The sequence below is a fragment of the Streptomyces axinellae genome, assembly GCF_039532135.1.
Taxonomy (GTDB): domain Bacteria; phylum Actinomycetota; class Actinomycetes; order Streptomycetales; family Streptomycetaceae; genus Streptomyces; species Streptomyces axinellae.
Genome location: NZ_BAAARJ010000021.1, coordinates 56391 through 144100, shown reverse-complemented (window position 1 = coordinate 144100; position 87710 = coordinate 56391). Strand labels below are relative to the sequence as shown.

The following is an 87710-nucleotide window of genomic DNA, read 5'->3' as shown; positions in this document are numbered from 1 at the left end:
GAGATGACGGGGTTGATAGGCCGGATCTGGAAGCCCAGTAATGGGTGGAGGTGACCGGTACTAATAGGCCGAGGGCTTGTCCGTAGGTGCTCGCGTCCACTGTGTGGTTTCTGAGACAACAACCGCATTCAAATTGAAGAGTGTGCTTGTTCGCTAGAACTCTGGGGCCCGGATTTTATTGATCCGGTTGTCCCGAATAGAGTTTCGGTGGTCATAGCGTGAGGGAAACGCCCGGTCTCATTCCGAACCCGGAAGCTAAGCCTTTCAGCGCCGATGGTACTGCATGCGGGAGCGTGTGGGAGAGTAGGACACCGCCGAACAATTTTTAAGGCCCTTGGCCTTCAGCGTACATGCGCTGAAGGCCAAGGGCCTTTTTTATTCCCGAAGAGCGTTGATGGAGAGGTTGCGCGAGAATTGTTGTGCAGCCCCGCAGACAGGAGCCACGCTGATGTCCCCCAATTCGCCTGACGAGCGTCCCGAGCGTCGGCCACGCCAGTCCGGTCCGCGTAAGAGCGATGACCGTGCCCGTGGACCCAGGCGTGAGGACGCCGGCCGAGGTGGCCGACGTGATGAAGGGGGCGGCCGGGGCGGGCCTGGTGGATTCCGTCGTGATGACCGCGGGCGCGATGACCGTGGCCGTAATGACCGCGGTGAGGACCGGGGCGGTCGGGGCGGACGTTCGGGGGACGATCGGGGACGTGACGACCGGCGGCGTGATGACCGGGACCGGGGGCGCGCCGGCCAGGGCTTGAGGCGTGATGACCGGCCCCGTGATGACCGTCGGCGGGAGGACCGGTCCTATGGGGAGCGGCCCCGTGGTGAGCGTCCTCGGGATGATCGTCGGCGGGATGAGCGGTCGTATGGTGAACGCGGTCGTGAGGACCGGTCGTTCGGGGACCGTTCTCGGGGTGACCGGGGGCGGGAGCAGCGTCCGCGGGATGACCGTAGGAGCGACAGCAGGGACGGACGTGGCGGCGGTTATCGGGGCGATCGGGACCGGGCTCCATACCGACGCGACGAGCGGGATGAGCGCGGTGGCCGGGATGAGCGGGGTGGCCGGCGGCCGTATGGGCAGGGCAGTGGTAGCGGCGGGCGGGTGCGTGATGACCGGGGGCGTGATGGGCGCGGGCGTGATGACCGCCGGGGCGGAGGTTTTCGGCGGGACGACAGCAGGGGTGGCGGGTTCCGGCGTGGGGGCGATCGGGACCGGCCGGAGCGCGAGCCGCTGCGACGGCTGCCGATCGATGAGGAGGTCACCGGTGACGAGTTGGACAAGGAAGTCAAGCAGGAGCTGATGAGCCTGCCGAAGACGCTGGCAGGGGATGTCGCGAAGAACCTGGTGATGGTGGCGCGGCTGCTGGATGAGGAGCCTGAACAGGCGTACGGGTATGCGAAGGTGGCGCTGCGGCTCGCTTCTCGTGTGCCCTCCGTGCGGGAGGCTGCCGGATTCGCGGCGTATGGGGTCGGGAAGTACGCGGAGGCGCTCGCGGAGTTCCGGGCGGCGCGGCGGATGACGGGGCTTCAGCATTTGTGGCCCGTCATGGCCGACTGCGAGCGCGGTTTGGGGCGGCCGGAGAAGGCGCTGGCCATGGCAGGCGAGCCCGAGGTACAGCGGCTGGACAAGGCGGGGCAGGTCGAGATGCGGCTGGTCGCGGCGGGGGCCCGTCGCGACATGGGGCAGGCGGACGCGGCGGTGGTGACGCTGCAGAGTTCTGAACTGGCGTCCAACTCCGTGCAGCCGTGGACCGCGCGGCTGCGGTACGCGTATGCCGACGCGCTGTTGGAGGTCGGCCGTGAAGGCGAGGCGCGGGAGTGGTTCGCCAAGGCGCTGGAGGCCGATCAGAACGGGATGACCGACGCGTCCGACCGGCTCGCGGAGCTGGACGGGGTGGAGTTCATCGACGCGTTGGATGAGGAAGCGGAAGCCGAAGCGGAGGGGGAGGGCAAGCGGGAGGGCTGAGTTTTCCGGGGCGTGGCCCTGTTCTCGCAGAGCTGCGGCCAGGTGGCGTGCGGCTTGGTGAGACTCAGGGCTTCGCTCTGTTTCGGTCCGCTTCTTGGCGGTGAGGTGTTGACCTTGTCACCGGCGGCAGGGTTGGACGATCAGCGGCATGGACGTCACCGCAGCGCGGCAGAATCGTCGTCGCCACCGGAGCGGGCACCGGGATCGGCCGGGCAACCGCCCGCGCCTTTGCCGCCGAGGGGGCCCATGTGGTCGCGATCGGACGGCGAAGCGGACCGCTTGAGGAGGCCGCAGCCGGGCATGGCCGGATCACACCGCTGGCTGCCGACATCACTGCGGACGGTGAGCCCGAGCGGATCGTCCGGGCCGTACGGGAGACGCATGACCGGTTGGACGTGCTGGTCAGCAATGCCGCCATCGTGCGCGCCGGTGCCCTCGGGGATCTCACACAGGAGGCCGCCTCGGCGCAGCTCGCCACCAACCTTGTCGCCCCCCTTCTGCTGACGCAGGCGGCGCTGCCGCTGCTGGCGGCTTCGGGCGGAGTGATCGTCAACGTCAGCACCTCGGTGGGGCAGCGGGCCTGGCCCGGCAACTCGGTCTACGCGGCGACCAAGGCCGCGCTGGAATTGCTGACCCGCAGCTGGGCGGTCGAGCCGGCGCCCCGTGGGGTCCGGGTGGTCGCGGTCGCGCCCGGTGCGATCGACACCCCCATCGGTGAGCATCAGGGCCTGACGGCCGGAACGAAGTGCCGCCGTGCGGGAGTGGCAGCTGGCGGACACGCCGCTGGGGCGGATCGGCCGCCCGGAGGAGGTGGCCTGGGCGGTCGCCCAACTTGCCGCAGCTGCCGCGTCGTTCGTCACCGGGGCGGTGCTCCCGGTCGATGGGGGGAGCAGTCGTGGCGTTGATAGTAGTGGCCTGGGAGGTGGGCGGGTGCGGATCGGCGAGCTGGCCAGGGCGACGGGTACGACCGCTCGTGCGCTGCGGCACTACGAGCAGCCCGGGCTGATCGTCTCCGAACGGGCCCCCAACGGCTACCGCGTCTACGACCAGGGAGCTGAGGTGCGAGTCCGCAACATCCGCTGTCTGCCGGCCGTTGGCCTCACCCTGGATGACGTGCGCGTGTTCCTGCCCTGCCCGGACGGGGATGTCGCCGCCGTACAGCCATCGGAGCAGGGGCTGCGAGTCGTACTGGATCGTCTGGCGGTCCTCGATGAACGGATCGCGGCCCAGACCGAAGTCCGTGACCGGCTGGAGTCCGCGCTCCGGGAGAGGGTCGGGGACCGGGTTCGTCTCGCGGACCGGACAGGTGCCTCATCCCCGTGAAGCGGGGCGGGCCGCCCAGTGGACGGCGTACTGAGGTGCCGCGGCGCTGAGCCACAGGCGTTGCGCCGAGTACCGCCGCTGTCAGCAATGTTTCCGTGCTACTTGGTGGGCTCCATGAGGGGCGCCGGGGCTGGGCGGTCGCTCCGCGGCAAGGGGGGCGCCAGGTGGGGCAGGGCGTCCGCCGTCATGTCGTCCGCTGGGTGGAAGGTCCAGATCCGGTGGCTCTCGCTTCCCGGAAGTGCCAGGACGTGCTGGTCGGGTGCGAGTGGTCCGAGCCCCGGGTGCCGGAACAGCTTGTGGTCCATGGCTTTCTCGTAGAGGTGTGCTCGCCCCACGCGGCTTTGAAGACCTCGCTGGACGCGGTCAGTTCTTCCACCAGCCGCGTGAGGCGGGCCGATCCCGCCGACTCCGCTTCGGAGCCGGCCTGTGCGCGCAGGGCCGCGCCATGCAGCGGGCGAGTTGGGGCCACTCGGTGCAGAACGCCTGTGCCCCTGGGGCGGGGAAGACCAGGCGGGCGTAGTTGTCGCGGGGCTCCAGCCCTTCGTGGGGGCCGTCGCCGAGTGTGTTGCTGTCCACGATGTCGAGCCATCGGTTCACCAGCAGGGCGGGCACCGTCGTGGAGGCGAGCGGTTGGTGGGTGGCCGTCAGGCGGTCGGTGTCGAGGCGGCCAGTGTCCAGGTGGTCGGCTCCCCCTGCGGTGCCTTTCCGCCGGCAGCCTGGCCGGGCTGAAGAGCCCGGCCAGGCACACTGTGGCGGGCCCCTCGGGGGCCCGCCCTTTGGCGTGTGCGCCGTGGATCCGGGGCCGGTCCGTGGATCCAGGGGGCCGGTCCGGGGGCTACCGGTGTGCGGCCAGGGGGTTGTGGAGGGTGCCGGTCAGTTGCAGGGCGCCGGACGGGTCCTGGAGGTCCACCATCTGCTGGTTGTTGCGCAGTTGGAGGCGGTTGAGGCAGGAGAGGGCGAACTCCTCGGTGAACAGGTCGTAGCGGGCGAAGCGGTCCGCCAGGTGGGGGGCCGATTTCTGGTAGGCGGTGACGCAGTCGGCGACGGCGGCCCAGAAGTCCGCCTCCCGCAGGGTTCCCGCGGTGTCCAGGGTGGGGGCGAGGAAGCGGAAGAAGCAGTCGAAGACGTCGGTGAAGAGGGAGAGGATCTTGACGTCCTCGGGGACGTCCACGCGTATGCGTTCGACCTCCGGGGGGAGGTCGGCGTCGGCGCTCATCACCGCGATTTCCTCGGCCAGGTCCTTGAAGAGGGCGCGCTGTGGGATGCCGTTCTCGTCCAGGACGAGGATGACGTTCTCGCCGTGCGGCATGAACGCCAGGTCGTAGGCGTAGAAGCAGTGCAGCAGCGGGGTGAGGTAGGCGTCGAGGTAGCGGCGCAGCCAGGCGGTGGGGGTCAGCCCCGAGCGTTCGATGAGGGCCGCGGCGAAGGAGTTGCCGTCCCGGTCGGTGTGCAGCAGCGAGGCCATGGTGGCCGGCTTCTCGCCCTCGTTCAGGGAGGGTATCGGGCTCTCGCGCCACAGGGCGGCGAGCATCTTCAGGTACGGGGAGCCCTTGGGGGCCGCCACCTCGTAGGGGGCGGGGTGGTAGCCGACGGCGGCCCGTTCGCGCAGGACCTCCAGGCCGGTGGAGCGGAGCACCTCGTCGCGTGCCACCAGGTCGGCCAGCCAGTCGTTGATGGCGGGGGTCGCCTTCATGTACGAGGCGGACAGGCCGCGCAGGAAGCCCATGTTGAGGACGGAGAGCGCCGTTTTGACGTAGTGCTTCGTGGGGTGGGTGGTGTTGAAGAAGGTGCGGATCGACTGCTGGGCGAGGTGCTCGTCGTCGCCGTGGCCCAGGCAGACCAGGTGACGCTGGGCGACTTCGGCGGCGAAGGTCACCGAGAGCTTGTTCCACCACTGCCAGGGGTGGACGGGGATGAGGTAGTAGTCGTCCAGGTCCAGGCCCTGTTCGCTCATCGCCGCTGAGAAGCGGCGCAGGGTGGGGCCGGACAGTTCGCTCAGTATCAGCTTGTCGTAGCTGAGGTCGGCGCAGGCGGTGAAGGTCGCCCGGTCGCGGCGCGCTGCGACCCAGATGAGCCGTACCGGGGCGCCGGTCTCGGGCGCGTAGGCGCGGTACTCGGCGATGTCGAAGCCGAGGCGGCCGTTGTTGGCGATGAAGCAGGGGTGGCCCTCGGTCATGCCGGACTCGATGTCCTGGAAGCCGGAGCGGGCCAGCCGGGCGGCGCTCACGGGCGGGGCCGCCAGTTTGTAGGCGGTGCTGGCCAGGGTGCTGCTGATCTCCTCCAGATAGACGGGGAGGATGTCCTCGCCGAGGCCGAGGGAGGTGTGCAGCTCGGTGATGAACGCGAGGGCGTCGAGGGGGAGTTGGCCGCCGTTTCGGTGCCGGGTGACGCTGTCGGCCTCGACCTGCCAGTGGTCGAGGGCGAAGCGGCGTGCGGTGAAGCGGTATTCGGTGGATCCGTCGTCGGAGCGGATCGTGTAGCGGTTCTCGGCGCCTTCGAGCGGCTGCGGCGTCAGCAGGCGCTCGTGGGTGAATTCGGCGAGGGCTTTGCGGATCAGCAGGCGGGTCGCGGTCGCCCAGCGTTCGGGGGTGAGGTGGGCGACGGATTCGCGTGCGGTCAGCGGCCTGGAGGTCTGGGGGAGGGAGGTCTGCGGGAGGGTCATGCGGGGGTCTCTCCTGTGGCGGTCAGGAACTGCTCGCGGGTGCAGAAGCTGAGCAGGGCCTGCTTCTCCGGCTTGGTGAGGGTGGAATCGACGCGGAAGCCGACCGCCTTGTTGAGGGCGTGTACGGCGGTGTTGCGTACGTCGGGTTCGACGACGACGCGGTGGACCGCCGGGTCGGAGAAGAGCATCTCCATGACGGTGGTGATCACCGCGAGGGTGAAGCCGTGCACGGGGGTGTCCGTCGGGGCGCAGAGGAAGTGCATCCCGATGTCGCCGTCCTGGTGCGGGTAGCGCCCGGCCAGTTCCACATGGGCCGGGTCGTAGCGTTCCATGAGGAAGGCGGGCTCTCCCTCGTGGAGGCCGAGGAAGGCGTCGTGGTGGGGGGCGGCGGCGATGCTCATGAACTCGCGTTCGACGTCCTGGAGTGTGGCGTCCTGGAGGAGGTAGAACGCCGACTTGGGGTGGGTGACCCAGCCGTGCAGCAGTTCGGAGTCGGTGAGCGGGTCCACCGGGCGCAGTGCGAAGCTGCCGAGCGTGTCGTCGGTGCGGCGGAAGCAGGCCGCCTCGCCGCCGGTCACAGCACCGGCTCCGGACCGGCGGTCGCGTCCGGTCCGGCGGTCGTGGCCGGGCCGGTCGGGGCGGCGAAGTCCTGGAAGGCGATGGCCTTTTCCACGGCGTAGTGCTCGCGGCCGAGCAGTTCGCGGATGATGCAGGAGTTGCGGTAGGCGGCCATGCCCAGGTCGGGGGCGGCGAAGCCGTGGGTGTGCAGCTCGGCGTTCTGGACGAAGATCTCGCCGCCCGCGCTGTCGGTGCCACCGGTGCTGTCGGTGTTGTCGATGCGGTAGTCGCGGCGGACGGCGAAGCGGCCCTGGGCGTCCCACTCGATGCGGTCGGTGACCGGGTCGAGGAAGGCGGGGCGCTCGTAGCGGTAGCCGGTCGCCAGGATCAGGCCCTCGGTGGTGTGGCCGAAGTCGCGCTGCTGCTCTTCCTGGCGCAGGCCGAGGGTGTAGGTGCCGCTGGTTTCGTCGTAGGAAGCCCCGGTCAGCGAGGTGTTGGTCATCAGCCGGGTGGGGCAGGGGGAGACGCGGTTCTTTTTGTAGAGCAGGTCGAAGATGGCGTCGATCAGCTCGGAGTTGATGCCCTTGTAGAGGTTCTTCTGCGAGGCGACCAGCCGGTCGCGGGTGCCGGCGGGCAGGGAGTGGAAGTAGTCCACGTACTCCGGGGAGGTCATCTCCAGCGTGAGCTTGGTGTATTCGAGGGGGAAGAAGCGCGGGGAGCGGGTGACCCAGGTGAGGGAGTAGCCGTGCTTGTCGATGTCCTGGAGGAGGTCGTAGTAGATCTCCGCCGCGCTCTGGCCGCTGCCGACGAGCGTGATGCTCGACTTTTCCTGGAGGGCTTCCTTCGTCTCCAGGTAGCGCGAGTTGTGGATCAGGTCACCGCCGAGGTCCCGGCAGGCTTCGGGGAGGTAGGGCGGGGTGCCGGTGCCCAGGACGAGTTTCGGGGCGCGGAAGACGCGGCGTCCGCCGTCGGGCAGGTGCTCGGCGTGTGCGGTGTACAGGCCCTCGGCCTCGTCGTATTCGACGGAGGTGACGCGGTGGCCGAAGCGGACGGTGTCGCCGAGGCGGGCGGCGGCCCAGCGGCAGTAGTCGCTGAATTCGGCGCGGAGAGGATAGAAGCTCTCGCGGATGTAGAACGAGTAGAGCCTGCCGGATTCCTTCAGGTAGTTGAGGAAGGAGTACGGGGAGGTCGGGTCGGCGAGGGTGACCAGGTCCGACATGAACGGCGTCTGGAGGGTGCTGTCCTCCAGGAGCATGCCCGGGTGCCAGGTGAAGTCCGGCTTGTCGTCCAGGAAGACGCCGTTGAGGCCGGGTATCGGCTCGGTGAGGCAGGCGAGGCCCAGGTTGAAGGGGCCGAGGCCGATGGCGATGAAGTCGTGGACGGGCGTGGGGGCGGCGCCGTCGGTGGGGTGGGGAGCGTCAGTCACGTCGGGGCTCCGTGAGCTGTCGGTCAGCACGCCTGCGCGGTGCTGAGGGGGGAGTGGGCGGACAGGTGCTGCTCGGCGTGGCCGGCGATGAGTTCGAGGACGGCGGCGATGTCGTCCAGCGTGGTCTCGGGGTTGAGGAGGGTGAACTTCAGGTAGTGGCGGCCTTCGACGACCGTGCCGGCGACGATGGCGTCACCGGAGGCGAACAGCGCCTCGCGGGCGTGCAGGTTGGCCTGGTCGGTCAGGGCCGCGCCGGTCTCGTCGTCGGGGAGCGCGGGGAGGTAGCGGAAGACGAGGGTGGAGAGCTGAGGTTCGGTGACGACCTCGAAGCGCTCGTCCGCTTCCAGCAGTTTCCAGGCGTCGGCGGCGCGGTCGATGACCTCGTCGAACAGTTCACCGATGCCGTCGGCGCCCATCACCCGCAGGGTCATCCAGAGCTTGAGCGCGTCGAAGCGGCGCGTGGTCTGGATCGATTTGTCGACCTGGTTGGGGATCGCTCTCTCGGCCGCCCGGGCCGGGTTGAGGTAGTCCGCGTGGTAGGTGACGTGGCGCAGCGTGTCGCGGTCGCGTACGAGGACGGCGCTGGAGCTGACCGGCTGGAAGAAGGACTTGTGGTAATCGACCGTCACCGAGTCGGCGCGGTCGATGCCCTCCAGCAGGGAGCGGCGCCGGGAGACCAGCAGTCCGCAGCCATAGGCGGCGTCCACGTGCATCCACACCCCGGCCGCCTCGCACAGGCCGGCGATCTCGGGGAGCGGGTCGATGCTGCCGAAGTCGGTGGTGCCCGCCGTGGCGACGACGGCCATCACCACCTCGCCCTCGCGCTCGCAGCGCGCCAGCTGTTCGGCCAGCGCGGCCGGGCGCATACGGCGGTCCTCGCCGCAGGGCACCGGGAGCACGGCCTCGGCGCCCAGGCCCAGCAAGGTGGCGGCCTTCTCGATGCTGAAGTGGCTGCACTCGGAGGTGAGGATGCGCAGCTTCGGCAGGATCCGCGCGGTGCTCAGCTCGGCCTTGGCGTCCTCTGCGATCCCGGCGGCCCCTGTGACCCCTGCGGCCTCGCGGACCAGGCGGCAGGTCTCGTCCCGTGCCAGGAGGAGCGCCTGGAGGTTGGACTGGGTGCCGCCGCTGGTGAAGATGCCGTCCGCCGCCCGGCCGAAGCCGATGCGGTCGGCGGTCCACTGGATGAGGCGGCGCTCGATGAGGGTGGCGCCGGCGCTCTGGTCCCAGGTGTCCAGCGAGGAGTTGACGGCGCTGAGCACGGCCTCGCCGAGGACGGCGGGTATCACCACCGGGCAGTTGAGGTGGGCGAGGTAGCGCGGGTGGTGGAAGTAGACGGCGTCGCGCAGGTAGACGCTCTCCAGTTCGTCGAGGGCCGCCTGCGGGGTCTCCAGCGGCTGGTCGAGGTCGATGGCGGAGATGGACGGGGCCAGCTCGGCGGGGGTGATTCCGGTGAACGGCCGGTCCGTGGCCGCGATTTTCGCGGCCACGCGCTCCACCCCATGGGCGAGGGAGCGCCGGTAGTGCTCCGCTGTCCTGTCGTTGAGCAGGTTCGACCTGCTGCTCATGAACTCTCCTCCTGACACGGCGGGGCACCGCGCTGAACTGCGCGGTCAGGTAAGGCTAGCCTAACTAGGGCTGCCGGTCGTCGGGCAGGGGGCCTCCACCGGCCGGCGGGGCTTCTCCGGGGTCCGGATCAACGGGGTTGGCCGACCGCGATGCGTGGGCTGCCGTCGTACGCCGTGTCGGTGGGCGGCGGCCACTTCGTGAACGTCGCCTCCGTCGGCACGTACGAGGTCTCTCCCACCGCGGCCGTCTACTGCGCGACGAAGTTCGCCGTCCGCGCCCTCTCCGAAGGACTGCGCCAGGAGTCCACCGGGGACATCCGGGTCATCTCGTCTCCCCGGGGGCGACCGAGTCCGAACCGGCCGACGCCATCTCCGACCCCGCTGCCAGGGAGGCCATGAAGAGCTACCGCGCCGTTGCTCTGCCCGCCTCCGCCATAGCGGAGGCCATTGCCTACGCGATTTCCCAGCCTTCGCGGGTGGACGTCAACGAAAGCGTCGTCCGCCCCGCCGCGACCGCCCCATGACCGGCGGCAGCGCCACACATGTCGCACACGGCAGTGTCGATCACACCGGCGCCGAGCTGTCGGCCGGACTGTCGGACGGGCTCTCGATCGTGCGCAGCACGAGCCCCGTGGCCGGCTTCGGGCCGAACGACGTGGACTTACGGGGCATCGTGACCCCCTGCTCGGCCAGCGCGCGCACCGTCTCCTCGTGGACCGGCCGCATCAGGACGGCCGTACCGCCGTGCACCCGCGCCTGCTCGACCGCCGCCTCGCTGTGGTGGAGGTAGCTGATGTCCGTGGGACGGTCGGGGACATGGAGGACCCCGTCGAGCAGGGCGGAGTGCAGCACCGCCGCGTCCAGCCGCCGCCACGCCTCGGGCCTGGCGCCGTCCAGGGTGCGGGCCAGCAGCGCGGGGGAGGGGCGGTCCAGCAGCTGGAAGACGCCCTCGCCCTCGGTCAGCAAGAAGGCGTTGCCCGGGGTGTCCGCCAGCTCCTCCAGCGCCTCGTCCAAGGGCGCCTCCAGCGTGCGGACGCGGAACCCCCCGCCGGCGTGGTCGGCGCGGTCGAGCAGGTCGAGGGCCCGCTTGAGCGGCAGGCGGGGCAGTACGCGGTGGATGGCGCGCACTTGGAGCGGGTAGCGCGCCGTATCGACCAGCAGGACCAGGCCGTAGTTCCAGGGCGAGGAGCCGTGGCAGGCGCCGTTCGCGGGAGCGTTCGCGGCGCCGTCCGCGGGCCCGGCGGGCGGCGCGCTCGCGGACCGTCCGCCGGCCTGCGCGTGTTCGGCGCGCAGCCGCAGGTAGGTGGCCCAGCGGTGATGGCCGTCGGCGATCAGCGCGCGGTACCCGGACAGGTCAGCGCCGACCTCGGCGAGTTCGGTCGGGTCCGTGACCGCCCACAGCCGGTGTGCGAAGCCGTCCTCCGTCGTGGTGGCGACCAGCGGGGTGCGCCGGGTCGCGCGCTCGATGACGGCGGTCGTGCCGGTGCGGGTGCCGCCGCTGCGGTAGGAGAGCAGCAGCGGCTCCGGATTGGCGGCGGTCTCGCGCATCAGCGCCGCGCGGTCCTCGACGACCTCGGCTATCACCTCCTCGTGCGGGAGGACGATGCCCTCCTCGGGCGGGGACAGGCGCAGGGCGCCGATGATTCCGCGCTGGAGCAACTCGCCCTTGCGCTGCTCGTAGACGTACAGCGCCGGTTCCGGGTCGGTTGCCAGAATGCCGTCGGCACGCCAGCGGCGCAGCGTCTCGCCCGCCTGCCGGTGCCGGGTGACCGGGTCGTCCGCCTGCGGCAGGATCAGCCGGACGATGTTGTACGGATCTGCCGTCTCCAAGTGGCGCAGCCCGTCGGGCCGGACCACCACGTCGTACGGCGGGGAGGTCACGGCGGCGAGGCTGCTGATCCGCTCGGGCGCGTAGCGCAGCCCCCGGAACGGAGCGAGTCTCAGGCCCTCGGCGGTCATCCGTGCATGTTATGCCCGTATCGACCGCGCGTGGAGTGGGGGCACGGGGGGCGCAGGGAGTCGGGTGCCGGGTGGCGGCAGCGCTGTTTTGGCCGCGCTTTGGGGAGAGCTTGAACGCGGCTTGGCGCGTCGGCGTGGCGTGCCGGGTCCTGGCCCGACCTGGCGTGTGGGCGGCGGCGCTGCGGGACTGCGGAACTGCGGGATCATGTCCCGCGTCCCCGCGGGTCGGCTGTGCGCACCGGCTGCCCGGTGCGGGTCCCCTCCGGGTGTGCGAGAGGATCGGGGCGTCGCGGGGCGCCGGTTCCCGCGCGGAGCCCGTGACGCACCCGCGAGGAGCGAGACCATGCAGCACAACCCCCCGGAGGACGGCGGCGAGGACCGGGACGGCCAGGATGGCCCGGACGTCCGGGGCAGCTCGGAAACCGCCTCGACGCGGTACGCGCCACAGGCCGGTGAGCGCCCGCTGCACGCGGCGTACGACACGGCGCTGCTCGACCTGGACGGGGTGGTGTACGCCGGGGGAGAGGCGGTCGCGCACGCGGTGGACTCGCTGCGCACGGCGCGCGAGCGCGGGCTGCGGCTGGCGTATGTGACCAACAACGCGGCCCGCACCCCCGACACCGTCGCCGCGCACCTGACCGAACTCGGCGTCCCGGCGCGCGCGGACGAGGTGGTCACCTCGGCGCAGGCCGTCGCCCGGCTCATCGCCGAGCGGGTCCCCGAGGGCGCGCCCGTACTGGCCATCGGGGCAGAGGGGTTGACGGTCGCGCTGGAGGAGCGGGGGCTGCGGGTCATCGCCTCGGCCGAGGAGGAACCGGCCGCCGTGGTGCAGGGGTACGGGGGTCCCCTGCTGGCCTGGGAGCGGCTGGTGGAGGCGGCGCTCGCGGTGCAGCGCGGCGTGCCGTGGTTCGCCTCGAACACGGATCTGACCATTCCGGGCAGCCGTGGCATCGCGCCGGGCAACGGCGCCGCCGTCGAGGTCGTACGCATCGCCACGCGCTGGATGCGCAAGCCGCCCGAGCCGGTGGTGGCGGGCAAGCCGCTGCCGCCGATGCACCGGGAGTCCATCTTGCGGACGGGGGCGCGGCGGCCGTTGGTCGTCGGCGACCGGCTGGACACCGATATCGAAGGGGCGCACGCGGGGCGCGTGGATTCGCTGCTCGTGCTGACCGGAGTGACCGACGGCGCCCAACTGCTCGCGGCGCCGCCCGCGCACCGTCCCACCTATGTGGCGCGTGATCTGCGGGGGCTTCTTGAGGCGCACCCGGAGGTGACCGCAGACGCCTCGGACGGATTCCGCTGCGGCGGCTGGGCAGCCGTCGCCGGCCGGGACGCGCTCGAACTCGGCGGCGAGGGCGATCCGTTGGACGGCCTCCGGGCGCTGTGTGCCGCTGCCTGGACGGCGGGCGGCGAGGACGGCTGCGCGCTGGACACGGAGAAGGCGCTGGCGCGGCTGGACTGGTGAGCGCCGCGCCCATCCGCCCGCCCGCAGGTCCGGTCGGCCGGTGCGGACATGGTCACAGCGCGGCCCCGGCAGGGGGGCCGGCCATCCCCCCTGCCGGGGCCGCGCTCTCTCCGCTCTCTCCGATCCGACCGGCCCGCACCGGCCGGGGCTCAGCCCGTGGTGGCCAGTGCCTCCGCGAGGCGCTGCTCCTCGGAGGCGCCCAGCCGCCAGTAGCCGGTGAACTTGACGGCGCGGCGGTCGAAGTCGCGCTCCTTGACCAGGTGGCGGCGGAGCATCTTGACGGTGCCCGCCTCGCCCGCGATCCAGGCGTAGGGCGTGCCCTCGGGGAGGCCGGCCGCGCGCACCGCTTCCACCACCGCATCGACGCGCGACCCGGCGGCCTCGTCGCGGACCAGCCAGGTGATCCGGGCGTCGGCGACCGTCGGCAGGTCCTGGATGTCCTCGGCGTGCGGCACCTCGGCGAACACCCGGACGGGCATACCGGCGGGCAGCCATTCCAGGATGGCGCCGATGGCGGGCAGCGCGCTCTCGTCGCCGTGCAGCAGCACCCAGTCCGTGCCCTCCGGCGGCCGGAAATCGACCCCGCCGTTGTCCTCGACCACGGGGCCGAGCAGCGTGACCCGGTCCCCGGGCAGCGCGCTCAGTGCCCAGCGGGAGGCCGGGCCTATGTCGCCGTGGAGCGCGAAGTCGATGTCCAGTTCGTCCTGGCCGCCGTACTCGCTGCCCAGGCGCAGGGCGCGCACGGTGTACGTACGCATGATGGCCCGCACGCTCTCGTCCATGGCCCGCCACTCGGGGAACCAGTCGTTGCCCGCCGAGACGGGCACGATGGGCGCGTCCTGGCCGGGCTGGGGCAGGAACAGTTTGAAGCGCTGATCCCGCCCGCCGGAGGCGAAGGACCCCAGCCGTTCGCCGCCGAGGGTGATCCGCCGCATGGACGGGCCCAGGCGGCGGGTCCGCAGGACGCGCAGCTCGAAGAACTCGAAGGGGACGGCGGTCGGCGCCGGGGGCGCCTCGGAGACCGTGGTGCTCATGTCTGCTCCTCCCGGAGGCGTGTGCTCGGTAGGGGGCGTGGGACGAGGGGCGCGGGGCCGGGCCGGGGGTGTGCCGGGCGGGTGCCGGACGGTGCCCCGCGCCGCGCGCGGCGGTGGTGCGCCGCGCGCCGGGTGTCAGCGGACCTTCTTGGCCTTTTCGATCAGTTCGGCGAGGTCCTCGACCAGCGGTGCCGCACCCGCGTACGAGAAGCGCGGCTCGGCCATCCAGCCGCCCACCTGACCGGCCTTGACGGCGGGCAGCTCGCCCCAGGAGGGCTTCGACTTGAGGGCCGGAGGCTGGAGGGACTGGGTGCGGCTGTCGAGGATGATGACGTCCGCCTTGTACTTGTCGGCGTTCTCCCAGCTCAGCTCCTCGAAGAAGCCCTGCTTGCTGAGCTTCTCCGGGACGACGAAGTCCACGCCGAGGCTCTTGAAGTACTTCAGGTCGGCGTTGGCGTTGGGGTCGGAGACGTAGAACAGGTCGGGGGCGCCGGCCGCCGCCATCACGCGGATGCCGTTCTTGGCGGCCTTGCGCAGCCGCTCGGACGCCTTCTCGAAGCGGTCCTTGGCGTCGGTGACGGACTTGGCCTTCAGATCGGCGCCGAGGGATTCGGCGAGCTTCGCGAACTTCCGGATCGGCTCGATCATCGAGACCTGGGCGGTCGTGATGCCCAGCGCGGGGGCCAGTTTGAGGATCTTCTGCTTGCTCTCGTCCGGGACGTACCAGAGCGCGTCCTTGAGGTACATGTTGGTGACCAGCAGTTGGGGGCGCGTCTTGGCGTACTTCTCGATGTCGAACTCGCCGAAGGCGTTGCCGATGATCTCGACCTTGGAGATGTCCAGGTCGCCCGCGATCACATCGGGCTTGCCGTTCTTCTTCTTGGTCGGCCCGAAGACACCCACGATCTTGTCGCCCACCCCGTAGTCGTGCAGTGCGGCGGCGGTACCGGTGTAGGCGACGATGCGGTCGGGCACGGACTTGAGGCCGACCTTCTTCCGGCGGTCGTCGGTGAAGGACCAGCCGTCGCCCCCGGAGCCGCCCGAGCCGGACCCTGAGCCGTCGCTGCCGCAGGCGGCGAGCAGCGCGCCGAGTCCCGCGGCGCCGCCCGCGGCCAGCAGACCACGACGGGAAAGACGGGGCATAGAGGACGAGCTGGGCATGTGGTGGCCTTCTCTCAACGTACCGACGGGGCGACCATGGGGCCGAAGTTGTAGTTAGGCTAACCTAACCAAAGTCGTTGTTGTCCAGTGGCCGGGAGTCACCTCTCCCGGCTCCCGACCGGAGTCCGTACGTGACCCTCACCAAGTCCCCCCAGGCCCGCGGAGGTTCGGCGACCGGTCAGGAACAGCCCGCGCGCGCCCGGCCTCCCCTCGCGCGGGCCGCCGGTCTGGTCGCCGCCCTGCTCCTGCTGCTGCTCGTCGTCTTCCTCAGCCTCGCCGTCGGTGCCCGTCAGCTGACGCTCGGCGAAGCGTGGTCCGGACTGTTCGACAGCGGCTCGGCGGCCTACACCGTCGTCCACGAGATGCGCCTGCCCCGCACCTTCCTCGGCCTGCTCGCCGGGGTCGCCCTCGGTCTCGCGGGCGGGGTCATGCAGGCCCTCACCCGCAACCCGCTGGCCGACCCCGGGCTGCTCGGCATCAACGCGGGCGCGGCAGCCGCCGTCGTCACCGCGATCTCCTTCATGGGGATCAGCGGCTACAACGGGTACATCGCCTTCGCCTTCCTCGGCGCCGCCGCCGTCTCGGCCCTCGTCTACACGGTGGGCGGCGGACGCGGCGCCACCCCGGCCCGGCTCGCGCTCGCCGGAGCGGCGATCAACGCGGCGCTGGTCTCGTATGTGAGCGCCGTCCAACTGCTGGACACCGCCTCGCTGGACCGCATGCGCTTCTGGCTGGTCGGCTCCCTCGCCCGGGCCGAGAACTCCACGGTCCTCGGCGCGCTGCCCTTCATCGCCGCCGGCACGCTCGTGGCACTGGCGCTGGCCCGCCCGCTGAACGCGCTCGCACTCGGCGACGACGCAGCCCGCGCCCTCGGCTCCCGGCCCACCAGGACCCGGGCCGGGGCGATCGTCGCCGTCACCCTGCTGTGCGGCGCGGCCACGGCCGCCTGCGGGCCGGTCGTCTTCGTCGGGCTGATGGTGCCGCACATGGTGCGCGCGCTGACCGGGCCCGACCAGCGCTGGATGCTGCCCTACTGCGCCGTTTTGTCGCCCGCCCTGCTGCTGGGCGCCGATGTGCTCGGCCGGGTGCTCGGCCGGCCCGGCGAACTCCAGGTCGGCATCGTCACGGTGGTGCTGGGCGGGCCTTTCTTCCTCTACTTCGTACGCCGGCGGAGGGTGGCACACGCGTGAGCGTCATACGAACTGCCGGAGGTCTCTCCGTCACCTACCGCCCGCGCGCGGTGCTGGTGGGGGGCGCCTGTCTCCTGCTCGCGCTGGTCGCGGCGGTCTTCGCCATCGGCAGCGGCGAGTACCCCATGGCCCCCGGCGAGGTGATCCGCACGCTGATCGGCCAGGGCGACCCGGCCGACGCGTTCATCGTCAACGAACTGCGACTGCCCCGCACCGTCACCGCGCTCCTCGTCGGCGCGGCGCTCGGCCTGTGCGGCGCGGTCTTCCAGGCGGTCGTCCGCAACCCGCTCGGCAGTCCCGACATGCTCGGCTTCAGCAACGGCGCCGCCACCGGGGCCCTGGTCGCCATCGTCCTCGCGGGCGGCAGCAGCCTGCTCCTGGCGGGCGGCGCCGTCATCGGGGCCGTGGTCATCAGCGGACTGATCTACGCGCTCGCGTGGAAGCGCGGCATGCACGGCTACCGGCTGGTGCTGACCGGAGTCGGCGCGACCGCCATCTTGACCGGCATCAACAGCTATCTGATCACCCGCGCCCAGATCACCGAGGCGTCGCGGGCCGTGCTCTGGATGACCGGCAGCCTGGACGGCCGCGGCTGGGGCAACGTGCTGCCGCTGCTGTGCGGCATGGTCGTCCTCGTGCCGCTGGTGCTGTTCGGCTGCGCGCGGGCCCTGCGGATGATGGAGATGGGCGACGACGCGGCCTACGCGCTGGGCGTGCGCGTGGAGCGCACCCGGCTCGTGCTGCTGGCCGCCGGGGTGCTGCTGGTGGCCCTCTCGGCCGCCGCGGCGGGGCCGGTCGCCTTCGTGGCGCTGGCGGCGCCGCAACTGGCACGGCGGCTGACGAAGGCGCCGGGGCCCAATCTGCTGCCCTCCTTGTGCATGGGCGCCGCGCTGCTGGTGTGCGCCGACCTGGTCGCCCAACGGGCCTTCGGCGACCACCAGTTGCCCGTCGGCGTGATCACCGGTGTGGTGGGCGGCGGCTATCTGGTGTGGCTGCTGGCCACCGAGCGCAGGGCGGGACGGATATGAGCGGGACCGCGCGGCGACAGCGCACCGACGACGCCGTGGACGGACAGCACGGCCACACCGACAGGCACGACACGGAGGCGGAAGCGACGATGAGCAGCGCGACGAGCGCGGCGGACGCGACGGGCACCAATGGCGCGGGCGCCCCGGACGGTCAAGGCGGCGAGGTGTCGGCCGGCGCCGGGCGCCACATGTCCCCGGCGGACGCGGCCTCCGCGCGGCTGACCGGCCAGGGGCTCACCCTCGCCTACGACCAGCGCACCATCGCGCGTGACCTGGACGTCCGCGTGCCGGATCAGTCCTTCACCGTCGTGGTCGGCCCCAACGCCTGCGGCAAGTCCACCATGCTGCGCGCGCTCTCCCGGATGCTCAAGCCCGCCCGGGGCCAGGTGCTGCTGGACGGCGCGGACATCGCCGGCATGCAGGCCAAGGCGCTCGCCCGCACGCTCGGTCTGCTGCCCCAGACCTCCATCGCTCCTGACGGCATCACCGTCTCCGACCTGGTGGCCCGGGGCCGGTACCCGCACCAGGGCCTGCTGCGCCAGTGGTCGCGCGACGACGAGCGGGTGGTCAACGAGTCCATGGCGGCAACCGGCGTCGAGGGCCTGGGCGACCGCTTCGTGGACGAGCTGTCCGGCGGCCAGCGGCAGCGCGTGTGGATCGCCATGGCCCTCGCCCAGGAAACCCCGTTGCTGCTGTTGGACGAGCCCACCACCTACCTCGACATCGCCCACCAGATCGAGGTCCTCGACCTGTGTGCCCGGCTGCACGAGGAGGAGGGCCGCACCCTGGTCGCCGTACTCCACGACCTCAACCACGCGGCGCGCTACGCCACCCATCTGATCGCCATGCGCGACGGGAAGATCGTCGCCGAGGGCGCACCGGCCGAGGTGGTGACGGCCGAACTGGTCGAAAGCGTCTTCGGGATGCCGTGCCGCGTCATCGACGATCCGGAGACCGGTACTCCGCTGGTCGTGCCCGCCGCGAGGCGCTGACGCAGGCGCCGCGATCTGTCACACCGTCGCGGTAGCGTCGGGGCATGAGCGAGTTCGCGCAGGGGACCGGGCCCGGACAAGGCGCCGGGCAGCACGTCAGACCGCATGCCGTGGAGCAGCAGTACGAGCACCCGGCAGGCCCGGACGGGGCGGCCGTGGCTGATGCTGCGGATGCGGCGGACATGTCGGATGTGTCGGACGGGGCGGAGGCGCCGCCGGAGGGCGGTGAGGCCGCCGGGGAGGACGCCGGTCCCCGCCCCCTGGGAGTCGCCGTGCGCCCGACCGGCCACGCGCCGGTCGATGCGCAGCTGAGGCGGCTGGAGGACGCCGACCACCTCGCCGTATCCGGCCACCTGGAGGTGTACGAAGATGTCCACCGCGGCCTGCGCGAGACGCTCGCCGCGCTGGATCGCCCCCACACCCCCCGGAGCTGAGACGTGGCACGACGCCGACTCGACGCGGAACTGGTCCGCCGTAATCTCGCGCGCTCGCGCGAGCACGCCGGTCAGCTGATCGCCGCCGGCCGGGTCACGGTCGGCGGCGCCACGGCGTCCAAGTCCGCCACCCAGGTCGAGACCAGCGCGGCTGTCGTCGTCAAGGACGACGACAGCGACCCGGACTACGTCTCGCGCGGTGGCCACAAGCTCGCCGGAGCGCTCGCGGTCTTCGGCCCGGGAGGGCTGGCGGTCACGGGCCGGCGGGCGCTGGATGCCGGGGCCTCCACCGGCGGCTTCACCGACGTCCTGCTGCGCGCGGGAGCCGGACAGGTGGTGGCGGTGGACGTCGGCTACGGCCAGCTGGCCTGGTCCCTCCGAAGCGATCCCCGTGTCATGGTCAAGGACCGCACCAATGTGCGGGAGCTGACGCTGGAGTCCATCGGGGGCGAGCCCGTCGATCTCGTGGTGGGCGATCTGTCCTTCATCCCCCTCGGCCTCGTGCTGCCCGCGCTGCTGCGCTGCGCGGCACCGGATGCCGATTTCGTACTGATGGTGAAACCTCAGTTCGAGGTGGGCAGGGAACGGCTGGGCAGCGGCGGAGTCGTCCGCAGTCCGCAACTGCGTGCCGAGGCCGTGCGTACGGTCGCGGGCCACGCGGCCTCGCTGGGCCTGGGCGCGCTGGGTGTCACCGCGAGCCCGCTCCCGGGCCCCTCGGGAAACGTCGAATACTTTCTGTGGCTGCGCGCCGGGGCACCCGACCTCGACCCGGCCGAAGTCGAGCGAGCGGTGGCGGAGGGGCCCAAGTGACCCAGGAGAGCCGGATGACAGCGCCCGTGTCGGACAGCGAGGGGGAGGCGCCCGCGGGCGGGCGGCGCACCGTCTTCCTCCTCGCGCACACCGGAAGACCGGCCGCCGTACGCAGCGCCGAACTGGTCGTGCAGGGCCTGCTGCGCTGCGGGATCGGCGTCCGCGTCCTCGACGAGGAGGCGGTGGACCTGCCGCTGCCCGACTCCGTGGAGATCGTCCCGGCCACCGTGGCGGCGGCCGAGGGCTGCGAACTGCTGGTCGTGCTCGGCGGCGACGGGACGCTGCTGCGCGGCGCGGAGTTCGCGCGGGCCTCCGGGGTGCCGATGCTCGGGGTCAACCTCGGCCGGGTCGGCTTCCTCGCCGAGGCCGAGCGCGACGACCTCGACAAGGTGGTGGACCGCGTCGTCTCGCGCTCGTACGAGGTCGAGGAGCGGATGACCCTCGATGTGCTCGTACGCAGCGGAGGGAACGGCGGCACCGGCGGCCATATCGTGCACACCGACTGGGCGTTGAACGAGGCATCCGTCGAGAAGGCGGCCCGCGAGCGGATGCTGGAGGTCGTCATCGAGGTCGATGGCCGTCCCGTCTCCAGCTTCGGCGGCGACGGGGTGGTCTGCGCGAGCCCCACCGGCTCCACCGCCTACGCCTTCTCCGCCGGGGGGCCCGTGGTGTGGCCGGAGGTGGAGGCCCTGTTGATGGTGCCGATCAGCGCCCACGCGCTGTTCGCCAAACCCCTGGTCACCGCGCCGGATTCGGTGCTGGCCGTCGAGGTGCAGCCGCAGACCCCGCACGGAGTGCTGTGGGCCGACGGGCGGCGCAGCGTCGAACTGCCCCCCGGGGCCCGGGTGGAGGTGCGGCGCGGCGCCGTGCCGGTGCGGCTGGCCCGGCTCCACCACGCTTCGTTCACCGACCGGCTGGTCGCGAAGTTCGCCCTGCCGGTCTCCGGCTGGCGCGGCGCACCGATGTAGCGGCGCACAGGTCCAGGAGCACTCCCGGGGCCGGGGCCGACCCGCGCACGCGGGACCCCGGAGGGTGACGAAGGGGGTGGTCGGTTTACCGCGTGCTGGGGCTGTATGTCCGCCTGGTCCGGCTACCACCCGGACCAGGGGTGTGGGGAGCACGGAGGAACCTCGTATGGTCGTATCCGTGTTGGAGGAGATGCGGATCAGAGCCCTGGGCGTGATCGACGACGCCGTCGTCGAGCTGGCCCCCGGCTTCACCGCGGTGACCGGCGAGACCGGTGCGGGCAAGACCATGGTCGTCACGAGCCTCGGGCTGCTGCTCGGCGGAAGGGCGGACGCGGCACTCGTGCGGGTCGGGGCGAAATCGGCCGTGGTGGAGGGCAGGATCGCCGTCACCCCGGGCGCCCCGGCCGCGCGCCGCGCCGAGGACGCGGGGGCCGAGCTGGACGAGGGCGCGCTGCTGATCAGCCGCACCATCTCGGCCGAGGGTCGCTCGCGCGCCCACGTCGGCGGGCGCTCCGTGCCGGTGGGTCTGCTCGCAGAGCTGAGCGACGACCTGGTGGCCGTGCACGGCCAGACCGACCAGCAGGGCCTGCTGCGGGCCGCACGTCAGCGCGAGGCCCTGGACCGCTACGCGGGCGAGGCCGTCGCCGCCCCACTGGCCGCCTACAGCGAGGCGTACCGGCGGCTGCGCACCGTGGCCGCCGAGCTGACCGAGCTGACCACCCGCGCCCGCGAGCGTGCGCAGGAGGCCGACCTGCTGCGCTTCGGCATCCAGGAGGTCGAGGCCGCCGAGCCCCAGCCGGGTGAGGACGCCGAACTGGCGGCTGAGGCCGAACGGCTCCGGCACGCCGAGGCGCTGGCCTCGGCCGCCACCGCCGCGCACGGCGCGCTGGCCGGCGACCCGGCAGACCCCGAGGGCGTGGACGCCGGCACCCTGGTGGCCGGGGCACACCGGGCGCTGGAGGGCGTCCGCTCCCACGACCCGGCCCTCGCCGCCCTCGCCGAACGCCTCGGCGAAGTGCACATCCTGCTGTCCGACGTGGCGGGCGAGCTGGCCGGATACGCCGACAACCTGGACGCCGACCCGCTGCGCCTGGCCGCCGTCGAGGAGCGCCGCGCCGCGCTCGGCCAGCTCACCCGCAAATACGGCGAGGACATCACCGCCGTACTGGAATGGGCCGAACACAGCGGGCAGCGGCTGGCCGAACTGGAGGGTGACGACGAGCGGATCGGCGAGCTGGAGGCGGAACGCGCCACGCTGCGCGGCGAACTCGCCACACTGGCCCGTACGCTCACCGAGGCGCGCGCCGACGCGGCGAAGAGGTTCGCCGACGCCGTCACCGGGGAACTGTCCGAGCTGGCCATGCCCCACGCCCGGGTCTCCTTCGAGCTGAAGCACACCGAGGACCCCGACGGGCTGGAGAGCGACGGCCGCACCCTCGCCTTCGGCCCGCACGGCACCGACGAGGTCGAACTGCTGCTGACCCCGCACCCCGGCGCGCAGCCCCGCCCCATCGCCAAGGGCGCCTCCGGCGGCGAGCTTTCCCGGGTGATGCTGGCGGTGGAGGTCGTCTTCGCCGGCTCCGACCCGGTGCCGACCTACCTCTTCGACGAGGTGGACGCGGGCGTCGGCGGCAAGGCGGCCGTCGAGGTGGGCCGCAGGCTGGCACGGCTGGCCAGGTCGGCACAGGTCGTGGTCGTCACCCACCTCCCGCAGGTGGCCGCGTTCGCCGACCGCCACCTCGTCGTGGAGAAGACCGACGACGGCTCGGTCACCCGCAGCGGAGTGCAGGCCATGGAGGGCGAGGACCGCGTGCGCGAACTGTCCCGGATGCTCGCCGGGCAGGAGGACTCTCAACTGGCCAGAGCGCACGCCGAGGAACTGCTGGAGGCCGCCCGCGCCTCGACCTGACCCGGGCCCGCGAGCCTGGCCACGGCACGGCACGGCACGGCACGACCCGCGCGCGCCGGGCCGGACCTGACCGCGCTGCCCCGGCCCGGCCGCGGTCGCGGCCGGCGCGCACGCCCGCACCCATGTGAGTGATACGCCCTGCCAGGTTCCGCTACGCGGGGCCCTGGAGCCGCACCGCGGTGCGAGGCCGCGCCGCCAACTGGCATCCTGGGCGGGCCCCGTATCCCCCACAGCTGATCCAGGGAGCCCGTCTGCCGTGAGCCCGAGCCGCACCGCTTCGCACCAGCCGCCCGTGGGCAAGGCGCCGCTGCATGCCGTCCAGGTGCTGGGCGGTGCCGCCTCCCCGTTCGGCGACGGCGCACCCTCCGCCGGCACGGCGGCCCATGTGCGCTCCCTCGCCGAGGGGCTGGTCGCGCGAGGGGTACGGGTCACGGTCTGCGCCGCCGCCCGGGATTCGGAACTGGGCCACGCCTTCACCGCGGCGGGCGCCCACTTCGCCACCACCGGGGGCCGCACCGAGCGGGAGACGGTCGCCACGCTGCGGGCCGTGTGCGCCGACGCCGACCTCGTACACGCGCACGGGCTGCGCGCCGGACTCCTCGCGTCGATGGCGCTCGGCAGGCGACGGCACGAGGTGCCGCTCGTCGTCACCTGGCACACCGCGCCGCGCGCCGGAGACGAGACGGACCGCGCCACCCGCGCCGAGGCGGCGCGCGAACTGCTGGTCCGGCTGCTCAGGCGGCGGGTGGCGCGTGCCGCCTGTGTCGTCCTGGGCGTCACCACCGACCTGGTGGACGCGGCCCGCCGCAGCGGAGCCCGCGACGCCCGACTCGCCCCCGTCGCCCTCTCCGGCGCCCGCCTGCCGGACAGCGCACACGGGGAAGGCCCGCCCGGCACCCCGGCCGGCCCGTTCGCCCAGTACGCGCCTTGCGCTCCGTTCATGCCGACCGGCGCCGGCGAGTCCGACGAAGGGGAGGAGACGCTGCGGCACAAGGCGCGCGCCGACATCGGCGCCATCGGCCGGCCCCTGCTCATCGCCGTCGGCCGGCTCGACCGCCGCCAGGGCTACGACACCGTGCTCACCGCCTCCCGCGCCTGGCGCCATCTCGATCCCCAGCCGCTGCTCGCCATCGCGGGCGAGGGACCCGAGCGGGCGGCCCTCCAGGAGCGGATCGAACGCGAGGCACTGCCCGTACGGCTGCTCGGCCGCCGCGATGACGCGCTCCGCCTGCTGGCGGGCGCCGACATCGCGCTGCTGGCGGCCCGCTGGCAGGGCCGCCCCCTGCCCGCCCAGGAGGCGCTGCGCACGGGGGTGCCGCTGGTCGCGACGGAGGTCGGCGGCGTGCCCGAACTGGTCGGCGACGCGGCCGTACTGGTGCCCTATGGCGACCCCGACTCCCTCGCGTCGGCTGTCGTCTCCCTGCTGGCCGACCCCGCCCGCCGCGCGGCACTCGCCGCGGCGGGCCGGGCGCGGGCCGCCACCTGGCCCACGGAGGACGACACGGTCGCCCAGGTCCTCAGCGTCTACGACGAGTTCACCGGGGACGACCCCCCTTCGGGCTGACGGCACGGGGACACCCAGACCGGCCCGCTCGCCTCCCGCCGGGCGTCATCTCACGCCGACGCCCGCACCACCAGCCGCGCCTCGGTGATCACAGGAGAGGCCGGCTCCTCGGTCCGAGCCGTCACGCCTCTCCCGCCGTCCGCCGGTACATCGCCGATCTGACGCAGCAGCAGCCGCGCCATGATGCGGCCCATGCCCTCGACGTCCTGCCGCACCGTGGTGAGCGGGGGATCGGCCCAGGAGGCGGATTCCAGGTCGTCGAAGCCGACCACCGCCACGTCCTCGGGGACGCGGCGGCCTGCGGCGCGCAGGGCGCGCAGCGCGCCCACCGCCATCAGGTCGGAGCCGGCGAACACCGCGTCCAGCCCCGGCTCGTGTTCCAGGAGCTGGGCCATCGCGCGTTCGCCGCCCTCGGCGGTGAAGCTTCCGCCGGCCGTCGGGGCCCGGGAGGGGGCGAGCCCCGCCGCCGTGAGCGCGTCCTGGAAGCCGTGCAGGCGGTCCAAGGCCGAGGTCTGATCCAGCGGCCCGGTCAATGCGGCGGGGCGGCGCCGTCCGAGTCCGAGCAGGTGCTCGGTCGCCAGGCGGGCGCCGCCCCTGTTGTCCGCGTCCACGTACAGCAGTCCGGGGTCCTCGGCGGCGCCGGGCCAGCCGGGGCGCCCGCCGAAGACGGTGGGCAGGCCCGCGGCCAGGGCCTGCGCGCCGGGGGGCGGGCCCTGGCCGTGCAGCGAGAACATCAGTACGCCGTCCACATGGCCGCCCGCCAGATACCGGCTGATGCGTTCGTGGTCCTCGGCGCGTTCCTGGAGCATCAGCAGCAGTTGGGTGTCATGGCAGGCCAGCTCCCGGCCGATGCCCCGGAGTTGGCGGGAGAAGAAGGGGTCGGAGAAGACCCGGCTCTCGGGTTCTGCTATGACGACGGCGACGGCTCCGGTGCGCCGGGTGACGAGGCTGCGGGCGGCGAAGTTGGGCGCGTAGCCGAGCGCTTGTACGGAGGCGCGGACGCGTTCGCGTACCTCGGCGCGGACGCCCGGCCCCCCGTTGACCACCCGGGAGACGGTGGCCCTGGAGACGCCCGCGTGGGCGGCGACGGCCTCCAGAGTGGGGCGTGGCGAGCGGTCCGTGGGCACCCGTTCAACTCCTCTTCCTCCGTTATCCCTTGACGCTACCCCTCGACTGTCGGCACTGTGCATGCCGATAATGTGAGAGCGCTCTCAACCCCCCACACCGAGAGGCGCAGCAAAAATGAGACGCACCAAGAGGCCGCCCGGGCACGCCCGGCGCGGGCTTCCCACTCCGCTGTCGGCACTACTGCCGACCGACGCGGCGGGGTCCGACAGGAGTTCGTGCGCGCCGGCTTCGCGTCCCCCACGCGCGGCACCGTGCGCGTCGGGACGAGCCCACGCCGCACCGGGCTCTCCCGCGACCAGGCCCTGGGCCGCCTGCCCGACTTCAGGACTCTCGGCTCCGACCACCGGGGGAACCGTCAAAGCCGGCCGGACGTCCCCGAGTTCGACGTCATCGAGGCCGCTACCCGCCGGCGGACCACCGGCCACAGCCATGTCATTCTGCTCGACCTCCCCACGGGGCGACGCGTTCCGCGACCGCACAGCCGGCCGGGCCACCCCCTCGGACACCGCAAAGCCGGGCGCCTCGCTGCTCGTCGATCATGTCTCTGTTGAAACCACTACAGGAGGTAGTGCCAAGTGAGCCCTATCAGCCGTAGGACCATGCTCCGCAGCGCGGCAGCCGCCGCCGTCGCCGTCCCCGCCGCCGCGTACGTCGCGACCCAGGCGAGCGCCGGCAACTCCCCGAAGACCGCCAACGCGAACGCCGCGGGGCTGTCCTTGAAGATCGTCAACAAGACGGGCGCGTACGAGAGCAACGCGATATTCGTCTACATCGTCGGCAACGACGGCACCCGCCAGTGCCGTGTCACCCCGGAGGGCGAGCTGAAGCCCGTCGAGCTGGGCGACAACGGCGGCGACGGCTTCACCGACTACGCCATCCCGCTCACGGGCGAGGAGACCACGCTCTCCCTGCCGGAGATGTCGGGCCGTATCTATGTCGCGTGCGGCGAGAAGCTGAAGTTCAAGGCGGTGGACGGCGGTCAGGGCGCCGCGCTGGCCTACCCGGCCGCCTGGGTCGAGTCGGACCCGAACTACCCGGTGGTGCACGACTGCGCGGAGTTCACCCACAAGGGCGGCGCCATGTACTGCAACACCACCATGGTGGACATGTTCAGCGTGCCGATGTCCATCCACCTCAAGGGCGCCAAGGACCAGACGACCGGCACCCTCAAGCCCGGGGCCAGGAAGAAGATCTTCGAGCAGGTGCGCGCCGCACCGGGCTTCGGCGACCTGGTCATCGAGGACAAGCGCGTCATCGCGCCCGGACACGGCCTGGGCGCGGGCAAGTTCGACGAGAACCACTTCGGCCCCTACATCGACAAGGTGTGGAGCCTCTACGAGACCAAGGACCTGAAGGTCACCACCAACGCGGGCACCTTCACCGGACGCGTCAGCGGCGGCAAGTTCAACTTCACCGGCCCCGGCTCGGTCTCCTTCGACAAGCCCTCCACCAAGGACATGCTCTTCTGCGACGGGGCACTGGCCGCACCCAACGACGGCACCACCGGCCCGGTCGCCGCGATCCTCGGCGCCGCGCTCAACCGCACCACCCTGGAGGCGATAGCCGAGCAGCCCTCCACCGACCCGGCGCAGTTCTACCAGGGCGACCTCGTGAACCACTACGTCAAGGCCATGCACGAGGCCACCGAGGACGGCAAGGCGTACGGCTTCGCCTTCGACGACGTCGCCGGCTTCGCCTCCTACATCGAGGACAGCGCCCCCACCGAGATGACGCTGACCCTGACGCCCTTCGAGTGAGCCGCCCCGGCTGAGCGCGGCTCAGCACAGGACGGAAGACCCGACGGCACACACGACGGCGCCCGGTGCGACATCGCACCGGGCGCCGTCCCGTTCAGGCCGCGAAGCGGGCGGGCCTCAGACCCCGTAGGCTCCCGAGGCCGTGAGCCGCAGCGCCGTATCGATCAGCGGCACGTGGCTGAACGCCTGCGGGAAGTTGCCGACCTGCCGCTGCCGCTTGGAGTCCCACTCCTCGGCCAGCAGGCCCAGATCGTTGCGGAGCGCCAGCAGCTTCTCGAACAGCTTCCTGGCCTCGTCCACGCGCCCGATCATCGCCAGGTCGTCGGCGAGCCAGAACGAGCAGGCCAGGAAGGCGCCTTCCTCGCCCGCGAGCCCGTCCACGTTCTCCAGCGCCGCGCCGTCCTCGCCCACCTCGCTGCTGGTGGGGTACCGCAGCACGAAGCCGTCCTCGGTGGACAGCTCCCGCTGGATGGCCTCGATGGTGCCGATGACGCGCTTGTCATCGGGCGGCAGGAAACCCATCTGCGGGATCAGCAGCAGGGAGGCATCCAGCTCCTTGGAGCCGTAGGACTGCGTGAAGGTATTCCGTTCCTTGTCGTAGCCCTTTTCGCACACCTCGCGGTGGATCTCCTCGCGCAGATCGCGCCAGCGCTCCAGCGGGCCGTCCACATCCCCGGCCTCGATCAGCTTGACCGTGCGGTCCACGGCCACCCAGGCCATCACCTTCGAGTGCACGAAGTGCCGCCGGGGGCCGCGCACTTCCCAGATGCCCTCGTCCGGCTCGTACCAGTGGTTCTCCAGGTAGCCGATGAGCTTGAGCTGGAGGAGTTGCGCGTAGTCGTTGCGCGCCAGGCCCGTCATGTGCGCCAGGTGCAGGGCCTCGGTGACCTCGCCGTACACGTCGATCTGCAGCTGGTTGGCGGCGCCGTTGCCCACCCGGACCGGCGTGGAGTTCTCGTAGCCGGGCAGCCACGACAACTCCGCCTCGGCCAGCTCGCGTTCGCCCGCGATGCCGTACATGATCTGGAGGTTCTCCGGGTCGCCCGCGACCGCGCGCAGCAGCCACTCCCGCCAGGCCCGCGCCTCCTCCCGGTATCCGGTGCGCAGCAGCGAGGAGAGGGTGATGGCCGCGTCCCGCAGCCAGGTGAAGCGGTAGTCCCAGTTCCGGCCGCCGCCGATCTCCTCGGGCAGCGAGGTGGTGGGCGCCGCCACGATCCCGCCGGTGGGCGCGTAGGTGAGCGCCTTGAGCGTGATCAGCGACCGGACCACGGCCTCCCGGTAGGGGCCGTGGTAGGTGCACATCTCGACCCACTCGCGCCAGAAGTCCTCGGTGGTGCGCAGCGCCTCCTCGGGCTCCGGAAGCTGCGGCGGCTCCCGGTGCGACGCCTGCCAGCTGATGGTCAGCGCCACCCGGTCGCCGGGGCCGACGGTGAAGTCGGAGTAGGTCGTCAGGTCCTTGCCGTGGGTCTCGGCCTCGGTGTCCAGCCAGACCGAGTCGGGTCCGGCGACGGCGACCGTGCGCTGGCCCACCTTGTGCACCCACGGCACGACCCAGCCGTAGGAGAAACGCATCCGCAGCGAGGAGCGCATCCGCACCCGCCCGCTGACCCCCTCCACGATCCGCACCAGCTGAGGTGCGTGATCCTCGCGAGGGGGCATGAAGTCGATGATCCGTACGGTCCCCCTGGGGGTGTCCCATTCGGATTCGAGAACGAGCGATTCCCCCCGGTAGCGGCGGCGGTCGGCGACCGGTGGATCGCCGCCGCCGGCGTGTGCGGGCCCCACCCGCCAGAAGCCGTGCTCCTCGTTACCGAGCAGTCGCGCGAACACCGCGTGGGAGTCGAACCGGGGGAGACATAGCCAGTCGACCGTGCCGTCTCTGCCGACAAGGGCGGCGGTCTGCATATCCCCGATGAGTGCGTAATCCTCGATGCGCCCAGCCACGTGCATCTCCAGTCGAACGAACTGCGGCGACGCCCCCGTGGGACGTGCTGGATGACCTGTGAATTCCTGTACTTCCTGCCTGTCCCAGGCAAGTGTCCGAGCAGGATACGACGCAGCGATCCCTTCCGCCCGACGGTCGGCTGACTCCGGCTGCGCCGATTAGGTGAGGTTCCTTACCGCCCTCACCTGGAGCAACACCGCCATCACCTGGGGTACGCGAAGAGCCCGCGAGGGGCCGCGGGGAGACGGGCAGCAGCAGCCCCCCGAAGGCACTGTTACGCTGGTAGCCCGTGGACCGGTGGGCATGCGGACGCGATGTGTTCGACACGGAAGCCCCCCGAACCGCAGCGATGGCACCACAGGCACGAGAGCCAGGATGCCTCTTCGCACCCCACCAAGCGACCACGGGAGCCCCCTCTTGGCCATGCCGCCTACGTCCATGACGACCAAGCATCTCTTCGTCACCGGGGGTGTCGCCTCCTCGCTCGGCAAGGGGCTCACCGCCTCCAGCCTGGGAGCCCTGCTCAAGGCCAGGGGCCTGCGGGTCACGATGCAGAAGCTCGACCCCTACCTGAACGTCGATCCGGGCACGATGAACCCCTTCCAGCACGGCGAGGTGTTCGTCACCAACGACGGCGCCGAGACCGATCTGGACATCGGCCACTACGAGCGCTTCCTCGACGTCGATCTCGACGGCTCGGCCAACGTCACCACCGGCCAGGTCTACTCCACCGTCATCGCCAAGGAGCGGCGCGGCGAATACCTGGGCGACACCGTGCAGGTCATCCCGCACATCACCAACGAGATCAAGCACCGCGTCCGGCGCATGGCCACCGACGACGTGGACGTCGTCATCACCGAGGTCGGCGGCACCGTCGGCGACATCGAGTCCCTGCCCTTCCTGGAGGCCGTCCGCCAGGTGCGCCACGAGGTGGGCCGCGACAACGTCTTCGTCGTCCACATCTCGCTGCTGCCCTACATCGGCCCCTCCGGCGAGCTGAAGACCAAGCCCACCCAGCACTCGGTCGCCGCGCTGCGCAACATCGGTATCCAGCCGGACGCGATCGTGCTGCGCGCCGACCGCGACGTGCCGGTCTCCATCAAGCGGAAGATCGGGCTGATGTGCGACGTGGACGACGCCGCCGTCGTCGCCTGCAAGGACGCCCGCTCGATCTACGACATCCCCAAGGTCCTGCACACCGAGGGCCTGGACGCCTACGTCGTGCGCAAGCTGGACCTCCCCTTCCGCGATGTGGACTGGACCCAGTGGGACGACCTGCTGCGCCGGGTGCACGAGCCCGATCACGAGGTCACCGTCGCGCTGGTGGGCAAGTACATCGACCTGCCCGACGCCTATCTCTCGGTCACCGAGGCGCTGCGCGCCGGCGGCTTCGCCAACCGGGCCCGGGTCAAGATCAAGTGGGTCACCTCCGACGACTGCCGCACCCCCGAAGGCGCTGAGCGGCAGCTCGGGGACTGCGACGCGGTCTGTGTCCCCGGCGGCTTCGGCGACCGGGGCGTGGACGGCAAGGTCGGAGCCATCACCTTCGCCCGCGAGAACAAGGTCCCGCTGCTGGGCCTGTGCCTGGGCCTCCAGTGCATCGTGATCGAGGGCGCCCGCAACCTGGCGGGCATCAAGGACGCCAACTCCACCGAGTTCGACCCGGCCACCGCGCACCCGGTCATCTCCACCATGGAGGAGCAGCTCGACATCGTCGCCGGTGAAGGCGACATGGGCGGCACGATGCGGCTGGGCATGTACCCGGCCAAGCTCGCCGAGGGCTCCCTGGTGCGCGAGGCGTACGACGGCGAGCCCTACGTGGAAGAGCGCCACCGGCACCGCTACGAGGTCAACAACCACTACCGCACCGAGCTGGAGAAGAACGCCGGGCTCGTCTTCTCCGGCACCTCGCCCGACAACAAGCTGGTCGAGTACGTCGAGTACCCGCGCGAGGTGCACCCCTACCTGGTCGCCACCCAGGCCCACCCCGAGCTGCGCTCCCGCCCGACCCGCCCGCACCCGCTGTTCGCAGGCCTGATCAAGGCGGCCGTCGCGCGCCGCCAGGGGGAGTGACCGGATGTCCACACGTATCTATGACACCCCCGAGGAGTGGCAGGTCACCGCGACCTCGACCCCCTTCCAGGGCAACAAGACCGGGGTCCGCACCGACGATGTGGTGATGCCCGACGGCTCCGTGGCGCGGCGCGACTACCAGACGCACCCCGGCTCGGTCGCCATCCTCGCGCTCGACGACCAGGACCGCGTCCTGGTGCTGAGCCAGTACCGCCACCCGGTGCGCGAGAAGCTGTGGGAGATCCCCGCCGGGCTGCTGGACGTCCCCGGCGAGAACCCGCTGCACGCCGCCCAGCGCGAGCTGTACGAAGAGGCCCACGTGAAGGCCGAGGAGTGGCGCGTTCTCGTCGATGTCTACACCACGCCCGGCGGCAGCGACGAGGCCGTACGGATCTTCCTGGCCCAGCAGCTCTCCGAGGCCGAGGGCGAGCGCTTCGAGGTCTCCGAGGAGGAGGCCGACATGCAGGAGGCCCGCATTCCGCTGGAGGAGCTGGTGCGGGGCGCACTCGCGGGCGAGCTGCACAACAACTGCCTGGTCGTGGGCAGCCTCGCCCTGAACGCCGTCCTGGCCACCGGCGGCGGCACGGGTGCGCTGCGCGCGGCCGACGCCCCGTGGCCCGCGCGCCCGTTCGGCGAGGAGTAGGCCGGCCGGCTCGCGGAAGATCCGCCTCTGTTCTCGCGGAAGACCCGCGCCCCCGTCCGGGTACCGGGCCGGGGTGTCCCGGACGGGCTGGGACCCAGCCCGTCCGGGCCGCGTGCGCATGAGCCGATGTGGTGATTTTCGGCCTGGTCACGGCACGCGTCGCCCCGGGCCGGCGCCACCCGGTGAACTACGCTCGAAGCCTTCGTACGCCCACACGCAGGTGAACGGGAGCGTAGCCCGTGACAGATCAGGCGGTGCAGCCCACAGCAGCGGCGACCGGCCCGCACGCCTTCACGGGCCGCGACCGCGAACTGCGCGCACTGCGCGAGGACATCGCACGCGCGGGCCTGCACACCCTCTCGGGCCACCCCCTCCCGCACAGCCGCGTCCTGCTGATCGCCGGAGCCCCCGGCTCCGGACGCACCGCGCTCGCCGAGGAGTTCGTCCGCGGCATCCGGGACCGGTATCCCGGCGGTGTGCTGCGGGCCCGGCTCACCGACCCGGGCGGGCTGCCCGTCCCCACCGAACGCACCGCCCGTGACCTGCTGGCCGCGCTGGCCGCCCTCGGTACCCCGCCGGACGCCGAACCTCCCCTCGCCCCGCCCCCCGGCGCCGACGAGGAGGACCTCTCCCATGCCGTGCGCACCTGCCTCGCCGGGCGCGGCCCCACCCTGCTCTTCCTGGACGATGTGGCCGATTCCGAGCAGCTGCTCGATCTGCTGCCGGACAGCAGGGACTGCCTGGTCGTCGCGGTGGCCGCGGGCCCGCTGACCGGGGTGCCCGATGTGCTGCCCTGTGCGCTGGGCGGTCTCGACCGGGCCACCTCCGTGGCACTGCTGGCCCGCCGCGCCGGTGCCGCGCCCCGTATCACCGTCGATCCGCGCAGTGCCGAGGCGCTGGCCGAGGCGTGCGGTGACCTGCCGGCCGCGCTCGAACTCATGGGCGGCTGGATGGGGGCCCGCCCCAAGCTCTCGGTGCACGACGCGGGCCGGCGCCTCGCCGCGTGCTCGGATCTGCCGGACCCGCCGGAGCAGTCCGAGCCACCAGGGCCGCCCGGGGAATACGACGAGGCGGACCCTCCCGAGCGGCAGGGCCATCGCAAGCCCCTCAAGGTCAGGACACCGACCCCGCTGCGGCACACCTTCCGGCTGGTCAACGGGTCGCTGTCCGCCTCGTCCGCGCGCATGCTGAGGCTGCTGGCGCTCGCCCCTGCCGGGTTCGCCGACCCGCAGACGGCCTCCGCGCTGGCGGGATGCTCGCTCACGGTGGCCCGCGAGGCGCTGGAGGAGTTCGTCCGGCTGGGCCTGCTGCGCGAGCTGGGCGGGGAATGCTACGAGGTGCCCGGCTGTCTCGACCCGCTGCTGCGCGCGGAGTTGACCGCGCACGAGCGGCCCGGCGAGGCGATGCTGGCCAGAGCGCGGCTGCTGGAGCGCTTGGTACGGCGGCTCCAGGCGTGCCGTGCGGTGTGCGAGCCGCCCGGCTCCGAGGCGCGCGGCCGGATGGCGCGGATGCCCCGAGCGCTGCGCTTCGCCGGGCGGGAGGAGGCCCGCGCCTGGCTGGCGGGGCGGCGCTCCGTACTGCTGGCCGCGGCCCGGATGACGGTGGCCGAGGGTGATGGGGAACTGGACACCCTCGCGCGCCGGCTGGTGTCCGCACTGGCCCGCGCCTTCGACGCGCACCACGAGCCAGCGGAGGCGGCGCCGGAGCTGTACCGGCTGCACGAGCTGATCCTCACGGTCGCCCGGCGTGGCGGGCTGCACCGGGAGAGCGCGACCGCGCTGCTCAACCTCGGCGATCTCGACACGGAAGCGGACCGGCTCGAAGAGGCCCTCGTCCGCTACCGCGGTGCCCTGGACGAGGCCCGCGAGGGCAAGGACGAGGCCGCCACGGCGCGCGCCCTGGAGTCGCTGGCGGGCACCTACGCGGAGCTGTCCGACTGGGCGCGGGCCGCCGACTGGTACGGCAGGGCGCTGGAGCTGCGGCTCACCCGGGACGAGCGCGCGGACCGCGAGGCGGCGGCACGGCTGCACGGCCGTATCGGTGCCGTGCACACGCACGCGAACCAGTGGGAGGAAGCCCTGCGCGCCTGGCGTGCCGCTGCCGCCGCCTTCCGCAGGCTGCGCGAACCGGGGCCCCACGCCCGGGCGCTGGCTGAGGCCGCCCGTGTGCAGGAGTGGGCGGACCACTTGTCCGACGCGCTGCGCACCTATGGCCAGGCGCTGGATGCCGCGCGCGCTGCCGGCGAGGTGCGGCTGGGGGCGGCGCTGCGGTACCGGCTGGCAGGCGTGTGCGAGCGGCTCGGCGATCTGCGCGGAGCCCGCGCGCACCGCGCCGCGGCCGACACAGTGCGCGGGGTCCCGCCGTCCCCCGGCCCGCGGGAGAGCGCGGCGGAGCCCGGACCGGCGGGGCACCTCGCGGGCGCGTACAACACCGCCGACACCGCGCCGTACGACGCGGAGGCGTACGGGGCGTACGACCAGGAGGCCGACGCGGACGCTCACGGCCACGCGCCGCCCCGCATTCCGGCTCCCCCGCACCGGTCGGCGCCCCCACCGGATCCGGAAGGACCGGAAGACGCGGGCCGCGAGAGGGAGCAGCGGGTCGTGGCGCAAGCGGAAGCGGAAGCCGGATCCATCGAATTCGGCGACACCCGGTCCTGAACGCGTCCCTTTCGCTCCAGAGCGCCCCGACCTGTTCACTACAGAGCGTCCGAGCCTGCGAAACACATAGCGATCTCGGAAAAATTCGATGCTTTGTAAGGCTGGACAGCGAAGACTCCTTCATTAGACTGGCGAATGCCGCGGTCTCCCCGGGTGTCTTCGAGCATGCGCGACCCGGCCTCTTCCCCCTTCTGCACCCTGAGTGAAGGACCGTGATCGACGTGAAGGTCGGCATCCCCCGCGAGGTCAAGAACAACGAGTTCCGTGTGGCGATCACCCCTGCCGGGGTGAACGAGCTGGTGCGGAACGGCCACGAGGTGTTCGTGGAGAACGGCGCCGGTGTCGGCTCCTCCATCCCCGACGACGAGTACACCGGCGCCGGGGCCACCCTCCTCGCCACCGCCGACGAGGTCTGGGCCACCGCCGACCTGCTGCTGAAGGTCAAGGAGCCGGTCGCCGAGGAGTACCACCGGCTGCGCAAGGACCAGACGCTCTTCACCTACCTCCACCTGGCCGCCTCCCGCGAGTGCACCGACGCGCTGCTGGAATCCGGCACGACCGCCATCGCCTACGAGACGGTCGAGCAGTCCAACCGCGCGCTGCCGCTGCTGGCCCCGATGTCCGAGGTGGCCGGGCGCATCGCCCCGCAGGTCGGCGCCTACCACCTGATGGCCTCGGCGGGCGGGCGAGGCGTGCTGCCCGGCGGTGTCCCCGGCGTGAACGCGGGCCGCGCCGTGGTCATCGGCGGCGGGGTCTCCGGCTGGAACGCCACCCAGATCGCAGTCGGCCTCGGCTTCCACGTCACGCTGCTGGACAAGGACGTCAACAAGCTCCGCGAGGCCGACCGGATCTTCGGCAACCGGGTGCGGACCGTCACCTCCAACGCCTACGAGCTGGAGCGCGCCGTGCTCGACGCCGACCTGGTCGTCGGCGCCGTGCTGATCCCCGGCGCGAAGGCGCCGAAGCTGGTGAGCAACGAGCTGGTCTCGCGGATGAAGCCGGGAAGTGTTCTTGTCGACATCGCGATCGACCAGGGCGGCTGCTTCGAGGACTCGCGTCCCACCACGCACGCGGAGCCGACCTTCCGTGTCCACGATTCGGTCTTCTACTGCGTCGCCAACATGCCCGGCGCGGTGCCCAACACCTCGACGCACGCGCTGACCAACGCGACGCTTCCCTACATCGTCGAGCTGGCCAACCGCGGCTGGCGCGAGGCGCTGCGCAGGGACGCGGCGCTGGCCAGGGGCCTCAACACCCACGGGGGCGAGGTCACTTACGGGCCGGTGGCCGAGGCCCACGGCCTCGCCGCGCGCGACCTCACCGAGCTGCTGGGCTGAGTCGGAACGGGCGTCACGGGGTCAACCCGTGACGTCAACGTCGGCAACGTCACGTCACCGGCCGGACCTTGGCGGAAGGGTCCGGCCGGTGATGTCGTCGTGTCGCCACGCGTGGCTCTCAACTCGCCGCTAACGTAACCGTCTAACCTTTTTGCGCGCCCCGGAACCCGCTTCGAGAACACTCGCGGCCTCTTGACATACAGGTGCTCGGTTACCGACACATCGTGCCGTCTCCGGCGGATTGTGTTGCTGCGGACCGCCGACACGCCATAGAGTCGCCAACCGTCGGCATGGTGCCACGCTGACCTGTCTAGAAATTTCCTGGTCACCAAGGAGGTAGGACGACTTGTGAACGAGTCGACATTTTCTCCCGGGGGTGGTCAACCAGGAGCGCCTGTACGAGGCCAGGGGTCCTCAGGTCCCACATGGTCCGAGGGTGTCGGCTCCGTCGCTGTCCGCACCTTCGCAGCCCACCAGACTCCGACTCCCCGCATGACAGCCCACCAGAGCATGGACGGCCACCACGTGAACGCCACGGCCGGGGACGCTACGAACGGTCAGTCCGCCGAGCGTTTCGCCGACTACAGTGATCCTCAATACGACCCCAACTACGGCGAGCTGCCGGAGGGGCACTTCTACGACCCGGACGCGGAGTACGAACCCGATCCGGAGTATGCCGCGACCCTCGCGCCCGACGCGGCCCGTCAGCGCCGCGAGCGCATCGGCCCCACGGGCCGGCCCCTGCCGTACTTCCCGATCCCCGGCCCCGTCAACGAGCACGGCCCGGCGAAGATCATCGCGATGTGCAACCAGAAGGGCGGGGTCGGCAAGACGACTTCGACCATCAACCTGGGCGCCGCGCTCGCGGAGTACGGACGCCGCGTGCTGCTCGTCGACTTCGACCCGCAGGGCGCCCTCTCGGTCGGCCTCGGGGTCAACCCGATGGAGCTGGACCTGACCGTCTACAACCTCCTGATGGAGCGCGGTCTCGCGCCCGATGAGGTGCTGCTGAAGACGGCCGTGGCGGGCATGGACCTGCTGCCCAGCAATATCGACCTGTCGGCGGCCGAGGTGCAGCTCGTCAGCGAGGTCGCCCGCGAGTCGACACTCCAGCGCGCCTTGGGCCCGCTGCTGAACGACTACGACTTCATCGTGATCGACTGCCAGCCCTCGCTCGGCCTGCTCACCGTCAACGCGCTCACCGCGGCGCACAAGGTGATCGTTCCGCTGGAGTGCGAGTTCTTCGCGCTGCGCGGGGTCGCGCTGCTCACCGAGACGATCGAGAAGGTCCAGGAGCGGCTCAACCCCCAGCTGGAGCTGGACGGGATCCTCGCGACGATGTACGACTCGCGCACCGTGCACAGCAGAGAAGTGCTCGCGCGCGTCGTGGAGGCGTTCGACGACAACGTCTACCACACGGTCATCGGACGCACCGTCCGCTTCCCGGAGACCACGGTGGCGGGCGAGCCGATCACGACGTACGCCTCCAACTCGGTCGGCGCCGCCGCTTATCGCCAGCTCGCCAGGGAGGTGCTCGCCCGGTGCCACGCCGAGTGAGTCTGCCGGCAGCCGACGAACTGTTCCGTACGACCGGGGGATCCGCCGTGCAGCCGTCGGCTCCCCAGCAGGGGGCGCCCGCGCAAGGCGGCCAGCTGAACGGCGAGAGCGCACCGTCCGTGCCGGCCCCGGCCCAGGCGCCTGCGCCGAAGGTTCCGGCGCCCGCCTCCGAACCCGAGCCCGGCTCCGGGCACTCCGGTCATCCGGAGCGCCCGGCGGACGACAAGAACGAGGACGGGGCCGCAGCGGGCAATGGCGGCGAGCACGCCGGGCGCGAACGCCGGGCGGCGCCGGGCGAGCAGCCCACAGCGCCCCAGCAGCGCGACCAGAGCGGTCAAGGCGGCCAGCAGGAGCGCACCGAGCGCACCGCGCAGCGCGGCTCCGCCAAGGGGCGCCAGGCGACGGCGGCTTCGTCGTCCGCCGCGTCGTCGAGACGCGGGGGCCGCGCGGCCAACCGGCGCCCCAGCGGGCGCGAGCGCCACGACGAGAAGATCACGGTCTATGTCTCCGCCGAGGAGCTGATGGACCTGGAGCACGCGCGGCTCGTGCTGCGCGGTGAGCACGGGCTCGCCGTGGACAGAGGGCGCATCGTGCGGGAGGCGGTCGCCGTGGTGCTGGCCGATCTGGAGTCGCGCGGTGACGCGAGCATTCTCGTACGGCGGTTGCGCGGGCGCTGAGGGGCTTGCCAGTACGCTGCCTGCGATGCCCAGTCCTGACGACACACTCGCGCACCGGGGCTCCCGCCGCACGCTGGGGCGGGGGCCCGGCGTCGTTTCCACGAACGAGACAGCCGGTGCGGCCGATGCCGGCGACGCAGTTGATGTGGGCGACGCAGCCGACGCGGCCAAGGGGGGCGAGGAGGCCGACAGGCGCGACGAGGCGGCCGGGACGCCCGCAGAACCCGCACCACCCGCACGTGTTGAGCCCCCGGAGCCCGAACAGCCCGTAGCGGCCGGGCAGGACGGCCCGGAGGATGAAGCGGACGAAAGCGGCGGGGAGCCCGAAGAGGCCGACGACGGGCGCTTCCGGGTCGTGCTCGACAACTTCGAGGGCCCCTTCGACCTCCTCCTCCAGCTCATCTCCAAGCACAAGCTGGATGTCACCGAGGTGGCGCTCTCCAAGGTCACCGACGAGTTCATGGCGCACATCCGCGCCATGGGACCCGCCTGGGACCTCGACCAGACGACCGAATTCCTCGTCGTCGCCGCCACGTTGCTCGACCTGAAGGCCGCCCGGCTGCTGCCGCAGGCCGAAGTGGAGGACGAGGCGGACCTGGCACTGCTGGAGGCCAGGGACCTGCTGTTCGCGCGGCTGTTGCAGTACCGCGCCTACAAGGAGATCGCGAACATCTTCGCGGGGCGCCTGGAAGCGGAATCGCGCCGGTACCCGCGTACCGTCGGGCTGGAGCCGCACCATGCCGAACTGCTGCCCGAGGTGGCGCTCAGCATCGGCCTGGAGGGCTTCGCCAAGCTCGCGGTCAAGGCGATGCGGCCCAAACCCAAGCCGCAGGTCTACGTCGAGCACATCCACGCCCCGCTCGTCAGCGTCCGCGAACAGGCCGAGATCGTGGTGACCCGGCTGCGCGAGCACGGCGAGGCCACCTTCCAGGAACTGACGGCCGACGCCCCCGACACCCTCACCGTCGTCGCCCGCTTTCTGGCGCTGCTGGAGCTGTACCGGGAGCGGGCTGTGGGGCTGGAGCAGGACGAGGCGCTGGGTGTGTTGCTCGTCACGTGGAGCGGGGCGGCGGGCACCGAACCGCTGGTGACCGACGAGTTCGACCAGGAGCCGGGGGAGCCCAGGGATGAGTGAGAGCCACGTGAGCGACGTGAACCAGGCGGACCACGTGAATCAGGTGAACCACGTGACAGACGTGACCGGCACCGACCGCGTGACCGACGACACCTACGAGGTGCAGGAGGCCGTCGCCGAGGCGCCGCCCGTGGAGCGCGGTGCTCCGGCGGAAGCCGCACCGGAAACGGGGCCCGAGGGCGGGGCGGAGCAGGGGCCCGAGGCCGGGGCCGGGTCGCCCGCCGGGGCCTCGGGCGTCGCGGAACTGGAGCTGAAACCGGCCCTGGAGGCCGTCTTGATGGTCGTGGACGAGCCCGCCACATCCGAGCACCTGGCCAAGGTGCTGGAGCGGCGGCCCCGCGAGGTTTCCGACGCGCTGCGCGAGCTGGCCGACGAGTACACCGCGCAGCGCCGCGGCTTCGAGCTGCGGCTGGTGGCCGGGGGCTGGCGCTTCTACACCCGGGCCGACTACGCGGACGCGGTCGAGCGCTTCGTGCTGGACGGCCAGCAGGCGCGGCTGACCCAGGCGGCGCTGGAGACCCTCGCGGTCGTCGCGTACCGGCAGCCGGTCAGCCGTTCGCGGGTCTCGGCCGTACGCGGCGTGAACTGCGACGGCGTCATGCGCACCCTGCTCCAGCGCGGACTGGTGGAGGAGGCGGGCACGGAACCCGAGACAGGTGCGATCCTTTACAGGACGACGCATTACTTCCTGGAGCGGATGGGCCTGCGCGGCCTGGACGAGCTCCCGGAGCTGGCACCCTTCCTTCCGGAGGCGGCAGCCGTCGAGGGGGAGACTCAGGAGAGCATGCCGTCGTTCGACGTAGACGACCTTTCCAGCGACTCCCAGACGGAACATTGATGCGAAGCAGCGGCAGGAACACCGGCGGAAACCGCAACGGCAAGCAGGGCGGCGGCCAGAGCGGCGGCGCCCAGGGAGGCCGCGGACAAGGAGCCCGCGGCGGCTCCCGGGGGCAGGGGGCACAGAAGGGGCGCCGCGGGACCGGCGCGCCCCGTCCCGAGGAGCGCCGCTACAACCAGCCGGGCGGCGGCGCGGGCGGCGGTCAGGGCGGCCAGGGCAGGAGCCGGAGCGGCGGCAGGACCACGGGAGCCGGCTCTTCCGGATCCTCCGCCGGCGCCAAGCCCAGGACCGGCGGCAAGCCGGGCACCGGACGCCCCGGTGCGGGCAAGCCCGGCACTGGCAAGCCCGGCACTGGCAAGCCCGGTGCGGGCAAACCCGGCGCTGGCAAGCCCGGTGCGGGCAAGTCCGGGGCCGGCAAGGGCGGCCCCAGGGGCGGCGGCAACGTGCGCAAGGACGTGACCAAGAGCGGTGCCCCCAAGGCCCGCTCCCGCAACGCCTCGGCGCCCGCGCGTCCCCGCGAGTACGAGGCGCAGATCGAGGAGCGCAACCGGGCACGGCACACCAAGCCGCCGGTCAAGCTCCCCAAGACGTTCGGCGAGGTGGAGGGCGAGCGCCTCCAGAAGGTGCTGGCCCGGGCCGGCATGGGCTCGCGGCGCGCGTGCGAGGATCTGGTCGAGCAGGCCAGGGTCGAGGTCAACGGCGAAGTCGTCCTCGAACAGGGCCTGCGGGTGGACCCCACCAAGGACGAGATCAAGGTCGATGGGCTGACGATCGCCGCCCAGTCCTACGTCTTCTTCGCGCTCAACAAGCCCGCCGGCGTCGTGGCCTCCATGGAGGACCCGGAGGGCCGCCAGTGCCTGGGCGACTACGTCCAGAACCGGGAGACCCGGCTCTTCCACGTGGGCCGCCTCGACACCGAGACCGAGGGCCTCATCCTGCTCACCAACCACGGTGAGGTGGCCCACCGCCTCACCCACCCCCGCTACGGCGTGACCAAGACCTACCTGGCCGCCATCCAGGGCCCGCTGCCGCGCGATCTCGGCAAGCGGCTGAAGGACGGCATCCGGCTGGAGGACGGGTACGCGCGGGCCGACCACTTCAAGGTCGTGGAGAACACCGGCAAGAACTACCTGGTCGAGGTCACGCTGCACGAGGGGCGCAAGCACATCGTGCGCCGCATGCTCGCCGAGGCGGGCTTCCCGGTCGAGAAGCTGGTGCGCACCCGCTTCGGGCCCATCGCCCTGGGCGACCAGAAGTCCGGCTGGCTGCGCCGTATGACCAACACGGAGGTCGGCATGCTGATGAACGAGGTCGGGCTGTAGGACCGGGCGGCGGCCGGTCGCCCGGGCGTGGTCGGCGGGGGGAGCGGCCGGGCGGCCCGGTGGACCCGGGCCGCGCCCTCGGGTCAGGGCCGTACGGGACGGGGCCGGGTCAGGACCATACGGCCAGGGCCAGCGCTCTGCCCTCGTGGTCGCGTTCGACCTCCAGCATGCCCGCGACGGCCGAGCGGTTGATGCGGCCGTAGATCTGCGGCGTGGGCTCCCAGCGCAGCCGGGCGTCCAGCCGGTGCTCGTCGATCATCAGCGTCATGACGGGCCCCACGGTCTCCCGGAAGCGGGTGTCGGCGACGGCCAGGGCCTGTGACTCCTCGGCCGTGCACGGGATGAAGCCGCCCTCCGCCAGCACACGCGGCGCGTACGGGCGGTCGGGGGCCAGCAGCCAGTCGTCGAGCGGGACCACATGGAAGATCATGTCTCCCTTGTACCGTCTCACTGGGCGGGCGGCCCGCACATCCGCGCGCACGCGGTACCTACCCTGGCACGGCACACAGACGGGCCCCGGGCCGGGCGGCACGGGCCCGGCCGGGAGCGAGACGAGAGGGGTCCGGGGTCCGCAGCGGGACCTGCCGGACGGCGGCGCGGCCCACGGCGGCGCGGAGGGGAGTGACAGATGGCGGGACGAGCGGTACGCGCGGTCCGGGGAGCCGTCCAGCTGGACCGGGACGAGGCGGAGCACATGAGCGAGCGGGTCGGAGAGCTGCTCACCACGGTGCTGGAGCGCAACGCGCTCTCCACCGAGGACCTCATCAGTATCTGGTTCACGGCCACCCCCGACCTGCACAGCGACTTTCCCGCGGCGGCGGCCCGCAAGCTGGGCATCGTGGACGTCCCGCTGATCTGCGCCCAGGAACTCCAGATCGCGGGCGCGATGCCGCGGGTGGTCCGTATCCTGGCTCACACAGAGACCGAGCTGCCCAGGTCGGCCGTCAACCACGTCTACCTCGGCGCAGCCGCCGCACTCCGCAAGGACATCGCCCAGTAATGCGTACAGCCCTCGTGATCGGCACGGGACTCATCGGTACCTCCGCCGCGCTCGCCCTCTCGGCGCGCGGCGTCCGGGTCCACCTGGCCGACAGCGACCACGAGCAGGCCCGCACAGCGGCCTCGCTCGGCGCGGGGATCGAGGGGGAGCCCGCGGAAGCCGTCGATCTGGCGATCGTCGCGGTGCCCCCGGCCCACGTCGCCGCCACCGTCTGCGACGTCCAGCGGCGGGGCCTGGCCCGGGGCGTCATCGATGTGGGCAGCGTCAAGGGCGGCCCGCGCCGCGAGGTCACCGAGCACGGCGGGGACCTGACCACCTACCTGGGCAGCCACCCCATGTCCGGCCGGGAGCAGTCGGGCCCGCTGGCGGCCACCGCCGACCTCTTCGAGGGCAGGCCGTGGGTGCTCACCCCCACTCCGGGCACCGACACGGAGGTGCTGAACCTCGCACTGGAGCTGGTCTCGCTGTGCGGGGCCGTGCCCGTGGTCATGGACGCCGACGACCACGACCGGGCGGTCGCGCTCGTCTCGCACACTCCGCAACTGCTCTCCAGCCTGGTCGCCGCCCGGCTGGAGGACGCCGCCGAGACGGACGTACGGCTGTGCGGTCAGGGTGTGCGCGACGTGACCCGGATCGCGGGCTCCGACCCGGCGATGTGGGTGGACATCCTCTCCGCGAACCCCGGCCCGGTCGCCGAGATCCTCGCGCAGGTGGCCGCCGACCTGGAGAACACCGTGCGGTCGCTGCGCGAGCTGGACTCGGCCGAGGAGACCCAGCGCATCTCGGGCGCCGAGGGTGTCGAGGCTCTGCTGCGCCGGGGCAACGCGGGCCGGGCCCGCGTCCCGGGCAAGCACGGCCAGGCGCCCACCGCCTACCAGACGGTGATCGTGCTGATCAGCGACCAGCCTGGGGAGCTGGCGCGGATCTTCGCGGACGCCGGAGCCGCCGGGGTCAACATCGAGGACGTCCGTATCGAGCACGCCACCGGCCAGCAGGCCGGCTATGTGCAGCTCAATGTGGTGCCCGGCGCGGTGCGGCCTCTGGAGAAGGCGCTGCGCGAGAGCGGCTGGTCGCTGCGCCGGCAGTAGGGCAGGACGGGGCCCGGTGGGGAGCCGGTAGCCTTGTGCGGGAGTCCTGCTCGCCGTGGCCCCCGTTCCCACGCGCCGTGCTCCGAGAACCCAGAGCTTCACGAAAGGTGCCCACCACCGTGTCTGCAACCCCGGCAGCAGTGATTGTCGCCATCGACGGCCCCTCCGGCACGGGCAAGTCCAGCACCTCCAAGGCCGTCGCGGCCCGCCTGGGACTGCGCTATCTCGACACCGGCGCCCAGTACCGGGCGATGACCTGGTGGATGCTGAACAACGGCATCGACGTGAGCGACCCGTCCGAGATCGCCGCCGCGGCGGACAAGCCCGCGATCGTCTCCGGCACGGACCCGCAGGCACCCGGCATCTCGGCGGACGGCGCCGACGCCTCGGTGCCCATCCGCTCCCAGGAGGTCACGGCCGCCGTCAGCGCCGTCAGCGCGGTGCCCGAGGTCCGCACCCGCATCACCGACCTGCAGCGCACCATCGCCGCCGGGACGCAGGAGCCCGGGGACGCGGGGACCGGCATCGTCGTCGAGGGCCGCGACATCGGCACCACCGTGCTGCCCGACGCCGACTTGAAGGTCTTCCTCACCGCCTCGCCCGAGGCCCGCGCCGCCCGCCGCAGCGGAGAGCTGAAGTCGGCCGACGGCAAGGCCCACGCCGATCTGGCCGCCACCCAGCAGGCGCTTGCCGCGCGGGACAAGGCCGACTCCAGCCGGAAGACCTCGCCCCTGAAGAAGGCCGGCGACGCCGTCGAGGTGGACACCACCGAGCTGACCTTGGAGCAGGTCATCGAGTGCGTGGTCACCCTCGTCGAGAAGGCGTCGGCGGACAAGGCCGGGCGGATGGAGAAGGCTGCCAGGTGACAGATTCCGACTCCGTCCCCGGCGAGCGGGGAGCCGCCGTCGGGCGCCGTATCGGCATCGGGCTGATGTACGGCATGTGGAAGCCCCGCGTGCTGGGCGCCTGGCGGATGCCGCCGAGCGGCCCCGTCATCCTCGCGGTCAACCACTCGCACAACATCGACGGACCCATGCTGATGGGCACGGCGCCCCGGCCGGTGCACTTCCTGATCAAGCAGGAGGCGTTCATCGGCCCGCTGGACCCCTTCCTGCGCGGCATCGGCCAGCTCAAGGTCGATCGCAGTTCCGCCGACCGCATGGCCATAGGCAACGCGCTGGGCGTGCTGAAGCGCGGCGGAGTGCTCGGCATCTTCCCCGAAGGCACACGCGGCGAGGGCGACTTCGCCTCCCTGCGCGCGGGCCTGGCCTACTTCGCGCTCCGCTCGGGCGCCCCCGTCGTACCCGTCGCGGTGCTGGGCAGCGCGGAGCGCGCCGGCCGGGCGATCCGGGCGCTGCCGCCGCTGCGCAGCAGGATCGACGTGGTCTTCGGCGACCCCTTCTCCGTCGGCGACGGCAGCGGGCGCCGCACCAGGAAGGCACTGGACGAGGCGACGACCCAGCTCCAGGAACGGCTCACCGGGCATCTGACCGAGGCCAGGCGGCTCACGGGCAGGCCCACCACCGGTGCGGGCGCCGAGAGCGGCTGAGCGGCTGAACCGGCCGCCGCGACCGGCGATCCGGGGCACCGCCCCCTCGGGCGGCGCCGGACCGAGGCCGCATCCACCCAGACCTGAACGCAGAATGACAGGACGAGACGTCATGAACGACCAGATGCACCCCGCCGACGAAGGCCACGAGCACGGGCACGGTGAGCTGGGTGACGCCGAGTTCGCCGAGTTCATGGAGCTGGCGGCGGAAGAAGGCTTCGACCCGGAGGAGGTGGAGGGCGCGCTCGGCGCGGCCGGGCACGGCCCGCTGCCCGTCCTCGCCGTCGTCGGCCGCCCGAATGTCGGCAAGTCGACGCTGGTGAACCGCATCATCGGCCGCCGCGAAGCCGTCGTCGAGGACCGTCCCGGGGTCACCCGGGACCGGGTCACCTACGAGGCCGAGTGGGCGGGCCGCCGCTTCAAGCTCGTGGACACCGGGGGCTGGGAACAGGACGTGCTCGGCATCGACGCGTCCGTCGCGGCCCAGGCGGAGTTCGCCGTGGAGGCGGCCGACGCCGTCGTCTTCGTCGTGGACGCCACCGTCGGCGCGACCGACACCGACGAGGCCGTCGTCAAGCTGCTGCGCCGCGCGGGCAAGCCCGTGGTGCTGTGTGCCAACAAGGTGGACGGCCCCTCCGGCGAGGCCGACGCCGCCTACCTGTGGTCGCTCGGCCTCGGCGAGCCCCATCCCGTCTCGGCGCTGCACGGGCGCGGCACGGGCGACATGCTGGACGAGGTGCTCAAGGCCCTCCCCGAGGCGCCGGAGCAGTCCTTCGGCACCGTGCTCGGCGGCCCCCGCCGGGTCGCGCTCATCGGCCGCCCCAACGTCGGCAAGTCCTCGCTGCTCAACAAGGTGGCGGGCGAGGACCGCGTCGTGGTGGACGAGACGGCGGGCACCACCCGCGACCCCGTCGACGAGCTGATCGAACTGGGCGGCAGGACCTGGAAGTTCGTCGATACGGCGGGCATCAGGCGCCGCGTGCACATGACCGAGGGCGCCGACTACTACGCCTCGCTGCGCACGGCAGCCGCGCTGGAGAAGGCCGAGGTCGCGGTGGTGCTGGTCGATGTGAGCGAGTCGATCAGCGTGCAGGACATGCGCATCATCACGATGGCCGTCGAATCGGGCCGCGCGGTGGTGCTGGCCTACAACAAGTGGGACACGCTGGATGAGGAGCGCCGCTTCTACCTGGAGCGGGAGATCGAACGGGACCTCGTACAGGTGCGGTGGGCTCCTCGGGTCAACGTCTCGGCGCGCACCGGGCGGCACATGGAGAAGCTCGTCCCCGCGATCGAGACCGCGCTGGCGGGCTGGGAGACGCGGGTGCCCACGGGGAAGCTGAACTCCTTCCTCGGCGAGATCGTCGCCTCCCACCCGCACCCGGTACGGGGCGGCAAGCAGCCGCGCATCCTCTTCGGTACCCAGGCGGGCACCAAGCCGCCCCGGTTCGTGCTGTTCGCCTCGGGCTTCCTGGAGGCCGGGTACCGCCGCTTCGTGGAGCGGCGGCTGCGCGAGGAGTTCGGGTTCGAGGGCACCCCGGTCCAGATCTCGGTGCGGGTGCGGGAGAAGCGCGGCCGTAAGAAGTAGGCGCCGCGGGAGACGGCGCCGCGCGGAGCTCCGGCTCAGTGGTGGCCGTTGCGCGGGGCCGGGGGGAGGGCGGGGACGTGCCACGAGGAGGTGTGCCAGGAGGCGGCCGACGGCTCGTGGCCGCCCCAGGCCCCCGTCCCCGTGCCGTGTACCGTGCCGAACCCCTCGAAGCGCAGCTCCTCTTCCCCGGAACGGTCGCCGGGCAGGGCCTTGAAGAGCCGGCGCCACTCCGCGTAGAGGGAGTCGTAGATCGGGGTGCCCGAACCGTCCGGTGAGGCGCCACGCGGGTGCCGCATACCGGGGATCTGGCCCTGGTTGAGGTGGATGTTCTGGGCGCGGAGTGGTTCGTAAGGCTGCACGACTGCCCAACGAACGGGCGGCGCGGCGGATGCGGTTCCATGCGTCGAATGTCCCGTTCGCACAGTCCGCGTGGTTTGGCCCGCCGCGCTTCCCGCCCCCCCCGTCCGGTCTCCGGCCGGCGACAGCGCCTCCCGCGACAGTGCCTCGCCACCGCCCGTGCCCGGCGGCGCCGCCGTACCGCCGCTGGCCTCACCTCGGAGCCAGTGGGGCTCAGGTGCCGGTGAGCGGCATCGTGGCGGCCACCAGTACGCTGCCGGCCGCCGCCTTCTCCAGGGCCTCGCGCAGCAGGTCCTCGCGGGGCTGCTGGCCGATGGATCCGGCGGGTGCCGCGTAGACCAGCACCTTGTGGCTCTTGGCCGCCGCCGTGCGCCAGCCGTCCGTGACCGCGAGGGGCTGGTGGGCCTGCCACCACGCGGCGGGCTGCGCTCCGGGGTTGGCCGGGGGCTGGAGGATGGCGTGCAGCTGTCCCATGGCCAGCAGCACCGACCATCCGGCGATCGGCGAGGGGCGGCATGCCACGTCCGTGACCGGCAGGAAGCCCTGCTCGATCAGCAGCGCCAGGAATTCGTCACCGGGTCCGTCGGAGCCGGGGCGCGCGATGGGGCCCGTGGGCTCGACGACGATGGCCGGGTGCAGGGTGCCCTCGATGAGGACCTGGCCGCAGGTGACTCCCAGGACCGCCTGGCGCGGCCCGGTTTCGTGGGCGGCGGGGGCGGGGGGCGCGGCGGGTGCGCCGTGCGGCGGGGGAGCGATCGGCGTGGCCGGCGTCAGGGACGGGGCGGCGGAGGGCGCCGGAACCTGGGCGGCTCCATTCGCTTCGTTCCCTCCGGCTGCTCCGTTCCCGCCCTGCCCTCCGTTCGCTTCGTTTGCCGCGATGGTGCGTACGGCTCCCTGGAGTTGCTCCTCGGAGACGGTCACGACCTGGGAGGGGATGCAGGTGGCATGGGCGAAGGCGAGAACGGCTGTCTCCTCGCCGACGAACAGCACGGTGCTGGTGCGCTCCTGGCTGGTGTGGCCCGGGGTGCGACAGGAGGTGCAGTCGTAGTTTCCCGGGGCGTTCTCTCCGGCGAGCAGTCTGTCGGCTTCTGCTTCACCGATCTCGGCGCGTACGGCGTCGCTGACATCGAGCATGGGGGACACGGAGGCTCCTGGCTTTCGGTTCCTGTTCGTGTGGACAACGGAAGATCTGTGGTGACGGTCACGCGTTCACGGCTGTGAGGTCCCCGGGCCGGACGCAGACGGTCACATAACAGGCCGAACAGCTCACGCTCCGTCAATAAACAGAGGGGGCACGCGAGTTCGACCGGTGAGGCCGCTCACATGCCGCGGCATGAGCGAGGAGATACGTCCCTGTTTTGCCCGCTATAGGGGGTGTCCCGAAATCGCTGTTATAGCGGGTAACCGGCAACTGGCCTGGAAAGACGAGGATTCGGTTGAAAGTCGGGCGAGCACCTTCCTACATTCCTCGGCGGTGCACCGAGCACTACCCGGGACAGGCGGAAGCGAGTGCGGGCGCCGGACGCGCAAGCGCACTCATCCGCTCGGGGGAGCCGACGGGGGTTGGTTCCCGGGTTCGTGGAGAGGGATTCCTTTGTCCAAACGTCGTACAGCAGCGGTGCTCGCGGGTGCCGGTATCGCCGCCCCGTTCGCGCTGCTCGCCGCCACCGCTCCTACGGCCTCGGCGGCGCCGAACGACGGAGTGTGGGACCGCATCGCCCAGTGCGAGAGCGGTGGGAACTGGCAGATCAACACCAAGAACGGCTACTACGGCGGGCTCCAGTTCTCCGCCGGCACCTGGCGGGCACACGGTGGCGGGGCCTACGCGCCGACCGCCGACAAGGCCAGCAAGGCGCAGCAGATCGCCATCGCCACCAAGGTGCAGCGGGCGCAGGGCTGGGGGGCGTGGCCGAACTGTTCGGCCAAGGCCGGAGCTTCCGGTACCCCGCCGCAGAGCGAGGCGGCCCCCGCGCCGCAGCAGACACGGCCACAGCCGCAGGCCAAGCCGAAGTCCGCGCAGCCGCAGGGCGACGAGCGGAGCGCGGCACGCGCCAACCGGGGCGCGGTGCGCGGCTCGGGCAACTACGCCGTCAAGGCCGGTGACACGCTGGGCTCGATCGCGAAGGCGCACCACAAGAGCTGGCGCGCCCTCTACTCCGCGAACCAGGGGCTCATCGGGGGTGACCCGGACCTCATTCTGCCCGGCCAGCGGCTCCACGTCTGATCCGCGGCCCGGAAGACACCAGCGGCTCCGCCAGGTCACAGCGCCTGGCGGGGCCGCCGTCGTTCCTCACGCCGGAGGTGCACCAGAACGAACAGGCGGAGAGAATAATTCCCAATTGTCCATCACAATCGAGAAGCTGTTTGGGCACTCTTCTGAAATAAGATGTGCGGCCCAACCAACCCGCGCCCCGTTTCATCCGTCCAAGAGGATGACAGGCGGACAGAGGGGGACTGACCGCGAGGTTGCGTGGGACTCGGGGAATATGCACATTTCGTTCTTGCTCCACAATGGGTACGCCATCGGGGGAACGGTGCGGACAACCTATAACCTCGCCCGAAGCCTGGCGGAACACCACGATGTCGAGGTGGTGTCGGTGTTCCGCAACCGGGGCCGGCCGGTCTTCGATCCGGGGCCCGGGGTGAGACTCCGGCACCTCGTGGACGTCCGGGACGTTCAGGAGGCGCACGGCGAAGGCGGCGAGCACACCCGGCCCGCCGAGGTCTTCCCCACCGGCGACGGGAAGTATCCGATGTACAGCGCGCTGACCGACCGCCTCATCGGGGAGCACCTGGGCAGCACGGAGGCCGACATCGTCATCGGCACCCGTCCCGGCCTCAACACCCATATCGCGCGCCAGACCCGCCGCGGACCGGTGCGCATGGGCCAGGAGCACCTCACGCTCGCCACCCACCCCCGGCGGCTCAAACTCACGCTGCGCAGCGTCTATCCCCGCCTCGACGCGCTGACCACCGTCACCGAGGCCGATGCCGCCGACTACCGCGACAAGCTGCGGCTGCCGGGCGTACGGATAGCGGCCGTGCCCAACAGCGTGCCCGCACCCGGTCTCACCCCGTCCGACGTCAGCAGCAAATGGGTCGTCGCCGCCGGGCGGCTCGCCCCGGCCAAGCGCTACGACCTGCTCATCCGCTCCTTCGCCAAGGTGGTGGCCGAGCGCCCCGACTGGCGGCTGCGGATATACGGCAGCGGGCGGGAGCGGCCCGGACTGCGCGCCCTCATCGACGAACTCGGCCTCTACAACCACGTCTTCCTCATGGGGCCCACCCACCCCATCGAGCCCGAGTGGGCCAAGGGCTCCATCGCCGCCGTCACCTCCAGCCTGGAGTCCTTCGGCATGACCATCGTCGAGGCCATGCGCTGCGGGCTGCCCGTCGTGGCCACCGACTGCCCGCACGGGCCCGGCGAGATCATCCGCTCCGGTGTGGACGGCCGCCTGGTGCCCATGGGTGACGAGGACGCCGTCGCAGGGGCGCTGCTGGGCCTCATCAATGACGACGGGTTGCGCCGGCGCATGGGCCGGGCCGCGCTGGCCGACGCCGAGCGGTTCGACCCCGCACGAGTGGGCGCGCGCTTCGAATCCCTGGTGCGGGAGCTGACCGGGCTCGGCGCCCGCAGCCTGCACCACGCCCGCGGCTCGCTCCTCGGCGGCGCCTATGTTCTCAAGGACGCGCTCAGGAGCGTGGGTCACGGGGCGCTCCAGGCGGGACGTACAGCATGAGCGGCGGCACCACCGAGACGGTCCCCACTCCAGGGACCCCCGCAGGGCCCCTCGCCGGGCCGGAGAGCGCGCCCGGGGCGCGTACGACGACCGAAGAGAGCCGTACGACGACCGAAGAGGGCGGAATCGGGGGAGTGGGCGCAGCGAGCGGGGGCGGCGCCGCCCTTCCGGCCGCCCCCGGCGAACCCGTGCGCGGCAAGCAGGGGCAGCGCGGTCCCACCGCCGACTGCACGGCCGACATCGCGGGCGGCCTCACCTTCGACGTACGGCTGCCGACCGGAGCCGGCGATCAGGACCCCGGCCTGCTGCTGCGCCGCCGCCCCGGCCCCTCGGGGGAGACCGAGGAGGTGCGGCTGCCGCTGACGCCCGTGGTGAAGACGGCGGACGGGGCGGTCACGGCAGGCGGGCCGGGCGGGGGCGAAGTCGTCCTGCGTGCCGCGCTGCCCAGCACCGTGCGGCTCACCGAAGGCCGCTGGAACGTCTTCCTCGCGCTGGAGGGCCAGGCGCCCCGGCGGCTGTCGCCGGGTGTGAACGACCTGCGCTCCCTGGTCGACCGCACACCGCGCGAGGGCCGCACCTGGCTCGGGGTGCGCATCCCGTACGCCACCGAGCACGGCAACCTCACCGTCCGCGCCTGGCTGCGCTGGCCGCACGCCGAGGCCGGATCGCTGCGGGTCATGGACGGCGGAATGGTGCTACGCGGACGTCTGTACGGCGCCGGGATCACCCCGGCCGCGCGGCTGGAGGCGTGGCCGCGCAGGGGCGAGGGCCCTCCGGTCCTGGCCGCGGTCACCGCCGAGGGCGAGGACTTCACCGCCGCGCTGCCCTATCCGCCGCTGGCGGACCACCAGTTGTGGGACCTGTGGCTGCGGCCCGCCGCCGGAGCGGAGGCGGTGCGGGTCGCCCGCATCCTGGATGATGTCCCGGACAAGAAGCGGATCTTTACCTTCCCCGCCTGCTCCCTCACCCCGTCCCCGCCGGGAGCGGCGCCCACCGCGACGGAGGACGACGAGCAGTCCGAAACCCCAGGACCGCGCGGGGCGGTGACGGCGAAGCCGTACTACACGCTCAACAACGACCTCGCCGTCCGGATCGACCGGGGGCGCTGACCGCCGTTCGTGCCCTGCCGTTCGTGACCTGACCGTTCCCGACCTGCCGTCCGCGTCAGCCGGCCGCCGGACCGGCCGGACCGCCGCGTTGCGCGGGCAGCGTGGCGGCCTGCGGGCGGGACGCCGCCGACTCCTCCGCCGACGCCGAGGCGACCTCCGGATGGTGCAGGTCGAAGGCGGGGGACTCGGAGCGGATGCGCGGCATGGTCACGAAGTTGTGGCGCGGCGGCGGGGAGGAGGTCGCCCACTCCAGCGAGCGTCCGTAGCCCCACGGGTCGTCCTGCTCGACCCGTCTGCCGTACTTGTGGGTCTTCCACACGTTGTAGAGGAACGGCAGCGTGGACAGGCCCAGCAGGAAGGCGCCGAGGGAGGAGAGGGTGTTCAGCGCGGTGAACCCGTCCGCCGCCAGATAGTCCGCGTACCGCCGGGGCATGCCCTCCACGCCCAGCCAGTGCTGGACGAGGAAAGTGAGATGGAAGCCGGTGAACAGCGTCCAGAAGTGGATCTTCCCGAGCCGCTCGTCGAGCATCTTCCCGGTGAACTTGGGCCACCAGAAGTAGAAGCCGGCGAACGTCGCGAAGACGACGGTGCCGAAGACGACGTAGTGGAAGTGCGCCACCACGAAGTACGAGTCGGTCACCTGGAAGTCCAGTGGCGGCGAGGCGAGCAGCACGCCGGTCAGCCCGCCGAACAGGAAGCTGACCAGGAAGCCGACCGACCACAGCATGGGGGTCTCGAAGGAGACCGAGCCGTGCCACATCGTGCCGATCCAGTTGAAGAACTTCACGCCTGTGGGCACCGCGATCAGGAACGACATGAAGGCGAAGAACGGCAGCAGCACCGCTCCCGTGGCGAACATGTGGTGCGCCCACACCACCAGGGACAGCCCGGTGATGGCCATCGTCGCGCCGACGAGCATCACATAGCCGAAGACCGGCTTCCGGGAGAAGACGGGGATGATCTCGGTGATGATGCCGAAGAACGGCAGCGCGATGATGTAGACCTCCGGGTGCCCGAAGAACCAGAACAGGTGCTGCCACAGCAGCGCGCCCCCGTTCTCCGGTGCGAAGACCATCGCGCCGAACCTGCGGTCCGCCTCCAGGCACAGCAGCGCCGCCGCCAGCACGGGGAAGGCGACCAGGACGAGGATCGAGGTGAACAGGGTGTTCCAGGTGAAGACCGGCAGCCGGAACATCGTCATGCCCGGGGCGCGCATCCCGATGATGGTCGTCAGGAAGTTGACGGAGCCCAGGATCGTGCCGAACCCGGCCAGCGCCAGCCCCATGATCCACAAGTCCGCGCCCACGCCGGGCGAGTGCGTCAGCGAGTTGAGCGGCGCATAGGCGAACCAGCCGAAGGAGGCCGGGCCCGTCGGCACCAGCAAGGAGCCCAGCACGATCAGTCCGCCGAAGAGGAAGAGCCAGTACGAGAGCATGTTCAGCCGGGGGAAGGCCACATCGGGCGAGCCGATCTGCAACGGCATGATCTCGTTGGCGAAGCCCGCGAAGGTGGGCGTGGCGAAGAGCAGCAGCATGATCGTGCCGTGCATCGTGAACGCCTGGTTGAATTCCTCGTTCGTCATCAACTGAAGCCCCGGACGGGCCAGTTCGGCGCGCATCAGTAGCGCGAGCACCCCGCCGGCCAGGAAGAAGGCGAAGGAGGTGATGAGGTAGAGGTGGCCGATCTTCTTGTGGTCGGTGGTGGTCAGCCAGTCCACCACCAGCGCCCCGGGCCGGCGCACCCGTGGGGCGGAGCCGCCTTCCTCCGCCGTGGCCTCGGTGGTGTCCGTCGCCATGCTGCCCCCTCGCTTCCGTTCATACGGCGGTGCGTCCGGGCGCGTGCGTCAGGCAGTGCCTGCCGTCCGGGCACAGGCCATGATGCGGCAGGGCACGGGTGGGCGCGAGGGTGCGAACCGATGACTTTCGGCCCTCCGGCGCGCGGGAGGGCGCGCACACACGGCCTCCCGCGCCGCGGCCGGCCACCGGGCAGGCGGCATACACGGAAGGGGAATTGGGCCGCGGCCAACGGTTCTTCAGAATCTCTTCCGACAGTCTTAAGGTGCCCTTGGCGCGCTGTTCCGGAATTCATGTATCGGGTAGTAGTTCCGCTCTTTACGGAACGCAATCCGAAATCCGGAGCCCATGGAATTACCGCCGGGGAACAGCCACGTACGAGTGACGGCTGCAACGCCGGATCGTGCACTGAGCGTTGTGACACAAGCGTGACTCGGCCGCAGAGAGGGCAAGACTTCCGGGTGTCACGCCCTGGCGCCTACGGTGGCCGCATGGCACCCGAAACACCGGATTCCCAGCTGTCCGACGACGACCCCGAGACCTATGTGGGCATGAGCGCCCAGGACGCCGAGCGGCGGGCCAGGGAGCGGGGCTGGACCACCGTGCGTCAACTGGCGCCGGACGCGATCATCACGATGGAGTTCGTCTCCGGGCGGCTCAACCTCGCGGTCCGGGGCGAGCAGGTGGTGCGCTGCTGGAAGGGCTGAGCAGGCCGGGCCGGACGGGCGGGGAAGGGCTGTGCGTACCGGCTTCCTCGCCCGGCCGCCCGCACGGCCGGTGCCGGGCCCCGGGGCCCGAGCCGGCGGGCGACGCTCAAGACGGTGGACGCCCAAGGCGGGCCGCTCATGAGGGCGGGCGTCAAAGGCAGCGGGCGCTGAAAGGGCCGGAGGTCCCGGGCGACAGGGGCTCAACGCGGCGGATCTTGCGGTCAGTAGCGCCGCGAGGAGGCCAAGGAGCCGCCCGTGGAGGATGCGGAGCTCCCGCGTCCGCGCCCGGCGCCCGCCCCCACAGCATCCGCGGCACGCGCCTCCTCGGCGCTTCGCGGCACCGTGGTCGTACGCGCACCCGCGGCGGTCTCCTGCGCCGGGACGGTGCGGGGGGTGACCAGCGCCTGCCGCGCCCGCACGGGCTGTACCGGCGCCTGCTTGGGGGCCAGCGGCCAGCCCGAGGTGAGGAACCGTTCACGCAGTGCGAAGATCACCGCCTCCGTACGCGCGATGGCCGGCTCGCACCAGGGCAGTCCCAGCAGGATCAGCAGCCCGGCGGCCCAGCCCAGCAGCACATCGCTGACCCAGTGCGTACCGAGGTAGACGGTGGTGGCGCCCACCCCGAGCGAGAAGACGGCGCCGACGACGGACAGCCACCGCCGGGCGAGCGGCGTCGTGGCCAGATAAGCGAGGATGCCCCAGGTCACCACGCCGTTGGCGGTGTGACCGGAGGGGAATATATCGCCGCCGGCGAAGAGTTCGGCCGAACCGATGGAGGTCGCGTAGTGCGGCCCGAGGCGCCCCAGGCCGATCTTGACAGCCCCGACCGTCAGGTTGAGCAGCAGCAGCGAGAAGCCCAGCGCGAGCAGCGGACGCAGCGTGCGCTGCCGCCAGGAGCGCCAGCCCAGCCAGGCGGCCACCAGCACGGCCGTCGGCCCCCGTTGTCCCAGCACCACGAAGGCGTCCAGGAACCCGTGGATCTCGGGCCACTGCTTGTACGGGCGGAAGAGCATGACCTGCCAGTCGAGCTGGACGAGCCAGGTCGAGCCCAGTACCGCGACCACGATGGCCACGTAGAAGGCGACCGTGGTACTGAACAGACCCAGCCGGATCCGGCTCATCCGCGGGGCCGGGCCGCAGGGGCGGTGAGGCTCCTGCTCCAGCCGGGAGAAGATTCGGTCGGTACGCACCCAATCGAGATTACCGCGCGTGAAGAGTGCCTTCGCCGATGGCGGGCTCTTCGTGATGCCGATGTGATGTGGAAAAGCGCCCCGCACACACTTAGGCGATGTTTATGTCGGTCGATTCGGCGGCTTCTTCATTGCCGGGAAGCGACGGCGAAGCGACTTCGGTCACACGGCCGTTGCGGAGAAATTCCGAATTTCCCTCGCCGGCCTGGTGTTTTCAACCGGCAACTGCTCACGGCGGCCCCGAACCGTGCAGCCACCACGCGCCGTACACGGCCGACAGCGCCGCGAGCCCACTCAGCGCCAGCGCCGCCCGCGGGGGCCGCCACCGCGCCAGCGCCACGGCGGGCGGCAGGAGCAGGGGGAAGGCGGGCATCAACAGCCGTGGTTTGGAACCGAAGTAGCCCTTGGCGCCCAGTGCGAGCACCAGCACGAGGCCCGCGTACACCAGCAGCGCCACCGGCTGCCGCTGCCGTACGCACAGCACGTACAGCCAGACCACCAGCGCCACTCCGGCGAGCAGGCCGAGACCGCCGATGACCGATCCGGTCAGGTTTTTTCCGATGAATCCCAGAAACGCCCAGCCACCGTCGAAGCCGTTCCCCCACTGCCCCTGGATGTCCAGATATCCGGTGACACTGCCGGTCCGCACTCCCACCCATACGAAGTACCCGAACCAGCCCAGCGGTGCCAGCACCAGCCCCAGCACCATGCGTGCCGTCGGGCGGCGCCGCTCGCGCCACAGTCCGGCCAGCGCCGTGATCCACACCGCGGCCACCACGGCGGCGCCCACCGGACGGGTCAGCCCCGCCAGCGCCGCCAGTGCCCCGGCCCACACCCAGCGTCCGGTCAGCACCGAGTACAGCGACCAGGCGGCCAGCGCCGTGAACAGCGACTCGCTGTAGGCCATCGACTGCACGACCCCGACCGGCACCGCCGCCCACAGCACGGCCAGACAGATGCCCGCGGGCCGCCCGTACAGCCGCTCCCCGGTCAGGTAGAGCGCCCAGGCGGCGGCCAGCGAGGAGACCCAGCTCACCAGCATCCCGGCGTCGGCAGGGGCGATCGGCGAAATCTGCGCGAACAGCCGCTCCAGCGCGGGGAGCAGTGGAAAGAACGCCAGGTCCGAATGGACCCCGCCGCCCGGCAGCCGGACCTCGTAGCCGTACCAGCCCTCGGCGACCCGCGTGTACCAGAGGGAATCCCAGCGCCGCGTCAGCACATGACGCGCGCTCTGGCCCGAGTCCGTGCCCCAGACCGCCAGCAGCAGCAGGCCCAGCAGCCGCACCCCCGCGTACGCCAGCAGCGCGGGCGCGGCACGGCGCGCGGCGCCCGCGCGGGGGCCGGTATCGGCGGAGGGGGAGCCGGGGGTGGCGAGGTCGGTCATCCGCAGATTATTGGCCACCGCGTCCCGTCTCCGGGGACCGGGGCGAACCGGAGGCCGGTGCGGGTGTCCGGCTACGGTCATGACCCCATGCTGCCGGGGCAGCGGAGACCCCGGGCCCCCGTCCGCTGGACGGGGCCACGATCGACGCGCGCGGCGGCTCGCGTACGCTGACGGCCACTCGCCCCTCTGCAACGGGCCGAAGCCGACCGGCCGCCGCGATGTCGCCGGCGACCGTCGCCACACTCCCCGAACGGCCCGCGGGTGCGAGAGCAAGAGGAGGTGCGTACATGAGCGGGACGACCACGGCCGCGTCCGGAGAAGCGGCGGACTTTCCCGGTCAGGGCGCCGCTCCGCGCCACACGGACGGGAGCGCCAACCGCTGGATCGTGCTCGTCGTCCTCTGCGCGAGCCTGCTCCTGGTGGCCGTCGATGCCACCGTGCTGCACGTCGCCGTGCCCGCCGTGTCCGAGGATCTGCGGCCCGGCTCGGCCCAGCTGCTGTGGATCGTCGATGCCTATCCGCTGATGTGCGCCTCGCTGCTCATCCTCTTCGGCACCCTCGGCGACCGGCTGGGCCGCCGCCGGGTGCTCCTGTTCGGGTACGCGCTGTTCGCCGTCGCCTCGGGTGTGGCCGCCTACGCGCAATCCCCCGGCGTGCTGATCGGAGCCCGTGCGTTGCTCGGGGTGGGCGGCGCCATGATCATGCCGGCGACGCTGTCGATACTGCGGGAGGTCTTTCCCGACCGCCGCGAGCGCGCGCTGGCCGTCGGCATCTGGAGCGCGGTGGCGGCGGTCGGTGCCGCCGTCGGCCCGCTGGTCGGCGGACTGCTGCTGGAGCACTTCTGGTGGGGCTCGGTCTTCCTGATCAACATTCCGCTGATGGCCGCCAGCCTGCCGCTGGGCCGCTGGCTGCTGCCCGAATCCGTCAGCGGCGGCGAGGGACCCTGGGACGCGCTCGGCGCGGTCCTGGCCGCCGCCGGACTGTGCGGGGTGATCTTCGGGGTCAAGCGCGCGGGCGCCGGCGAGTTGTACGCGGTTGCCACCTGGCTGCCACTGCTGGCCGGTGCCGCCCTGCTGGCGGTGTTCGTACGCCGCCAGCGCAGGCGCCCCCACCCGCTGATCGACTTCGGCACCCTGACCCGCGCCGCCTTCGGCACCTCCGTCGGCTGCATCGTGCTGACGGTGCTGGCGCTGGTCGGTCTCGCGCTGATGGCCGCCCAGTACCTCCAGCTCGTGCTGGGGCTCTCCCCGCTCCAGACCGGGCTGCGGCTGCTTCCGCTGTCCGTCGCCGCCATCGCCGCCGGGCTCGCCGGCTCCCGGCTGCTGGCCCTGCTGGGCCCGCGCACGATGGTGGCGCTCGGTTTCGTCGTCACGGCCGTCGCGGTGCTGAGCCTGACGGGGGTGGGCCAGCAGGACCGGCCGGGCCTGCTCATCGGCGGCTTCGTGCTGCTGGGCTTCGGCCTGGAGACCACCTTGTTCGGCTGCTACGAGTCGATGCTCAGCGAGGCGCCCCCCGAGCAGTCGGGCGGGGCCGCGGCCGTCGGCGAGACCGCCTACCAACTGGGCGCGGGCATGGGCATCGCCCTGCTCGGCAGCGTCATGAACGCTGCCTACGCGCCGGGCGTGCGCGCCACCGCCGGACACTCCGGGGTGCCCGCGTCGGCGAGCGCCGACGCGGGCAACTCACTGGGTGAGGCGTACGAGGTCGCGGCCCATCTGGACGGACCGGCCGGGCACGCGCTGCGCGTCGCTGCCCGCGCCTCCTTCGTCTCGGGGCTGCATGTGACGCTGCTGGTCAGCGCGGGCTTGCTGCTGCTCGGAGCGGTGGCGGCGCTGCGGTTGCCGCGCCGTGTGGAAGGCAGCCGTCCGCCCGGCGGCGAAGAGTGCTCCGGCGGGCCCGCGGAGCAGGGCGGGGACGCGGGGAGCCTCTTGTCGCGAGGCATTACCCAGTCGTAGCGTCAGGCGCGTATCCGTGATCGTTCCACTGCGGGAGGCGCCTGTCATGAGCCCGATGTCAGCGAAGTCAGCGTCGGCGAAGCCGGCGTTCGACGCGCACGACCCGCTGGGGATCGACGACCTGCTCGGCGACGAGGACCGCGCCGTGCGCGAGACCATGCGCTCCTGGGCCGCCGACCGCGTCCTGCCACACATCGCCGACTGGTACGAGCGCGGCGAACTGCCCGGTATCCGTGAGCTGGCCCGCGAGCTGGGCGGTCTCGGCGCGCTGGGCATGTCGCTCACCGGCTACGGCTGCGCTGGCGCCGGGGCCGTGCAGTACGGGCTGGTCTGTCTGGAGTTGGAGGCCGCCGACTCGGGCATCCGCTCGCTGGTCTCGGTGCAGGGCTCGTTGGCGATGTACGCCATCCACCGCTTCGGCAGCGAGGAGCAGAAGAACACCTGGCTGCCCCGGATGGCCGCCGGCGAGGTCATCGGCTGCTTCGGCCTGACGGAGCCGGACCACGGCTCGGACCCCGGCGGCATGCGCACCTACGCCAAACGCGACGGCTCCGACTGGGTGCTGACGGGCCGCAAGATGTGGATCACCAATGGCTCGGTCGCGGGGGTGGCCGTGGTGTGGGCCCGTACCGACGAGGGCATCCGCGGCTTCGTCGTGCCCACCGACAGCCCCGGTTTCTCGGCGCCGGAGATGCGGCACAAGTGGTCACTGCGCGCCTCGGTCACCAGCGAGCTGGTCCTGGACGGGGTGCGGCTGCCGGCCGACGCGGCGCTGCCGGAGGCCGTGGGGCTGGGCGGCCCGCTCAGCTGTCTGAGCCACGCCCGCTACGGCATCGTGTGGGGCGCGATGGGCGCCGCCCGCTCCTGCTTCGAGTCCGCGCTCGGCTACGCGAAGGAGCGCGAGCAGTTCGGCAAGCCGCTGGCGGGCTTCCAGCTCACCCAGGCCAAGCTCGCGGACATGGCCGTCGAGCTGCACAAGGGCATCTTGCTGGCCCACCATCTGGGGACCCGGATGGATGCCGGGCGGCTGCGGCCCGAGCAGGTCAGCTTCGGGAAGCTCAACAACACCCGCGAGGCGATCGAGATCTGCCGCACGGCCCGCACGATCCTGGGCGCCAACGGGATCTCGCTCGAATACCCCGTGATGCGGCACGCGACCAATCTGGAGTCCGTGCTCACCTACGAGGGCACGGTCGAGATGCACCAACTGGTGCTCGGCAAGGCCCTGACGGGCCAGGACGCCTTCCGGGGCTAGACCGTCCCCGCTCTTCCGGCGCCACCCCCGCTCTTCCGGCGGCCGTCCCCGGCCCTCCGGCCCCGGGGCCCTTCCCCGGCGCCTGCGGCTCGGCTGCCGGCCGCCCGGAGCAGCGGAGGGTGTGGGGCGCGGCGCCCCACACCCTCGCGCTAGCTCTGGTTGAAGAAGCCGCCCGGATCGCGGCGGTCCTCGTTGCTGACGATCTTGTAGTCGTTGGGAGTGAGCAGGAAGACGCGGGTGGCCACTCGCTCGATAGATCCCCGCAGTCCGAAGGTCAGCCCCGCGGCGAAGTCCACGACGCGCTTGGCGTCGGCGGACTCCATCGCCGTGAGGTTGACGATGACCGGGACGCCGTCCCGGAACAGCTCACCGATGCCCCGTGCGTCCCGGAAGCCGTCCGGGGTGACCGTCGCGATCTTGGTGCCCTGATCCTGTGCCGTCTCCGCCGTGACGCGGACTCTGGGGTCCGTCACCCAGGGCTCACGGGCGGCGTCTGCGGGCTCCGGCCTCTCGGACGGCCCGTCTTCCGGCCCGTCGTAGTCGTAGTAACGCATCTCGCTGTCGTCGACGAGGCCCAGCCAGGCACTCGCCTTGCGCACCGATCCCATGGACGCCTCCTCTCCTTCACGCGGGTCCCACTTGTTCTCAGCTCTCCGCCGCGGGTCCGCAATCCCTATGGTCGTCCATGATGCTGATGATGCGCCAAGCGGATACCCATCCCGCACGGTATTCGTGACGGTTCTGGTGCAGAACATGTGGCGCTCGATCAGGGATCTTGCCCTGTACGGCTGGTGACGGTGTGCGAGATAAGCCGTATTGCCCTGTTCCCGCCGGATGGGTGGCCGTCGGAGACATCCGAGTGAGGGAACCCCTTATGCCGTACACCCGCCCGTTGGGAGCATTTCGGGCACCTGTGAGTTGACCTGTATGACTTCCGGCACACGGGAGGTGAACGGGCCGGGGAGCTTCCGGGACGGTTCTGGGGAGGATGACGCCGGGGCCGCCGGGGCGCAAGACATGGCTGGGGCAACTGTGGCCTCTACGGCGGGAACTGGACCCAAGGAGTCCGAAAGAGGACCTTGCGAGTCCGGAAATTCGCTGCGAATACTCCATCCAGCGTTTGTCAGGAGCACGCTTGTATTTCCCTGATCGGGAGGAAAAGTGATGTTCAAGCGCACTACGGTCAGCCACAGCTCGGCACGCCGCAGACGTAACCGGCTGCTCGCTGTCGCCTCCGGCATGGCGGCAGCCGGGGCGCTCATCGTGCCCGCGACGGCGTCCGCCGAAGCTCCGTCCCCCCACACCTACACCGCGAGCCAGCTCGGCGACGCGAGCGACGCCGTGCGCTCGGCCGACGTGGCAGGCACGGCCTGGCACATCGACAAGAAGAGCAACAAGCTCGTCGTGACCGCTGACAGCACGGTCTCGAAGGCCGAACTGGCCCGTATCCAGGGCGCCGCGGGCAGCAACGCGGGGGCGCTGAAGGTCGAGCGCACCAAGGGCACGTTCAAGAAGCTGCTGTCCGGCGGCGACGCGATCTACGCGCAGGCCGGCTGGCGCTGCTCGGTCGGCTTCAACGTCCGCAGCGGCAGCACCTACTACTACCTGACCGCCGGGCACTGCACCGACGGCGCGGGCAACTGGTACACCAACTCCGGGCTCAGCACCCTCATCGGCCCCACGGCCGGCTCCAGCTTCCCCGGTAACGACTACGGCTTGGTGCGCTACAGCAACTCCGCCATCCCCCACCCCGGTACCGTCGGCAACGTCGAGATCACCGGCGCGGGCAACGCCACCGTCGGTCAGACGGTGACCCGCCGCGGCAGCACGACCGGTACCCACAGCGGGCAGGTCACCGGGCTCAACGCCACCGTCAACTACGGCAACGGAGACATCGTCAGCGGGTTGATCCGCACCACCGTCTGCGCCGAGCCCGGCGACAGCGGCGGCCCCCTCTACTCGGGCAGCACCGCACTGGGTCTGACCTCGGGCGGCAGCGGCAACTGCTCCAGCGGCGGCACCACCTTCTTCCAGCCGGTCACCGAAGCGCTCAGCGCCTATAACGTCAGCATCTACTGACACAGCCGCACGGCTCGGCATCACCTGCCATTCCTTACCCGCGCGCGCCTCACGGCGTGCGCGGGCAAGCGCGTGAGCGGCCTGCGCCTGACCGGCCCGCGCGCCCGCCCGTGGAGACCTTCGCGGCGGGCGGCGCGGGGCCGGGCGTATGCGCGTCGCATGCGCGGGAGCGTGCGGCGAAGGCCGGGGCTTCTGGTGCATCGCCCGATCTGCCCGCCGGAATCCGGCCGCTGAGGGGCGATTACCGGACATGGGGAACGCTCACAGTGGGAACATGCGGCGTTGCCCCGCGTGGCCGTACGGTGCGACGACGTGCGAGAGGACGGGACCTTCGGCCCCTTGACTCCGCTACCGAACTACCGGTCGGTTGACGCGATATGAGTCTTGTGAGGCGGGCGAAACGCTCGCAATACTCTGCGGCGAGTTGGCATGGACGCGACTTCTTCATGGGTAAGAGGCCCGTGTCCGTACTTCCTCCCGGACCGCCCCACCCTCGGGCGGCCCAACCCCCCACTGGAGGTTCTCAGTTGTCACACCGTCGGATATCCAAGCGACGCATCGTCATCGCGGGTGCCGGAATCGCCGCACTCGCCGCCGGCACGCTCACGGTGACCACCGCGAACGCCGCTCCTGACGCCCCCACCGTCAAGAGCCTGTCGCAGACCTCGGCTTCGAAGCTCGCCTCGAAGCTCACCTCGGACATCAAGGGCGACGCCGGCGCCTACTACGACGCCAAGGCCAAGAAGCTCGTCGTCAACGTCACCGACAGCGACGCCGAGCAGAAGGTCGAGGCCGCCGGCGCCGAGGCCAGAATCGTCAAGCACACGCTGGCCCAGCTGGACTCGGTCAAGGACACCCTGACCGGGAAGAGCGTCCCGGGCACCGCCCGCGCCGTCGATGTCAAGACCAACAAGGTCGTCATCACCGCTGACAAGACGGTCAAGGGCGAGAAGCTGTCCCAGCTCAAGCAGCAGGTCAAGGAGCAGGGCGGCAAGGCGGAGCTGAAGCGCACCAACGGCAAGTTCACCACGAAGATCGCCGGCGGCGACGCCATCTGGGGTGACGGAGGCCGCTGCTCGCTCGGCTTCAATGTCACCGTGGGCGGCAAGCCGGGCTTCCTGACGGCAGGTCACTGCACCACGGCGATCTCCTCGTGGTCCGACAGCCAGGGCGGCCAGCCCATCGCCGAGAGCGGTGACGGCAAGTTCCCCGGCAACGACTACGGCATCGCCATGTACACCGGCGACACCGACCACCCCAGCGAGGTCAACCTCTACGACGGCGGCTCGCAGGCCATCTCCGGCGCCGCCGAAGCCGAGGTCGGCCAGAAGGTCACCCGCAGCGGCAGCACCACCAAGGTGCACGACGGCACGGTCAAGGCCCTGGACGCCTCCGTCACCTACGCGGAGGGCACCGTTGACGGGCTGATCCAGACCGACGTCTGCGCCGAGCCGGGCGACAGCGGCGGCTCGCTCTTCGCCGGCGACAAGGCGCTGGGCCTCACCTCCGGCGGCAGCGGCGACTGCTCCTCGGGCGGTGAGACCTACTTCCAGCCGGTACCCGCCGCACTCGACGCGCTGGGCGCCGAGATCGGCTGAGTACGCGCCGGCCGAGGCCACGCCGAGGCCGGACCGAGGCCCTCAGCGGGTACGCCGTGAGGCGCACCCCGCAGCCCCCCACAGCGGAACCCCCGGACACTGTCCGGGGGTTCCGTGGTGGTGCGCGGTTCCGCTTGCGGCGCGCGGCTCCGGGTCGCGGTTCGTGGCCCGCCGCGGGAGGAGCCGGGCCGGTTCAGCTCTTCTCGGCCGCCACCAGCTCCGCGATCTGTACGGCGTTCAAGGCCGCGCCCTTGCGGAGGTTGTCGTTCGACAGGAACAGTGACAGGCCGTTCTCCACCGTCTCGTCGCCGCGGATCCGGCCGACATAGCTGGAGTCCTTGCCCGCGGCCTGAAGCGGGGTGGGGATCTCCGAGAGCGCGACACCCGGCGCCGAGGCCAGCAGTCGGGCCGCCCGCTCCGGGTCGAGGGGGCGCGCGAAGCGGGCGTTGATCTGGAGCGAGTGACCGGTGAAGACGGGCACGCGGACGCAGGTGCCGGAGACCTTCAGCTCGGGGATGTCCAGGATCTTGCGGCTCTCGTTGCGGAGCTTCTGCTCCTCGTCCGTCTCGGCCAGCCCGTCCTCGACGATCGAGCCGGCCAGCGGCAGCACGTTGAAGGCGATCGGCCGCTTGAACTTGTCGGGCGCCGGGAAGTCCACGGCCTCACCGTCGAAGGTCAGCCGCGTCGCGTCGCTCTCGACCGCCTTGCGCGCCTGGCCGTCCAGCTCGGCGACGCCCGCCAGGCCGCTGCCGGAGACCGCCTGGTACGTGGAGACGACCAGCGCCACCAGCCCCGCTTCCTCGTGCAGCGGGCGCAGCACCGGCATGGCCGCCATGGTGGTGCAGTTGGGGTTGGCGATGATGCCCTTGGGGCGCCGGAGGGCGGCCTCGGGGTTCACCTCGGAGACCACGAGCGGCACGTCGGGGTCCATGCGCCAGGCCGAGGAGTTGTCGATGACGACGGGGCCCTGGGCCGCGACGTTCTCCGCGATCGCCTTCGAGGTCGCGCCGCCGGCGGAGAACAGGACGATGTCCAGGCCCGAGTAGTCGGCCGTCGCCGCGTCCTCGACCGTGACCTCCCCGCCCTTCCACGGGAGGGCCCGGCCGGCCGAGCGCGCCGAGGCGAACAGCCGCAGCTCCTCGACCGGGAAATCCCGCTCGGCCAAGATCTCGCGCATCACGCTGCCGACCTGGCCCGTGGCTCCGACGATCCCGATCTTCATGGGGCTCCTTCTGCTGTTCGCGTTCCGCTGATCGCGCGGCCCGGCCCTCGCCGGCCGCCCTGGTCTGGGCTGTCTGGGCTTGTCCCGTCCTCGCCCCTACCCTGCCCGCACGGGGGTACGGGGCACCAATCGTTTGATCTGGGTCACAGCCTCGGTCACGGCTTCGGAGGCCGTGCGGTGGGGTCCTCTTGGGCGCGTGGCGCACGCAGACCGGCTGTCAGCCCCCGCAGACAGCGTACGGCGAGCGCCGCCGGACCCCGCTCGGGGTCGTCGGGGGTCACCTCGTCCGCGGCCCAGGTCTCCATCGCGACCCGCATCGCTGTGTTGGCCGCCGCTGCCATCAGCCGCAGATCGAGGGGGTCGGTGCCCTCGCGCGCCAGCCGCGTCAGCACCGGAACCAGCGCCTCCTCGGTCTCCGCGTGCACCCGCAGCCACACCGACCGCAGCGCGGGATCGCCCGGCACGGTGCGCAGCAGGCCCCGCGTACTGAGAAGGGCCTCGGCCCGGGCCGCCGCGTGCGGGCCGCCCGGGGTGAGCGCCGCGCGGACGGTCCGCTCCAGTGCCGTCTCGACCGCCAGCCCGCCGGGCGCCGCCGCCAGCTCGGCGAGCCACTGGCGCACTCCGCCGGTCAGCAGCGGGGCGACGGCCTCCTCCTTGGTGCGGAAGTAGCGGTAGAAGGTGCGCAGGGAGACCCCGGCCGCCTGGGCGATGCCCTCGGCGGTGACGCCTGCGGCACCGCGCTCGGAGAACAGTTCGGCGGCGTGCCGGGCGATCTCCCGCTCGGTCTCCGCTTTCCGGCGCTCGGTGAGGGAGGGCCGGGATGACGGTTGGACGGGGGGTGAAAGGGGCGGGGAAGCGGGGGGCCGGGGCGCTGCGGACATGGGTGAAGGGTACGCCGGGGCGGTGCGAGATGGGCATGCTGCGTCTACATGGCACGTTGTGCCAGCTGGACGTATGGTGACGGTCGGCGGGCCAAAGCGGCCCGATCCGGTCACCGCGGAAACGGAGCACCCGTCATGAGCCACCACTCCGAAACCCAGCCTGCCGAGCGGCGCCACCCCCAGGCACACCACTCCGGGGCACACCACTTCGAGCCGTACCGCTTCAAGGGGCGCAAGGTCCTCATCACCGGGGGCGGCTCCGGCATCGGGCAGGCCACCGTGGCGCGCGTCCTGGCCGAGGGCGGCACCGTCGTGGCCGCCGACATCGCCGAGGCCGGGCTGGAGGAGACCCGCGCGCGGGCGGCCGAGGCGGGCACCGCGGAGCGGCTGTCCACGGTCACCCTCGACATCTCCGACGAGGAGTCCGTACGGGAATCCGTCGGCGGAGCCCTTGAACGGCTCGGCGGCCTGGACGTCCTGGTCAACGCCGCCGGAATCCTGGACTCCCGGCACACCGAGACGATGACCCTGGAGTTCTGGAACCGGATCATCGGCGTCAACCTCACCGGCACCTTCCTGGTGACCCGGCAGGCGCTGCCCGCGCTGCTGGCCACCGGCAAGGGAGTCATCGTCAACTTCAGCTCGACCTCGGCGAGCTTCGCGCACCCCTACATGGCCGCCTACGCCGCGACCAAGGGCGGTATCCAGTCCTTCACCCACGCCATCGCCGCCGAGTACGGAAAGCGGGGGCTGCGCGCGGTGTGTGTCGCGCCCGGCTCCATAGATTCCGGGATGACCCGTGACCCCGGGCTGCCGGAGGACGCCGACCTCGGCCTGCTCCGGAAGCTGACCCCCGCCCTCGGCAAGGGCTTCGCCGGTCCGGAGACCGTCGCCGGCGCGATCGCGATGCTCGCCTCCGACGACGGAGCCTTCATCACCGGCACCGAACTGCGCATCGACGGCGGCACCCACATGTGAGAGGCGCCCCTGTGCGAGGGCGCCCCTGTGCGAGGGGCCGTCCGGGGTAGGGGAGTTGTAGCGTGCCGGCCATGACCAGCGACGCACTTCCGTACACCGTCCGCGCCGCACGGCCCGAGGACTATGACACCCTCGTCGCCGTCGTGGACGAGTGGTGGGGCCGCCCCGCCTCCCGCGATCTGACCAGGGTCTTCCTGGACCACTTCCACGCGACCAGCCTTGTGGCGCAGGAGCCGGACGGAAGCCCGGCGGGCTTCGTCATCGGCTTCCTCTCGCCCTCGAACCCGGCCTGCGCCTATATCCACTTCGCCGGCGTCGCCCCGGGCAGGCGCAGGGCGGGCCTGGCCCGCGACCTGTATGAGCGCTTCTTCGCGCGGGCCCGCGCGGAGGGCCGCACGGTCGTCAAGGCCATCACCTCGCCGGTCAACACCCGCTCCATCGCCTTCCACACGGCCCTCGGCTTCACCGCCTCGGACCCGCTCCCGGACTACGACGGTCCCGGACTGGACCGGGTGACCTTCCGCATGGAGCTTTAGCCGTACGGTCCTGAGAACTCCCAGCAAAACGATCTTTCAGGTGGCTGGACCACTCCGGGGCTGATGTTCCGGGGGCGGGGCGGCCGAAACCGGGGGCGGCTTGCGAGAACCGGCTGGCTAATATGGCGCGATGCGCGTATTGATCACTGGGGCCACCGGTTATGTCGGGCAGTCGGTCGCGACCGCTCTGGCTGCCGAGGGGCACCACGTCTCGGCGCTGACGCGGGATCCTGACTCGGGCAGGGCGAGGACGCTGGCGGGCTCCGGGGTCCGACTGGTGCAAGGGAGCCTCACGGACCGAGCGGTGATCGCCGAGACGCTCACGGAGACGGACGCGGTGGTCCACACCGCGTACGATCCCGCCGACCAAGTGGGTGGCGAGCGGGCGCTGTTCGCCGCTCTTGCCGAGGCCGACCGTCGCCCGCATGTGGTGTACACCAGCGGCTGCTCGGTCTACGGCGAGCATGCCCACGCGAGGCTGACGTCCGCGACTCCCGTGGACGGCGGCAGCGTCCGCGCCGGCCTGGAAGCCGGGCTCCGGGACACAGGGGTGCCGCATACGGTGCTGCGGCCCGGGATGGTGCACGGCGGCGACGCGCGGAGTTCGATCGTCGGCGCATGGTTCCGCGACGCCTTGACCACCGGACCGGTGCACCGCGGCCGACGGGACAAGGTGTGGTCCTGGATCCATGTCGATGACCTGGCCCGCGCGTACGCGGCGGTGCTGCGGGCGCCGGAAGACCACCGGGACCGTGTGTACTTGCTGGCCGACTCCCAGCCGGCGTCCGCGTCGGCGGTCGTGGAAGCCGCCGCCCGGGCCGCGGGCAGTACGGCCCCCGTCACCTTGCGGCCGATCGAGGACGAAAATCCCCTGTACCGGGTCTTCGACCGTGACGAGGTCGTCGACTCCTCACCGGCCAGGGCGGAGCTGGGCTGGGCGCCCCGGGAGAGCGGCGTCATCGAGGCACTGCCCGCCTCGTTCGCAGCGTGGCGGACGGTCGGCGCCCCTTGGATCTCCTCACCTCACGCAATGCCTTCGGACGCCGCCGGCGGATGAGTCGCGCGTCCGAGGGTGGGGAAGGCTTCGCGGATGTCGCCGCGTAGCCGGGCGGCGCCCGCGGCAGGGTGAAGCCGTTCGGCTCTTCGCGGACCGCGGAGAGCCGAACGAGAGACCCTGGGTGGCGCGACCCTCGTCCACTGGACGGAGTCGCGTCTCGTCAGGGTGTCAACGCGCGATGGGGTCCTGCGGCGGGGTGGCCGCGACGGGTGTCAGCCGTGGCCGTTTGGCGGTGCGGCCGTCGCCGGAAGAGCGTCCGCGCAGGCGGCGCAGGACCCAGGGGCCGAGGAAGGTGGTGGCCCAGTGCAGTTCCACCCCGAGAGCTTGCCACGGCTTCGGCGCGGGCAGCACGGGGAGCGGGAGGGCCCAGGAGCCGTCGGCGCCGGGGAGCCGGAGCGCCTGGGCGAAGGCCGCGGCGGAGCGGTCGTGCCCGAGCGGTGAGAGATGCAGCCGATCCGCGCTCCACAGGCGTGGATCGACGGTGACGGGGTGGGAGGCGGTGTCCACGACGGTGACGCCGTGCCGTGCGGCGGCGTCGCGGATACGTGCGTTGAGGTCGCGGGCGCGGGAGGCGATCGGGCGGGCGAGGGGCGCGATCTTCCCGATGTCGGGGAAGGTGAGCGTGATCACATGCGTCCCGGTGGTGGTGAGCGCTGCGAACGTCGCCTCCAGGTGACCTGCGACCTGGTCCGCGTCGTACCGGGGCCGCAGGAAGTCGTTGACCCCCGCTACCACGGTGGCCAGATCGGGGCGCAGGGCGAGCGCCGCCGGTAGTTGCACGGTGCGGACGTGTTCGGTGCCACATCCTCGTACCGCCAGGTTGGCGTAGCGCAGCTCAGGGGATGTGGCCGCGAGACGGTCGGCGAACCGGTCGGCCACGCCGCGGTATCCGGACTCCTCGTCGCCGTCGCCGATACCTTCGGTCGTGCTGTCGCCCAGCGCGACGTAGCGCAGATACCGAGGGCTCCGGCCGCCCTCGTCCTGGCCTTGGTGCTCGGCGTGCGGCACGGTCACGGTCGGCCTCCTCGTACGCGGAACTCGGCGCCCCTGCGCGGGAACTCATGGCCCGCTACCGGACCTTAAGCGGGAGCCGTGTCGGCTGTCGACGGATCGCGGCCCCGGCTCGCTCTTCAGCTCGCGTGGGCGGCAGGGTTCCGTCCCCGTCCGCTCCGTCCGCCCTCCGTCCGGTCCGCTTCCGCCCGTCCGTCTGCGTGCTGCCGCTGACCTGCGGGATCTCCTCCGGTCCTTCGTTCGAATAATCGTTCGAAATCTGGTCTATGGTGGACGGACAGCAGAAGAGGGGGTGCGGAAGTGACAGGAGGTGCGTGCTGATGGCCGGGACGGCCGGATCCGCCGGGTTGTCCGGGCGGCCTGGGTTTTCCGGGTCTCCTGGGGCTTCCGGGTTCACGCACCTGCACGTCGCCTCCGGCTTCTCCATGCGCTACGGCGCCTCGCATCCCGAGACCCTCGCGGAGCGGGCGGCCGAGCGCGGGATGGAGGCGGTCGCGTTGACCGACCGGGACACGCTCGCGGGGGCCGTACGGTTCGCGAAGGCGACGGCGCGGGCCGGGGTGCGGCCGGTGTACGGGGTCGAGCTGGCCGTCAGGGAGCGCGCGGGGCGGTCCGAGGAGCGTGCGGAGCGGCCCGGTGTCCGCCGGCGCACCCCCGTCAGAGGCGGGATCTTTGTCGATGAATCGGCTCAGCGGGCCGTCTTCCTCGCGCGGGACGGCGCCCACGGCTGGGCCGAGCTGTGCCGGATGGTCACCGCGGCGCACGCGAACGCCGACGGAAAACCGCTGCTGCCCTGGGAGGCGCTGCGCGGCGAGGCGGTGACCGTGCTGCTCGGCGCCGACTCCGATGTCGGCCGCGCGCTCGCCGCCGGACGCCCCGACCGGGCCGCCGCGCTGCTGGGGGAGTGGCGGGAGATCTACGGCGACGCGCTCCGGGTGGCGGTCACCGCCTCGGGCCCGCTGCGCGAGGCGGCCAGGGCGCTGGGCCTGGCCGCGCAGGAGGGCGTCAAGCCCGTGCTGACCAACGCCGTGCGCTACGCCGACCCCGCGCGGGCCGACGCCATCGAGGCCGCCGACGTCCTCGACGCGGCCCGCCGCCTGGTGCCCGTCGATCCCCGCAAGGGGCTCGACAACGGTGAGCGCTGGCTGAAGGGGCCGGACGGGATGGCGGAGGCCGCCGTACGGATCGCGGAGGCGGCCGGATACCGCCGCAACACCGCGCTGCGGCTGCTCACCCTCACCGAGGAGACGGCGGCCGGCTGCCGGATCGACCCGGAGGAGGACCTGGGCATCGGCCGGGTGCACTTCCCCGAGCCCTGGCTGGCCGGGACCGGAGGCCGCACGGCCGAGCGCGCGCTGCGCTCCCGCTGCGCCGCGGGCATGGTCGCCCGGCGCTACGAGAAGGACCCCGGCCGCTGGCGCCGGCTGGAGGACGAGCTGGCCGTCATCGAGAGCCTCGGCTACTCCTCGTACTTCCTGACCGTCGCGCGGATCGTCGAGGACGTACGGGAGCTGGGTATCCGGGTCACCGCGCGCGGCTCGGGCGCCGGATCGTTCGTCAACCACCTGCTGGACATCGCGCACGCCGACCCCGTGGAGCACGGGCTGCTGATGGAACGCTTCCTCTCCCCGCGCCGGGCCGCGCTCCCCGACATCGACGTCGATGTGGAATCGGCGCGGCGGCTGGAGGTCTACCGCGCCATTTTCGAACGCTTCGGCGAGGACCGGGTGGCGACCGTCGCCATGCCGGAGACCTACCGGGTGCGGCACGCCATCCGGGACGTGGGTGCCGCGCTGGGCATGGACCCCGACGAGGTCGGCCGCCTCGCCAAGGCGTTCCCGCACATCAGGGCGCGGGACGCGCGTGCGGCGCTGGCCGAGCTGCCGGAGCTGGGGGAGCTGCGGCAGCTGCGGGAGGAGGGCGGCCCCGGCGGGCACGGGGAGCGCTTCTGGGAACTGGTCGAGGCGCTGGACGGGCTGCCGCGCGGGGTCGCCATGCACCCGTGCGGGGTGCTGCTGTCGGACTCCTCGCTGCGGGCCCGTACGCCCGTCCTGCCCACCAGCGGCGAGGGATTCGCGATGGCGCAGTTCGACAAGGAGGACGTGGAGGACCTGGGCCTGCTCAAACTGGATGTGCTGGGGGTGCGGCTCCAGTCGGCGATGGCGCACGCGGTCACCGAGATCGAACGGGCCTCCGGAGAGCGGGTCGATCTGGACGCGGTCCCGGAGGGCGATCCCGCCACCTACGAGCTGATCCGCGCCTCGGAGACCCTGGGCTGCTTCCAGATCGAGTCGCCGGGCCAGCGCGACCTGATCGGGCGGCTCCAGCCGGAGAACTTCCACGACCTGGTGGTGGACATCTCCCTCTTCCGGCCCGGGCCGGTGGGCGCCGACATGGTGCGGCCCTTCATCGAGGCCCGGCACGGGCGGCGGCGGATGCGGCTGCCGCACGAAGACCTGGAGCCCGCGCTGCGCGAGACCCACGGGGTGGCGATCTTCCACGAGCAGGTCATCCGGATCCTCTCGGCGCTGACCGGATGCGACCGGGGCTGGGCCGACGAGGTGCGCCGGGCGCTGAAGGACGAGGAGAAGCGCGCGGCGGCGAAGCTCTGGTTCGAGCGCGCCGCGGGGGACCGGGGCTACTCGCCCGGGGTGGTCGGCCGGTCCTGGGAGATCGTGGAGTCCTTCGGCTCGTACGGCTTCTGCAAGGCGCACGCGGTGGCCTTCGCGGTGCCGACCTACCAGTCGGCATGGCTCAAGACGCACCGGCCCGCCGCCTTCTACGCCGGGATCCTCGAACACGACCCGGGGATGTACCCCAAGCGGCTGCTGCTGGCGGACGCGCGGCGGCGCGGGGTCCCGGTGCTGCCGCTGGATGTGAACCGGTCCTCGGCTTCCTATCGGATCGAACTGGAGTCTGAATCTGGGCTGTGGGGACTCCGCCTCGCGCTCTGTGACGTCCAGGGCATCAGCGAGGCCGACGCCGCACGGATCGAGGCAGGCCGGCCCTACGGTTCGCTCGCCGACTTCTGGCAGCGGGCCCGCCCGCCCCGCCCGGTGGCCGAACGGCTCGCCCAAGTCGGGGCGCTGGACGCCTTCGCGCCCGGCGGCAACCGGCGCGACCTGCTGCTGCACATCGCCGAACTGCACCGCGCCCAGCGTGCGAAGGGAGCACGGGAGGGCCAGCTCGCGCTGGGCGAGAGCGGGAACGGCGGAGACGGCGGAGCCGGTGGGAGCGGTAGGCACGGCGGGCACGGAGAAGGGGGCGCGGCGGGGGCCGCCGGGGCCCAGGAGTCCGAGCCCGTACACCTGCCCGACCTGGACGGCGGCGAGCGACTCGGTGCCGAACTCGGCGTCCTCGGCATGGACGCCTCCCGGCACCTGATGGCCGACCACACCGATTTCCTACGGGAGTTGGGCGCGCACTCGGCACGCACCCTGCGCACGGCACGGCACGGCGAGACCGTACTGGTCGCGGGCGCCAAGGCGGCCACCCAGACCCCGCCGCTCGCCTCGGGCCGGCGCGTCATCTTCACCACCCTGGACGACGGCACGGGCCTGTCCGACCTCGCCTTCTTCGAGGACTCGCACGCCGCGTGCGCCCACACCGTCTTCCACTCCTGGCTGCTGCTGGTGCGCGGCGTGGTCCAGCGTCGCGGCCCGCGCAGCCTCAGCGTCGTCGGCTCGGCCGCCTGGGACCTGGCCGAACTCGTCGAACTGCGCCGTGAGGGCGGCCTGGAGGCGGTCGCGGCCCGGCTGGCTGAATCTCCGGCGCTCCCGGCGTCGCCGGCGGCCCCGGAATCCCCGGACACCGCGGAAGCACCTGCGTCCCGTGCGGACGAGCCGCCCCCGGGACGCACCATCGAGGTCGCGCCCGGCTACGAGATGCACCCCTGGGCCGACCTGCGCCCGGCCGGCGACTCCACCGGCTCGCCCAAGGCACTCCGCAAGATGTGGCACTCCAGCATGGGGAGCGCCGGATGAGCGATGGGGAAGGGCCGGACGGCTGGAAAGGACCGGGCGACGCGGCCCCGGAGCGGGAACCGCACGTGCTGTACGTCCACTTCGGGGAGGGCGCGCGCGAACACCCCGAGCGCTATGAAGCGCTGCTCGCACTCCTCGCCGACATCACCCCCGTCGTCCAGGCGCTGCCACCGGATGCCGCGCTCGCCGATGTCCGTGGCGCGCTGCGGTACTTCGGACGGGACGCGGTGGGCCTCGCACGGCTCGTGAGGCTGCGCGCGCTCGCCCTGTACGGCACCGACTGCGTCATCGGCGTGGCCGCCAGCCCGCTGCTCGCCCGGATGGCGGCGTTCGCCGGACCACCGGGATCCGGACCACCGGGATCCGGAAGGCCGGGCTCGGGGAGGCCAGGGCCCGGAAGGCCGGGGTGGGGGAGACCGGGACCGGGGAGGCCGGAGCCCGGAAGGGTGCGGGAGGTGCGGCCCGAGGAGGTGGCCGGCTTTCTCGACCGCAGGCCCGTCGCCGCGCTGCACGGGGTCGGCCCCGCCACGGCCCGGACCCTGTGCTCGTACGGTCTCGACAGCGTCGGCCGGGTCGCGGCGGCGCCGCCCGCCACCCTCCAGCGCATTCTCGGCGCCGCACCGGGGCGCCGGGTGCACGAGTGGGCGCGCGGCATCGACCACACGCCGGTGACCCCCGCCGCACCGGCACGCTCGACCGGAGCCGAACACCGCTTCGGCCATGACGAACTGGACGCGGGGCAGCGGCGGCGGGCGCTGCTCACGCTCGCCGACGAGCTGGGTTTCCGGATGCGTACGGAACGGCAGGTGGCGCGCGGCCTGAGCCTCACCGTCCGCTACGCCGACCACTCGGCCACCACCCGGACCCGTCGGCTGACCGAACCCACCGCGCACACCCCGGCGTTGGCCGCACTGGCCTACGCCCTGCACGACGCGCTCGGCCTCCAGCGGGCCCGGGTGCGCGGGCTGTCGCTACGGGCCGAGGAGCTGATGGGGGCCGAACTGGCCGCGCGCCAGCTCTCGTTCGAGGCGCGGGATGAGAAGGCGCGGCGCGCGGAGGCGGCGGCCGACCGCGCCCGCCACCGCTTCGGCGCACACGCGGTACGGCCGGCCGCCGGGTGGAGGAGCGCGGCGGCCTGAAACCCCGAGGTTGCCTGAAACCCGAGGGTGCGGCCCCGGCTTGTCGGGCCGGGGTCGCACCCTCGGGGCCGGGTCCTTCACACCGCGGCGCGGAACCTCCGCAGGCGCAGGCTGTTGCCGACGACGAAGACCGAGGAGAAGGCCATCGCGGCCCCCGCGATCATCGGGTTCAGCAGCCCGGCGGCGGCGAGCGGCAGCGCCGCGACGTTGTAGGCGAACGCCCAGAACAGGTTGGACTTGATCGTGCCCAGCGTCTTGCGCGAGAGCCGGATCGCGTCGGCGGCGGCGCGCAGGTCACCGCGCACGAGCGTGAGGTCGCCCGCCTCGATCGCGGCGTCCGTGCCGGTACCCATCGCGAGCCCCAGGTCGGCCTGGGCGAGCGCCGCGGCGTCGTTGACACCGTCGCCGACCATGGCCACCGAACGTCCCTCGTCCTGGAGCTTCTTGACGACGCCGACCTTGTCCTCGGGCATGACCTCGGCGATCACGTCCTCGGCCGCGATGCCCACCTCGGCGGCCACCGTCTCCGCCACGGCCCGGTGATCGCCGGTCAGCAGCACCGGCCGCAGACCCAGGCCGCGCAGCCGGCGGACGGCCTCGGCGCTGGTCGGCTTCACCGCGTCGGCGACCTCCAGGACGGCGCGGGCCGCGCCGTCCCAGGCCACCACGATGGCGGTGCGGCCGGCCTGCTCGGCCGCCTCCTTGGCCCGCGCCAGGCCGGCGGGCAGGCCGATCGCCCAGTCCTGGAGCAGCTTTTCGCGGCCGGCCAGCACCGCGTGCCCTTCGACGACGCCCTGGACGCCGAGCCCGGGAACGTTGGCGAAGTCCTCGGGGACGGGCAGTGTGCCGTACCGCTGGGCCGCGCCCTTGGCCACCGCCTGGGCGATCGGGTGCTCCGAGGCGTTCTCCAGCGCACCCGCCAGCCGCAGTACCTCCTCCTCGGTGGCGCCGCCCTGCCCGGTGGCAGTGCCGGTGGCGGCGCCCTCGCCGGTGCCGCTCTGGGTCCCTTCCGCCACGTGGACGGCCAGCAGGGTCATCTCGCCGGTTGTCACGGTGCCGGTCTTGTCCAGCACGATGGTGTCGGCCTTGCGGGTGTTCTCCAGCACCTCCGGGCCCTTGATCAGAATGCCGAGCTGGGCGCCGCGCCCGGTGCCGACCATCAGCGCGGTCGGGGTTGCCAGGCCCAGCGCGCAGGGGCAGGCGATGATCAGCACCGCGACCGCGGCCGTGAACGCCGCCGTCAGCCCGCCCCCGCCGGCCAGCCACACGCCGAGGGTGCCGAGCGCGAGCACGATCACCGCCGGGACGAAGACGGCGGAGATGCGGTCGGCCAGCCGCTGGGCAGCCGCCTTGCCGTTCTGGGCGTCCTCGACCAGCTTCGCCATCCGCGCGAGCTGGGTGTCGGAGCCGATACGGGTGGCCTCGACCACCAGCCGACCGCCCGCGTTGAGCGTGGCGCCCGTCACCGGGTCACCGGTGGCGACCTCGACGGGCACGGACTCGCCGGTCAGCATCGAGGCGTCGATCGCCGAACTGCCCTCGACCACCGTGCCGTCCGTGGCGATCTTCTCCCCGGGGCGTACGACGAAGCGGTCGCCGACGGCCAGCTCCTCGGTACGCAGAAGCACCTCGCGCCCCTCCCGCAGCACCGTCACCTCCTTGCCGCCCAGCTCCAGCAGCGCCTTGAGGGCAGCTCCGGCGCGGCGCTTGGAGCGCGCCTCGAAATAGCGGCCCGCGAGGATGAAGGCGGTGACCCCGGCGGCGGCCTCCAGGTAGATGTTGCCGGCGCCGTTCGTGTGGGCGATCGACAGCTCGAAGGAGTGCGTCATGCCCGGCTCGCCCGCCGTGCCGAAGAAGAGCGCCCACAGCGACCACAGCATCGCCGCCGAGGTGCCGACCGAGATCAGGGTGTCCATCGTGGCGGCGCCGTGCCGGGCGTTGACCCAGGCCGCGCGGTGGAACGGCCACGCGCCCCAGACCACGACGGGCGCCGCGAGGGTGAGCGAGAGCCACTGCCAGTAGTCGAACTGGAGGGCGGGGATCATCGCCATCGCGATCACCGGCAGAGCCAGGACGACGGAGCCGGTCAGCCGCTGCCGCAGCGCTGTCAGCTCGGCGTCTCCCTCGGCATCACCGCCGCCGCGCTCATCTGCGGCCTCGCTCTCCGATCCGGTGGCCGCGCCGGTGCCCGATCCGGGGCTGTTGCGGGCGGGGGCCGGCGGGGTGGCGGTGTAGCCCGTGGCCTCGACAGTGGCGATCAGGTCAGCGACCGCCACCTCGCCCTCGTAGCTGACCTTCGCCTTCTCCGTCGCGTAGTTGACGGAAGCGCTGACCCCGTCCATGCGGTTGAGCTTCTTCTCCACGCGGGCGGCACACGAGGCGCACGTCATCCCGCCGATCGCCAGCTCGACCTCGGCTGTGCCGGGGCCGGAGCCGGGGCGTCCGGTGTCCCGCGCTGTGGTGCTCGTCATCGCTCCTCCTGGGCAAGGGTGTCGCGTGCACTACTGTGTCATACCCGCTGGGGGTATTGGTAGCGCCGATTACATGTATACCCCCACCCCCTATCTGACGCAAGGTGTCCCGAGGTCTGAATTTTACCCCCTAGGGGTATCGTGTGCTGCGGGTTCACCTGTCCGGGTGACGCGAGGGTGAAGACCCGTCCGGGCTCGCCCACGGGGGCCGGGCGGGGGGCTGGGCGAGGAGGCCCGGCGAGGTCCGCACGGCGGCCGTCGCGGCGTACGCGGACGAGGCGGCGGGCGAGTCGCCGCGGGCGCATATCGGTGCTGAGCCTGGCGCCTACCGGGACCGAAACCGCCGGCACCGGGGCCGAAACCGCCGGCACCGGGGCCGGATCCGCTCCGCGCCGGGACGGAGTCCGCTCCGCCCTGGGACGGAATCCGCCCCGCACCGGGACGGAATTCGTCCGGTCCCGGTACTGGTCAAGCTTCCTTACTCGCGCGTAAGTTGACGGCGCTCAACAACTCCGCGCCAACCCCCACCACCCCCACCCTCACCGCGCGAGGAGCCGGACATGATGCCGAAGCCGAAGCCGAAACCGCCAGCGCCCTCAGCACAGCGTGTGCGCAGACCGGCCGCCGCCGTGGCCATGGCGGTCCTCGTGACCGCACTGCCCGCCACCGCGACCGCCCTCGCGGCACCCGCGTCCGCGTCGGCGCCTGCCTCCGCGCCCGCGCCCGCGCCCGCGTCAGCGCCAGTGTCAGCGGCTGCCGAGAAACAGACGAGCAGCGGTTGGAACGACTACTCCTGCAAGCCCTCGGCGGCCCACCCCCGCCCCGTCGTCCTGGTGCACGGCACCTTCGGGAACTCCGTGGACAACTGGCTGGGGCTGGCGCCCTATCTGGTCGGGCGCGGCTACTGCGTCTTCTCCCTCGACTACGGGCAACTCCCCGGCAAGCCCCTCTTCCACGGGCTCGGCCCCATCGAGAAGTCCGCCGAGCAGCTCAGCGCCTACGTGGACAAGGTGCTCCAGGCGACCGGCACCCAGAAGGTCGATGTCGTGGGCCACTCGCAGGGCGGCATGATGCCCCGCCAGTACCTCAAGTTCGGCGGCGGCGCCGCCAAGGTGAACGCGCTGGTCGGCATCGCGCCCAGCAACCACGGCACCACTTTGAGCGGGCTGACCGCACTCGTCGACCAGTTCCCGCCGGTCGGCGACGTCGTCGACGAGATCGGCCCCGCGCTGTTGCAGCAGAAGGAGGGCTCCGAGTTCCTGAAGAAGCTGAACGCGGGCGGGGACACGGTGCCCGGCGTGAAGTACACCGTCATCGCCACCAAGTACGACGAGGTCGTCACGCCCTACAAATCCCAGTTCCTGGACGGCCCCGACGTCAAGAACGTGACGCTTCAGGACCTGTGCCCCGTCAACGTCTCCGAGCACCTCGCCATCGGGCTCGCCGACCGGATGGCCTTCCACGAGACGGCGAACGCGCTGGATCCCGCCCACGCCACCCCCACCACCTGCTTCTCCTGAGCCCGCCGCGCTGAGAGCCCCCGGAGCGCACGCGCCGCCGCCGTCTCCCCCTTTGAGGTGAAGGCCAAAGGGAGAGACGGCGGCGGTTTCGGCGGCGGCTCCGGCCACCTCTGGTATGCGGCCGGAGCGCCGGGTCAGTGCCGGGTGAGCGGCGGGACCTGGGTCAGTAGCGGGACTTGGAGGCGCGGCGGCGGGACGTGGCGATCAGCAGACCCGCACCGGCGGCGACGATCGCGGCGCCACCGATCGCCAGGGGCGCGGTGTTGTCCTGGCCACCGGTCTCGGCGAGCCGTGCCTTGTCGTCCCCGCCGTTGGGCTCGGGCGCGTTGGCGTCCTCGGTGGGCTGCTCGTCGGGCTCCGTCGAGGGGCTGGGGCTGGTGTGCGAGGCGGGGTGCTCGCCGCCGTGGCCCTGGTGGTCCACGGTCGAGTTCTTCAGGCCCTTTTTGACCTGGTCGTTGTCCGGGGCGGCGGGCGCCGGGGGAACTTCCTTCTCCTCGCCCTTCCCGGGCACGCCGCCGCCGGCCGCATCGCCGCCGAAGGTGACGTCGGAGCAGGTGTAGAACGCCTCCGGGCTGTCCGAGCGCTGCCAGGTGCTGTAGATCAGGTGGCGGCCCGTCTTCTTCGGGACGGTGCCGTCGAACACGTAACTGCCGTCCTTCAGCGTCGGGTTCGTCACCGAGGCGAACGGCTTGTCCTCCAGGTCGGACCACTTCAGCGGCTTGGCCGGGTCGTAGCCGTCCTTGGTGATGTACAGCTCGAAGGTGCCCCTGTGCGGGGCCGTCGCCTTGTAGCTGAAGGTGTGCTTGCCCTCCTTCAACTCCGAGGCGGGCCAGTCGGCGCGCGGCAGGTCGAGCCCCTTGTACTTGTCCCGGCCGGCGCTGCACAGCTTCCCGTCGGGAATGATCTCCTTGTGCCGGCCCGCCGCGTCGGGGATGTTGACCTCGTTCCAGTCGTAGAACGCCTGCGTCCCGCCGGCCTGCACAGCGGCCTGGCACGCGGGCGACTTGGGAGCCTCGGGTCCCTCGGCGAAGCACGCGGAGACACGGCTGACGGGATCCGTCATCGAGCCGTGCGCGGCGGCGGGTCCCGCGGACACCATGGTGAGCACGAGCGGGGCGAAGCCCAGGGCCGCGATGCCGGTGGTCTTACGGCGGACGGTCATGGTGGAGGTCTCCTTGGCGCGGGGACAATCGATCTGGGGCGCGGGGGCGGCGTACGTGGGGGGCGTACGCGTGGGGGTACGGGGCAGGCCCCGGCGTGCCGCCCTCCCCGGCAGCACGCCCTGAACCCGCCCCGATGATCAGTACGCTAGTCCCGCCGGAGCCCCGTTTCGCCTGTCCAGTGGGAGAAAGGGCGATCCTTATGGCTGGCTTAAGGTCCGGCTAAGCACTCACACAGGATCCGGCCCGGGTCACGCGCAGGCGCGGACCCGGGCCGTACGAGCGGGGCGCCGTACGAGCGGGGCGCCGTACGAGCGGGGCGCCGTACGAGCGGGGCGCCGTACGAGCGGGGCGCCGTACGAGCGGGGCGCCGTACGAGCGGGGCGCCGTACGAGCGGGGCGTTGGTCGCACGGGCGCACGGACGCGTGGGTGCGCGGAAGCCAGGTGTGGGGAGGAGCGCGCGCCGTCCGGCTAGGCGCGCGTCAGCAGCACCGCGCAGGCGGTCACCAGGGCGAGGACCAGCGCCGCCAGGCCGTGGGCGAGACGGTGGTCGCGCAGGACGGGCAGCAGCCGGTCGGCCGCGTACCGGCCCGGCCCGGTCAGGGTGAGGCAGGCCGCGCCGGCGGCGAGTACCACCGCGTACTCCACGCCCTCCGGTGCGAAGAACCCGCCGTCCCAGGTGGCGGTGAAGGCGTTGACCATGGTGCCGAGCACGGCGGCCCCGGCGAGCGGGGTCAGCAGGCCGACCGCGAGTCCGAGGCCGCCGAGCGTCTCGGTGAGACCGGCGACCGTGGCCATGGCGCGCCCGGCGGGGTATCCCATCGCGGTGAAGCCCTGGGCGGTTCCGTCGAGCCCGTGGCCGCCGAACCAGCCGAACAGCTTCTGGGTGCCGTGCGCCGCCATGGTCAGTCCGAGCACCAGCCGGAGGGCCAGCAGCCCGGCGTCGTAGCCGTGCTGGGACGACCGTGACGCCTGCGCCGCGTGTGGGGTTGTCGGGTCGGTGGAGGCGGGCGGATCGGAGGGGACGGAGAGGGTGGATGAGCCTGCGGAGGCGGGAGTGGAACCGGAAAGGCCATGCAGCGTTACGTGGGGGGTGTGCATGATTGTCGACTCCTACGTCGGTAGGGACCGCGTATGGCGAGGCGCGGGACGCGGGCGAGCAGCCCGGTGCGCGGGGCGCACGGGGGGAGGCGCGCACGGTCCAGCAATTCCCGACCGTAGCGATTGGTCTGGACCTGCACAACGGTGCGCGTGCGGTCTGTCACAGAAGGAACCGGGAGGAGGGGCTCGCGCGTTTTCTTCCTCAAGCACCGAAGAGAGAACTGGCGCCGAAGCGAGAACGGCGAGACAGCGAGAGAGGGGGCATAGGCCATGAACCTGCTGGATCTGCTCCTGATTCTCGCGGCGCTCGCCTTCGCCGGGTCCGGATACCGCAGAGGGCTCGTCGCCGGGCTCCTCGCCCTGGCCGGCTTCGTCGGCGGCGCGGCCATCGGCGTCTGGCTGCTGCCCTTCGTGCTCGGCCTCGTCGAGGCGGGCACCACCTCGGCCACCGTCCTCGCCCTGCTGACCGTGCTGCTGCCGGCGCTCGCCGGACACGCGCTCGCCTCCCAGCTGGCCTGGCGGCTGCGCCGTGCCATGCGCTGGCGGCCCGTGCGGTGGGTGGACGGCGCGGGCGGCGCGGTCGTCAACATCGTCGCGGTGTTCGTCGTCGGCTGGATGGCGGCCAGCGTGCTGTCCGTCTCCCCGTCCCCCGCCCTCAACCAGGCCATACGGGGCTCGACCGCGCTGGAGATCGTCCACGAGCGGATGCCCGACAGCGCGGCGACCTGGTTCAACCGCGCCACGGGAGCGCTCACCACCGCCGGCTTCCCCCAGGTCTTCAACCCCTTCGAGCACGAGCCCGGCGGCAAGGTGCCCGAGCCCTCCGGCGACTCCGTCACCCGCGCCGCCACCAGCGCGGCACAGCGCAGCACGGTCAAGGTCGAGGGTGTCGCCAATGTCGAGGGCGGCCAACAGGGCCAAGAAGGCAGCGGCTTCGTCTACGCGCGCGGCCATGTCATGACCAACGCGCATGTCGTCGCGGGTGTCGATGACCCGACCGTGCGCGTCGGCGGCACCGGACGCCCCTACGAGGCCAAGGTCGTGCTCTTCGACACCGACAAGGACATCGCCGTCCTCGACGTCCCCGGACTGCGTGCCCCGGCCCTCCGCTTCGCGGGCGACGCCACCCGGGGCGACCAGGGAGTCGTCGCCGGATACCCCGAGAACGGCGGCCTCGACCTGCGCGCCGCAGCCGTCGCCGAACGCACCACCGCACGCGGCCAGGACATCTACGGCACCTCGCTGACCACCCGCGACATCTATGCCATACGCTCCCAGGTCCGCCCGGGGAACTCGGGCGGACCGCTGCTGACGCCCCAAGGGCGCGTCTACGGGCTGGTCTTCGCCCGCTCCACCAGCGACGCGGGCACCGGCTACGCGCTCACCGCCGACCAGGTCCGCTCGCACGCGCGCCAGGCGGCGGACGCGACGCGGCCCGTCGATACGGGAGACCGCTCAGCGCTGTGAAGAGAGCGTGTGAGGGGGCGGGCCCAGCGGCGACGGCCCCTGGGCCGGCGCATATGCTGGCCGGCCGCCCCACTCTTGAACGGAGCACGTCATGCGCCGCCTCTTCCCGGCCGCCCTCGCCCTCGCCGCACTCGTCCTGACCGGATGTGCCCAGGACTTCGACAAGGGCCCGGCGGGGCGAGTCACCGACAAGGTGAAGGACGGGAAGAAGTTCTACCTGGTCGTGGACCCGGCGAAGGGCGGCAAGGCGAAGGGTGCCGCGGGCGAGAAGTTCCGGGTCAGCAAGTACGACTACCACGACTGCAACCGGGGCGCGAAGTACCCCAAGTGCGTGGACGACTGACCCCTGGCGGCGCCCCGTGCCTGGCGGCTCCGGGTGCCCCCGGGCCCGTGATGCCCCGGGACCGGGGGCTCACAGCTCCTTGACGTAGCGCCACTCGGCGCCCGCCTCCGTGTAACCGAGCCGGTGATTGACCGCGAGCATCGGGGTGTTCGTCGCGTCATTGCCGGTGAACGCGTGCGCGTATCCCGCGGCGCGGGCGCGCCGCAGTGCCGCCGCCTTGGCCAGCCGCGCGAGCCCGCGCCCCCGGTAGGCGCGCCGGGTGCCGGTCATCCCCGACCAGTAGCGGTCGATGCCGTCCGTCTGCGCCACGCTGTACGCGGCGACCTCCGCACCCGCCATGACGACCCCGCTCAGCTCCGGATCCCAGTCCGGCCGCTGCCAGTTGAGGCGCAGCCACTCCTCGTACGGCACCGTGCCCACCCTCACATCGCCCGGCTCGTCGGCCGAACACTCCAAGTCGGCCTCGTACAGGGGCCGCAGCCGCGTCCCGAAGTCCGCCACGGTACGCAGCACGAACCCGTCCGGCATGGCGCCGGGCGCTTCGGGGAGCGCGGCGCGCCGCAGGTCCAGCCCGAGGAAGCGGGCCAGCCGGGAGCGGACGTAGCCCCGGCGCTCGGCGAAGCCGCGGGCACGCGGAGTGTCCGTGACCCAGGTGTGCACCCTGCGGGCCCGCAGTGTCGCCAGGTACGCCTCGCCCGCCGCCGCCAGAGCGGAGCCGGCGCCCGCGCCGGACGTGTCCGGGAGCACCGCCGTATGCAGGAACGCCTGCCCCGGCTCGGTGCTGCCCGCCACCAGACCCGCGTCGGCGCAGCCCGTGAGCGTGCCGTTCGCCTCCTCGGCGACGAGCCAGCGCAGCCCCTGGCTCACCGGCGCGTGCGTCACCTGCCACAGCAGAGCCTCGGCGGTGCAGACGAGATGCGGTACGGCGGTACGGCGGATCGCGGCGACGGCCCCCGCGTCCTGGGGGCGGAAGGTCCGCACGGTGGGTGTCATGGGGCGGGACCTTACGACAGCGCCCGCACGCCGTCTCCGGAATTCCGCCACGGCAGCCTCCGCCGTCCGCCGTCCGTTCCGCTGTCGGCGGCAGGGAGGGCGGAGGGAAGGCCGCTGGGGGAGAATCGGTCCGTTGCCCATCCGCTCCCCCGGAGGATCCGTGGCCCCGAACCCCTTGAGCATCACCGTTGACGCCGCTTCCCCGGAGGCGCCGTACGAGCAGGTCCGCGCGCGGATCGCCGGACTGGCGCGGGCCGGCGAGCTGCCCACCGGCTACAAGCTGCCGACGGTGCGCGGCCTCGCGGAAGAGCTGGGTCTCGCGGCGAACACCGTCGCCAAGGCATACCGGGCCCTGGAATCCGACGGGGTGATCGAGACGCGGGGCCGCAACGGAACGTTCGTGGCCGCTGTGGGAGACGCGGCCGTGCGTGAACTCGCCGACGCGGCGATGGTCTTCGCCCGCCGCGCCCGCCGTCTGGGCGCTGACGAGCCCACGGCGCTCTCGGCGGTCACGGAGGCCCTCAAAGCCACGGATGACGCCTGACGGCGTCCGCTCTCCCGCCTGTGGAGCCCGGCTCCGCAAGGGCGGGCTCCACAGGTGTCCCGGCACTGCCGGTCCGCGTCGTCGGGCTTCGCGCCGCCGCGGCGGGAAGAGTCGCGGCGGGAAGAATCACAGCGGAAGAGGGGCGCCCTCGCGGCGGGGAGAGGGGCGAGCGGGGGACTACAGGCGGGTGGCGGCCTGTTCGGCTGTTGTGCGGAAGGGGGATACGGGGGCATCGGTGAGCGTGCCCATCGCGCTCCAGCGCACCGCTGTCACCTTCGCTCCTTTGCGGACGACCGCGAACAGGCTGACCCCGTGCTCCGATTCGGGCGGCGCGGTGTGCACGCCGTAGACGTGGGCGCTGTCGCCCGCGGCGACCTTTCCGTAGTCGGCCCAGGAGGCCGATGCGCCGGGGTTGGCCCGCAGCCAGTCGGCGGCGCAGTCCGCGACGCGCGACTCCAGCCTCGCGGCGAGCTTCCCCGCCTCGGTGGGTGAAGCGGTGGTGACGCCGACCTGCTCGGCGCCGGCGTCCAGGTCCGTGCGGAAGGACCGGTGGTAGGTGCCGTTCCCGGCCGGGATCGCGCCCTCCAGGCAGAAGGTCTCCGGGTCCGGGAGCCCTTTGGTGACCTTGCCCGCGTACCAGGCCGAGGACGGGTGCGGCGGCAGGTCGCCGGGCTTGAGGAATCCCGGCGCCGGGGCTGCCGTGGCCGGGCCCGCGGTGAGCAGGGCCAGGGCCAGGGCGGCCGTGACGGCGGTCGCGCCGGCCGCGGCGCGGCGGGCGGTGAGCGTGCGCGTGGATGTGTGCCGAGATGTGTGCCGCATGGCTGCGTGCCTTCCCCCGTGAGTGAACTGTCGTAGAGACAGACCAGCGACCCCCACCGATGGTTGTCATCCCTTCGGTGGGAGTCGCTCAGAGGTAGAGGCCCGAGCCCGCGCGCTCCTGGGAGGGCACATGGGCGGGGGACTTGCCCTTTTTGAGGGCGTACAGCTCCGCGAGCGTCGTGCCCTCACGGCCGATGCCGTCGTCCGTGCCGAGCCAGGCGGTGGCCTCGTCGTGGGTCAGCGAGCCGACCTCGATCCGGGCGAGGCAGCGTCCGGGCCGTACGACGGCCGGGTGCAGCCGCTCCAGGTCCTCATTGGTGGTGACGCCGACCAGCACGTTGCGGCCCTGCCCGAGCAGCCCGTCGGTGAGGTTCAGCAGCCGCGAGAGCGCCTGGCCCGCCGCGTACTTCGCCTCGCCTCTGATCAGTTCGTCACAGTCCTCCAGGAGCAGCAGCCGCCAGCGTCCGGACTCCGGGTCGGAGTCGTCCGCGCCGATGGCGATGTCCATCAGATAGCCGATGTTGTTGAACAGATGCTCGGGGTCGAGCACGCAATCGACCTGGCACCAGTCGCTCCACGAGCGCGCGAGCGTGCGCAGCGCGGAGGTCTTGCCGGTGCCGGGCGGGCCGTGCAGCAGCAGAAGGCGCCCGGAGATCTCGTCGGGGGTGACCTTCATCAGCTCGTCCATGGCCGTGGCCACCGGCGCCGTGTAGTTCGCCCGCACGTCCTCCCACGCGCCGGCGCTGATCGTGCGCGAGGTGCGGCGCGGGCCGCGCATGGGGGAGTGGTACCAAAAGCCCATGGACACCTGGTCCTCCTGGGGCTCCGGCTCGTCCTCCGCGCCGTCGATGGCCTGCTTGAGCCGCTGCTCGGCCAGCTCGTCGGTGACCGCTGTCACCGTCACCTCTGCGCCCTGGCTCCAGCGCGACACCCGGACCGTCCAGCCCTCGCCCTCGGCCAGGACGGAGCCGGAGTTGTCGTCCTTCGCCTCGCGCAGCACGCTCGCGCCCGGCGGCAGCAGGGTGCAGCCCTTCTTGACGCGGTCCACGGTGTGGCTGCGCGCGTAGGGCTGCTCGCCCATGGTGAAGCGCCCCAGGAAGAGCGCGTCGATGATGTCGGAGGTGGAGTCGCTGTCGTCGATGGCCAGCCGGGCGGGGAGCGCCAGCTCGGGCGGGGTGGGAGTCTCGGAAGCCAGGATCTCGCTCCTGTCGTCGGGGCGGCTGTCGGCACACATGACGGCCATGATCCGGCATGGGGGCCCGCACGCGCACACGGGTTTCCACGCCGAAGGCGTGCCCCGCCCCGGCAGGCCGCAACCTCCCCGGACGGGCGCCCCCGGGCGGACGCCTCGGCAGGCGCCTTGTACCGCGGGCACCTCGCACCGTACTCCCGGAGCGGGGAGGGGCGCATCGCGCGCCCCGCGGGCGGCCACGGGGGAGAGAGGGGAGTGAGAGGGGTCGCGTACCCCCGGGGGCGGAGTGGTGGGAGTGATGGGGGGGCTGGAGTGACGGCGGGCGACGGGGTGGCGGCCTTCGGTCACACCGAGGGGGACACACCACCCGATCCGGGCGGATTATGCCCGTTCCCGCCCCGCACCCCGAAGGTGCGCCGCATGCTGTCTCCTCGTACGGTGTTCGTCAACGAGCCTGTGGGGCAGGTGAATCCTGTGACCGGGATACACGCGTGTCGTAGTCGGGAGATAGGGTTACTCTGCCCAAAGGGTCGGGTGCCCTCGTACGGGTGGGGAGTGACATGGAACAGATAACGATGAGCAGCAGGGCGCGAGTGCCTGCGATCAAATGCGGCACGGGCGCGACCAGTTCGCGGCTCGACCGGCATCTCTCCGTGCTCGCCGGCCCCGCCGTCCCGCAGGTCGAGACGGAGGAGGCGACGACGCTGATGCGAGAGATCACTCAGCGCGACGCCGCACGGAGCCGGACGAAGAACCGGGGCGCACGCGTCTCGCTGTTCGCACCGCTGCGCAAGCTGCGCCGGACGATCTTCGGCGGGCGCGGCTGAATCCGGCCGCCGGACTGTGGGGGACGGTCCCGGCGGCCGTTCGGTCCGTCTCTCTCCGGCTCAGTCCGTCACGTTCTCCAGCGTGACGGAGAAGGCGAAGCGATCCCCCCGATAACGGATGCGTACGACATCCACCACCCGCCCCTCCCCGTCGTAGGTCACCCCCGTGTAGTGCAGGATCGGGCTCAGCAGCGGCACCTCCAGCAGCCGGGCCGTCTCCGGCTCGGCCAGCCGCGCCTCGACCGTGTCGGTGATCCGGCTGATGCGCACCCCCACCCCGTCCCGCAGCACCTTGGTCATCGGCCAGCCGCGCCGCAGATCCTCCGGGTCGATGAGCTTGGCCACATCCGAACGGATGAGATTCACCGCCCAGTTGGTCGGCTCCCCGCTCTCCCGGTCCCGCCGCAGCCTGCGGTACGCCACCGCCTCCGGCTCCCCGGGGAAGTGCCCGGCCAGCTCGGCGGGCACCGGCTCGGGCCCGTAATCCAGCAGGGTCGTCGGCTCCCCGGACTGCTGGGCCACGATCGTGTCCACCGAGCCCAGCAGCCGCACCGGACGTGCGCGGCGCGCGTGCGGCTCGATGAAGGTGCCGCGCCTGCGGTGCCGGCTGATCAGCCCCTCCGACTCGAGTTCCTTGAGCGCTTGGCGCATGGTCAAGACGCTCACCCCGTAGTGCCCCGCCAGCTGGTCCTCGGGCGGCAGCCGGTCCGGGGCTCCGGTGGGGCGCCCGAGTATGGAGGCGCGCAGCGACTGGGACACCTGGTACCAGAGCGGGAGTTTCCGGTTCAGCTCGACCGGATCCGGCGTGAAAGGGGACACATCACCCTCGCTGTGGCCGGTCGAAATGGCGCTCAAGTCCCTGCCATACCGCGTCGTAGCCGGACTGGAGATGTCCGGCGCCGAGGGCCTGCTCGGTGAGGGAGACCGGCCAGCGGGTCTCGAACATGAAGGCGAGGCCGTCGTCGATCTTCTGCGGTGCCAGTTCGGCCGCCG

The 87710-nt window shown here is 72.1% G+C and carries 75 protein-coding genes, 2 rRNA genes and 2 pseudogenes (1 of these 79 only partly in view); 50 read left to right on the top strand and 29 right to left on the bottom strand.

Annotated features, from left to right (window positions below):
- The 7 genes and pseudogenes from ABD339_RS27740 to ABD339_RS27710 all read left to right on the top strand — a co-directional run.
- Window positions 1-84: ribosomal RNA gene (locus ABD339_RS27740) — 23S ribosomal RNA — on the top strand; the annotation flags it as partial.
- A gap of 119 nt (window positions 85-203) precedes the next feature.
- A 5S ribosomal RNA gene (gene rrf, locus ABD339_RS27735) occupies window positions 204-320 on the top strand.
- A 195-nt stretch (window positions 321-515) separates the two neighbouring features.
- Window positions 516-752 (top strand): hypothetical protein, encoded by a 237-nt coding sequence (locus ABD339_RS27730; RefSeq protein ID WP_344569785.1) that lies wholly within the window; start codon window positions 516-518, stop codon window positions 750-752.
- A 63-nt stretch (window positions 753-815) separates the two neighbouring features.
- A complete protein-coding gene (locus tag ABD339_RS27725; protein WP_344569814.1) occupies window positions 816-1295 on the top strand; it encodes a hypothetical protein in 480 nt (159 codons plus the stop codon).
- Window positions 1235-1960: a hypothetical protein gene (locus ABD339_RS27720; RefSeq protein ID WP_344569812.1), complete on the top strand. Its 726-nt coding sequence runs from the start codon at window positions 1235-1237 to the stop codon at window positions 1958-1960. The genes ABD339_RS27725 and ABD339_RS27720 overlap by 61 nt, the downstream gene beginning before the upstream one ends.
- 173 nt (window positions 1961-2133) lie before the next feature.
- Window positions 2134-2851, top strand: a pseudogene (locus tag ABD339_RS27715) (SDR family NAD(P)-dependent oxidoreductase); the annotation flags it as partial.
- Window positions 2852-2890: 39 nt separating this feature from the next.
- Window positions 2891-3283 carry a MerR family transcriptional regulator gene (locus tag ABD339_RS27710; RefSeq protein WP_344569810.1) on the top strand — a complete coding sequence of 131 codons (393 nt, stop codon included), beginning with the start codon at window positions 2891-2893 and terminating at the stop codon, window positions 3281-3283.
- 98 nt (window positions 3284-3381) lie between these two features.
- Here the strand turns inward: ABD339_RS27710 and ABD339_RS27705 are convergent, their stop codons facing one another.
- The 6 genes from ABD339_RS27705 to ABD339_RS27680 form a co-directional block, all read right to left on the bottom strand.
- Window positions 3382-3618 (bottom strand): MmyB family transcriptional regulator, encoded by a 237-nt coding sequence (locus tag ABD339_RS27705; RefSeq protein WP_344569783.1) that lies wholly within the window; start codon window positions 3616-3618, stop codon window positions 3382-3384.
- A 28-nt stretch (window positions 3619-3646) separates the two neighbouring features.
- Entirely contained in the window at window positions 3647-3895 is a 249-nt protein-coding gene (locus ABD339_RS27700; protein WP_344569782.1) for an MmyB family transcriptional regulator, read from the bottom strand.
- 223 nt (window positions 3896-4118) lie between these two features.
- A complete protein-coding gene (locus ABD339_RS27695; protein ID WP_344569781.1) occupies window positions 4119-5945 on the bottom strand; it encodes an IucA/IucC family protein in 1827 nt (608 codons plus the stop codon).
- Window positions 5942-6523 carry a GNAT family N-acetyltransferase gene (locus ABD339_RS27690; RefSeq protein WP_344569779.1) on the bottom strand — a complete coding sequence of 194 codons (582 nt, stop codon included), beginning with the start codon at window positions 6521-6523 and terminating at the stop codon, window positions 5942-5944. The genes ABD339_RS27695 and ABD339_RS27690 overlap by 4 nt, the downstream gene beginning before the upstream one ends.
- Window positions 6520-7929: a lysine N(6)-hydroxylase/L-ornithine N(5)-oxygenase family protein gene (locus ABD339_RS27685; protein WP_344569778.1), complete on the bottom strand. Its 1410-nt coding sequence runs from the start codon at window positions 7927-7929 to the stop codon at window positions 6520-6522. Before ABD339_RS27685 ends, ABD339_RS27690 begins: the two co-directional genes overlap by 4 nt.
- Before the next feature lie 23 nt (window positions 7930-7952).
- On the bottom strand, window positions 7953-9494 hold the full coding sequence (locus ABD339_RS27680; protein ID WP_344569777.1) for a pyridoxal phosphate-dependent decarboxylase family protein: 1542 nt from the start codon (window positions 9492-9494) through the stop codon (window positions 7953-7955).
- Between the two features lie 183 nt (window positions 9495-9677).
- Here ABD339_RS27680 and ABD339_RS27675 point away from each other — a divergent pair.
- A pseudogene (locus ABD339_RS27675) lies at window positions 9678-10018 on the top strand (SDR family oxidoreductase); the annotation flags it as partial.
- Window positions 10019-10058: 40 nt separating this feature from the next.
- On the opposite strand, the gene ABD339_RS27670 reads toward ABD339_RS27675, so the two are convergent.
- On the bottom strand, window positions 10059-11453 hold the full coding sequence (locus tag ABD339_RS27670; RefSeq protein ID WP_344569775.1) for a DUF1015 family protein: 1395 nt from the start codon (window positions 11451-11453) through the stop codon (window positions 10059-10061).
- 343 nt (window positions 11454-11796) lie between these two features.
- On the opposite strand from ABD339_RS27670, the gene ABD339_RS27665 reads away from it, so the two are divergent.
- Entirely contained in the window at window positions 11797-12918 is a 1122-nt protein-coding gene (locus ABD339_RS27665) for an HAD hydrolase-like protein (protein ID WP_344569773.1), read from the top strand.
- A 149-nt stretch (window positions 12919-13067) separates the two neighbouring features.
- On the opposite strand, the gene ABD339_RS27660 is transcribed toward ABD339_RS27665, so the two are convergent.
- Window positions 13068-13952: a siderophore-interacting protein gene (locus ABD339_RS27660; RefSeq protein WP_344569771.1), complete on the bottom strand. Its 885-nt coding sequence runs from the start codon at window positions 13950-13952 to the stop codon at window positions 13068-13070.
- A 135-nt stretch (window positions 13953-14087) separates the two neighbouring features.
- Window positions 14088-15113, bottom strand: coding sequence for an ABC transporter substrate-binding protein (locus tag ABD339_RS27655; RefSeq protein WP_344569769.1), 1026 nt, complete (start codon window positions 15111-15113; stop codon window positions 14088-14090).
- A gap of 131 nt (window positions 15114-15244) precedes the next feature.
- On the opposite strand from ABD339_RS27655, the gene ABD339_RS27650 reads away from it, so the two are divergent.
- From ABD339_RS27650 to ABD339_RS27615, 8 genes are all read left to right on the top strand, one after another.
- On the top strand, window positions 15245-16303 hold the full coding sequence (locus ABD339_RS27650) for a FecCD family ABC transporter permease (RefSeq protein WP_425576116.1): 1059 nt from the start codon (window positions 15245-15247) through the stop codon (window positions 16301-16303).
- Window positions 16300-17331 carry a FecCD family ABC transporter permease gene (locus tag ABD339_RS27645; protein ID WP_344569767.1) on the top strand — a complete coding sequence of 344 codons (1032 nt, stop codon included), beginning with the start codon at window positions 16300-16302 and terminating at the stop codon, window positions 17329-17331. Before ABD339_RS27650 ends, ABD339_RS27645 begins: the two co-directional genes overlap by 4 nt.
- A gap of 188 nt (window positions 17332-17519) precedes the next feature.
- On the top strand, window positions 17520-18323 hold the full coding sequence (locus tag ABD339_RS27640; RefSeq protein ID WP_344569803.1) for an ABC transporter ATP-binding protein: 804 nt from the start codon (window positions 17520-17522) through the stop codon (window positions 18321-18323).
- A 44-nt stretch (window positions 18324-18367) separates the two neighbouring features.
- Window positions 18368-18757, top strand: a complete 390-nt coding sequence (locus tag ABD339_RS27635) for a hypothetical protein (protein ID WP_344569765.1) — start codon at window positions 18368-18370, stop codon at window positions 18755-18757.
- Window positions 18758-18760: 3 nt separating this feature from the next.
- A complete protein-coding gene (locus ABD339_RS27630) occupies window positions 18761-19567 on the top strand; it encodes a TlyA family RNA methyltransferase (RefSeq protein ID WP_344569763.1) in 807 nt (268 codons plus the stop codon).
- A gap of 14 nt (window positions 19568-19581) precedes the next feature.
- Window positions 19582-20535 (top strand): NAD kinase, encoded by a 954-nt coding sequence (locus ABD339_RS27625; protein ID WP_344569761.1) that lies wholly within the window; start codon window positions 19582-19584, stop codon window positions 20533-20535.
- 166 nt (window positions 20536-20701) lie between these two features.
- A complete protein-coding gene (gene recN, locus ABD339_RS27620) occupies window positions 20702-22444 on the top strand; it encodes a DNA repair protein RecN (protein ID WP_344569759.1) in 1743 nt (580 codons plus the stop codon).
- A gap of 256 nt (window positions 22445-22700) precedes the next feature.
- Window positions 22701-24008, top strand: a complete 1308-nt coding sequence (locus tag ABD339_RS27615; protein WP_344569757.1) for a glycosyltransferase family 4 protein — start codon at window positions 22701-22703, stop codon at window positions 24006-24008.
- Between the two features lie 50 nt (window positions 24009-24058).
- Here the strand turns inward: ABD339_RS27615 and ABD339_RS27610 are convergent, their stop codons facing one another.
- Window positions 24059-25135: a LacI family DNA-binding transcriptional regulator gene (locus ABD339_RS27610; protein WP_344569755.1), complete on the bottom strand. Its 1077-nt coding sequence runs from the start codon at window positions 25133-25135 to the stop codon at window positions 24059-24061.
- 600 nt (window positions 25136-25735) lie between these two features.
- Between ABD339_RS27610 and ABD339_RS27605 the strand changes: the two genes are divergently transcribed.
- Window positions 25736-26893, top strand: coding sequence for a beta-1,3-glucanase family protein (locus ABD339_RS27605; RefSeq protein ID WP_344569801.1), 1158 nt, complete (start codon window positions 25736-25738; stop codon window positions 26891-26893).
- Between the two features lie 117 nt (window positions 26894-27010).
- Here ABD339_RS27605 and ABD339_RS27600 read toward each other — a convergent pair whose 3' ends face one another.
- Window positions 27011-28843, bottom strand: a complete 1833-nt coding sequence (locus ABD339_RS27600; RefSeq protein WP_344569754.1) for a glycoside hydrolase family 15 protein — start codon at window positions 28841-28843, stop codon at window positions 27011-27013.
- Between the two features lie 418 nt (window positions 28844-29261).
- On the opposite strand from ABD339_RS27600, the gene pyrG reads away from it, so the two are divergent.
- The 9 genes from pyrG to ABD339_RS27555 all read left to right on the top strand — a co-directional run bounded on the left by pyrG (window position 29262) and on the right by ABD339_RS27555 (window position 41080).
- Complete coding sequence (gene pyrG, locus ABD339_RS27595; RefSeq protein WP_344569752.1) at window positions 29262-30911, top strand: CTP synthase; 1650 nt, start codon at window positions 29262-29264, stop codon at window positions 30909-30911.
- A gap of 4 nt (window positions 30912-30915) precedes the next feature.
- Window positions 30916-31554, top strand: a complete 639-nt coding sequence (locus ABD339_RS27590; protein WP_344569751.1) for an NUDIX domain-containing protein — start codon at window positions 30916-30918, stop codon at window positions 31552-31554.
- A 239-nt stretch (window positions 31555-31793) separates the two neighbouring features.
- A complete protein-coding gene (locus ABD339_RS27585) occupies window positions 31794-34214 on the top strand; it encodes a tetratricopeptide repeat protein (RefSeq protein WP_344569749.1) in 2421 nt (806 codons plus the stop codon).
- A gap of 221 nt (window positions 34215-34435) precedes the next feature.
- Window positions 34436-35551, top strand: a complete 1116-nt coding sequence (gene ald / locus ABD339_RS27580; RefSeq protein WP_344569799.1) for an alanine dehydrogenase — start codon at window positions 34436-34438, stop codon at window positions 35549-35551.
- A gap of 492 nt (window positions 35552-36043) precedes the next feature.
- A complete protein-coding gene (locus ABD339_RS27575; RefSeq protein ID WP_344569747.1) occupies window positions 36044-37108 on the top strand; it encodes a ParA family protein in 1065 nt (354 codons plus the stop codon).
- Window positions 37105-37785 (top strand): hypothetical protein, encoded by a 681-nt coding sequence (locus ABD339_RS27570; RefSeq protein WP_344569745.1) that lies wholly within the window; start codon window positions 37105-37107, stop codon window positions 37783-37785. Before ABD339_RS27575 ends, ABD339_RS27570 begins: the two co-directional genes overlap by 4 nt.
- A 25-nt stretch (window positions 37786-37810) precedes the next feature.
- The gene (locus ABD339_RS27565) at window positions 37811-38920 is read left to right on the top strand and encodes a segregation and condensation protein A (RefSeq protein WP_344569743.1); all 1110 of its coding nucleotides are present in this window, start codon (window positions 37811-37813) and stop codon (window positions 38918-38920) included.
- Window positions 38913-39758, top strand: coding sequence for an SMC-Scp complex subunit ScpB (scpB, locus tag ABD339_RS27560; protein WP_425576115.1), 846 nt, complete (start codon window positions 38913-38915; stop codon window positions 39756-39758). Before ABD339_RS27565 ends, scpB begins: the two co-directional genes overlap by 8 nt.
- Entirely contained in the window at window positions 39758-41080 is a 1323-nt protein-coding gene (locus ABD339_RS27555; RefSeq protein ID WP_344569741.1) for a pseudouridine synthase, read from the top strand. Before scpB ends, ABD339_RS27555 begins: the two co-directional genes overlap by 1 nt.
- 109 nt (window positions 41081-41189) lie before the next feature.
- On the opposite strand, the gene ABD339_RS27550 is transcribed toward ABD339_RS27555, so the two are convergent.
- Entirely contained in the window at window positions 41190-41510 is a 321-nt protein-coding gene (locus ABD339_RS27550; RefSeq protein WP_344569737.1) for a DUF952 domain-containing protein, read from the bottom strand.
- Window positions 41511-41708: 198 nt separating this feature from the next.
- Between ABD339_RS27550 and aroH the strand changes: the two genes are divergently transcribed.
- The 5 genes from aroH (at window position 41709) to der (ending at window position 46305) form a co-directional block, all read left to right on the top strand.
- Complete coding sequence (aroH, locus tag ABD339_RS27545; protein WP_344569736.1) at window positions 41709-42080, top strand: chorismate mutase; 372 nt, start codon at window positions 41709-41711, stop codon at window positions 42078-42080.
- The gene (locus tag ABD339_RS27540; protein WP_344569735.1) at window positions 42080-43168 is read left to right on the top strand and encodes a prephenate dehydrogenase; all 1089 of its coding nucleotides are present in this window, start codon (window positions 42080-42082) and stop codon (window positions 43166-43168) included. The genes aroH and ABD339_RS27540 overlap by 1 nt, the downstream gene beginning before the upstream one ends.
- A 119-nt stretch (window positions 43169-43287) precedes the next feature.
- Window positions 43288-44034, top strand: a complete 747-nt coding sequence (cmk, locus tag ABD339_RS27535) for a (d)CMP kinase (RefSeq protein WP_344569733.1) — start codon at window positions 43288-43290, stop codon at window positions 44032-44034.
- Window positions 44031-44717, top strand: coding sequence for a lysophospholipid acyltransferase family protein (locus ABD339_RS27530; RefSeq protein ID WP_344569731.1), 687 nt, complete (start codon window positions 44031-44033; stop codon window positions 44715-44717). Before cmk ends, ABD339_RS27530 begins: the two co-directional genes overlap by 4 nt.
- A gap of 112 nt (window positions 44718-44829) precedes the next feature.
- Window positions 44830-46305, top strand: a complete 1476-nt coding sequence (gene der / locus ABD339_RS27525) for a ribosome biogenesis GTPase Der (protein ID WP_344569730.1) — start codon at window positions 44830-44832, stop codon at window positions 46303-46305.
- Window positions 46306-46340: 35 nt separating this feature from the next.
- Here der and ABD339_RS27520 read toward each other — a convergent pair whose 3' ends face one another.
- Both ABD339_RS27520 and ABD339_RS27515 read right to left on the bottom strand, forming a co-directional pair.
- Window positions 46341-46601 carry a hypothetical protein gene (locus tag ABD339_RS27520; RefSeq protein WP_425576118.1) on the bottom strand — a complete coding sequence of 87 codons (261 nt, stop codon included), beginning with the start codon at window positions 46599-46601 and terminating at the stop codon, window positions 46341-46343.
- 274 nt (window positions 46602-46875) lie between these two features.
- Window positions 46876-47796 (bottom strand): hypothetical protein, encoded by a 921-nt coding sequence (locus ABD339_RS27515; protein ID WP_344569797.1) that lies wholly within the window; start codon window positions 47794-47796, stop codon window positions 46876-46878.
- A 460-nt stretch (window positions 47797-48256) separates the two neighbouring features.
- Between ABD339_RS27515 and ABD339_RS27510 the strand changes: the two genes are divergently transcribed.
- From ABD339_RS27510 to ABD339_RS27500, 3 genes are all read left to right on the top strand, one after another.
- On the top strand, window positions 48257-48886 hold the full coding sequence (locus tag ABD339_RS27510; protein ID WP_344569728.1) for a transglycosylase family protein: 630 nt from the start codon (window positions 48257-48259) through the stop codon (window positions 48884-48886).
- Between the two features lie 262 nt (window positions 48887-49148).
- Window positions 49149-50402 carry a glycosyltransferase family 4 protein gene (locus ABD339_RS27505; protein WP_344569727.1) on the top strand — a complete coding sequence of 418 codons (1254 nt, stop codon included), beginning with the start codon at window positions 49149-49151 and terminating at the stop codon, window positions 50400-50402.
- Window positions 50399-51511: a hypothetical protein gene (locus ABD339_RS27500; protein WP_344569725.1), complete on the top strand. Its 1113-nt coding sequence runs from the start codon at window positions 50399-50401 to the stop codon at window positions 51509-51511. The genes ABD339_RS27505 and ABD339_RS27500 overlap by 4 nt, the downstream gene beginning before the upstream one ends.
- A gap of 55 nt (window positions 51512-51566) precedes the next feature.
- On the opposite strand, the gene ctaD is transcribed toward ABD339_RS27500, so the two are convergent.
- Window positions 51567-53306, bottom strand: a complete 1740-nt coding sequence (gene ctaD, locus ABD339_RS27495; RefSeq protein WP_344569723.1) for an aa3-type cytochrome oxidase subunit I — start codon at window positions 53304-53306, stop codon at window positions 51567-51569.
- 489 nt (window positions 53307-53795) lie between these two features.
- On the opposite strand from ctaD, the gene ABD339_RS27490 reads away from it, so the two are divergent.
- Window positions 53796-54011: an I78 family peptidase inhibitor gene (locus tag ABD339_RS27490; RefSeq protein WP_344569721.1), complete on the top strand. Its 216-nt coding sequence runs from the start codon at window positions 53796-53798 to the stop codon at window positions 54009-54011.
- Window positions 54012-54232: 221 nt separating this feature from the next.
- On the opposite strand, the gene ABD339_RS27485 is transcribed toward ABD339_RS27490, so the two are convergent.
- Entirely contained in the window at window positions 54233-55201 is a 969-nt protein-coding gene (locus ABD339_RS27485) for a phosphatase PAP2 family protein (protein WP_344569719.1), read from the bottom strand.
- A gap of 229 nt (window positions 55202-55430) precedes the next feature.
- Window positions 55431-56585 carry a glycosyltransferase family 39 protein gene (locus tag ABD339_RS27480; protein ID WP_344569717.1) on the bottom strand — a complete coding sequence of 385 codons (1155 nt, stop codon included), beginning with the start codon at window positions 56583-56585 and terminating at the stop codon, window positions 55431-55433.
- A 287-nt stretch (window positions 56586-56872) separates the two neighbouring features.
- Between ABD339_RS27480 and ABD339_RS27475 the strand changes: the two genes are divergently transcribed.
- The gene (locus ABD339_RS27475) at window positions 56873-58540 is read left to right on the top strand and encodes an MFS transporter (RefSeq protein ID WP_344569715.1); all 1668 of its coding nucleotides are present in this window, start codon (window positions 56873-56875) and stop codon (window positions 58538-58540) included.
- Between the two features lie 55 nt (window positions 58541-58595).
- Entirely contained in the window at window positions 58596-59795 is a 1200-nt protein-coding gene (locus ABD339_RS27470; protein ID WP_344569713.1) for an acyl-CoA dehydrogenase family protein, read from the top strand.
- A gap of 149 nt (window positions 59796-59944) precedes the next feature.
- On the opposite strand, the gene ABD339_RS27465 is transcribed toward ABD339_RS27470, so the two are convergent.
- Window positions 59945-60403 (bottom strand): cell division protein SepF, encoded by a 459-nt coding sequence (locus ABD339_RS27465; protein WP_344569711.1) that lies wholly within the window; start codon window positions 60401-60403, stop codon window positions 59945-59947.
- Between the two features lie 553 nt (window positions 60404-60956).
- On the opposite strand from ABD339_RS27465, the gene ABD339_RS27460 reads away from it, so the two are divergent.
- Complete coding sequence (locus tag ABD339_RS27460; protein WP_344569709.1) at window positions 60957-61874, top strand: S1 family peptidase; 918 nt, start codon at window positions 60957-60959, stop codon at window positions 61872-61874.
- A 527-nt stretch (window positions 61875-62401) separates the two neighbouring features.
- The gene (locus tag ABD339_RS27455) at window positions 62402-63472 is read left to right on the top strand and encodes a S1 family peptidase (RefSeq protein ID WP_344569707.1); all 1071 of its coding nucleotides are present in this window, start codon (window positions 62402-62404) and stop codon (window positions 63470-63472) included.
- A gap of 193 nt (window positions 63473-63665) precedes the next feature.
- Here the strand turns inward: ABD339_RS27455 and ABD339_RS27450 are convergent, their stop codons facing one another.
- Window positions 63666-64694, bottom strand: coding sequence for an aspartate-semialdehyde dehydrogenase (locus ABD339_RS27450; protein WP_344569705.1), 1029 nt, complete (start codon window positions 64692-64694; stop codon window positions 63666-63668).
- A 155-nt stretch (window positions 64695-64849) separates the two neighbouring features.
- Window positions 64850-65575 carry a TetR family transcriptional regulator gene (locus ABD339_RS27445; protein WP_344569704.1) on the bottom strand — a complete coding sequence of 242 codons (726 nt, stop codon included), beginning with the start codon at window positions 65573-65575 and terminating at the stop codon, window positions 64850-64852.
- Window positions 65576-65710: 135 nt separating this feature from the next.
- Here ABD339_RS27445 and ABD339_RS27440 point away from each other — a divergent pair, with 135 nt between their 5' ends.
- The 3 genes from ABD339_RS27440 to ABD339_RS27430 all read left to right on the top strand — a co-directional run bounded on the left by ABD339_RS27440 (window position 65711) and on the right by ABD339_RS27430 (window position 68146).
- Window positions 65711-66553, top strand: coding sequence for an SDR family NAD(P)-dependent oxidoreductase (locus tag ABD339_RS27440; RefSeq protein ID WP_344569702.1), 843 nt, complete (start codon window positions 65711-65713; stop codon window positions 66551-66553).
- Between the two features lie 71 nt (window positions 66554-66624).
- Window positions 66625-67089 carry a GNAT family N-acetyltransferase gene (locus ABD339_RS27435; RefSeq protein WP_344569698.1) on the top strand — a complete coding sequence of 155 codons (465 nt, stop codon included), beginning with the start codon at window positions 66625-66627 and terminating at the stop codon, window positions 67087-67089.
- 130 nt (window positions 67090-67219) lie between these two features.
- Entirely contained in the window at window positions 67220-68146 is a 927-nt protein-coding gene (locus ABD339_RS27430; RefSeq protein ID WP_344569696.1) for an NAD-dependent epimerase/dehydratase family protein, read from the top strand.
- 168 nt (window positions 68147-68314) lie between these two features.
- Here ABD339_RS27430 and ABD339_RS27425 read toward each other — a convergent pair whose 3' ends face one another.
- The gene (locus ABD339_RS27425; protein ID WP_344569694.1) at window positions 68315-69160 is read right to left on the bottom strand and encodes an SGNH/GDSL hydrolase family protein; all 846 of its coding nucleotides are present in this window, start codon (window positions 69158-69160) and stop codon (window positions 68315-68317) included.
- A gap of 422 nt (window positions 69161-69582) precedes the next feature.
- Between ABD339_RS27425 and ABD339_RS27420 the strand changes: the two genes are divergently transcribed.
- The gene (locus ABD339_RS27420; RefSeq protein ID WP_344569795.1) at window positions 69583-73140 is read left to right on the top strand and encodes a DNA polymerase III subunit alpha; all 3558 of its coding nucleotides are present in this window, start codon (window positions 69583-69585) and stop codon (window positions 73138-73140) included.
- Entirely contained in the window at window positions 73137-74279 is a 1143-nt protein-coding gene (locus tag ABD339_RS27415; RefSeq protein WP_344569692.1) for a DNA polymerase Y family protein, read from the top strand. The genes ABD339_RS27420 and ABD339_RS27415 overlap by 4 nt, the downstream gene beginning before the upstream one ends.
- 77 nt (window positions 74280-74356) lie before the next feature.
- Here the strand turns inward: ABD339_RS27415 and ABD339_RS27410 are convergent, their stop codons facing one another.
- Window positions 74357-76750: a heavy metal translocating P-type ATPase gene (locus ABD339_RS27410; protein ID WP_344569690.1), complete on the bottom strand. Its 2394-nt coding sequence runs from the start codon at window positions 76748-76750 to the stop codon at window positions 74357-74359.
- Window positions 76751-77310: 560 nt separating this feature from the next.
- On the opposite strand from ABD339_RS27410, the gene ABD339_RS27405 reads away from it, so the two are divergent.
- A complete protein-coding gene (locus ABD339_RS27405; protein WP_344569688.1) occupies window positions 77311-78270 on the top strand; it encodes an alpha/beta fold hydrolase in 960 nt (319 codons plus the stop codon).
- Window positions 78271-78433: 163 nt separating this feature from the next.
- Here the strand turns inward: ABD339_RS27405 and ABD339_RS27400 are convergent, their stop codons facing one another.
- The gene (locus tag ABD339_RS27400) at window positions 78434-79432 is read right to left on the bottom strand and encodes a lytic polysaccharide monooxygenase auxiliary activity family 9 protein (RefSeq protein WP_344569687.1); all 999 of its coding nucleotides are present in this window, start codon (window positions 79430-79432) and stop codon (window positions 78434-78436) included.
- Between the two features lie 470 nt (window positions 79433-79902).
- Window positions 79903-80532 carry a DoxX family protein gene (locus ABD339_RS27395; RefSeq protein ID WP_344569686.1) on the bottom strand — a complete coding sequence of 210 codons (630 nt, stop codon included), beginning with the start codon at window positions 80530-80532 and terminating at the stop codon, window positions 79903-79905.
- 270 nt (window positions 80533-80802) lie between these two features.
- Here ABD339_RS27395 and ABD339_RS27390 point away from each other — a divergent pair, with 270 nt between their 5' ends.
- Window positions 80803-81999, top strand: a complete 1197-nt coding sequence (locus ABD339_RS27390) for a MarP family serine protease (RefSeq protein WP_344569685.1) — start codon at window positions 80803-80805, stop codon at window positions 81997-81999.
- Window positions 82000-82090: 91 nt separating this feature from the next.
- Entirely contained in the window at window positions 82091-82342 is a 252-nt protein-coding gene (locus tag ABD339_RS27385) for a hypothetical protein (protein ID WP_344569683.1), read from the top strand.
- 69 nt (window positions 82343-82411) lie between these two features.
- On the opposite strand, the gene ABD339_RS27380 is transcribed toward ABD339_RS27385, so the two are convergent.
- The gene (locus ABD339_RS27380) at window positions 82412-83335 is read right to left on the bottom strand and encodes a GNAT family N-acetyltransferase (protein ID WP_344569681.1); all 924 of its coding nucleotides are present in this window, start codon (window positions 83333-83335) and stop codon (window positions 82412-82414) included.
- Window positions 83336-83495: 160 nt separating this feature from the next.
- Between ABD339_RS27380 and ABD339_RS27375 the strand changes: the two genes are divergently transcribed.
- Complete coding sequence (locus ABD339_RS27375) at window positions 83496-83879, top strand: GntR family transcriptional regulator (protein ID WP_344569679.1); 384 nt, start codon at window positions 83496-83498, stop codon at window positions 83877-83879.
- Between the two features lie 177 nt (window positions 83880-84056).
- Here the strand turns inward: ABD339_RS27375 and ABD339_RS27370 are convergent, their stop codons facing one another.
- Both ABD339_RS27370 and ABD339_RS27365 read right to left on the bottom strand, forming a co-directional pair.
- A complete protein-coding gene (locus tag ABD339_RS27370) occupies window positions 84057-84698 on the bottom strand; it encodes a hypothetical protein (RefSeq protein ID WP_344569677.1) in 642 nt (213 codons plus the stop codon).
- An 88-nt stretch (window positions 84699-84786) separates the two neighbouring features.
- Window positions 84787-85932, bottom strand: coding sequence for a DUF5925 domain-containing protein (locus ABD339_RS27365; RefSeq protein WP_344569675.1), 1146 nt, complete (start codon window positions 85930-85932; stop codon window positions 84787-84789).
- Window positions 85933-86450: 518 nt separating this feature from the next.
- Between ABD339_RS27365 and ABD339_RS27360 the strand changes: the two genes are divergently transcribed.
- Complete coding sequence (locus tag ABD339_RS27360) at window positions 86451-86717, top strand: hypothetical protein (protein WP_344569673.1); 267 nt, start codon at window positions 86451-86453, stop codon at window positions 86715-86717.
- A gap of 60 nt (window positions 86718-86777) precedes the next feature.
- On the opposite strand, the gene ABD339_RS27355 is transcribed toward ABD339_RS27360, so the two are convergent.
- Both ABD339_RS27355 and hmgA read right to left on the bottom strand, forming a co-directional pair.
- Window positions 86778-87536, bottom strand: coding sequence for a GntR family transcriptional regulator (locus ABD339_RS27355; protein ID WP_344569671.1), 759 nt, complete (start codon window positions 87534-87536; stop codon window positions 86778-86780).
- A 1-nt stretch (window position 87537) separates the two neighbouring features.
- Window positions 87538-87710, bottom strand: partial view of a homogentisate 1,2-dioxygenase gene (gene hmgA / locus ABD339_RS27350; protein WP_344569669.1) — the end only. It continues 1204 nt past the right edge of the window; 173 of the gene's 1377 nt are visible here — the last part of the coding sequence; its start codon lies beyond the right edge, outside the window; the stop codon is at window positions 87538-87540.

Excerpts from the sequence above, each read along its gene's own strand:
- ABD339_RS27730 (WP_344569785.1), top strand. The coding sequence starts at position 516 with ATGACCGTGCCCGTGGACCCAGGCGTGAGGACGCCGGCCGAGGTGGCC.
- ABD339_RS27695 (WP_344569781.1), bottom strand. The coding sequence starts at position 5,945 with ATGACCCTCCCGCAGACCTCCCTCCCCCAGACCTCCAGGCCGCTGACC.
- ABD339_RS27680 (WP_344569777.1), bottom strand. The coding sequence starts at position 9,494 with ATGAGCAGCAGGTCGAACCTGCTCAACGACAGGACAGCGGAGCACTAC.
- ABD339_RS27670 (WP_344569775.1), bottom strand. The coding sequence starts at position 11,453 with ATGACCGCCGAGGGCCTGAGACTCGCTCCGTTCCGGGGGCTGCGCTAC.
- ABD339_RS27665 (WP_344569773.1), top strand. The coding sequence starts at position 11,797 with ATGCAGCACAACCCCCCGGAGGACGGCGGCGAGGACCGGGACGGCCAG.
- ABD339_RS27660 (WP_344569771.1), bottom strand. The coding sequence starts at position 13,952 with ATGAGCACCACGGTCTCCGAGGCGCCCCCGGCGCCGACCGCCGTCCCC.
- ABD339_RS27655 (WP_344569769.1), bottom strand. The coding sequence starts at position 15,113 with ATGCCCAGCTCGTCCTCTATGCCCCGTCTTTCCCGTCGTGGTCTGCTG.
- ABD339_RS27640 (WP_344569803.1), top strand. The coding sequence starts at position 17,520 with ATGTCCCCGGCGGACGCGGCCTCCGCGCGGCTGACCGGCCAGGGGCTC.
- ABD339_RS27635 (WP_344569765.1), top strand. The coding sequence starts at position 18,368 with ATGAGCGAGTTCGCGCAGGGGACCGGGCCCGGACAAGGCGCCGGGCAG.
- ABD339_RS27625 (WP_344569761.1), top strand. The coding sequence starts at position 19,582 with ATGACAGCGCCCGTGTCGGACAGCGAGGGGGAGGCGCCCGCGGGCGGG.
- recN (WP_344569759.1), top strand. The coding sequence starts at position 20,702 with ATGGTCGTATCCGTGTTGGAGGAGATGCGGATCAGAGCCCTGGGCGTG.
- ABD339_RS27605 (WP_344569801.1), top strand. The coding sequence starts at position 25,736 with ATGCTCCGCAGCGCGGCAGCCGCCGCCGTCGCCGTCCCCGCCGCCGCG.
- ABD339_RS27600 (WP_344569754.1), bottom strand. The coding sequence starts at position 28,843 with ATGCACGTGGCTGGGCGCATCGAGGATTACGCACTCATCGGGGATATG.
- pyrG (WP_344569752.1), top strand. The coding sequence starts at position 29,262 with ATGCCGCCTACGTCCATGACGACCAAGCATCTCTTCGTCACCGGGGGT.
- ABD339_RS27590 (WP_344569751.1), top strand. The coding sequence starts at position 30,916 with ATGTCCACACGTATCTATGACACCCCCGAGGAGTGGCAGGTCACCGCG.
- ABD339_RS27575 (WP_344569747.1), top strand. The coding sequence starts at position 36,044 with ATGACAGCCCACCAGAGCATGGACGGCCACCACGTGAACGCCACGGCC.
- ABD339_RS27565 (WP_344569743.1), top strand. The coding sequence starts at position 37,811 with ATGCCCAGTCCTGACGACACACTCGCGCACCGGGGCTCCCGCCGCACG.
- scpB (WP_425576115.1), top strand. The coding sequence starts at position 38,913 with ATGAGTGAGAGCCACGTGAGCGACGTGAACCAGGCGGACCACGTGAAT.
- ABD339_RS27555 (WP_344569741.1), top strand. The coding sequence starts at position 39,758 with ATGCGAAGCAGCGGCAGGAACACCGGCGGAAACCGCAACGGCAAGCAG.
- ABD339_RS27550 (WP_344569737.1), bottom strand. The coding sequence starts at position 41,510 with ATGATCTTCCATGTGGTCCCGCTCGACGACTGGCTGCTGGCCCCCGAC.
- aroH (WP_344569736.1), top strand. The coding sequence starts at position 41,709 with ATGGCGGGACGAGCGGTACGCGCGGTCCGGGGAGCCGTCCAGCTGGAC.
- ABD339_RS27540 (WP_344569735.1), top strand. The coding sequence starts at position 42,080 with ATGCGTACAGCCCTCGTGATCGGCACGGGACTCATCGGTACCTCCGCC.
- der (WP_344569730.1), top strand. The coding sequence starts at position 44,830 with ATGAACGACCAGATGCACCCCGCCGACGAAGGCCACGAGCACGGGCAC.
- ABD339_RS27520 (WP_425576118.1), bottom strand. The coding sequence starts at position 46,601 with ATGCGGCACCCGCGTGGCGCCTCACCGGACGGTTCGGGCACCCCGATC.
- ABD339_RS27515 (WP_344569797.1), bottom strand. The coding sequence starts at position 47,796 with ATGCTCGATGTCAGCGACGCCGTACGCGCCGAGATCGGTGAAGCAGAA.
- ABD339_RS27505 (WP_344569727.1), top strand. The coding sequence starts at position 49,149 with ATGCACATTTCGTTCTTGCTCCACAATGGGTACGCCATCGGGGGAACG.
- ABD339_RS27500 (WP_344569725.1), top strand. The coding sequence starts at position 50,399 with ATGAGCGGCGGCACCACCGAGACGGTCCCCACTCCAGGGACCCCCGCA.
- ctaD (WP_344569723.1), bottom strand. The coding sequence starts at position 53,306 with ATGGCGACGGACACCACCGAGGCCACGGCGGAGGAAGGCGGCTCCGCC.
- ABD339_RS27490 (WP_344569721.1), top strand. The coding sequence starts at position 53,796 with ATGGCACCCGAAACACCGGATTCCCAGCTGTCCGACGACGACCCCGAG.
- ABD339_RS27480 (WP_344569717.1), bottom strand. The coding sequence starts at position 56,585 with ATGACCGACCTCGCCACCCCCGGCTCCCCCTCCGCCGATACCGGCCCC.
- ABD339_RS27475 (WP_344569715.1), top strand. The coding sequence starts at position 56,873 with ATGAGCGGGACGACCACGGCCGCGTCCGGAGAAGCGGCGGACTTTCCC.
- ABD339_RS27470 (WP_344569713.1), top strand. The coding sequence starts at position 58,596 with ATGTCAGCGAAGTCAGCGTCGGCGAAGCCGGCGTTCGACGCGCACGAC.
- ABD339_RS27465 (WP_344569711.1), bottom strand. The coding sequence starts at position 60,403 with ATGGGATCGGTGCGCAAGGCGAGTGCCTGGCTGGGCCTCGTCGACGAC.
- ABD339_RS27450 (WP_344569705.1), bottom strand. The coding sequence starts at position 64,694 with ATGAAGATCGGGATCGTCGGAGCCACGGGCCAGGTCGGCAGCGTGATG.
- ABD339_RS27445 (WP_344569704.1), bottom strand. The coding sequence starts at position 65,575 with ATGTCCGCAGCGCCCCGGCCCCCCGCTTCCCCGCCCCTTTCACCCCCC.
- ABD339_RS27440 (WP_344569702.1), top strand. The coding sequence starts at position 65,711 with ATGAGCCACCACTCCGAAACCCAGCCTGCCGAGCGGCGCCACCCCCAG.
- ABD339_RS27435 (WP_344569698.1), top strand. The coding sequence starts at position 66,625 with ATGACCAGCGACGCACTTCCGTACACCGTCCGCGCCGCACGGCCCGAG.
- ABD339_RS27430 (WP_344569696.1), top strand. The coding sequence starts at position 67,220 with ATGCGCGTATTGATCACTGGGGCCACCGGTTATGTCGGGCAGTCGGTC.
- ABD339_RS27420 (WP_344569795.1), top strand. The coding sequence starts at position 69,583 with ATGCGCTACGGCGCCTCGCATCCCGAGACCCTCGCGGAGCGGGCGGCC.
- ABD339_RS27415 (WP_344569692.1), top strand. The coding sequence starts at position 73,137 with ATGAGCGATGGGGAAGGGCCGGACGGCTGGAAAGGACCGGGCGACGCG.
- ABD339_RS27410 (WP_344569690.1), bottom strand. The coding sequence starts at position 76,750 with ATGACGAGCACCACAGCGCGGGACACCGGACGCCCCGGCTCCGGCCCC.
- ABD339_RS27405 (WP_344569688.1), top strand. The coding sequence starts at position 77,311 with ATGATGCCGAAGCCGAAGCCGAAACCGCCAGCGCCCTCAGCACAGCGT.
- ABD339_RS27400 (WP_344569687.1), bottom strand. The coding sequence starts at position 79,432 with ATGACCGTCCGCCGTAAGACCACCGGCATCGCGGCCCTGGGCTTCGCC.
- ABD339_RS27395 (WP_344569686.1), bottom strand. The coding sequence starts at position 80,532 with ATGCACACCCCCCACGTAACGCTGCATGGCCTTTCCGGTTCCACTCCC.
- ABD339_RS27390 (WP_344569685.1), top strand. The coding sequence starts at position 80,803 with ATGAACCTGCTGGATCTGCTCCTGATTCTCGCGGCGCTCGCCTTCGCC.
- ABD339_RS27385 (WP_344569683.1), top strand. The coding sequence starts at position 82,091 with ATGCGCCGCCTCTTCCCGGCCGCCCTCGCCCTCGCCGCACTCGTCCTG.
- ABD339_RS27380 (WP_344569681.1), bottom strand. The coding sequence starts at position 83,335 with ATGACACCCACCGTGCGGACCTTCCGCCCCCAGGACGCGGGGGCCGTC.
- ABD339_RS27370 (WP_344569677.1), bottom strand. The coding sequence starts at position 84,698 with ATGCGGCACACATCTCGGCACACATCCACGCGCACGCTCACCGCCCGC.
- ABD339_RS27365 (WP_344569675.1), bottom strand. The coding sequence starts at position 85,932 with ATGTGTGCCGACAGCCGCCCCGACGACAGGAGCGAGATCCTGGCTTCC.
- ABD339_RS27360 (WP_344569673.1), top strand. The coding sequence starts at position 86,451 with ATGGAACAGATAACGATGAGCAGCAGGGCGCGAGTGCCTGCGATCAAA.